General features: G+C 69.7%; 117 protein-coding genes (2 of these 117 cut by a window edge). 66 read left to right on the top strand and 51 right to left on the bottom strand.

The window, feature by feature from the left end:
- The 5 genes from ABSL23_RS07485 to ABSL23_RS07505 all read left to right on the top strand — a co-directional run.
- Positions 1–245, top strand: the 3' portion of a protein-coding gene (locus ABSL23_RS07485) for a helix-turn-helix domain-containing protein (RefSeq protein ID WP_353635234.1). 100 nt of this gene lie to the left of the window's left edge; the window shows 245 of its 345 coding nt (coding positions 101–345); the start codon falls outside the window, past its left edge; its stop codon occupies positions 243–245.
- A 54-nt stretch (positions 246–299) separates the two neighbouring features.
- Complete coding sequence (locus ABSL23_RS07490) at positions 300–1,034, top strand: AzlC family ABC transporter permease (protein WP_353635235.1); 735 nt, start codon at positions 300–302, stop codon at positions 1,032–1,034.
- Entirely contained in the window at positions 1,027–1,332 is a 306-nt protein-coding gene (locus ABSL23_RS07495) for an AzlD domain-containing protein (protein ID WP_353635236.1), read from the top strand. The genes ABSL23_RS07490 and ABSL23_RS07495 overlap by 8 nt, the downstream gene beginning before the upstream one ends.
- A gap of 109 nt (positions 1,333–1,441) precedes the next feature.
- On the top strand, positions 1,442–2,665 hold the full coding sequence (locus tag ABSL23_RS07500) for a DUF418 domain-containing protein (RefSeq protein WP_353635237.1): 1,224 nt from the start codon (positions 1,442–1,444) through the stop codon (positions 2,663–2,665).
- A gap of 82 nt (positions 2,666–2,747) precedes the next feature.
- Positions 2,748–3,272 carry a hypothetical protein gene (locus ABSL23_RS07505; protein WP_353635238.1) on the top strand — a complete coding sequence of 175 codons (525 nt, stop codon included), beginning with the start codon at positions 2,748–2,750 and terminating at the stop codon, positions 3,270–3,272.
- A 39-nt stretch (positions 3,273–3,311) separates the two neighbouring features.
- Here the strand turns inward: ABSL23_RS07505 and ABSL23_RS07510 are convergent, their stop codons facing one another.
- A complete protein-coding gene (locus ABSL23_RS07510) occupies positions 3,312–4,454 on the bottom strand; it encodes an acyl-CoA dehydrogenase (RefSeq protein ID WP_353635239.1) in 1,143 nt (380 codons plus the stop codon).
- A gap of 298 nt (positions 4,455–4,752) precedes the next feature.
- Here ABSL23_RS07510 and ABSL23_RS07515 point away from each other — a divergent pair, with 298 nt between their 5' ends.
- Genes ABSL23_RS07515 through ABSL23_RS07540 form a run of 6 tightly spaced genes read left to right on the top strand, consistent with a single transcriptional unit; the run spans position 4,753 to position 8,308 of the window.
- Positions 4,753–5,799: a phytoene/squalene synthase family protein gene (locus ABSL23_RS07515; protein WP_059055895.1), complete on the top strand. Its 1,047-nt coding sequence runs from the start codon at positions 4,753–4,755 to the stop codon at positions 5,797–5,799.
- Positions 5,800–5,839: 40 nt separating this feature from the next.
- Positions 5,840–6,535: a hypothetical protein gene (locus ABSL23_RS07520; RefSeq protein WP_353635240.1), complete on the top strand. Its 696-nt coding sequence runs from the start codon at positions 5,840–5,842 to the stop codon at positions 6,533–6,535.
- A 53-nt stretch (positions 6,536–6,588) separates the two neighbouring features.
- Complete coding sequence (locus tag ABSL23_RS07525) at positions 6,589–6,762, top strand: hypothetical protein (protein WP_157533975.1); 174 nt, start codon at positions 6,589–6,591, stop codon at positions 6,760–6,762.
- Entirely contained in the window at positions 6,759–7,328 is a 570-nt protein-coding gene (locus ABSL23_RS07530; RefSeq protein WP_353635241.1) for a GNAT family protein, read from the top strand. The genes ABSL23_RS07525 and ABSL23_RS07530 overlap by 4 nt, the downstream gene beginning before the upstream one ends.
- Positions 7,325–7,894 carry a GNAT family protein gene (locus tag ABSL23_RS07535; protein ID WP_353635242.1) on the top strand — a complete coding sequence of 190 codons (570 nt, stop codon included), beginning with the start codon at positions 7,325–7,327 and terminating at the stop codon, positions 7,892–7,894. Before ABSL23_RS07530 ends, ABSL23_RS07535 begins: the two co-directional genes overlap by 4 nt.
- Positions 7,895–7,927: 33 nt before the next feature.
- Complete coding sequence (locus tag ABSL23_RS07540; protein WP_353635243.1) at positions 7,928–8,308, top strand: hypothetical protein; 381 nt, start codon at positions 7,928–7,930, stop codon at positions 8,306–8,308.
- Here the strand turns inward: ABSL23_RS07540 and ABSL23_RS07545 are convergent, their stop codons facing one another.
- Entirely contained in the window at positions 8,309–10,321 is a 2,013-nt protein-coding gene (locus ABSL23_RS07545; RefSeq protein WP_353635244.1) for an AMP-binding protein, read from the bottom strand.
- 128 nt (positions 10,322–10,449) lie between these two features.
- Between ABSL23_RS07545 and ABSL23_RS07550 the strand changes: the two genes are divergently transcribed.
- Genes ABSL23_RS07550 through mce form a run of 7 tightly spaced genes read left to right on the top strand, consistent with a single transcriptional unit; the run spans position 10,450 to position 16,373 of the window.
- Positions 10,450–11,643, top strand: coding sequence for an outer membrane lipoprotein carrier protein LolA (locus ABSL23_RS07550; RefSeq protein ID WP_353635245.1), 1,194 nt, complete (start codon positions 10,450–10,452; stop codon positions 11,641–11,643).
- A gap of 32 nt (positions 11,644–11,675) precedes the next feature.
- Positions 11,676–12,326: a hypothetical protein gene (locus ABSL23_RS07555; RefSeq protein WP_353635246.1), complete on the top strand. Its 651-nt coding sequence runs from the start codon at positions 11,676–11,678 to the stop codon at positions 12,324–12,326.
- 48 nt (positions 12,327–12,374) lie between these two features.
- A complete protein-coding gene (locus ABSL23_RS07560; RefSeq protein WP_353635247.1) occupies positions 12,375–12,959 on the top strand; it encodes a GNAT family N-acetyltransferase in 585 nt (194 codons plus the stop codon).
- A 45-nt stretch (positions 12,960–13,004) separates the two neighbouring features.
- On the top strand, positions 13,005–13,190 hold the full coding sequence (locus tag ABSL23_RS07565; RefSeq protein WP_353635248.1) for a hypothetical protein: 186 nt from the start codon (positions 13,005–13,007) through the stop codon (positions 13,188–13,190).
- 37 nt (positions 13,191–13,227) lie between these two features.
- A complete protein-coding gene (locus ABSL23_RS07570) occupies positions 13,228–14,913 on the top strand; it encodes a methylmalonyl-CoA mutase family protein (RefSeq protein WP_353635249.1) in 1,686 nt (561 codons plus the stop codon).
- A 59-nt stretch (positions 14,914–14,972) separates the two neighbouring features.
- Positions 14,973–15,929 (top strand): oxidoreductase, encoded by a 957-nt coding sequence (locus tag ABSL23_RS07575; protein WP_353635250.1) that lies wholly within the window; start codon positions 14,973–14,975, stop codon positions 15,927–15,929.
- 54 nt (positions 15,930–15,983) lie between these two features.
- Entirely contained in the window at positions 15,984–16,373 is a 390-nt protein-coding gene (mce, locus tag ABSL23_RS07580; protein ID WP_353635251.1) for a methylmalonyl-CoA epimerase, read from the top strand.
- On the opposite strand, the gene ABSL23_RS07585 is transcribed toward mce, so the two are convergent.
- Positions 16,370–16,888 carry an NUDIX hydrolase gene (locus ABSL23_RS07585; RefSeq protein ID WP_059055919.1) on the bottom strand — a complete coding sequence of 173 codons (519 nt, stop codon included), beginning with the start codon at positions 16,886–16,888 and terminating at the stop codon, positions 16,370–16,372. The genes mce and ABSL23_RS07585 overlap by 4 nt on opposite strands.
- A gap of 85 nt (positions 16,889–16,973) precedes the next feature.
- Positions 16,974–17,615: an FAD-binding oxidoreductase gene (locus tag ABSL23_RS07590; protein ID WP_059055921.1), complete on the bottom strand. Its 642-nt coding sequence runs from the start codon at positions 17,613–17,615 to the stop codon at positions 16,974–16,976.
- Positions 17,616–17,889: 274 nt separating this feature from the next.
- Between ABSL23_RS07590 and ABSL23_RS07595 the strand changes: the two genes are divergently transcribed.
- The 5 genes from ABSL23_RS07595 to ABSL23_RS07615 all read left to right on the top strand — a co-directional run bounded on the left by ABSL23_RS07595 (position 17,890) and on the right by ABSL23_RS07615 (position 24,129).
- Positions 17,890–19,632 carry a 2-oxoacid:acceptor oxidoreductase subunit alpha gene (locus ABSL23_RS07595; RefSeq protein WP_353635252.1) on the top strand — a complete coding sequence of 581 codons (1,743 nt, stop codon included), beginning with the start codon at positions 17,890–17,892 and terminating at the stop codon, positions 19,630–19,632.
- A 4-nt stretch (positions 19,633–19,636) separates the two neighbouring features.
- Entirely contained in the window at positions 19,637–20,506 is an 870-nt protein-coding gene (locus tag ABSL23_RS07600) for a 2-oxoacid:ferredoxin oxidoreductase subunit beta (protein WP_059055925.1), read from the top strand.
- Between the two features lie 222 nt (positions 20,507–20,728).
- Positions 20,729–21,802, top strand: a complete 1,074-nt coding sequence (locus ABSL23_RS07605) for a succinylglutamate desuccinylase/aspartoacylase family protein (protein ID WP_353635253.1) — start codon at positions 20,729–20,731, stop codon at positions 21,800–21,802.
- 203 nt (positions 21,803–22,005) lie between these two features.
- Positions 22,006–23,244, top strand: coding sequence for a digeranylgeranylglycerophospholipid reductase (locus tag ABSL23_RS07610; protein WP_353635254.1), 1,239 nt, complete (start codon positions 22,006–22,008; stop codon positions 23,242–23,244).
- Between the two features lie 57 nt (positions 23,245–23,301).
- On the top strand, positions 23,302–24,129 hold the full coding sequence (locus ABSL23_RS07615; RefSeq protein ID WP_353635255.1) for an aldo/keto reductase: 828 nt from the start codon (positions 23,302–23,304) through the stop codon (positions 24,127–24,129).
- Positions 24,130–24,334: 205 nt separating this feature from the next.
- Here the strand turns inward: ABSL23_RS07615 and ABSL23_RS07620 are convergent, their stop codons facing one another.
- Both ABSL23_RS07620 and ABSL23_RS07625 read right to left on the bottom strand, forming a co-directional pair.
- The gene (locus ABSL23_RS07620; RefSeq protein WP_353635256.1) at positions 24,335–25,306 is read right to left on the bottom strand and encodes a phosphoadenosine phosphosulfate reductase family protein; all 972 of its coding nucleotides are present in this window, start codon (positions 25,304–25,306) and stop codon (positions 24,335–24,337) included.
- Between the two features lie 79 nt (positions 25,307–25,385).
- The gene (locus tag ABSL23_RS07625) at positions 25,386–26,390 is read right to left on the bottom strand and encodes a phosphate uptake regulator PhoU (RefSeq protein WP_353635257.1); all 1,005 of its coding nucleotides are present in this window, start codon (positions 26,388–26,390) and stop codon (positions 25,386–25,388) included.
- A gap of 226 nt (positions 26,391–26,616) precedes the next feature.
- Between ABSL23_RS07625 and ABSL23_RS07630 the strand changes: the two genes are divergently transcribed.
- The 6 genes from ABSL23_RS07630 to ABSL23_RS07655 are packed head-to-tail and all read left to right on the top strand — an operon-like array spanning position 26,617 to position 32,589.
- The gene (locus tag ABSL23_RS07630; protein WP_353635258.1) at positions 26,617–27,627 is read left to right on the top strand and encodes a phosphate ABC transporter substrate-binding protein PstS family protein; all 1,011 of its coding nucleotides are present in this window, start codon (positions 26,617–26,619) and stop codon (positions 27,625–27,627) included.
- A 55-nt stretch (positions 27,628–27,682) separates the two neighbouring features.
- Complete coding sequence (gene pstC, locus ABSL23_RS07635) at positions 27,683–28,642, top strand: phosphate ABC transporter permease subunit PstC (protein WP_059055939.1); 960 nt, start codon at positions 27,683–27,685, stop codon at positions 28,640–28,642.
- 1 nt (position 28,643) lies between these two features.
- Positions 28,644–30,290, top strand: coding sequence for a phosphate ABC transporter permease PstA (gene pstA / locus ABSL23_RS07640; RefSeq protein WP_353635259.1), 1,647 nt, complete (start codon positions 28,644–28,646; stop codon positions 30,288–30,290).
- A 2-nt stretch (positions 30,291–30,292) separates the two neighbouring features.
- Positions 30,293–31,171: a phosphate ABC transporter ATP-binding protein PstB gene (gene pstB / locus ABSL23_RS07645; RefSeq protein ID WP_353635260.1), complete on the top strand. Its 879-nt coding sequence runs from the start codon at positions 30,293–30,295 to the stop codon at positions 31,169–31,171.
- A gap of 5 nt (positions 31,172–31,176) precedes the next feature.
- Positions 31,177–31,857 carry a phosphate signaling complex protein PhoU gene (phoU, locus tag ABSL23_RS07650; RefSeq protein ID WP_353635261.1) on the top strand — a complete coding sequence of 227 codons (681 nt, stop codon included), beginning with the start codon at positions 31,177–31,179 and terminating at the stop codon, positions 31,855–31,857.
- A gap of 42 nt (positions 31,858–31,899) precedes the next feature.
- Positions 31,900–32,589: a TOBE domain-containing protein gene (locus ABSL23_RS07655; RefSeq protein WP_353635262.1), complete on the top strand. Its 690-nt coding sequence runs from the start codon at positions 31,900–31,902 to the stop codon at positions 32,587–32,589.
- A 50-nt stretch (positions 32,590–32,639) separates the two neighbouring features.
- Here ABSL23_RS07655 and ABSL23_RS07660 read toward each other — a convergent pair whose 3' ends face one another.
- From ABSL23_RS07660 to ABSL23_RS07670, 3 genes are all read right to left on the bottom strand, one after another.
- On the bottom strand, positions 32,640–33,050 hold the full coding sequence (locus ABSL23_RS07660) for a glutaredoxin domain-containing protein (RefSeq protein WP_059055949.1): 411 nt from the start codon (positions 33,048–33,050) through the stop codon (positions 32,640–32,642).
- Between the two features lie 186 nt (positions 33,051–33,236).
- Positions 33,237–33,872, bottom strand: coding sequence for a transcriptional regulator GfcR (gfcR, locus tag ABSL23_RS07665; protein WP_059055952.1), 636 nt, complete (start codon positions 33,870–33,872; stop codon positions 33,237–33,239).
- Positions 33,869–34,936, bottom strand: coding sequence for a glucose 1-dehydrogenase (locus tag ABSL23_RS07670; protein WP_353635263.1), 1,068 nt, complete (start codon positions 34,934–34,936; stop codon positions 33,869–33,871). Before ABSL23_RS07670 ends, gfcR begins: the two co-directional genes overlap by 4 nt.
- 107 nt (positions 34,937–35,043) lie before the next feature.
- On the opposite strand from ABSL23_RS07670, the gene ABSL23_RS07675 reads away from it, so the two are divergent.
- Positions 35,044–36,258: an HAD hydrolase family protein gene (locus ABSL23_RS07675; RefSeq protein ID WP_353635264.1), complete on the top strand. Its 1,215-nt coding sequence runs from the start codon at positions 35,044–35,046 to the stop codon at positions 36,256–36,258.
- On the opposite strand, the gene ABSL23_RS07680 is transcribed toward ABSL23_RS07675, so the two are convergent.
- Entirely contained in the window at positions 36,259–36,528 is a 270-nt protein-coding gene (locus tag ABSL23_RS07680) for a MoaD/ThiS family protein (RefSeq protein WP_059055957.1), read from the bottom strand. It lies immediately after the preceding gene.
- Positions 36,529–36,629: 101 nt separating this feature from the next.
- Here ABSL23_RS07680 and ABSL23_RS07685 point away from each other — a divergent pair, with 101 nt between their 5' ends.
- Both ABSL23_RS07685 and ABSL23_RS07690 read left to right on the top strand, forming a co-directional pair.
- A complete protein-coding gene (locus tag ABSL23_RS07685) occupies positions 36,630–37,571 on the top strand; it encodes a dihydrodipicolinate synthase family protein (RefSeq protein ID WP_353635265.1) in 942 nt (313 codons plus the stop codon).
- A 10-nt stretch (positions 37,572–37,581) separates the two neighbouring features.
- The gene (locus tag ABSL23_RS07690) at positions 37,582–38,820 is read left to right on the top strand and encodes a mandelate racemase/muconate lactonizing enzyme family protein (RefSeq protein ID WP_059055959.1); all 1,239 of its coding nucleotides are present in this window, start codon (positions 37,582–37,584) and stop codon (positions 38,818–38,820) included.
- 71 nt (positions 38,821–38,891) lie between these two features.
- On the opposite strand, the gene ABSL23_RS07695 is transcribed toward ABSL23_RS07690, so the two are convergent.
- The 7 genes from ABSL23_RS07695 to ABSL23_RS07725 all read right to left on the bottom strand — a co-directional run bounded on the left by ABSL23_RS07695 (position 38,892) and on the right by ABSL23_RS07725 (position 45,981).
- A complete protein-coding gene (locus ABSL23_RS07695) occupies positions 38,892–39,662 on the bottom strand; it encodes a PHP domain-containing protein (protein WP_353635266.1) in 771 nt (256 codons plus the stop codon).
- A gap of 92 nt (positions 39,663–39,754) precedes the next feature.
- Complete coding sequence (locus tag ABSL23_RS07700; RefSeq protein WP_353635267.1) at positions 39,755–40,522, bottom strand: universal stress protein; 768 nt, start codon at positions 40,520–40,522, stop codon at positions 39,755–39,757.
- The gene (locus ABSL23_RS07705; RefSeq protein WP_353635364.1) at positions 40,522–41,916 is read right to left on the bottom strand and encodes an amino acid permease; all 1,395 of its coding nucleotides are present in this window, start codon (positions 41,914–41,916) and stop codon (positions 40,522–40,524) included. The genes ABSL23_RS07700 and ABSL23_RS07705 overlap by 1 nt, the downstream gene beginning before the upstream one ends.
- Before the next feature lie 88 nt (positions 41,917–42,004).
- Entirely contained in the window at positions 42,005–42,727 is a 723-nt protein-coding gene (locus tag ABSL23_RS07710; protein ID WP_353635268.1) for a diphthine--ammonia ligase, read from the bottom strand.
- 36 nt (positions 42,728–42,763) lie between these two features.
- Positions 42,764–43,918 (bottom strand): DUF373 family protein, encoded by a 1,155-nt coding sequence (locus tag ABSL23_RS07715; RefSeq protein WP_353635269.1) that lies wholly within the window; start codon positions 43,916–43,918, stop codon positions 42,764–42,766.
- 48 nt (positions 43,919–43,966) lie between these two features.
- A complete protein-coding gene (gene sppA, locus ABSL23_RS07720) occupies positions 43,967–44,965 on the bottom strand; it encodes a signal peptide peptidase SppA (protein WP_353635270.1) in 999 nt (332 codons plus the stop codon).
- A 113-nt stretch (positions 44,966–45,078) separates the two neighbouring features.
- Positions 45,079–45,981 carry a coiled-coil protein gene (locus tag ABSL23_RS07725; protein WP_059055972.1) on the bottom strand — a complete coding sequence of 301 codons (903 nt, stop codon included), beginning with the start codon at positions 45,979–45,981 and terminating at the stop codon, positions 45,079–45,081.
- A gap of 302 nt (positions 45,982–46,283) precedes the next feature.
- Here ABSL23_RS07725 and ABSL23_RS07730 point away from each other — a divergent pair, with 302 nt between their 5' ends.
- Together ABSL23_RS07730 and ABSL23_RS07735 are read left to right on the top strand one after the other, a co-directional pair.
- A complete protein-coding gene (locus tag ABSL23_RS07730) occupies positions 46,284–46,697 on the top strand; it encodes a DUF371 domain-containing protein (RefSeq protein WP_353635271.1) in 414 nt (137 codons plus the stop codon).
- A gap of 74 nt (positions 46,698–46,771) precedes the next feature.
- Positions 46,772–47,101 carry a hypothetical protein gene (locus ABSL23_RS07735; RefSeq protein ID WP_059055975.1) on the top strand — a complete coding sequence of 110 codons (330 nt, stop codon included), beginning with the start codon at positions 46,772–46,774 and terminating at the stop codon, positions 47,099–47,101.
- Here the strand turns inward: ABSL23_RS07735 and ABSL23_RS07740 are convergent, their stop codons facing one another.
- The gene (locus ABSL23_RS07740; RefSeq protein WP_353635272.1) at positions 47,102–48,316 is read right to left on the bottom strand and encodes an inorganic phosphate transporter; all 1,215 of its coding nucleotides are present in this window, start codon (positions 48,314–48,316) and stop codon (positions 47,102–47,104) included. It abuts the gene before it with no gap.
- 107 nt (positions 48,317–48,423) lie between these two features.
- Here ABSL23_RS07740 and nth point away from each other — a divergent pair, with 107 nt between their 5' ends.
- On the top strand, positions 48,424–49,287 hold the full coding sequence (gene nth, locus ABSL23_RS07745) for an endonuclease III (protein ID WP_353635273.1): 864 nt from the start codon (positions 48,424–48,426) through the stop codon (positions 49,285–49,287).
- Here the strand turns inward: nth and ABSL23_RS07750 are convergent.
- The 3 genes from ABSL23_RS07750 to ABSL23_RS07760 form a co-directional block, all read right to left on the bottom strand.
- Entirely contained in the window at positions 49,284–49,643 is a 360-nt protein-coding gene (locus tag ABSL23_RS07750) for a hypothetical protein (RefSeq protein ID WP_353635274.1), read from the bottom strand. The genes nth and ABSL23_RS07750 overlap by 4 nt on opposite strands.
- Before the next feature lie 44 nt (positions 49,644–49,687).
- Complete coding sequence (locus ABSL23_RS07755; protein ID WP_082687152.1) at positions 49,688–50,137, bottom strand: hypothetical protein; 450 nt, start codon at positions 50,135–50,137, stop codon at positions 49,688–49,690.
- Positions 50,138–50,220: 83 nt separating this feature from the next.
- Entirely contained in the window at positions 50,221–52,146 is a 1,926-nt protein-coding gene (locus ABSL23_RS07760; protein WP_059055983.1) for a beta-CASP ribonuclease aCPSF1, read from the bottom strand.
- A 257-nt stretch (positions 52,147–52,403) separates the two neighbouring features.
- Here ABSL23_RS07760 and ABSL23_RS07765 point away from each other — a divergent pair, with 257 nt between their 5' ends.
- Positions 52,404–52,892: a hypothetical protein gene (locus ABSL23_RS07765; protein ID WP_353635275.1), complete on the top strand. Its 489-nt coding sequence runs from the start codon at positions 52,404–52,406 to the stop codon at positions 52,890–52,892.
- A gap of 50 nt (positions 52,893–52,942) precedes the next feature.
- Here ABSL23_RS07765 and ABSL23_RS07770 read toward each other — a convergent pair whose 3' ends face one another.
- Positions 52,943–53,083: a hypothetical protein gene (locus tag ABSL23_RS07770; RefSeq protein WP_169793384.1), complete on the bottom strand. Its 141-nt coding sequence runs from the start codon at positions 53,081–53,083 to the stop codon at positions 52,943–52,945.
- Between the two features lie 56 nt (positions 53,084–53,139).
- Positions 53,140–53,862 carry a helix-turn-helix domain-containing protein gene (locus ABSL23_RS07775; protein WP_059055987.1) on the bottom strand — a complete coding sequence of 241 codons (723 nt, stop codon included), beginning with the start codon at positions 53,860–53,862 and terminating at the stop codon, positions 53,140–53,142.
- A 206-nt stretch (positions 53,863–54,068) separates the two neighbouring features.
- Here ABSL23_RS07775 and proS point away from each other — a divergent pair, with 206 nt between their 5' ends.
- The 5 genes from proS (at position 54,069) to ABSL23_RS07800 (ending at position 63,034) form a co-directional block, all read left to right on the top strand.
- Positions 54,069–55,571: a proline--tRNA ligase gene (gene proS / locus ABSL23_RS07780; protein ID WP_353635276.1), complete on the top strand. Its 1,503-nt coding sequence runs from the start codon at positions 54,069–54,071 to the stop codon at positions 55,569–55,571.
- 228 nt (positions 55,572–55,799) lie between these two features.
- Positions 55,800–60,251: a glutamate synthase large subunit gene (gene gltB / locus ABSL23_RS07785; protein ID WP_353635277.1), complete on the top strand. Its 4,452-nt coding sequence runs from the start codon at positions 55,800–55,802 to the stop codon at positions 60,249–60,251.
- 76 nt (positions 60,252–60,327) lie between these two features.
- The gene (locus tag ABSL23_RS07790; RefSeq protein WP_353635278.1) at positions 60,328–61,317 is read left to right on the top strand and encodes an SDR family oxidoreductase; all 990 of its coding nucleotides are present in this window, start codon (positions 60,328–60,330) and stop codon (positions 61,315–61,317) included.
- Positions 61,318–61,473: 156 nt separating this feature from the next.
- Complete coding sequence (locus tag ABSL23_RS07795; RefSeq protein ID WP_059055994.1) at positions 61,474–61,944, top strand: GNAT family N-acetyltransferase; 471 nt, start codon at positions 61,474–61,476, stop codon at positions 61,942–61,944.
- Between the two features lie 31 nt (positions 61,945–61,975).
- The gene (locus tag ABSL23_RS07800) at positions 61,976–63,034 is read left to right on the top strand and encodes an NAD(P)-dependent glycerol-1-phosphate dehydrogenase (RefSeq protein ID WP_353635279.1); all 1,059 of its coding nucleotides are present in this window, start codon (positions 61,976–61,978) and stop codon (positions 63,032–63,034) included.
- On the opposite strand, the gene ABSL23_RS07805 is transcribed toward ABSL23_RS07800, so the two are convergent.
- From ABSL23_RS07805 to ABSL23_RS07820, 4 genes are read right to left on the bottom strand one after another with little or no spacing between them, the layout of a single operon-like run.
- A complete protein-coding gene (locus ABSL23_RS07805) occupies positions 63,031–64,065 on the bottom strand; it encodes a lysylphosphatidylglycerol synthase domain-containing protein (RefSeq protein WP_353635280.1) in 1,035 nt (344 codons plus the stop codon). The genes ABSL23_RS07800 and ABSL23_RS07805 overlap by 4 nt on opposite strands.
- A 37-nt stretch (positions 64,066–64,102) precedes the next feature.
- Positions 64,103–65,155: a M48 family metalloprotease gene (locus tag ABSL23_RS07810; RefSeq protein WP_353635281.1), complete on the bottom strand. Its 1,053-nt coding sequence runs from the start codon at positions 65,153–65,155 to the stop codon at positions 64,103–64,105.
- A gap of 42 nt (positions 65,156–65,197) precedes the next feature.
- On the bottom strand, positions 65,198–65,383 hold the full coding sequence (locus ABSL23_RS07815; RefSeq protein WP_353635282.1) for a hypothetical protein: 186 nt from the start codon (positions 65,381–65,383) through the stop codon (positions 65,198–65,200).
- A gap of 30 nt (positions 65,384–65,413) precedes the next feature.
- Positions 65,414–67,207 (bottom strand): S9 family peptidase, encoded by a 1,794-nt coding sequence (locus tag ABSL23_RS07820; protein WP_353635283.1) that lies wholly within the window; start codon positions 67,205–67,207, stop codon positions 65,414–65,416.
- A 109-nt stretch (positions 67,208–67,316) separates the two neighbouring features.
- On the opposite strand from ABSL23_RS07820, the gene ABSL23_RS07825 reads away from it, so the two are divergent.
- The 4 genes from ABSL23_RS07825 to ABSL23_RS07840 all read left to right on the top strand — a co-directional run bounded on the left by ABSL23_RS07825 (position 67,317) and on the right by ABSL23_RS07840 (position 69,960).
- Positions 67,317–68,159 carry a hypothetical protein gene (locus tag ABSL23_RS07825; protein ID WP_353635284.1) on the top strand — a complete coding sequence of 281 codons (843 nt, stop codon included), beginning with the start codon at positions 67,317–67,319 and terminating at the stop codon, positions 68,157–68,159.
- 42 nt (positions 68,160–68,201) lie between these two features.
- Complete coding sequence (locus tag ABSL23_RS07830; RefSeq protein WP_353635285.1) at positions 68,202–69,269, top strand: glycosyltransferase; 1,068 nt, start codon at positions 68,202–68,204, stop codon at positions 69,267–69,269.
- Between the two features lie 89 nt (positions 69,270–69,358).
- On the top strand, positions 69,359–69,571 hold the full coding sequence (locus ABSL23_RS07835) for an antitoxin VapB family protein (RefSeq protein WP_353635286.1): 213 nt from the start codon (positions 69,359–69,361) through the stop codon (positions 69,569–69,571).
- Entirely contained in the window at positions 69,568–69,960 is a 393-nt protein-coding gene (locus tag ABSL23_RS07840; RefSeq protein ID WP_059056011.1) for a PIN domain-containing protein, read from the top strand. The genes ABSL23_RS07835 and ABSL23_RS07840 overlap by 4 nt, the downstream gene beginning before the upstream one ends.
- A 3-nt stretch (positions 69,961–69,963) precedes the next feature.
- On the opposite strand, the gene folP is transcribed toward ABSL23_RS07840, so the two are convergent.
- Positions 69,964–72,393: a dihydropteroate synthase gene (gene folP, locus ABSL23_RS07845; protein ID WP_353635287.1), complete on the bottom strand. Its 2,430-nt coding sequence runs from the start codon at positions 72,391–72,393 to the stop codon at positions 69,964–69,966.
- Between the two features lie 161 nt (positions 72,394–72,554).
- Here folP and ABSL23_RS07850 point away from each other — a divergent pair, with 161 nt between their 5' ends.
- Together ABSL23_RS07850 and ABSL23_RS07855 are read left to right on the top strand one after the other, a co-directional pair.
- Positions 72,555–73,352, top strand: a complete 798-nt coding sequence (locus ABSL23_RS07850; RefSeq protein ID WP_353635288.1) for a hypothetical protein — start codon at positions 72,555–72,557, stop codon at positions 73,350–73,352.
- A gap of 210 nt (positions 73,353–73,562) precedes the next feature.
- A complete protein-coding gene (locus ABSL23_RS07855; RefSeq protein WP_353635289.1) occupies positions 73,563–73,802 on the top strand; it encodes an amphi-Trp domain-containing protein in 240 nt (79 codons plus the stop codon).
- A 24-nt stretch (positions 73,803–73,826) separates the two neighbouring features.
- Here the strand turns inward: ABSL23_RS07855 and purH are convergent, their stop codons facing one another.
- Positions 73,827–75,437 (bottom strand): bifunctional phosphoribosylaminoimidazolecarboxamide formyltransferase/IMP cyclohydrolase, encoded by a 1,611-nt coding sequence (gene purH, locus ABSL23_RS07860; RefSeq protein ID WP_353635290.1) that lies wholly within the window; start codon positions 75,435–75,437, stop codon positions 73,827–73,829.
- A gap of 168 nt (positions 75,438–75,605) precedes the next feature.
- On the opposite strand from purH, the gene purB reads away from it, so the two are divergent.
- Positions 75,606–76,982: an adenylosuccinate lyase gene (gene purB / locus ABSL23_RS07865; protein WP_353635291.1), complete on the top strand. Its 1,377-nt coding sequence runs from the start codon at positions 75,606–75,608 to the stop codon at positions 76,980–76,982.
- A 51-nt stretch (positions 76,983–77,033) separates the two neighbouring features.
- Complete coding sequence (locus ABSL23_RS07870; protein WP_059056022.1) at positions 77,034–77,252, top strand: zinc ribbon domain-containing protein; 219 nt, start codon at positions 77,034–77,036, stop codon at positions 77,250–77,252.
- On the opposite strand, the gene ABSL23_RS07875 is transcribed toward ABSL23_RS07870, so the two are convergent.
- From ABSL23_RS07875 to dapA, 6 genes are read right to left on the bottom strand one after another with little or no spacing between them, the layout of a single operon-like run.
- Complete coding sequence (locus tag ABSL23_RS07875) at positions 77,249–78,319, bottom strand: M20/M25/M40 family metallo-hydrolase (RefSeq protein ID WP_353635292.1); 1,071 nt, start codon at positions 78,317–78,319, stop codon at positions 77,249–77,251. The two genes, ABSL23_RS07870 and ABSL23_RS07875, sit on opposite strands and share 4 nt — an antisense overlap.
- Positions 78,312–79,130: a diaminopimelate epimerase gene (dapF, locus tag ABSL23_RS07880; protein WP_353635293.1), complete on the bottom strand. Its 819-nt coding sequence runs from the start codon at positions 79,128–79,130 to the stop codon at positions 78,312–78,314. The genes ABSL23_RS07875 and dapF overlap by 8 nt, the downstream gene beginning before the upstream one ends.
- A 19-nt stretch (positions 79,131–79,149) precedes the next feature.
- Positions 79,150–80,382 (bottom strand): diaminopimelate decarboxylase, encoded by a 1,233-nt coding sequence (gene lysA, locus ABSL23_RS07885; protein WP_353635294.1) that lies wholly within the window; start codon positions 80,380–80,382, stop codon positions 79,150–79,152.
- Positions 80,379–81,212, bottom strand: a complete 834-nt coding sequence (locus tag ABSL23_RS07890) for a 2,3,4,5-tetrahydropyridine-2,6-dicarboxylate N-succinyltransferase (RefSeq protein ID WP_353635295.1) — start codon at positions 81,210–81,212, stop codon at positions 80,379–80,381. The genes lysA and ABSL23_RS07890 overlap by 4 nt, the downstream gene beginning before the upstream one ends.
- Positions 81,209–81,997 (bottom strand): 4-hydroxy-tetrahydrodipicolinate reductase, encoded by a 789-nt coding sequence (gene dapB / locus ABSL23_RS07895; RefSeq protein ID WP_353635296.1) that lies wholly within the window; start codon positions 81,995–81,997, stop codon positions 81,209–81,211. Before dapB ends, ABSL23_RS07890 begins: the two co-directional genes overlap by 4 nt.
- Entirely contained in the window at positions 81,994–82,899 is a 906-nt protein-coding gene (dapA, locus tag ABSL23_RS07900; protein ID WP_353635297.1) for a 4-hydroxy-tetrahydrodipicolinate synthase, read from the bottom strand. The genes dapB and dapA overlap by 4 nt, the downstream gene beginning before the upstream one ends.
- A gap of 283 nt (positions 82,900–83,182) precedes the next feature.
- Between dapA and ABSL23_RS07905 the strand changes: the two genes are divergently transcribed.
- Complete coding sequence (locus ABSL23_RS07905) at positions 83,183–83,824, top strand: metallophosphoesterase (protein ID WP_353635298.1); 642 nt, start codon at positions 83,183–83,185, stop codon at positions 83,822–83,824.
- A 47-nt stretch (positions 83,825–83,871) separates the two neighbouring features.
- Positions 83,872–84,369 carry an NYN domain-containing protein gene (locus tag ABSL23_RS07910; protein ID WP_059056037.1) on the top strand — a complete coding sequence of 166 codons (498 nt, stop codon included), beginning with the start codon at positions 83,872–83,874 and terminating at the stop codon, positions 84,367–84,369.
- Here ABSL23_RS07910 and ABSL23_RS07915 read toward each other — a convergent pair.
- Positions 84,366–84,554: a hypothetical protein gene (locus ABSL23_RS07915; RefSeq protein ID WP_353635299.1), complete on the bottom strand. Its 189-nt coding sequence runs from the start codon at positions 84,552–84,554 to the stop codon at positions 84,366–84,368. The genes ABSL23_RS07910 and ABSL23_RS07915 overlap by 4 nt on opposite strands.
- A gap of 90 nt (positions 84,555–84,644) precedes the next feature.
- Here ABSL23_RS07915 and ABSL23_RS07920 point away from each other — a divergent pair, with 90 nt between their 5' ends.
- From ABSL23_RS07920 to ABSL23_RS07930, 3 genes are all read left to right on the top strand, one after another.
- Positions 84,645–85,115: a PUA domain-containing protein gene (locus ABSL23_RS07920; protein ID WP_059056041.1), complete on the top strand. Its 471-nt coding sequence runs from the start codon at positions 84,645–84,647 to the stop codon at positions 85,113–85,115.
- A 79-nt stretch (positions 85,116–85,194) separates the two neighbouring features.
- The gene (locus tag ABSL23_RS07925; protein ID WP_353635300.1) at positions 85,195–85,593 is read left to right on the top strand and encodes a nascent polypeptide-associated complex protein; all 399 of its coding nucleotides are present in this window, start codon (positions 85,195–85,197) and stop codon (positions 85,591–85,593) included.
- Complete coding sequence (locus tag ABSL23_RS07930; protein WP_353635301.1) at positions 85,590–86,309, top strand: tRNA (adenine-N1)-methyltransferase; 720 nt, start codon at positions 85,590–85,592, stop codon at positions 86,307–86,309. The genes ABSL23_RS07925 and ABSL23_RS07930 overlap by 4 nt, the downstream gene beginning before the upstream one ends.
- A gap of 334 nt (positions 86,310–86,643) precedes the next feature.
- Here ABSL23_RS07930 and ABSL23_RS07935 read toward each other — a convergent pair whose 3' ends face one another.
- Genes ABSL23_RS07935 through ABSL23_RS07945 form a run of 3 tightly spaced genes read right to left on the bottom strand, consistent with a single transcriptional unit; the run spans position 86,644 to position 88,073 of the window.
- The gene (locus ABSL23_RS07935) at positions 86,644–86,958 is read right to left on the bottom strand and encodes a transcription factor S (protein ID WP_059056047.1); all 315 of its coding nucleotides are present in this window, start codon (positions 86,956–86,958) and stop codon (positions 86,644–86,646) included.
- A 38-nt stretch (positions 86,959–86,996) separates the two neighbouring features.
- Positions 86,997–87,254 carry a hypothetical protein gene (locus ABSL23_RS07940; RefSeq protein ID WP_059056049.1) on the bottom strand — a complete coding sequence of 86 codons (258 nt, stop codon included), beginning with the start codon at positions 87,252–87,254 and terminating at the stop codon, positions 86,997–86,999.
- A 48-nt stretch (positions 87,255–87,302) separates the two neighbouring features.
- Complete coding sequence (locus ABSL23_RS07945; protein WP_353635302.1) at positions 87,303–88,073, bottom strand: enoyl-CoA hydratase-related protein; 771 nt, start codon at positions 88,071–88,073, stop codon at positions 87,303–87,305.
- A 79-nt stretch (positions 88,074–88,152) separates the two neighbouring features.
- Between ABSL23_RS07945 and ABSL23_RS07950 the strand changes: the two genes are divergently transcribed.
- A complete protein-coding gene (locus tag ABSL23_RS07950) occupies positions 88,153–88,662 on the top strand; it encodes a DUF5797 family protein (RefSeq protein WP_059056053.1) in 510 nt (169 codons plus the stop codon).
- Here ABSL23_RS07950 and ABSL23_RS07955 read toward each other — a convergent pair whose 3' ends face one another.
- Complete coding sequence (locus tag ABSL23_RS07955; RefSeq protein WP_353635303.1) at positions 88,663–89,682, bottom strand: DUF5787 family protein; 1,020 nt, start codon at positions 89,680–89,682, stop codon at positions 88,663–88,665.
- 110 nt (positions 89,683–89,792) lie between these two features.
- On the opposite strand from ABSL23_RS07955, the gene ABSL23_RS07960 reads away from it, so the two are divergent.
- Positions 89,793–90,809: an NAD(P)-dependent alcohol dehydrogenase gene (locus tag ABSL23_RS07960; RefSeq protein ID WP_353635304.1), complete on the top strand. Its 1,017-nt coding sequence runs from the start codon at positions 89,793–89,795 to the stop codon at positions 90,807–90,809.
- A gap of 44 nt (positions 90,810–90,853) precedes the next feature.
- Here ABSL23_RS07960 and ABSL23_RS07965 read toward each other — a convergent pair whose 3' ends face one another.
- The gene (locus ABSL23_RS07965) at positions 90,854–91,285 is read right to left on the bottom strand and encodes a bis(5'-nucleosyl)-tetraphosphatase (protein WP_059056059.1); all 432 of its coding nucleotides are present in this window, start codon (positions 91,283–91,285) and stop codon (positions 90,854–90,856) included.
- Between the two features lie 124 nt (positions 91,286–91,409).
- Here ABSL23_RS07965 and ABSL23_RS07970 point away from each other — a divergent pair, with 124 nt between their 5' ends.
- Positions 91,410–91,742 carry an uS10/mL48 family ribosomal protein gene (locus tag ABSL23_RS07970; RefSeq protein ID WP_059056062.1) on the top strand — a complete coding sequence of 111 codons (333 nt, stop codon included), beginning with the start codon at positions 91,410–91,412 and terminating at the stop codon, positions 91,740–91,742.
- Positions 91,743–91,806: 64 nt separating this feature from the next.
- Here ABSL23_RS07970 and ABSL23_RS07975 read toward each other — a convergent pair whose 3' ends face one another.
- Together ABSL23_RS07975 and ABSL23_RS07980 are read right to left on the bottom strand one after the other, a co-directional pair.
- Positions 91,807–92,070: a hypothetical protein gene (locus ABSL23_RS07975; protein ID WP_353635305.1), complete on the bottom strand. Its 264-nt coding sequence runs from the start codon at positions 92,068–92,070 to the stop codon at positions 91,807–91,809.
- Positions 92,067–93,623, bottom strand: coding sequence for a Na+/H+ antiporter NhaC family protein (locus tag ABSL23_RS07980; RefSeq protein ID WP_059056066.1), 1,557 nt, complete (start codon positions 93,621–93,623; stop codon positions 92,067–92,069). The genes ABSL23_RS07975 and ABSL23_RS07980 overlap by 4 nt, the downstream gene beginning before the upstream one ends.
- A 96-nt stretch (positions 93,624–93,719) precedes the next feature.
- On the opposite strand from ABSL23_RS07980, the gene ABSL23_RS07985 reads away from it, so the two are divergent.
- Entirely contained in the window at positions 93,720–95,000 is a 1,281-nt protein-coding gene (locus tag ABSL23_RS07985; protein WP_353635306.1) for an amidohydrolase, read from the top strand.
- On the opposite strand, the gene ABSL23_RS07990 is transcribed toward ABSL23_RS07985, so the two are convergent.
- Positions 95,001–96,371, bottom strand: coding sequence for a geranylgeranyl reductase family protein (locus tag ABSL23_RS07990; RefSeq protein ID WP_353635307.1), 1,371 nt, complete (start codon positions 96,369–96,371; stop codon positions 95,001–95,003).
- 108 nt (positions 96,372–96,479) lie between these two features.
- Between ABSL23_RS07990 and ABSL23_RS07995 the strand changes: the two genes are divergently transcribed.
- On the top strand, positions 96,480–96,806 hold the full coding sequence (locus tag ABSL23_RS07995; protein WP_059056073.1) for a 2Fe-2S iron-sulfur cluster binding domain-containing protein: 327 nt from the start codon (positions 96,480–96,482) through the stop codon (positions 96,804–96,806).
- Position 96,807: 1 nt separating this feature from the next.
- Here ABSL23_RS07995 and ABSL23_RS08000 read toward each other — a convergent pair whose 3' ends face one another.
- Complete coding sequence (locus ABSL23_RS08000) at positions 96,808–97,926, bottom strand: MBL fold metallo-hydrolase (protein WP_353635308.1); 1,119 nt, start codon at positions 97,924–97,926, stop codon at positions 96,808–96,810.
- A gap of 60 nt (positions 97,927–97,986) precedes the next feature.
- Between ABSL23_RS08000 and ABSL23_RS08005 the strand changes: the two genes are divergently transcribed.
- Entirely contained in the window at positions 97,987–98,607 is a 621-nt protein-coding gene (locus ABSL23_RS08005) for a rubrerythrin family protein (protein ID WP_353635309.1), read from the top strand.
- A gap of 70 nt (positions 98,608–98,677) precedes the next feature.
- On the opposite strand, the gene ABSL23_RS08010 is transcribed toward ABSL23_RS08005, so the two are convergent.
- Positions 98,678–99,646: an NDP-sugar synthase gene (locus ABSL23_RS08010; protein ID WP_353635310.1), complete on the bottom strand. Its 969-nt coding sequence runs from the start codon at positions 99,644–99,646 to the stop codon at positions 98,678–98,680.
- A 59-nt stretch (positions 99,647–99,705) separates the two neighbouring features.
- Here ABSL23_RS08010 and ABSL23_RS08015 point away from each other — a divergent pair, with 59 nt between their 5' ends.
- Positions 99,706–99,996, top strand: coding sequence for a helix-turn-helix domain-containing protein (locus ABSL23_RS08015; RefSeq protein ID WP_353635311.1), 291 nt, complete (start codon positions 99,706–99,708; stop codon positions 99,994–99,996).
- Here ABSL23_RS08015 and ABSL23_RS08020 read toward each other — a convergent pair.
- The 4 genes from ABSL23_RS08020 to ABSL23_RS08035 all read right to left on the bottom strand — a co-directional run bounded on the left by ABSL23_RS08020 (position 99,993) and on the right by ABSL23_RS08035 (position 102,944).
- Positions 99,993–100,412 (bottom strand): Rieske 2Fe-2S domain-containing protein, encoded by a 420-nt coding sequence (locus ABSL23_RS08020; protein WP_353635312.1) that lies wholly within the window; start codon positions 100,410–100,412, stop codon positions 99,993–99,995. The two genes, ABSL23_RS08015 and ABSL23_RS08020, sit on opposite strands and share 4 nt — an antisense overlap.
- Positions 100,413–100,699: 287 nt before the next feature.
- Complete coding sequence (locus tag ABSL23_RS08025; protein WP_353635313.1) at positions 100,700–101,554, bottom strand: aminodeoxychorismate lyase; 855 nt, start codon at positions 101,552–101,554, stop codon at positions 100,700–100,702.
- A gap of 31 nt (positions 101,555–101,585) precedes the next feature.
- The gene (locus tag ABSL23_RS08030) at positions 101,586–102,095 is read right to left on the bottom strand and encodes a DUF4332 domain-containing protein (RefSeq protein WP_353635314.1); all 510 of its coding nucleotides are present in this window, start codon (positions 102,093–102,095) and stop codon (positions 101,586–101,588) included.
- Positions 102,096–102,140: 45 nt separating this feature from the next.
- Complete coding sequence (locus ABSL23_RS08035; protein ID WP_353635315.1) at positions 102,141–102,944, bottom strand: shikimate dehydrogenase; 804 nt, start codon at positions 102,942–102,944, stop codon at positions 102,141–102,143.
- Between the two features lie 78 nt (positions 102,945–103,022).
- Between ABSL23_RS08035 and ABSL23_RS08040 the strand changes: the two genes are divergently transcribed.
- The 4 genes from ABSL23_RS08040 (at position 103,023) to ftsZ (ending at position 107,946) form a co-directional block, all read left to right on the top strand.
- Positions 103,023–103,979, top strand: a complete 957-nt coding sequence (locus ABSL23_RS08040) for a calcium/sodium antiporter (protein WP_353635316.1) — start codon at positions 103,023–103,025, stop codon at positions 103,977–103,979.
- Between the two features lie 43 nt (positions 103,980–104,022).
- Positions 104,023–105,342 carry a sodium:calcium antiporter gene (locus ABSL23_RS08045; RefSeq protein WP_059056094.1) on the top strand — a complete coding sequence of 440 codons (1,320 nt, stop codon included), beginning with the start codon at positions 104,023–104,025 and terminating at the stop codon, positions 105,340–105,342.
- 63 nt (positions 105,343–105,405) lie between these two features.
- Positions 105,406–106,761 carry a D-aminoacyl-tRNA deacylase gene (locus ABSL23_RS08050; RefSeq protein WP_353635317.1) on the top strand — a complete coding sequence of 452 codons (1,356 nt, stop codon included), beginning with the start codon at positions 105,406–105,408 and terminating at the stop codon, positions 106,759–106,761.
- A 27-nt stretch (positions 106,762–106,788) separates the two neighbouring features.
- Positions 106,789–107,946: a cell division protein FtsZ gene (gene ftsZ / locus ABSL23_RS08055; RefSeq protein WP_059056098.1), complete on the top strand. Its 1,158-nt coding sequence runs from the start codon at positions 106,789–106,791 to the stop codon at positions 107,944–107,946.
- Between the two features lie 164 nt (positions 107,947–108,110).
- Here ftsZ and ABSL23_RS08060 read toward each other — a convergent pair whose 3' ends face one another.
- A complete protein-coding gene (locus ABSL23_RS08060) occupies positions 108,111–108,395 on the bottom strand; it encodes an amphi-Trp domain-containing protein (RefSeq protein ID WP_353635318.1) in 285 nt (94 codons plus the stop codon).
- A gap of 98 nt (positions 108,396–108,493) precedes the next feature.
- Between ABSL23_RS08060 and ABSL23_RS08065 the strand changes: the two genes are divergently transcribed.
- Positions 108,494–108,496, top strand: partial view of a protein translocase SEC61 complex subunit gamma gene (locus ABSL23_RS08065; RefSeq protein WP_059056101.1) — the 5' portion only. It continues 171 nt past the right edge of the window; only the first 3 of its 174 coding nucleotides appear in the window; its start codon is at positions 108,494–108,496; its stop codon lies off the right edge, out of view.

Consider the following 108,496-nt stretch of genomic DNA (forward strand, 5'->3'; position numbering starts at 1 on the left):
GCGCGGCGATTCTCGGCGCGCTGTTCGACGCGAGCGGTCCGCTGTCGTACTCCGCGCTCGCGTCCGCCGCGGACGTCCCGGACAACGGACGACTGAACTACCACCTCCGGCGCCTCGACGACCTCGTCGACCACTCGTCGGCTGGCTACTCGCTGTCGGCGCGCGGTCGTGCGCTCGTCGCGGGCGCGCTCGACGCGACGGAGGGAACGCGCGGTCGGGAGAACATTCGTTCTCCAAATCGTTAACGGCGCGGCGGTCGTGGCTCGAACTGATGGGAGTCGCTACGCGGAGGGATAGCGGTGGCTGAAGCCGAACCGACGACCGAGCAGGCCGACGAGGACGGCGTGCAGTCCGTGGAGTTCAGCGTCGCGGGCGTCCGCGAGGGGTTCGTCGCCGGCTTCCCGGTGGCGGTCGGCGTCGCGGGCTACGGCGTCGTCTTCGGCGTGGTGGCGCGCCGCGCGGGGCTGAGCGTCGCGGAGGCCGCGGTGATGAGCGCGACCGTGGTCGCGGGCGCCGCGCAGCTGGTCGCCGTGGAACTGTGGGCGGACCCGATTCCGGTTGTCGCGGTCGTCTCCACGACGCTGCTCGTGAACCTCCGGTACGTGCTGATGGGCGCGGCGCTGCGGCCGTGGCTCCAGCAACTCACCGCGCCGCAGGCGTACACGAGCGTGTTCTTCTTCGCGGACGAGAACTGGGCGCAGTCCATCGGCGTCCTGCGCTCGGGCAGCCACAACGGCGCGTTCCTGCTCGGGAGCGGCCTCGTGCTGTGGCTGCTGTGGATAGCCTCCACTGTCGTCGGCGCGACCGTCGGCGACCTCGTCGGCGACCCCGCGACGTACGGGCTGGACTTCGTCGCAACCGCGCTGTTCCTCACGCTCGCCGCCGGCTTCTGGGAGGGCAAAGAGTCGCTGCGGCCGTGGGTCGTCGCGGCGGCCGCCGCGCTCGCCGTCCACGCCGTCGTCCCCGGCGAGTGGTACATCCTCGCGGGCGCGCTCGCCGGCGCCGCGACCGAGGTGGTGACCTACGATGGTTGACCTCGACCCGACCGTCGTCGCCGTGATTCTCGCGATGGCGGTCGTGACGTACGCGACGAAGGCGGGCGGCTTCTGGCTGCTCGGGCGCGTGGACCTCTCCGAGCGCGCGGAAGCCGGCATCGACGTGCTCCCGGGCGCGGTCGTCGTCGCGTTCGTCGCGCCCGCGCTCGCTGACGGCGGGGTCCCCGAGTGGATCGCCGCGGCCGCGACCGTCGCCGTCGCGCGCAAGACCGGGAACCTGCTCGTGTCGCTGGCGGTCGGCGTCGCCGTCGTGCTCGCGGTCCGGAACGCGCTGTAGCGCGGGCCGTCCTGCGCCACACCTTTTGTGTCGGCTCACTAACGAACGCGGGAGTGACTGACATCGACGCGACGACCGGAACCGCGGCCCGAGAGTCGGAGCGCGACCGATGAGCGGCGCGGGCGGGCCGACGCCGCCGTCCAAGCGCGTGGTCGGCCTCGACGCACTCCGCGGGTTCGCGCTGCTTGGGATTCTGGTCGTCAACGTCCGGCTGTTCTCGATGCCCGAGGTCGTACTGTTGAATCCGACGGCGTACGGCGACTTCGCGGGCGCGAACTACTGGGCGTGGTTCGCGGGCCACGTGCTCGTCGAGCAGAAGTTCATCACACTGTTCACGCTGCTGTTCGGCGGCGGCATCGCGCTGTTCGTCCGCAACCGCGAGCGCCGCGGCGAGCCCGCGCTCGCCCTCCACCTCCGGCGGTCCGGCTTGCTCGTCGCGTTCGGCCTGCTGCACGCCTACCTGCTGTGGTACGGCGACGTGCTCGTCGCGTACGGCGTCACCGCGCTCTGGGTCGTCGGCGCGCGCCACGAGCCCGCGCGGCGGCAGGCGGTACTCGGGCTCGGCCTGCTCCTCGTGCCGTCCGCGACGGAAGTCGCGTCCGCGCTGTTCGCGGACCTCTCGGCGTTCGCGCAGACGTGGCGGCCGGCCGAGGCGGCGCTCCGCGCCGAAATCGAGACGTACCACAGCGGCTGGCTCGCGCAGCTGGCCCACCGCGTGCCGACCGCGTTCGAGCGACAGACCAGCGGCTACCTCGCGTCGACTGGCTGGCGCGTGAGCGGGTCGATGCTGCTCGGGATGGCGCTGTTCGAGTGGGGCGTCCTGACGAACGACCGCTCGGAGCGGTTCTACCGGCGGCTCGCGGCCGTCGGCGGCACCACCGGGCTCGCAGTCGCGCTCGCCGGCGTCTGGTACGTCGAAGCGAGCGGCTGGACGCCGGCCGCTGGCTTGCTCTGGCGGCAGTTCAACTACTGGGGGAGCCTCCCGCTCGCCGGCGCGTACGTCGCGGTCGTCATGCTGTACGCGCGACGGCGGCCCGACGGCGTGCTGACGCGGACGCTGGCCGGCGTCGGCCGCACCGCGTTCAGCAACTACCTCCTCCAGAGCGTGCTCGCCACGGCCGTCTTCTACGGGCACGGCCTCGGGCTGTTCGGGCGCGTGACGCGGTTCGAGGCGCTGGGCGTCGTCGTCGCCATCTGGGCCTTCCAAGTGGCGCTGACCGTGCTGTGGCTGCGGCGCTATCGCTACGGGCCGATGGAGTGGCTCTGGCGCACGCTCACGTACGGCGAGCGCCAGCCGCTCAGCGCCGGGCGCGAGGACGACCGCTCGGCGTAGTGCGCGTCGCCCCTCCGCGCCGCGAACCACCGGCGTAGTTTCATCCAGAATACACATTTGGGTGGCGGTGCAACGGCCGTCTATGCAGTCCCCGGACCTGCAGACCCTCCAGACCGCGTATCGTCGGTACGGCCCCGGAACGGACCGCGACGACCTCGCCGCGGGCTACGCGGCGGCGACCGGCGCCGTCCTCGTGGCGGCGCTGTACGCCGCGTCCGTCTGGGCAATCGACGCCGAGGTCGTCGACCTCGGCTGGACGCCGTACTTCGCGACAATCGAGTACAACTGGGCCGTCTACGCCGCGACGACCGGGTTGCTGTTCGCCGTGCCAGCGGCGTTCCTCGTCGGCGTCGCCGGGTGGCGAATCGCCCCGGCCCGGAGCGCGTTCCGCGGGGCGGTCGTGGGCGCGGTCGGCGCCGTGGCGGCGTACCTCGTGGCGTTCGTCCCGCTCGCGGCGGGCGCCGTCGCGGCCGGCGGGGTCGCGAACCCGTTCGAACTGGCGGCGGTCGCCGTCGCTGCCGCGCTCGTGCTCACGTGGTGGCTCGCGGTTCCCGTCGGCGGGCTCGTGGGCGTCGTGTACGCCGCTCGCCGCCCGAAAGCGGCGTAGAATCACGCTCGTTCTCTCCGTGACGCGACGACCGACGGCTTACTTCAGGAGCCGCTGGGCAATCGTGTTCCGGAGCACTTCGCTGGTGCCCTCGTAGATTTCGTTGAGCTTCGCGTCCCGGTAGTAGCGCTCGACGGCGAAGTCCTTCGTGTAGCCGTAGCCGCCGTGAATCTGGATGCCCTCGTTGGTGACCTCCCGGCTGATTTCCGAGGCGTAGAGCTTCGCCTGCGCGGCGTCCTTGATGAAGTCCTCGCCGCGCATCTTCTTGTCCGCGGCGCGGTGCATCAGCAGTTTCGCGGACTGAATCTTCGTGTCCATGTCCGCGAGCTTGTGCTGGATGGCCTGGAAGTCGCTGATGGGCTGGTCGAACTGCTCGCGGGCCTGCGCGTAGTCGAGGCTGTCGTCGAGTGCGGCGCGCGCCAGCCCGATGGAGCGCGCGGCGATGGTGATGCGGCCGCCGTTCAGCGTCTCCAGGGCCTGCCGGAAGCCGTCGCCCTCCTCGCCGACCAGCCGGTCGGCGGGCACGCGCAGGTCGTCGAAGCGCAGTTCCGCGGTCGGACAGCCCTTGTCGCCGAGCTTGTCCTCGGTGCCCTCGACGTAGAAGCCGTCGTCCTCCTCGGGGCGCACGACGAACGACGAGATGCCCTCGTGGCCGGCGTCCGGGTCGGTCTTCGCGAACAGCGTCACCGTGTCCGCGACGCTCCCGTTCGAAATCCAGAGCTTCTCGCCGTTGATGACGTACTCGTCGCCGTCCCGCTCGGCGGTGGTCTCCATCGCGGGGACGTCCGAGCCCGCGCCCGCCTCCGAGAGCGCGAACGCGCCGACGTCGTCGCCGCGGTTCATCGCCGCGAGGTACTCCTGCTTCTGGTCCTCGTCGCCGTACTGGTAGAGGACGTTCCCCGCGAGGCTCGTGTGCGCCGCGACGACCGTGCCGAGGCCGCCGCTCCCGCGCGCGATTTCTTCGAGGGCGAGCGCGTACGAGTGGTAGTCCAGGCCCGCGCCGTCGTACTCCTCGGGGAACGGCATCCCCATCAGGCCGAGCTCGCTCATCTGGTCGACGAGGTCCTGCGGGAACTCGTCGTCGTGGTCGATGTCCTCCGCCCGGGGAATCACTTCCTCGTCGACGAAGTCCGAGACCATCTCCTTGATTTGGCGCTGCTCGTCGCTGAGGCTGAAGTCCATACGCGAAACTTGCCGGGTCGTTCCTTTAGCTTTCTCATAAGCGTGGCCGACCACAGGGAGGCCACGTTACGGCGAGCGGGGAGCGCAGCGACCCGCGAGCGGCGTGGCCGAGCGCGGCGAGGCCGCGTTTCCGCGAACGCGGAGCGAAGCGATGCGTGAGCGTCGTGTTCGACCGGAGCGAACCGTGGTCTCCTGTGCGGCGAGCGCCGAGAGTCGCGAGCAGCGCGGGGGACGTGTCGGTTCGTCGGGCTGACCCCCGTCCCTTTTTGCGCGTGGTCCCCGTAACGGGGGTATAGCGATGGTCGGAGGCCAACAGTCCCCACAGCCCGCGGCCGACGAGCGCGCGTGGTGCCACGACGCCGTGCAGGACGTCTCCCGCACGTTCGCGTTGACTATCGACGCGCTCGAAGAGCCGATGGCGACCCGCATCTGCGTCGGCTACCTGCTGTGCCGGGTTGCCGACACCGTCGAGGACGCCACGTCGATACCGCCCGCCGAGCAGGCCGAACTCCTGCGGACGTACGACAGCGTGCTCGACCCCGCCGACGAGACCGGGGTCGCGGCGTTCCGCGAGGACGTGGAGCCGCACCTGCCGGCCGAACTGGACGCCGACTGGACGGTCGTCGCGGAGGCGCCCCGCGTCCTGCGGGCGTTCGAGAGCCTCGACGCGGACGCGCAGGCCGCGATTCGGCCGACCGTCCGCGAGATGACGACGGGGATGGCGTCGTTCGTGGAGCGGTACGCCGACGACGGCGGCCTCCGCATCCAGTCCGTCGAGGAGCTAGAGGAGTACTGCTGGTACGTGGCCGGGACCGTGGGGGAGCTCGTCACGGAGCTGCTGGCGGCGGACGCCGCCCGCGAGGACGCGGCGACGATGCGCGAGCACGCGCGGTCGTTCGCCCTCCTCCTGCAGCTCGTGAACGTCGCGAAGGACGTCCGGCCGGACTACCACGAGGAGAACAACGTCTACCTGCCGGCGTCGTGGCTGGACGAGGCGGGCGTCGAGCCCGAGGCGGTTGCGGACCCGTCGAACGCGGCCGGCGTGGGCAACGTCGTCGAGCGCGTCGTCGACCGCGCTCGGGGGTACGCCGACGGCGCGCAGCGGTGGCTGGAGGCGATGCCGACGACCAGCGGGAACACGCTGGCGGCGTGGACGGTGCCGTACCTGCTGGCGGTCGGGACGATGCGCGAGCTCCGGGACCGACCCGGTGACGTCGTCGAGGACGGCGACGTGAAGGTCTCGCGGGCGGAAGTCCACGCGGTGCTGGCGCGGGTCACGGGCGACTTCGACCGCGCGGCGCTGGATCGCCTGCGCGAGCGCATCGCCACCCAGTCGCTGGCCTGAACCCGGAACGCGTTAGTCGCTGCCGCCGCCACCACTTCTTATGGAGACTGTCGCCGACGTCGTCGCGAGTCTCGACGACCCGGACCAGCCGGTCGTGCGCGCCGACCGCGTCCACGACGCCCGCGAGTTCCGGTCGCAGACGTACAAGACCGGGAACGCGCTCCGCCACTGCGGCGTCCGCGAGGAAGCCGGCGTCGCGATTCTGGACGTGCCCGCGCCCGAGGCGCTCCAGACGTTCCTCGGGTCGGCGCTGCTGGGCGCGACCGTGGCGTTCGGCCCCGACCGCGTGGTCGAGGCGCGCGTGCTCGCGGGGCCGACCGTGGAACTCGGCGAGTACGACCTGCCGCCGGGCGGCCAGCGCGTCGGCTGGGGGGAGCCGCCCGCGGACCCGTCGTGGACGTACTTCGAGCGCGATGTCTGGAGCGAGAACCCGACGTTCCCGGAGCCGTCGGTCACGGCGGAGACCGAGTTGCTCGCCGGCGTCACGCACGGCGCGGCCGTCGAGGCGGCCCGGCGCGTCGCCGAGGAGTACGACGCCGAGGACCGCGTCGCGGTGCGCGCGCCGCTCGCGGAGCGCGGGACGGTCGTCGCCGGCGTGCTCGCGCCGCTGCTCGCGGGCGCGTCGATAGTGCTGCCGCCCGCCGGCGGCGCGGGGACGGTCGCGGTCGCGACGGATGACGCGCCCGAGGACCGCGTGGTCGCGCCCGCCGACGCCGCGCCGTCGCCCGACGTGTGAGTGGGTACCACTCTCGCGGAACCGCTATTATCCGGGGGTGAAATGGGGGAGACGTGCCAGACGCAGTCATCTACTGGGGCGGCCGAGCCTCCACGGGCGCGGCCGAGTCGGAGCGCGCCGACGGCGCCCCCGAGGGCGACGAGCGCGACGGCGACACCCGACGCGACACACATCGAATCGCGGCAGCGAGCGGCAGCGAATCGAGCGGCGACGCGGTGAGCGAGTGATTCCCGGGCCGATACTCGAAGTCGGCGACGACCTCGTGTTGCGGACCGTCGAACGGGAGGACGCGGCGTTCCTCCAGCGGCTGTTCACGGACCTGTACGCGCGCCTCGGCGTCCACGCCGGCGGCCACAAGAGCGAGGCCGAGGTCGAGGAGTTCGTCGAGGAGGAGGTCGAGGACGACGACAACGCCGCCTACCTCGCGTGCGTGGACGGCGAGGACGCGCCCTACGACCACCCGGACGACGACGAGACGACACCCGTGGCGTTCGTGTTCGCGAGTCACGTCGACCGCGACCGCCCGGGGCTCGTGCTGTGGGTGCCCGAGGAACACCGCGGCGAGGGCTACGGCGCCGCCGCAATCGACCTCGCGCTGAAGGGGCTGTTCCGCACGTACGACGCCCACACGGTCGGCGCGGAAGTGCTGGAAGGCGACGACTACACCCGCGAGGCGTTCGAGACGGTCGGCTTCACCGACGAGGGCCGCGGCCGCGAGGTGTGGTTCGCGGAGGGCGCGTACCAGGACGCCGTCGAGTACGGCTTGCTCCGCGAGGAGTGGGAGGGTCGATGATGCCGGGGCCGGTCGTCACCGAGGGCGAGCGCGTCACGTTCCGCACCGTCGAGCGCGACGACGCGGCGTTCCTCCAGCGCTCCTGCACCGACCCCCGCATCCGGTACTCGCTGGGGTCGATTCACCACCGCTCGCGCGCCCAGCAGGAGGAAGGCATCGAGAACTGGATAGAGAGCGAGGGCACCGCGACGTTCGTCGCGTGCGACGACGCCGCGGACGCGCCCCGCGGCCACCCCGACGACGACGAGACGACGCCCATCGGGAGCTTCAACGCGCGCCACGTGGACGGCGACCGCGTGTGGCTGTCCTACTGGCTGCTCCCCGAGTACCACGGCGAGGGGTACGGCCGCGACATGGCCGAGACGGGCATCGACTACGTCTTCGAGAACTACGACGTCCACGGCATCACCGCGGGCGCCTACGAGTTCAACGACGCCTCCCGCGGGCTGCTGGAGGCGATGGGGTTCACGCAGGTCGCGCGCCGCCGCGAGTCCCGGTACATCGACGGCGACTACTACGACGAGGTGCGCTACGACCTGCTGCGCCGCGAGTGGGCCGAACAGTAACCCTTTTTTGCGCGTGCTCGGTCGGTGTGGGCCGTGACCGCGACGACCGCGCGCTGCCTGATTCGCGACCTCGACGAGCTGCTCGTCGAGGAGGTCGCCGACCCCGACGAGGGCCGCGTCTACCGGCCGCTCGGCCGCGACGTCCGCGCGGACGAGTCCCCGGAGGAGGCCGTCCGCGAGGCGTTCCGCGAGACGCTCGGCGTGGACCTCTCGTGGGTGACTGTACTCGGTGACTACGACGGCGTGCGCGTCTTCGAGGCGAGCGTCGACGACAGCTGGCTGTACGACGAGACCGGCGTCACCGTCTACGACCCCGACACGGAGGAGACGACGCGGCTGGCGTGGCTCCACGTCGAGGACTTCGAGAAGTACGGCGAAGTGCTGCGCCCCGAGGGCCTGCTCGACGACCTCTGACTACCGCGCGTTCTCGATGGCCTCGACGGCGTCGGGGTTCTCGATGCTGGAGAGGTCGCCGACGTCCTCGCCGGTGTACGCGCCCTCGATGGCGCGGCGGATGATCTTCCCAGACTGGGTCTTCGGGAACTCCTCGACGAACAGCACCTCGCGGGGGCGGAACGGCTTCCCGAGTTCGGCGCCGACCTGCTCGCGGAGGGCCGCACGGAGGTCGTCCCTCGCCTCGACGCCGTCTTCGAGAATGACGTACGCGACGACGGCCTCCCCGGTGGTGTCGTCGGGGACGCCGACCGCGGCGGCCTGATTGACGGCGTCGTGGTCGATGAGCGCGCCCTCCACCTCGGCGGGGCCGACCTTCCGGCCGGCGACGTTGATGGCGTCGTCCGCGCGCCCGTGCAGGAACCAGAAGCCGTCCTCGTCGACCTGCGCCCAGTCGCCGTGGTTCCAGACGTCCTCGAAGCGCGACCAGTACTCCTCCAGATAACGCTGGTCGCCGCTCCAGAGGCTCTTGGTCATCGCGGGGTTCGAGGAGCGCGCGACGAGGTAGCCGCGCTCGTGGGCGTCCCTGATGGAGTTGCCGTCCTCGTCCACCACGTCGATGTCCATGCCGAGGCCGGGACCGCCGAGCGTGCAGGGCTTCAGCGACTGGATCGGCATCGGCATCAGGAAGCAGCCGAACACCTCGGTGCCGCCGGAGATGTTGATGATGGGCGTGTCCCCGCCGCCGACCTTCTCGTAGAACCACGCCCAGCTCTCGGGGTCCCACGGCTCGCCCGTCGAACCCAGCAGGCGCAGGCTGGAGAGGTCGTGGCCCTCCAGCCACTCGTCCCCATATTTCCGGAGCGCGCGAATCGCGGTCGGCGAGATGCCTAACTGGGTGACGCCGTGGCGGTCTATCAGCTCCCAGAAGCGGTCGGGCTCGGGGTGGTCGGGCGCGCCCTCGTACATCACGATGGTGCCGCCGAACGCGTGGTTGCCGACGAGCGTCCACGGCCCCATCATCCAGCCGATGTCCGAGACCCAGAAGAAGCGGTCCCCCGGTTTCTGGTCGAACCCGAAGTGAATCTCCTTCGCCGGCTGGACGAGCGTGCCGGCGTGCGTGTGGACGATGCCCTTCGGCTTCCCCGTCGTCCCCGACGAGTACAGCAGCATGCAGGGGTCGCTGGCGTCCATCGAGCGCGTCTCGAAGTCGTCGTCCTGCGTCTCGACGGCTTCGTCCCACCACTCGTCGCGGCTCTCGTCCCACGGGATGTCTGCGCCTAATCGGTCGTAGACGATGGTGTGCTCGACGTGGCCTGCCTGCTCGATTGCCTCGTCGGCGGTCTGCTTGAGCGTAATCGGGTCGCCGCGGCGGTAGAAGCCGTCCCCGGTGAACAGCACCGAGCACTCCGCGTCTTCGATGCGCGTGGCGGTGGCGTCAACGCCGAACCCGGAGAAGATGGGGACGGCGATGGCGCCGACCTTGAAGACGCCGTAGAGGATGCTCTGCACCTCGGGGACCATCGGCATATAGAGGCCGACCGTGTCGCCCTCGCCGACGCCGCGCTCGACGAGCGCGTTCGCGACCTGATTCGCCTGCCGGTGGAGGTCGTGGTAGGTCTGCTGGCGGACCTCGCCGTCCTCGCCCTCCCAGATGCAGGCGACGTGGTTGCGCGTGCCCGAGTCCACGCGGGCGTGGCGGTCCACGGTGTTGTGCGCGACGTTGAGCTTCGCGCCCGGATACCACTCCGTGAACTGCGGCCCCTCGCGGCTCGCGGCTGCGCCGCTCGCTCCTTCCGGGGCGCGTCGCGCCCCGCTCTCGTCTCGCACTTCGTCGAACTCCTCGTAGAACTCCAGCCCGAGATAGCCAGGGAGTTCGCCCCAGAACCAGTCGAGGTCGGAGGTGGTTCGGTCGACGAGCTCGTCGTAGTCCGCGATGTCGTACGCCTGCATGAACTGCCAGACGTTCGTGGACTCGACGAACTCCTCGGCGGGTCGGTGGACGATTTCGTCCACTTCGTCGAGGGTGTCCATGTGTGGCAACTCTTGCCTTCCCGTGAAAGGTGTTTCGCAGCTTCCGGGGCTGACGCCGGGAACGCGACCTGTGGCCACGTACGCATCACAAACGTTATTAAAATATCCACCGTTCGTTCGGCTAATAAATGAGCGCTGACGGCCGCACGACCGACCGCGGGAGCGTCGCCACGATAGTGGTAGTTGCGTCCGTCGCGGCCGTCGTCGTCGCCGGCGCGCTGTGGCTGGTCGCCGCCCCGGAAGCCGCCAGCCAGCCAGTCGGCGCGGACGCCAGCGAGCAGTACGCCAGCATCGACGGCGTCACCGCCACGGAGACGACGGTCGTCGAGCGCGGGAACCGGACGAGCCGGACCGTCGCCGAGGTGGCGTTCCGGCCCGGGACCGACGAGCGCCGCAGAACGGTCGTCGACGGCAGCGAGCGCTACGAGGTGACGGTGTCGAACGGCTCCGTGCTGTGGCTGTACGACGACGCCGGCGACCGCGCGAAGCGCGTGCCGCTCTCCGAGATGTCCGAGGACGGCGTCGGACGGGGCGACCGCATCGAGGGGCTGTTCGCCGCGCTGAACGTCACGCAGCGCTCGGCGTCGGCGAGCGCGTCGGCGTCCGGGGTCGCGCCGCTGCCCGTCGTCCCGAGCGCCGCGAGCGGGCCGAACGCGTCCGCGGACGCGGCGCTCGGCGTCGAGTACGACGGCACGACGAGCGTCGGCGACCGCACGGCGTACGTCCTCCGGCTCGCGCCGCAGTCCGACGCCGCCGCCTACGAGCAGACGCTGCTGGTGGACACCCAGCGTTTCTTCGTGCTCGAACAGCACACCGAGTGGGTAGACGACGGGACGCGCGTCGCCGTGCGCACGACGTACACGAACGTCACCTTCGACCCCGGCCTCGGCGAGGACGCGTTCACGTTCGACCCGCCTGCGGACGCGACCGTCGAGCGCGTGGACACCCCGGAGACGACGACCTACCAGAGCGCGGCGGCGCTCCGCGACGCGACGAACGTCTCCGTGCCGTCGCCCGACGTCCCGGCGTCGTTCCGGCCGACGTACGCCTCCGAGACGACCGGCGAGGTCCACGGCGTCGGCCTCCGGTACGTCAACGAGACGTCCCGCATCACGGTCGCGAAGTACAACCGAACGTTCCCCGTGGACGGCCACCGCACGGTCGAAGTCGGGGACCGTGAGGCCGCGGTGACGTACGGCCCGACGGCGTCGGTGTCGTGGAACTGCGGCGAGTACCGGTACACGGTGCGCGGACAGGGGGTTCCCGCGTCGGTGCTCGTGGAGGTCGCGCGCTCGGTCGGCTGCGACGCGTCGGCGGCGTGATATTTTAGTCCCGGGGCTGCGAACGGCCGCGCGTGACCCGAGCCCTCCTCACAGCCCTGTTGGTCGCCAGTATCGTCGCCGCCGGTGGTGGTGCGGCCGCCGCGCCCGACGCCAGCGTGGTCGCGCGCTACCCCGCGGAGAACGGGTCGATGACCGAGACGCCGGTCGTGACTGCCGACGACGTCGCCACCGCAGAACAGACGCGGACCGCGAACGGCGGCGTGGGCGTCGCCGTCACGCTCACCGACGGGGGCGCGCAGTCGTTCACCGAAACCCTCGTCGACGCCGGGTTCACGTCCGAGAACGGGACCGGGAACTGTCCCGCCGACGGCGCCGAGCGCAACGACGAGGGCTACTGCCTGCTCACCGTCGTCGACGGCGACGTCGTCTACGCGGCGGGACTAGCGCCGACGCTGGCGGAGAACGTCGAGCGCGGCGGGTTCGCCGACGACCCGCGGCTGTTGCTCACCACCGCTACGGAGTCGAACGCCACCCGGCTGGCGCGAGCGTTCGGCGCGTCGCCCGAGAACGCGACCACGGCGCGCACGCAGACGGCGACCGACGACTCGACGGCGACGAGCGCGACCACGACGAACACGACGGAGACCAACAGCCCCGGGTTCGGTGTCGGGGCGGCGGTGGTCGCGGTCGCGGTCGCCGCCGGCGCGCTGTTCCGCCGGTGACCGGCGGCCCCGCAAACGCTTTTCCGGGGGGCGTCCGAGGGTAGGAGTATGTACGCCCGCGACGCGAAGAAACACGAGGAGGTGTGGCTGCTCGACCGCCTCGACGAGTTCGGGTTCGAGGACCCGGCGTTCCGCTCGCGGGACTACGTGCTCGCTATCGACGGGGAGACCAACGAGCGCGCCGGGTTCGCGCGGCTTCGCGTCCACACGACCGACGACGGGTCGGTCTGCGAGTTCACGAACATCGGCGTCCGCGAGGAGTGGCGCGGCCGCGGCGTCGGCGCGAACCTCCTCGAACACCTCGTGGAGGACGCCAGCGACCAGGGCTTCGAGGCGGCGTACGCGCTCACCGACGAGCCGGCGTACCTCGCGCAGTTCGGGTTCGAGCGCGTGCCCGCCGAGGACCTCCCGGAGCCGCTCCCGGACCGCCTCGACGCCACCCGCGAGTACCAGCCCGACGCGGTGCCGGTGCGGCTGGCGTTCGCGGACTTCGAGATTCCCCAGCGGCTCCGCGAGCGGTTCGCCGAGCGCGAGGCGGATAGCGACGACGAGACCGAGCCGCCGGAGTCCGCCGAGGACTTCGGCATCGACCCGGACTCGGCGACGTACAAGTACGACACCGGCGGAACGTAACAACACACCGACAGTTACTTCTCCGGCGGCCGCGACCCGACGGTCATGAGCGAGTCCTCCGCGCTCGACGGCGTGCGAACCGCGCTGTCCGGCATCGCCTTCGCCCTGCTCGGTCTCCAAGTGACCCTCGTCGGCCTCTTCGACGGCGGGAGCTTCCTCGTGGTCGTCACCGGGCTGGCGCTGTCGCTGGGCGGCGCGCTCCGAACGACGGGGGCGGCCGGTCCCCGATAACGCACGAACTAAGGCGCCGTCCGCCGTCGCTCCAATCATGTTCGACGACGAGGACCTCGCGGAGATTCGCGACTCCCGCGAGGAGTGGGAGGCGGAGTCGCTGTCTCCCACGCTCGACCGGTTCGGAGAGCGCAAAGACGAGTTCCGCACGGACACCGGCGGGCAGTCCGTCGACGCCCTCTACACCCCGAAGGACGTCGCGGACCTCGACTACGAAGAAGACCTCGGGTTCCCGGGCGAAGACCCGTACACGCGGGGCGTCTACCCGACGATGTACCGGGGGCGGCTGTGGACGATGCGCCAGTACGCCGGCTTCGGCACGCCCGAGGAGACCAACGAGCGCTTCCACTACCTCATCGACGAGGGCCAGACCGGCCTCTCGATGGCGTTCGACCTCCCGACGCAGATGGGCTACGACTCCGACGCCACGATGGCCCAGGGTGAGGTCGGGAAGTCCGGGGTCGCCATCGACACGCTCCGGGACTTCGAGAAGGTCTTCGACGGCATCCCGCTGGACGAGGTGTCCACGTCGATGACCATCAACGCGCCCGCCAGCGTCCTGCTGGCGATGTACATCGCGGTCGGCGACCAGCAGGGCGTCGACCGCGAGGAGCTTCGAGGGACCATCCAGAACGACATCCTCAAGGAGTACATCGCGCGCAACACCTACATCTTCCCGCCGGAGCCGTCGATGCGCATCATCACGGACATCTTCGAGTTCTGCGCCGAGGAGACCCCGAAGTTCAACACAATCTCCATCTCGGGCTACCACATCCGGGAGGCGGGCGCGACCGCCGCCCAGGAAATCGCGTTCACGCTCGGGGACGGCATCGAGTACGTGGAGACCGCGCTCGACGCCGGCCTCGACGTGGACGAGTTCGCGCCCCAGCTCTCGTTCTTCTTCAACGCCCACAACAACATCTTCGAGGAGGTGGCGAAGTTCCGCGCCGCCCGCCGGATGTGGGCGAAGATTATGGAGGAGCGCTTCGACGCGCAGAACCCCAAGAGCAAGCAGCTGAAGTTCCACACGCAGACCGCGGGCTCGACGCTGACCGCCCAGCAGATCGACAACAACATCGTGCGCGTCGGCTACCAGGCGCTCGCCGCGGTGCTCGGCGGCACGCAGAGCCTCCACACGAACGGGAAGGACGAGGCGCTGTCGATTCCGACCGAGGAGTCCGTGCGGACTGCGCTCCGGACTCAGCAGATTCTCGCCCACGAGTCCGGCGCCGCGGACACCATCGACCCGCTGGCGGGGAGCTACTACGTCGAGAACCTCACCGACGAGGTGGAGGCAGAGGCCCGCGAGATTCTCGACGACGTGGAGTCCCGCGGCGGGATGCGGCAGGCCGTCGAGGACCAGTGGGTGCAACGGCAGATTCAGGACGTGGCGTTCGAGCGCCAGCAGGAAATCGAGGAGGGAGAGCGCGTCATCGTCGGCGTCAACGAGTTCGAGGTCGAGGACGACGAGCCCGAGGTGGACATCGAGGAGGTCACCGAGGAGGACGAGCGCCGGAAAGTCGAGCAGGTCGAGTCCGTGAAAGCCGAGCGCGACGAGGAAGCCGTCGAGGCCGCGCTCGCGGCCCTGAAGGACGCCGCCGAGGGCGACGAGAACGTGATGCCGTACATCGTGGACGCGGTGAAGGCGTACGCCAGCGTCGGCGAAATCTGTAACGCGCTCCGGGACGTGTTCGGCGAGCACCAGCCCGGCGCCGCGCTGTAGACCCGGCCGGCGTCGCCGCGACACCCCGTATTATGTGGCTCGCGCGCGGGATTGAATACATGTTCAACGACAGCGGCTGGACCGCCGACGACCTGCCCGACGAGTCCGGGCGCACCGTCGTCGTCACGGGCGCGAACAGCGGCATCGGCTACGAGGCGACGAAGGCGTTCGCGGCGCGCGGCGCGCACGTCGTCATGGCGTGCCGGAGCGTCGAGCGCGGCGAGGACGCCAAGCGGGAAATCGAGGCCGAGTACCCGGGCGCGTCGCTGACCGTCCGCGAACTCGACCTCGCGGACCTCGACTCCGTGGCGGCGTTCGCCGACTGGTACGAGACGGAGTACGACTCGCTGAACGTGCTCGCGAACAACGCCGGCGTGATGGCGATTCCGCGCTCGGAGACCGCCGACGGCTTCGAGACGCAGTTCGGCGTCAACCACCTCGGGCACTTCGCGCTCACCGGCCGCCTCCTCGACGTCCTGCGGCGGACCAGCGGCGAGACGCGCGTCGTCACGCAGTCCAGCATGGCCCACGAGAACGGCGACATCGACTTCGAGGACCTCCAGCACGAGCAGGCGTACGACAAGTGGGAGGCCTACGGCCAGTCGAAGCTCGCGAACCTCCTGTTCGCGTACGAACTCGACCGCCGGCTGCGCGCCGCGAACGCCAGCGTCACCAGCGTCGCCTGCCACCCCGGGTTCGCCGCGACGAACCTCCAGCTTCGCGGCCCCGAGGCCGAGGGGTCGCGGCTGCGCCTGCTCGCGATGAAGGCCGCCAACGCCGTGCTCGCGCAGAGCGCCGAAGCCGGCGCGTGGCCGCTGCTGTACGCCGCAGCCCACTCGTCTATCGACGGCGGCGAGTACGTCGGTCCCGGCGGCCTGCTGAACGCGCGCGGCCACCCCGAGGAACAGCAGTCCAACGAGCGCTCCCGCGACGAGGCGACCGCGCGCCGCCTCTGGTCGGTCTCCGAGGATCTCACCAGCGTCTCCTTCGACCTGCCCGCACCGGCCGACGACTGACGCGACCGGGCGCGCGTCGGAGCCTTGATTGTCCGCGGCCGGCCACGTTCCCGCATGCACGTCGATCACATCGGCGTCGTCACCGACGACGCGGACGCCCTCGCGGAACTGTACGGGACGCTGTTCGACGCGCCCGCCGTCCACGAAGAACTGCTGGACGGCCTCCGGGTCGTCTTCCTCGAACTCGGCGAGAACAGCTACTTCGAGCTACTCGAACCGGTCGAAGCCGACACCGACGTCGGCGCGTACCTCGACCGCGAGGGGGCGGGCATCCACCACGTCGCGCTCGCGACCGAGGACATCGAAGCCGCGCTCGCGACGGCCCGCGAGGCGGGCGTCGCTCTCATCGACGAACAGCCACGGGAAGGCGCGTGGGGACACGAAATCGCGTTCCTCCACCCGCGGGACACGGGCGGCGCGCTCGTGGAGTTCGTCCAGCACTAGCCGTCGAGAATCGCGGCGACGTGCGGGCCGACGGCGTCCGGCGGGTCCGCGGCGTCGAACCACCGCGCTTCCAGAATCTCCTCGGACAGCGCGAGGTCGCGCTCGGCGGTCTCGCCCTCGAAGAACACCCACAGGCCGGTGACGCCGTCGCCGTCCTCCACGAGCGCGAACGACTGCTCGATGACGCGCGCGACGCCGGTCAGCGAACACGTCGCGCCGACGTCGTCGTGCACGCGGAACTTCGCCGTGTCCTCGTGGGACTCGCCGCGCTCGGTCGAGCCGCCCGGGAAGTCCCACGCATCGGGGTGGTCGCCGTAGCGCACGAGCAACACCTCGTCGTCGTGGCGGAGGACGACGCGCGCGCCACCCAGCGACCCCGCTTCGGCGGCCTGCAGGCAGTCGGTGTAGACGGCGCGCGGCACGACCGTCTCCTCCTCGACGACGTCGAACGCCCCGTAGTCTCGTTCGAGGCCGGCGAGCCGTCGACGAACCCGGTTCCAGCCGCTAGACGACACGGGAGCACCAAAGGAATCCTCCGGTTTAGTTCGTTCGGCTCCGAGAGACGCTTACGATTCCGTCTGCGGGCGATTACTCGTCGGGCTACGGCGCCGGCCCGAAGCTCTCGACTTTCGCGGCGTCGGTGTCGAAGCCGGCGGCGTCGAGCGCGTCCACCGCGGCCTCGCAGAACCCCGCGAACCCGTAGACGAACGGCACGGCGTCCGCGGGCCCGGTCAGCGACTTGACCGCGGCGTCGACGCCGTCCGCGACGAAGACGACGCGCGCCCCGGCGTTCGCGAGCGCCGCGAGCCGGTCCTCGTGGACGGGTTCGTCGTCCTGATAGACGACGGTGACGTCGGCGCCGTCCGCGAGCGCGCGCTCGCCCACCGCGACCGCCGGCCCGACGCCGGGGCCGCCCGCGAGCACGACGACGCTGTCCTCGCCCTCGTAGTAGTCGTCGCCGAACGGCCCGGAGACGACGACCTCGTCGCCGGGGTCGCGCGAGGCCAGCCACGGGCCCAGCGTCCCCTCGGGGTCGACTTCGACCGTGATCTCGAAGGTCTCCTCGACGTCCGGCGAGGAGAGCGTGTAGAAGCGCCCCTCGCGCTCGCCCTCGAACTCGCCGAACACCTGTACGAACTGGCCGGGTTCGGCCGCGAACCCGTCGGGACTCTCGAACACCACGGCGACGGTGTGCGCGCCCGCGTCGCGGACCGCCCGAACCGAAACTGCTGTCTCGTCCATGCGCCGAGTTCGCGCCGACGACCCAAATGGATTCGCTTCCCGGCCGACCGACCCCGCGTGCGCCCCCGTCGTGACAGAACGACAACCCGAGAATCGGAAGTTCCCGGTAGACACGCGGGCGTAACGCGCGCGTGCAGCGGCCGTCCATCACGGCCCCCGAATCTATCATGGACGAATGACCAATTATATCGCTCTCTCGCCGAGAATCGGCTGTTTCGGAGGGTCGTACGGCTTCAGAAGCCTTTTTGCAGGGGGCACGGCTACCCCCACTCACATGCACGACGACCTGAACTGGGCCATCGGCGGCGAAGCCGGCGATGGAATCGCGTCCACCGGGAAAATTTTCGCGCAGGCGCTGTCCCGCGCGGGTCGCCACGTCTTCACCTCGAAGGACTTCGCGTCCCGAATCCGCGGCGGCTACACCGCGTACAAGGTTCGCACGTCCGTCGACGAGGTGCAGAGCGTCGTCGACCGACTCGACGTCCTCATCGCGCTCACCGAGCGCACCGTCGACGAGAACCTCGACGAACTCCACGACGACTCCGTCATCATCTTCGACGGCGACCGCACGGAGTTCTCGGACTTCGAAGCCCCCGACGACACGGTCGGCCTCGACGTCCCCCTGAAGTCGCTGGCCGAGGACGCCGGCGGCGCCATCATGCGCAACATCGTCGCGCTGGGCGCTGTCTGCGCGGTCACCGACTTCCCCATCGAGAACCTCGACGAGTCCCTGGAGAAGCGCTTCGGGAACAAGGGCGAGAGCATCGTCGAGAACAACAAGGAGGCCGCCCGGCTCGGCCACGAGTACGTCAACGAGGAGTACGCCGACGTCCAGGCCACCTACGAGCTTGAGACCACGGACAACGACTACGTCCTGCTGAACGGCGACGAAGCCATCGGCATGGGCGCCATCGCCGCCGGCTGCCGGTTCTACGCCGGCTACCCCATCACGCCCGCGACGGACGTCATGGAGTACCTCACCGGCCGCATCGACCAGTTCGGCGGCCACGTCGTCCAGGCCGAAGACGAGCTCTCGGCCATCAACATGGCGCTGGGCGCCGCCCGCGCCGGCGCTCGCGCGATGACCGCGACCTCCGGCCCCGGCATCGACCTGATGGCGGAGACGTTCGGCCTCGTCGCCACCAGCGAGACCCCACTGGTCATCGCGAACGTCATGCGCTCGGGCCCGTCCACGGGGATGCCCACGAAGCAGGAGCAGGGCGACCTCAACATGATGCTGTACGGCGGCCACGGCGAGATTCCGCGGTTCGTCCTCGCGCCCACGTCGGTCGCGGAGTGCTTCCACAAGACCGTCGAGGCGTTCAACCTCGCCGAGAAGTACCAGCTGCCCGTCTACCTCACCGCCGACCTCTCGATGGCGGTCACCGAGCGCACCTACGAGCCCGACGAGTTCGACATGGACGAGGTCGAAATCGACCGCGGGAAGCTCGTCGACGAGGACGAGATTTCGGCGTGGCAGAACGAGAAAGACCAGTTCAAGCCCCACGCCGTCACCGCCGACGGCATCAGCCCGCGCGCGGTCCCCGGGACCGAGGGCGGCGTCCACATGTCCACCGGCCTCGAACACGACGAACTCGGGCGCCGGACCGAGGACACCGAGGTGCGCGTCGAACAGGTCGACAAGCGCAACCAGAAAGTCGAGACCGCCGAGGAACGCGAGGACTTCGACTACCGCGAGTTCGGCGACAGCGACGCCGACAGCCTCGTCATCTCGTGGGGCTCCAACGAGGGCACCATCGTCGAAGCGCTCGACTACCTCGACGACCTCGACGTGCGCGTGCTCTCCGTGCCGTACATCTTCCCGCGACCCGACCTCACCGACGACGTGCAGGCCGCCGACGACGTGGTCGTCGTCGAGGCCAACGCCACCGGCCAGTTCGCGGACGTCGTCGAACACGACACCCTCGAACGCGTCGACCGCATCAACAAGTACGACGGCGTCGACTTCAAGGCGGACGAACTCGCCGACGAAATCAAGCAGACACTGGAGGCCTAACCCAATGAGCTCAGAGAACGTCCGATTCACCGACTTCAAGTCCGACAAACAGCCGACGTGGTGTCCGGGATGCGGCGACTTCGGCACCATGAACGGCATGATGAAAGCGCTTGCGGAGACCGGCAACAGCCCCGACGACACCTTCGTCGTCGCCGGCATCGGCTGCTCCGGCAAAATCGGGACGTACATGCGCTCGTACGCGCTCCACGGCGTCCACGGGCGCGCGCTCCCGGTCGGCACCGGCGCGAAGCTCGCCAACCCCGACCTCGAAGTGATGGTCGCGGGCGGCGACGGCGACGGCTACTCCATCGGCGTCGGCCACTTCATCCACGCCGTCCGCCGGAACGTCGACATCACGTACGTCGTCATGGACAACCGCATCTACGGCCTCACCAAGGGGCAGGCCTCCCCGACCAGCCGGCCGGACTTCGAGACCTCCACCACGCCGGAGGGCTCCAAGCAGCAGCCGGTCAACCCGCTCGCGCTCGCGATGTCCGCCGGCGGCTCGTTCATCGCCCAGAGCTTCTCCTCTGACGCGATGCGCCACACGGAAATCGTCAAGGAAGCCATCGAACACGACGGGTTCAGCCTCGTCAACACGTTCAGCCCGTGTGTCACGTTCAACGACGTCGACACCTACGACTACTTCCGCGACAGCCTCGTTGACCTCTCCGAGGAAGACGACTACGACCGCCACGACTACGACCAGGCCAAGGACGCCATCCTCGACGCCGACAAGGAGTACATGGGCGTCCTCTATCAGGACGAGAACTCCACGCCGTACCACGAAGCCCACGGCGTCACCGAGAACATGGCCGAGATTCCCGACGGCGCCCCCGACGGCGCCACCGACCTCGTTCGGGAGTTCTACTAACGCACTTTTTGCGCTGCGGGCCGCCGGAGGCGGCCCTCGGCAAAAACTTGCGGAAAAAGCGCCGTCGGACCCCGCTCCGGGGGTCCTCGGCGCCCGCGCTCGCTGCTCACGGCTCGCGCGGTGAACGGCGCGCTACGCGCGCCGATGCTTCTCTCTCCCGCTCTGTCGGCTCCTGTACAGCACCGCCGCCGTGTTTATCGTTGCCGGCTACGTGAAGCGAGTATGACAGACAGCGAGCCGGAGTCGTTCCGGTACGAGGGCGAGGTGCCACCCGGGGAGAAGCGCCACGTGCGCTACGAAATCGGGGAGACGTACCTCGGCGACCCCGTGGAGATGCCGGTGACGATACTCAACGGCGAGGCCGGCGGACCGACCGTGGGGCTGGTCGCTGGCATCCACGGGGACGAACTGAACGGCGTGAAAGTGCTCCAGGAGGTCGCCGCCGAGTACGGCCCCAGCGACCTCCACGGAACGCTGGTCTGCCTGCACGTCGTCAACGTCCCGGGGTACCTCGCCCAGCAGCGCGACATCCCCATCTACGACCAGGACCTCAATCGCTCGTTTCCCGGGCGGGAGCGCGCGAACACCGCCGAGCGGATGGCCCACGAGGTCTACCGGCGGTTCGTCAGTCAGTGCGACCTCGTCGTGGACTTCCACACCTCGACGCGGAACCGGACGACGATGTACCACGTGCGGGCTGACACCTCGAATCCGGACGTCGAGCGCCTCGCGGCGGCGTTCGGCGCGAACGTGATTCTCGCGGGCGCGGGCGACGACGGGTCGCTTCGTGGGACCGCTACTCGGGACGGAATCCCCACCATCACCGTGGAGATGGGGAAGGCTCACCGCTTCCAGCGCCCGCTCGTCGAGAAGGCGCTGGAAGGCGTGGAGAGCGTGCTCGCGGCGTACGACGCGCTCCCGGACGGCGAGGTCGCACAGCCGCGGTGGCAGGAGGTGCTCGGCGGCAACCAGGAGAAGCGGTGGCTTCGAGCCGATACGGGCGGCCTCGTGCAGATGGAATGGGGGCCGACGCCGCTGGTCCACGAGGGCGAGACCATCTGCACCATCAGCGACCACTTCAGCACCGAGGAGCACGTCGTCGAGGCGCCGTTCACGGGAATTCTCGTCGGGATACTGGAGAACCCCGTGGCGGCGCCCGGCCACCCGCTCTGTCACCTCGCGCGCATCGACGCCGACACGCACGCCGAAATCGAGCGCGAAATCGAGACCGGGGAGTTCGACGGCTACCGGCTGCTCGGCCTGCGGTGGATGGGCGACGGCGAGGAAGCCGAGTGACCCCAATTCCGCCCTCTCGCGGGCGTCAGGAACGTTCCCGCGTGTTTTTTACCTGCGACGCGACTTACGTCGAGTAACAGTGACCGCGGACGCCGACGCAGCTCCCTGCGGAGACGGGCGCCAGTTCGAGCACCGACGCCCCGCGCGCGTCCGCGAAACCACGGCGGCCGGACGGCCGCACCCACACACCGACCCTCTACGCCATGTCTGAGCACTACGACGTCGTCGTCGCCGGCGCCGGCCCGGCAGGAGCACAGTGCGCACGAGACCTCGCCCAGCGGAACTACGACGTCCTCGTCCTCGAAGCCGAACCCGAGGACGGGTTCCCGCGCCAGTCGAACAAGTCCACCGCGGGCACGTTCGCGTCGATGACCGGCGCGTTCGGGATTCCCGACGACGTCGTGATGCAGTACACCGATGAGGTCGTCCTCGAATCCCCGAACGAGCACTTCGTGCAGACCCAACCCGGCGCCGTTCTGGAGTTCGCGGAGTTCAAGCAGTGGCTCGTCGCGGAGGGCCGCGAGCACGGGGCCAAGTACCGCTTCGACGCGCGCGTGAACAACCCCATCATGGAGGACGGCGACATCGTCGGCGTGCAGTACGACGGCGACGAGGAAGTGTACGCGGACATCGTCGTGGACGCGACGGGGCCGGCGGCGCCGCTCGCGAAGAAGCTCGGCGTCTGCGACCTCCAGCGCCAACACCAGGCGGTCGGCATCGAGTGGGAGATGGAGGGTGTCGACGTCGATCACCCGGACTTCGCGGACCTCTCGAACGCGATGATGCTGCGCCTCGACCACGACGTCGTCCCCGGCGGCTACTCGTGGATCTTCCACACGGGCGAGGACACGGCGAAGGTCGGGCTCTGCTACATCCAGCACGAGCGCTACCAGCAGTACGGCGACACGTCGCGGAGCATCGACGAACACCTCGAAGCGTGGCTTGACGAGGACCCGCGCTTCGAGAACGCCGAACGCATCGCTGACAAGCAACAGCACCGCGGCTCCGCGCACATCCAGATGCCCGACAGCTTCAGCACGGACAACTTCATGGCCATCGGCGACACCGTCCCCACCATCGACCCGCTGTGGGGGGAGGGCATCCACAAGGGAATGGAGTCTGCGCGCGCCGCCGCCATCACCGCGGACCGCTGCCTGATGGGGACGGAGACTGACACGTCCGCCGACGCGATGTCGATTTACGACGACCTCTGGAAGAGCCGGGTCGCCCCCGACATGCGCCGCCGGCTCGCGATGACCCAGCTCCTCTATCTCGCGCCGAACGACCGCTACGACCGCCTCATGGACGACCTCAACGCGATGGACGTGGAGACGCTCAGCGAGGCCAACGAGGGCGGACTGCGCGGGATCTCGAAGCTCGTTCACTTCGACGACCTCCCGCTGCTCGCGCGGTTCGCGAAGCAGCGCCTCGCGGAACGATAGCCCGCGGGCGCCGCCGCCTCCCCAAGCACTAACCCCGCGGCGGCCCTGCATTCGGACATGTCTCAGAACGAGCAGCGACGCGCACCGCTGGCGAACGAGATGCCGATGCTCGGGCTCGGCACGTGGCAGAACGACGACCCCGAGCAGTGCGTCGAGAGCGTCCGCACCGCGCTCGAAGCGGGCTACCGCCACATCGACACCGCGCAGGCGTACGGCAACGAGGAGGCCGTCGGTCGCGGCATCGCCGAGGCCGACGTCGACCGCGAGGACGTCTTCCTCGCGACGAAGGTGTGGATCGAGAACCTCGCGCACGACGACGTGATTTCGACGACCGAGGAGAGCCTGGAGAAGCTCGGCGTGGACGCCGTGGACCTCCTGTACGTCCACTGGCCGGCCGGCGAGTACGACGCCGAGGAGACGCTGTCGGCGCTCCAGCAGCTCAAAGACGACGGCCTCACCGACCGCATCGGCGTGAGCAACTTCGAGCCGCGGCACCTCGACGAGGCCCGCGACATCCTCGGCGAGGACCCGTTCGCGAACCAGGTCGAACTCCACCCCCTGCTCCCCCAGGAGGAGCTCCGGGAGTACGCCGAGGGTCGGGACCTCGAACTCGTCGCGTACTCGCCGCTCGCGCGCGGCGAGGTCTTCGACCAGCCCGAGATTCAGGCCGTCGCCGACAAGCACGGCGTCAGCGAGGCGCAGGTCAGCCTCGCGTGGGTTCGCGAGAAGGGCGTCACCGCCATCCCGAAGGCCACCAGCGAGGCCCACATCGCGGACAACTTCGAGAGCCTCGACGTCGACCTTGACGACGAAGACGTCGAGAAAATCGACGGCATCGACGCCCGCGAGCGCGAAGTCGACCCCGGCTTCGCCCCGTGGAACTGACGACGTAGCCGCTCCGCTATCGGATTCTTCTTTCGCCGATACCGCGAGAAGTCGTAGCAGCGAGCATCGGCGAGCGGAGCGAGCCGTGAGCAGCGAGCGCGGGCGCCGAGGACCCCCGGAGCGGGGTCCGACGGCGCTTTTTAGCGTAGCTTTTTGCCAGCGAGCGAGGGCGCGTCAGCGCCCGAGCGAGCGCAGCAAAAAGGTACTACATGTACCCGAGGTCGCGGAGGCGCTCCATGAGGTCTTCTTTGTCCTGGGCGCGGCCGGCGCGCTCGGTCGTGTTCGCCAAGTCCTGGAGCCACGCGGGCTCCTCGGAGGCCTTGTCCGTGGAGATTTCGCTGCCGAGCGAGCGGAAGCCCTTGAAGTACTTGGGGGAGACGGGGATGTCCTCGTGGGTGAGGCCGTTGGGGAGGTCGTCGTAGTCCTGGGGGACGTAGCCGTCGTCGGGGAACTCCTTGACGGTTTCGGGGACGACGTAGAACCAGAAGGCGTCCCAGACGGCGGCCTCGTCGAACTGGAGAATCGGCTGGATGCGGTCGTGGGGCGGGTAGACGTCGGGGTCGTGGCGGGGGCTGAAGAACGTCTCGTCGGCGCGGGCTTCCTGCTCGTCCCAGCGAATGCCGCTAAGAATGCCGTCGACGTCGTGTTCTTCGAGGGCGTTGTTGAGCGCGACGGTCTTCAGGAGGTGGTTGCCGACGTAGGTGTCCAGCAGGAACGGGAAGGTGTCCTCCTCGTACTCGAGGAGGTCGCGGACGTGGTGCTGGTTCTGTTCGTTGAGGGCGTCGATGGGGATGTCGTCGCCGGGGTCGAGGCCGTTTTCGTCGACGTAGTCGCCGACGTCCTCGTTGCGGGCGTAGATGACGTCGAGGTCCCACTCCTCGGCCCATGTATCGACGAAGTCGTGGAGTTCGTCGAAGTGCTGGAAGTGGTCGATGAAGATGGTTGGCGGCACCTCAAGGTCAAATCGGTCAGCGACCTCCTTGACGAAGTAGAGGGTGAGCGTGGAGTCCTTGCCGCCGGTCCACATGATGGCGGGGTTCTCGTACGCTTCGAGGCCCTCGCGGGTGACTTCGATGGCCTTCTCGATTTTGTCTTCGAGCGTCGGGTAGTCCTCGGGGGACTCGCCTTCGCCGTCGGTGTAGTCGACGTCGAGGTAGTCGGGGAATTCCTCGCTCATACGCTCGGAATCGACGTTGTAACGTATATGCTTGTGGTTCCCGATTGGCGGTGTCAGTGCTCGTGAACCGCGGCAGAACTTACGGACCGGGCGTGGGCGCGGACTTCTGGAGCGCGGTCTCGGCGATGTTGCCGCCGTAGTCGGCGCTCCGCGACAGGGAGTCGACGACGAGGCCGAGGTGCTGAGCGTGCTGGGGGTCGAGGTCGTGGAGGAGGTCGTCGATGGCGCGCGTGTGCTCGTCGATGCCGCGGACGTCCGCGCGTGCCTCGTTGGCGAGCCGGGTCGCTTCCTCCGGGTCGTCGGTAAACAGTGCCTCCATCGCGGTGCCGACGATGTCGGTGGCGTCGGCTTCGAGGTCGCCGAGCGCGTCCGCGACTTCCCCGGGGACGTCGTCGTCGAGGTCGCGGGTGACGTTGGCGATTTTCGCGGCGTGGTCGGCGACGCGTTCGAGCTGGCGGGCGCTGGAGTGGTAGTCGAAGGCGGTCTCGCGGCCGAGCCCGATCTCCTGGGCGACCTTCGGGGAGCGCAGCGCGCCGCGGAAGATGCGGGAGACGACGTACCAGAGGCGGTCGACGTCGTCGTCGCGCTCGATGACGTCGGTGGCGATGTCGAGGTCGCGGTCGCCGAGCGCGTCGACGGCGTCGCCGAGCATCGACGTGGAGATGAGGTGCATCCGACGGACGGCGTTGTGAATAGAGAGTTCCGAGGAGTCTAGCAGGTCCTGAATGACGACGCGGTTGCCGGTCTCTTCGAGTACTTCGAGGCCGACCAGTCCCTGCGTGGCGTTGCGGATGACGCGGCGCTGGTCGGCGGTGATGCGGTCGGCTTCCAGCGCGAGCACGTCGAAGCCGCTGACGTACATCGTCATCACCGCGCGCATGAGTTCGTCGCCCTCCATCCCGGAGATGTCAAGCGTCCCCTCCTCGGTCTCCGTGGGGGAGACCGGCGTCAACAAAAGCGACCCGCTGTCGGGGTGGAAGCCGACTTCGTCGCCGGCCTCGACGTCGTGGTCTCGCGCCCAGTCTTTCGGAATCGAGACGGTGAACGTCGATCCGCCCGTGACTTGGACCTTCCTGCGTTCCATACTTCGCGGTTGAGAGTGTACCAATATAAATTCTTCCACCCATATATATTTCTTATACCGTGTCGTGAGGCGTCCGGAAGTGCCGATATAGCGACGTATACTCGCTTCCTACCCAGTATTCGGTCTCGAATGACCACCGCGAAGTACCCGTGGCAACGTCTACATAGGTATATCTATATAGATAACATAGTAGGGTATTTATCTACTTCTCCCTCACCATCAGTTGATGGCTCACAATGAGTCGGCTGTTCGTACGCGTCGTCAATTCCTGACCGGTGTCGGTGTCGTCGGAGCCGCAGCCCTCGCCGGCTGTCAGAGCACCGGCGACGGCGGTTCCGGCGACGGGCTCTCGGGCTCTATCGACATCGCGGGGAGTTCGACGGTCTTCCCGCTCGCGACGACGATGTCCGAGGCGTTCCGCGGCGACGACTTCGGCGAACCCCACTCCAACGTCGACTTCAACATGCAGTCGACGGGCTCCGGCGGCGGGTTCGCGAACCACTTCTGTCCGGGCAGCACGGACTTCAACAACGCCTCCCGGCCCATCCGGGAGCAGGAACGCCAGCAGTGCGCCGACAACGACGTCGAACCCGTCGAGCTGACCGTCGCGACGGACGCGCTCACCGTCATCATCAACAACGACCTCGACATCGACAGCATCACCGTCGAGGAGCTGGCGACCATCTGGTCCGCCGACGAGCAGCCCGAACTGTGGAGCGACGTCAACTCCGACTGGCCCGACGAACCCCTCGAACTGTACGGCCCGTCGGACGCTTCGGGCACCTACGACTACTTCATCGAGTCCGTCCTCCACAGCGGCGACGAGGAACGTAGCCACCGCCAGGACTACTCGGGCACCGAGCAGGACCGCACCATCATTCAGGGCGTCGAGGGCTCCCAGTACGCGATGGGCTACATGGGGTACGCGTACTACTCCACGAACAAGGACCGCGTGAAGGCGCTCGCTATCGACGACGGCGACGGCGAACCCGTCGAACCGAGCCTCGAAACCGCGCGCACCGGCGAGTACCAGCCGCTGTCGCGGCCGCTGTTCACGTACCCCGCGAAGTCCTCGCTGGCCGAGGAGCACGTCGCGGAGTTCGCGCGCTTCTGGCTGGAGAACTCCACCAGCGAGCAGCTCGTCGCCGAGGAGGTCGGCTACGTCCCGCTCGACGAGGAGACCCAGCAGGAACAGCTCGACGTCCTCGAGACCGCAATCGAGGAAGCGCAGAGTTAACCGCCCACACGGCCGAACAAAGAGCTTATAGGTTCACGATGACCGGAACAAATTAATGAGCGGCGACAGCCTGGCGGACGACCTCACTCGTCGGACCCAGAACGCGCCACCGGAGTTACTCTCGCGGACGTTCTTCTTCGTGTGTGCCGCGCTCTCGATAGCCACGACCATCGGCCTCATCGTCCTGTTGACGACGGAGGCCGCGAAGTTCTTCACGTTCTCCGCGCCGCTGGTCGGCGTGGAGGGCGAGACCGCGACTGTCGTCGAGTTCCTCACTGGCACAGAGTGGCAACCGACCAGCGGACAGTTCGGCGTGCTCGCGCTCGTGACGGCGACGCTGATGGTGATGATCGGCTCCTCGCTCATCGCGTTGCCGCTGGGCGTCGGCACCGCCATCTACCTCAGCGAGTACGCCACCCCGCGCGTGCGTTCGATACTCAAGCCCGGACTGGAGATTCTCGCGGGCATCCCGACGGTCGTCTACGGCTTCTTCGCCATCATCTACATCACGCCGATGCTCCAGCCGTTCGTCCCCGGGCTCGGGACGTTCAACATGCTGTCGGCGTGCATCGTCGTCGGCATCATGATCATCCCGATGGTCGCGTCCATCAGCGAGGACGCGATGTCCGCCGTCCCCGAGGAGCTGCGACAGGCCGGCTACGGGATGGGCGCGACGAAGTTCGAGGTCTCGACGGGCATCGTCGTGCCGTCGGCGCTGTCGGGCATCTTCTCGTCGTTCATCCTCGCGCTCTCGCGGGCCATCGGCGAGACGATGGCGGTCACCATCGCGGCCGGTTCGACCGCGCAGTTCCTCAACCCCCTGAACCCCGCCACGTACACCGAGCGCGCGCTCCCGATGACCGCCGCGATGATCAAGCTCATCGGGGGCGACGTCACGGGCGGCGGCATCGCGTACCGGAGCGTGTTCGCCATCGGCATCACCCTGTTCGTCATCACGCTCGCCATGAACGTCATCAGCGACTACGTCGCACAGCGCTACCGGGAGGAGTACTGAGATGGCCACGAACAACGAACTCGAGGGGTTCGGGCGCGTCAGCCGGACGGCGGGCACGCTGTTCCGCTACCTGCTGTTGGCGGCGACGCTGTTCGGCCTCGTCTTCGTCACGATACTGCTGGTGTACGTCGCCAACGACGCCATCCAGCCGCTGACCGCCGACCCCGGCTGGCACCTGACGTTCCTCCTCACGCTCGTGTTACCGACGCTGGCGGCCGGCGCGTACGCCTACCGGCGCGGCGTCGAAGCGCTGCGCACGGGCGTGTTCACCATCGGCTTCGTCGTCGTCGCGCTGATGTTCAGCGGCGGCGCGGCGATGATATTCGTGGACATCGTCGAGCCGTTGACGTGGCTGGCGTTCCTGCTCGCGCTGGCGGTCCCGACCGCGGTCACGATGGCGGTCGTCAGCTACGACCACCGCATCTCGTTCGTCGCGCAGTTCGTCGTCACGGTCGCCGCGTTCTACCTCTCGCTGTTCGGCGTGCCCGGCCCGCTGGGCTCGCTGGCGGGCGCCTCGACGGTCGTGCCGGGCCTGTTCGGGTTCGTCTCGGGGCTGCCGTTCGCACCGGCGCCGTGGCTGATGATGGCCGTGACGCTCGGCCCGCCCGTCGCGTACGTCGGGAGCCGGTACGTCGCCGCCGACCGCGACCGACGCGCGCACGTGCTGGTCGGTGCGGCCGTATTCGCGGTCGTGCTCGCCGGCGGCGCGCTCGCGCCGTTCCTCGGCGTCGACCCCGTTCCGGGCGTCGTCGTCGCGGCGGTCGGCCTCGTGCCGCCGCTGGTCTACGCGGTCGGCACCGCCGCGAACCGCCCCACCGAACGCGTCGGCCTGCTCGTCCCTTCGACCGTCGTGGTCGGCTCGCTCGTCGGCGCCGCGGCCGCCGACGCCGCCGGGTTCGCCGGCCCGCAGTCGTGGGTCGACTGGGCGTTCCTCACGGGCGCGCACAGCAGCACCGCCGCGGACGCCGGCTTCTACCCCGCCATCGGGGGGTCGATTCTGCTAATGCTGACCGTCGCCGTGCTCGCGTTCCCCGTCGGCATCGGCGCCGCCGTCTACCTCGAAGAGTACGCGCCGGACAACCGGTTCACGCGCGTCATCGACGTGAACATCTCGAACCTCGCGGGCGTCCCGTCGGTCGTCTACGGCCTGCTCGGGCTCGGGCTGTTCGTCACGTACCTGAACCAGCCCCCGGGCACGGTGCTGCTCGGCGGCGCGACCCTCGGCCTGCTCATCCTCCCCATCGTCATCATCTCCGCGCGGGAGGCCATCCGCGCGGTGCCCGAGGAGACCCGGGCGGCGTCGTACGGGATGGGCGCGACGAAGTGGCAGACCGTCAAGAACGTCGTGCTGCCGCGGTCGTTCTCCGGCATCCTCACCGGGACGATTCTCGCGCTCGGCCGCGCCATCGGCGAGACCGCGCCGCTCATCATGATCGGCGCGCCGAACGTCAAGTACTCGCTGCCCGCCGGGCTCTCGGAGGCCGCCAGCGCGATGCCGCTGCAGGTGTACGCGTGGTCGAGCCTCTACGCCGGCGACGACTTCTACCAGAAGGCGGTCCCGGCTGGCGTCGTGGTGCTCGTCGCCATCCTGCTGGCGATGAACTCCATCGCCATCGTCCTGCGGAACAAGTACCAGTCCACGGAGTAACCATGAGTGACAACACACCACAGACCGACGAATCGGCCCGCGGGGAGACCGCCGACCCGACGAACGACGACATGCTCGTGGAGACGAACGTCGCGAGCGCGACGTCCGACTCGACGGCGGGCGCGACCCCCGACCCCATCATCCGCTCGCGGGACCTCGACGTCTTCTACGGCGAGGAACAGGCGCTGGACAGCATCGACATCGACATCCCGGAGAACCGCGTCACCGCCATCATCGGGCCGTCGGGCTGCGGGAAGTCGACGTTCCTGCGCTGCATCAACCGGATGAACGACCGCATCGACGTCTGCCGCGTGGACGGCGACCTCACGCTGCGCGGGAAGAACGTCTACGACCCCGACGTGGACCCGGTGGCGCTCCGGCGGAAGGTCGGGATGGTGTTCCAGGAGCCCAACCCGTTCCCGAAGAGCATCTACGACAACGTCGCCTACGGCCTCGAAATCCAGGACGTCGAGGGCGACTACGACGAGATCGTCGAGCAGTCGCTGAAGCGAGCGGCGCTGTGGGACGAGGTCAGCCACCAGCTCGACAGCTCCGGGCTCGCGCTCTCGGGCGGCCAGCAACAGCGGCTCTGCATCGCGCGCGCCATCGCGCCCGACCCCGAGGTCCTGCTGATGGACGAGCCGGCGTCGGCGCTGGACCCGGTCGCGACCAGCCAGGTCGAGGACTTAATCGAGGAGCTCGCCGAAGACTACACGGTCGTCATCGTCACGCACAACATGCAGCAGGCCGCCCGCATCTCGGACAAGACGGCGGTGTTCCTCACGGGTGGGGAGCTCGTCGAGTTCGGTGACACCGACCAAATCTTCGAGAACCCCGAGCACAAGCGGGTCGAAGATTACATTACGGGCAAGTTCGGGTAACAACCATGCCACGCGAGAGCTACCAAGAGAAACTGGACGCGCTCCGCAACGACGTCCTCTACATGAGCGAAGTGGTCGTCGACCGCCTGCGGCTGGCGCTGGAAGCGATGGAGCAGAAAGACGAGGAGACCGCCTGGGAGGTCATCGAGGGCGACGACGAGGTCAACGAGCTCTACCTCGACCTCGAGGAGGAGTGCATCGACCTGCTCGCGCTCCAGCAGCCCGTCGCCGGCGACCTCCGGCTCATCGCGTCGTCGTTCAAGATCACGACCGACCTCGAACGCGTCGGCGACCTCGCGACGAACCTCGCGGAGTACACCCTCGACGCCGACCGCGACATGTTCCCCGAGGTCGACATCCAGGCCATCGGCGCCACCACCATCGAGATGGTCGAGGACGCGATGGACGCGTACGCCGAGGCGGACGTCGAGGCCTGCTACGACATCGCCGAGCGCGACGACGACCTCGACGAGCGCTGCCGGCAGGCCTCCGAGACGGTGATGCGGGACCTCATCGAGACCGAAATCGACACCGAGTCCAGCGAGTCGGACGTCGAAGCGCTGATGAACGACGTCTCGCGGATGCTGCTGACGGTGCGGGACCTGGAGCGCGTCGGCGACCATGCGGTCAACGTCGCCGCGCGCACCGTCTACATGGTCGAGAAGGACGACGAGCTCATCTACTGACGCGACCCAATCCTTTTGCGCGTGCTCGGGCTACAGCGGCGCATGGACGCCCGCCCCGAGTTCGACGCGTACGTCGGCAGCGACGGGGTGACCCTCGACACGCGGGACGTCGCGCTGCTGCGCGCCATCGACGACGAGGGCTCGCTGAGCAGCGCCGCCGAGTCGCTGGGGCGCTCGTACGCGCACGCCCAGCGCCGCGTCGTCGAACTCGAAGACGCGTTCGGCTCGCTGGTGGAGCGCCAGCGCGGCGGCACCGACGGCGGCGGCAGCGAACTCACGGAGGCCGCCACCGAACTGCTCGCGACGTTCGAGCGCGTGCAGACGAGCTTCGAGGGCGTCACGGAGGTCGCGGAGACCGTGCTCTCGGGGACGGTCGTCGAGCGCGACGGCGAACTCGCGACCGTCGAGACGGACGCGGGGCGCGTGCGCGCGCTCGTCCCGGAGGGCGACGGCGACGTCTCCCTCACGCTGCGCGCGGACGCCGTTACCCTCACCGACCCCGCGGACGCGCCGACGCCCGAGCACACGAGCGCGCGGAACCGCTTCTCCGGGGCCGTCACGAGCGTCGAGACCGGGGAGCGCGTCGCGCGCGTCGCCGTTGACGTCGGCGCGGACGACCCGGTACTCGCGCTCGTCACCGAGGACAGCCGCCAGCGGCTCGCCCTCGAACCGGGTCGCGACGTCGTCGTCTCCTTCAAGGCCACCGCGACCCGCGGCGTCCCCATCGAGTGACGGAGCCGCCGCTGCGCGGCGAGCGTCGAAGAAAACTGCCTAGGTGCGGCTCAGAACGGGGATTCGACGCCGTCGTCGGGGCTCGTCGCCGCGGCGTCCTCCTCCACGTCGGCCTCGTCGGCGTTCAGTTCGTCCGCGAGCTCGCCGCGCTCCTCGAGTTCGGCGAGAATGTCGCTGCCGCCCACGAACTCCCCGTCCACGAACGTCTGCGGGATAGTCTCCCAGCCGCTGCGCTCTTCGAGCGCGACGCGGAACTCGTCGAGGCTCTGGAGCGCGTCCACCGTGTGCACGTCCGGTCGGTACTGCGAAATCAGGTTGATTGCGCGCTTCGAGAACCCGCACTGGGGCATCCGCGCGTCCCCCTTCATGAACAGCACCACGTCGTTGTTCTCGATTGCCTCGGCGACGATTTCGTCGACCGCCTCCTGCTCCATCGCGGAGTCCATCGGGTCGAAAGCCATACTCGTCTTACGGCGAGGACAGAGAAAGGCCTTGGGACGCGTGGCGCGCCGCCGGCGCGCCACGAAACGAGCGAACGCGGAGCGCAGCGATGCGTGAGCAGCGTGCTCGACCGAACGGGAGAGCACGTTAGAGCGAGCGGCGACCAGCGGGAGCCGCGAGCCGCGTCACCGAATGGAACGAGCGAGTCAGTCGTCGTTGCCGACGCGGATGACTTGGAACAGGGATTCGAGGGGGACGTCGCCGACGTCGGCGATGCCCTGTTTGTCCACGAGGACGCCGCAGGCGACGGGGGTGCCGTCGGCTTCGCGGATGGCGTCGACGGTCTCGGAGATGGTGGTGCCGGAGGTGATGGTGTCGTCGACGACGAAGCACTCGCGGTCCTCGACGCTGGCGAAGTTCCGGCTGAAGCTCCCGCCGAGGTTCTCGATGTCGCCTTCCTCCCACTGGTGTTTGCGCGGCGTGTACGTCGCGAGGTCGGTCTTCAGTTCGTTGGAGACGGCGGTCGCCAGCGGCACGCCGGCCTTCTCAACGCCGACGATGAGGTCGACGTCGTGGCTGTGCTCACGGAGCGCGTCCGCCAGCGCCACGCCGATGGCGTTGAGGCGCGCGCCGGCTTCGCCGATGTTGCTCCAGTCCACGTGGACGTCCTGGGGGCCGCCGGAGGGCTCGTCCTCGACGGGGGCGGCGGTGCCGCCCGCGCGCTCGACCAGCCAGCTCGCGGTCTCCCGGGAGACGTTCAGTTCGTCAGCGATTTCGCCGCGCGACAGCCCGCGGGCCGCCAGCTCCGAGGCGCTGTCGATGAGGTCGTCGACGTTCTTCATCTACTGTCGAATTGAACCGCCGTCTTGATGGTCGTTTCGTCGTCGACGAATGCTCGCTCGAACTCGTCGAGGCCGTAGACGCCGGTGACGAGGTCGTCGAACAGCCACTCCGGGAGCGACCGGAGGGTGTCGACGGCGTCCTCGAAGTGCTGGACGCCGGAGTTGACGCTCCCGACCAGCGCCTTGTTGTGGAGGACGAACTCGCGGTGGAGGCGGCCGCCGCCGACCTCGAAGTCCCAGTCCTCGGGGACGCCGAGGAGCGCGCCGACGCCGTTGGGCGCCAGCGCGTCGATGGTCTCGAAGGCGTGTTTCGGGTAGCCCGTGGCCTCGTAGACGAAGTCCATCGGCTCGTGTGCGGCGGGGACGTCGGGCACGGGCGTCTCCCGGGAGTCGACGTACGTCGCGCCGAGGTCCTCGATGAGGTCGATGGTGGGGTCGGGGCGGTCGCGGCGGCCCAGACAGTACGTGCGCTCGAAGCGGTCGTCGGCCTCCAGCATCGCGAGCGTGAGCAGGCCCAGCGAGCCGTTCCCGAGGACGAGCGCGCTCTCGGGCCGCCAGTCGAACGCCGACCGCGAGGCGAACGCGTGTTCGAAGCCCTTCTCGGAGATGCTGACGGGTTCGACGAGGAACCCACGCTCGGCGAGGTCCGCGGGAATCTCCACGAGGAACTCCGCGGGGCTGGTGAAGTACTCGGCCATGAAGCCGTGGGCGCCCTCGATGCCGCGCTCGTGGTACTTGCCGCCGGGCGCCATGTCGGGTTCGCCGCGCTCGAAGAACTCGTTGCCGCCGTTCGGCCGGCGGCGGACCGTCGGCACGACGACGTCGCCGGCGTCGAGGTCGGTGCCGTTGGGGTCTTCGACGACGCCGACGGCCTCGTGGCCGAGCACGAGGTGGTCGTCGCCGTCGGGGAAGCCGCCGTGGCCGCCCGCGATGACTTCGTGGTCGGTGCCGTCGACGCCGACGCGGAGCGTGCGCACGAGCGCCTCGCCCGGTTCGGGCTCGGGCCGCGGCAGGTCGACGACGCGCGGCGTCGGGTCGTCGCGGGTGACGGCGATTGCGTCCATGCACACCGCTCACACCCACACCGACTAAATATTTATTATACACTGAGTAAGTCGTGGGGTTCTCGACTCCCACCCACAGCTAAAGTGGTGCCGTCCCTCGACCCGGTATGGAACGGTACGACCGACTGTACGCACTCTACGACGAGTTCGACGCGGAGACGCTGCGCGCGTACCAGGACCTCGTGGACCTGTTCCCGCCCGTGGACTCCCGGGTCGCGCTGGAGTACTGGGAGTCCGCCAGCGACGAGCTCGCCGCGCGCAAGGACGAGGTGCGCGCGGCCTTCGAGGACGGCGACACGTACGCTGACCTCGTGGCGCGCGCGTCCCGCGAGCAGGCGTTCGCGGCGCTGGACCTCCACGCGAAGTACGACCGCGGCGTCAACGTGCTCGTCCTCGACGTCGACGAGACGCTGCGCTCGGCGGGCCACACGGACAACGAGATTCCCCGCGAGACCCTGCACCTCCTGACGGAGTTCCACGAGGCCGGCGTCCCCATCGTCATCTGTACGGGACAGACTTTAGAGAACGTCAAGGGGTTCCTGATTCAGGGACTCGGCAACGAACTCGTCCACTCGGGGAACGTCTCCATCGTCTACGAGGCCGGGACGGGCGTGTTCACGCCCGGGCACGGCCCCGACACGAAGCAACTGCTCTACGAGGGGCTGGACGAGGACGTGCGGACGGTGTTCGACGACGTGCGCGCTCGCGTGCTGTCGGAGGCTCCGGAGGGCATCCGGCAGGGCTGTCACCTCCAGGGCAACGAGTTCAACGTGACGCTGAAGCCGAACTTCGAGACGGGCAGCGAGCGCGCCCGCGGCCTCATCGACGACGCGCTCCGGTACGAACTCGAACTGCTGGCGGACTGCGTGGCGGACGCGACCGCCGACCACGTGCGCGCGTTCTACGCCGAGCAGGACCCCGAAATCGCGGACGTGCTCGCCGACGCCGGCCAGCGACCCGACGACGTCACCGTCCCCGAGGACGTGCGCGCGGTGCTGGAGCGCATCGACGTGGCGTACTACGAGGCCGACGCCGCCGAAATCGCGTCCCGCGAGCTGAACAAGGTCGTGGGCGTGCAGGGCGCCTTCGACGTGCTCGGCGTCGACGACCCGTTCGCGCTCGTGATGGGCGACTCCAAGAGCGACCTGCGCGTGATGGAGTGGGTCGCCGAGGAGGACGCCGGCATCGCGGCGGCGCCCGACCACGCCTCCAAGCGCGTCCTGGAGCACGTCTGGGAGACCGACGACCTCGTCTTCGACGAGGGCGCCGCCGACGAGGTCCTCAGAACCGCGTGGGCGCTGAATCGGCTGGCAGAACAGTAGCTAGTTGGCGAGCGTGAAGCGGACGGTGTCGCCCTCACGGAGGCGACTGCCGGCGGTGAGCGGCTCGCCGTCGGCGGAGTCCCGGACGACGACCGTGTCGGTGCGGAGTCGCGACCCTTCGAGGACGCCCGCGCGGACCTGCGGCCCGAGTTCGTCCGCGAGCGCGTCCACCACGTCAGCGACGGTGGCGTCGCGGGCGACGCCGACGCGCGCGCTGTGGGTGCCCGTGCGAGCGGCGAGCGTGCCGGTGAGCTTCACCTCGACGTCCATGCTAACGGGTACCGACCCCGCCGGCAAAAAGTTTACTCACCTGTGGAAAAGTCGTCGCGCGAACCGCGTCGCTTATGCTGGCGGCGGGCGACCCGCCGCACGTGCCAGACCACGCACCAGTCCCCGGCGCGGACGACCCCCTCGACCTCCACGGGGTCGTGCCGCCGACGGTGACAGCGTTCCACGACGACGAGACGGTCGACTTCGAGCGCACCGCCGAGCACGCCCGGTTCGTCGTCGACCGCGGCGTCGACGGCGTCTTCCCGCTCGGGACGAACGGCGAGTTCCCCCTGCTGACCGGCGGCGAGCGACAGCGCGTCGTCGAAGCCGTCGTCGACGAGGTCGGCGGCGACGTCCCGGTCATCGCCGGCGTCGGCGCGCCCAGCACCAGACAGACCGTCGCCCACGCCGAACACGCCGAGGAGGCGGGCGTGGACGGCGTCGTCGTCGTCACGCCGTACTACTACCCGCTCGACGACGAGGCCACCGTCGCGCACTACGAGCGCGTCTGCGCGGCCGTCGACGTCCCGGTGTACGTCTACCACATCCCCTCGAAGACCGGGAACTCCCTCTCGCTGGACGTGCTGGAGGACCTCTCGGCCATCGACAACCTCGCGGGCATCAAGGACTCCTCGAAGGACGTGCCGTGGCTCGGGCAGGCCATCGACGCCCACCCCGAGCTGACGTTCCTCGCGGGGTCGGACTCCCTGCTCGTGCCCGGCCTCGACTTGGGCTGCACGGGGATGGTGTCGGCGGTCGCGAACGCGTTCCCGGAGCTCGTCGTGGACCTCTACGAGGCCTACGACGAGGGTGACGTCGAGCACGCGCGCAACCTCCAGAGCACCGTCTACGACGTTCGCACGGCGCTCAAGCAGGGGCCGTACATGGCCGGCGTGAAGACCGCGCTCCAGCTTCGGGGGTTCGACGCCGGCCCGCTGCGCTCGCCGCTGCGCACGATGGACGACGACCAGCGCGAGGCCCTCGAAGCCCGGCTGGAGGAACTCGGGCTCCTCGAAACCATAGATTTACACCGAAACGAGTGAACGTTCACCCATGGGAATAGATTACAGCGACCTCCACGACCCGAACGCGGAGTACACGATGCGCGAGCTCTCCGCGGAGACGATGGGCGCCGACCGCGAGCGGCCCGCGCCCCGAGACCTCGAAATCACGGACGTCCAGACGACGATGGTCGACGGGAACTTCCCGTGGACGCTCGTCCGCGTCTACACGGACGCGGGCGTCGTCGGCACCGGCGAAGCCTACTGGGGCGCCGGCGTCCCCGAGCTCATCGAGCGGATGAAGCCGTTCGTCATCGGCGAGAACCCGCTGGACATCGACCGGCTCTTCGAGCACCTCGTCCAGAAGATGAGCGGCGAGGGCTCCGTCGAGGGCGTCACCGTCACCGCGATTTCGGGCATCGAAATCGCGCTCCACGACCTCGCCGGGAAAGTGCTCGACGTCCCCGCCTACCAGCTGCTCGGCGGGAAGTACCGCGACGACGTGCGCGTCTACTGTGACTGCCACACCGAGGCCGAGGCCGACCCCGAGGCGTGCGCCGACGAGGCCGAGCGCGTCGTCGAGGAACTGGGCTACGACGCCCTGAAGTTCGACCTCGACGTCCCCTCCGGCCACGAGAAGGACCGCGCGAACCGCCACCTCCGCCCGGGCGAGATTCGCCACAAGGCCGAAATCGTCGAGCGGGTCACCGAGCGCGTGAAAGACCGCGCGGACGTCGCCTTCGACTGCCACTGGACGTTCTCCGGCGGTTCCGCAAAGCGCCTCGCCAGCGAACTCGAAGAGTACGACGTCTGGTGGCTCGAAGACCCCGTGCCTCCGGAGAACCTCGAAGTCCAGGAGGAGGTCACGAAGTCCACGACGACGCCCATCGCGGTCGGCGAGAACCGCTACCGCGTCACCGAGGAACGCCGCCTCATCGAGAATCAGGCCGTGGACATCGTCGCGCCCGACCTCCCGAAGGTCGGCGGGATGCGCGAGACCCAGAAGATTGCGGACGTCGCGAACCAGTACTACGTCCCGGTCGCGATGCACAACGTCTCCTCCCCCGTCGCGACGATGGCGAGCGCGCACGTCGGCGCCGCCATCCCGAACAGCCTCGCCGTCGAGTACCACTCCTACGAACTCGACTGGTGGAGCGACCTCGTCGAGGAGGACGTCATCGAGGACGGCTCCATCACCGTCCCCGAGAAGCCCGGCCTCGGCCTCACCCTCGACATGGACGCCGTCGAGGAGCACATGGTCGACGGCGAGACGCTGTTCGACGAAGCGTAGCGTCGTCGAGCACGCCGAGCTTTGCTCGGCGGCGTTCGAACCCGCGTACCGCCGGCTCTCGTTCTATCGCGTCACTCCGAAATCGTCACCGGTTCGAGACCGCGTTCGGCCAGCTCCGCTTCGATGCCGTCGATTCGCGGAGCGATTGCGTCGGGGTCGTGGCTGTCGGTGCCGACGGTGACCTCGACGCCGCGGTCGGCGAGCGTGTCGAGGAACGCGGGCGCGGGATGGAACTCGCCGTAGTCTCCGAGCAGGCGGCCGGCGTTGATTTCGGGGACGGTGCGCGAGCCCGCGAACGCGTCGGCGACGCGCTCGTAGTGGTCGTCGGTGGCGAGCCCGCGGAGGTGGCGGTTGCGCTCGACGAGGTCGGGGTGGGCGGCGATTTCGAACAGCTCGGCGTCGGCGAGCGCGACGAGCTTCTCGAAGTAGCGGTCGACCAGCTCGCGGCGGGTCGCCGCCGAGAGGTCGGCGAAGTGCGACTCGAAGTGGACGTTCACGCCGTCGAGGTCGTGGACGCTCCCGACGGCGTAGTCGAAGTCGGCGTCGTCGAGGAACGCCGCGACCTCGGCCTCGTGGTCGGGGTGGTAGTCCATCTCGACGGCGTCGAACACCTCCACGGCCGCGTCCTCGCGGGCGTCGGCGATGGCTTCGCGGCGGCGCTCGTACGTGATGTCGAGGTTGAACCCGAGCGCGCGGCGGTGGCGGCGGGCGTCGTCTGCGGGGAAGACGTTGCAGTGGTCCGCGATGCCGACGCCGTCCAGACCGGCGGCTTCGGCGGCGTCTATCATCCGTCGGAGGAAGTCCCCGTCCGAGTAGTTCGAGTGGACGTGGTAGTCGTACACACCTCTCGTTGTGTCCGCGCGTGACACGTAAGTTGCGGACGCGTGCGACTACTCCACAGGGTTCGGTCGTCCCGGCGAGTCCCGCCTCGTAGTCACTCCTCGACGGTTCGGTCGCGCACGACGAGCACGGGCGCGACCGCGCCCTCCGCGACGCGCTCGGTCTCGTCGCCGAACAGCGCCGCGAACAGCGACTCGCCGCCCGCGCCCATGACGATGACGTCGAACTCGCCGGAGCGCTCGACGATGCTGCGGATGGGGTACTCCGAGGCGGTGACTTCGGTGGTCACCTGGTCGGCGGGGAGCCCGCGGTCGGCGAGCGTCTCCCGGACGTACGCGACGGCCTCGTCGGCGTCGAAGTCGCCGCTCGGCTCCGCGATGCCCCAGAGCGTGACGGTGCCTTCGGTGCCGACGAGCAGGGTGGCGACGAGGTCCGCGAGCCGGTCGGCGTCGACGGTGCCCCGAATCGGGACGACGACGTCGTGGATCTCGCCGACGGGGTTCGGGAGGAGGACGGCGGTCGCGCCGACGTCTTCGGCGACGCGCTCGACGGTCTGGTCGCGGTCGTGCGTGAACGCGACCCGGGTCTGGACGTCGCGGCCAGCGGCGCGGAACGTCTCCGCGAGGTCCTCGACGGCCTCCTGCGCGCGGTCCTCGAACTGCATGCTCGCCTGCTCGGTCGGCGTCTGCTCGGGGAGGACGTGATAGCCCAGCACGACGACGTTCGCGGGCGCGAGGAACGCCGCCAGCGACTCCGAGATGGACTCGCCCTCAAGCACTTCCACGGGCACGAGCACGCGCGGCGGCTCGCGGACGTGCAGCGATTCGTCGTCGGTCGTGAGCGTGGGTTCGTCGTCCGTCATCAGAGGACCCCCTTGAGTCGCACGTCGCTGGCGTAGTACTTGTACCACCCGGCGGCCGCGGCCATGATGGCGAGCCCGATTACCTGGGAGGCGCGCTGCATGAACCCGATGAGGCCGAAGCTCGCGACCGCGCCGACGCCCGCGACCAGCCAGTAGGCGGGCACGCGGAAGTCCGGATCGTACCACTCGGGTTCGTCCCGCCGCATCGAAATCAGCGCGACGCACATCAGCCCGTACATCACGAGGTGGAGGAACGACGCCACCTCCGCGAGTACCTCGACCTCGCCGAGCGCCACGAGCACAAGCACGGGGCCGCCGGCCATCGCGAGCGCGACGTGCGGCGTCCCGTACTTGAGGTTGAGACGGCTCGCGTACTGCGGGACGAGCGCGTCCTTGCTGATTGCGAACACCGCCCGCGAGGTGGAGAGAATCGACGCGTTCGCGCTGGAGACCGTCGCCAGGAGGCCGGCGACGAGGATGGCGAGCGCGCCCGCGTCGCCGAAGTACGCCCGCGCGACCTCGACGATGGCGGTCTCGCCGAACCGCGACAGCGGCCCGCTACCGAACGCGCTCGTCGCCACGAAAATCGTCGAGACGTAGAGGACGCCGACGATGACCACGGAGCCGACCATCGCCAGCGGGAGGTTCCGGCCGGGGTTCTTGATGTCGCCGGCGACGGTCGCGACCTGCGCGAACCCCAGGTAGGAGGTGAACACGAGCGCCGCGGTCGTGAACATCGGCATCGGGCCGAACGGCATGAACGTCTCGGGCGTGCTCGCGGTCCCGAACACGCCGAGGGCGTCGAGGCCGCCGTACCCGAGGAAGAGCACGAGAATCGTCAACAGCAGGCCGACGACGTAGTTCTGGAGCTTCGCGGCGTTCTCCGTCCCGAAGAGGTTCAGCGCCGTGAGCGCCACGCCGAACACCAGCGCCAGCGGCACGACCACGGGGATGTTCCCGACGGGGACGCCGGCCTCCAGCAGCAGCGCGGCGGCGTAGTTCCCGAAGCCGACGAGGTAGAACGCGGTCGCGAACACCAGCCCGAGCCAGATGCTGATGCCGACGACCGCGCCGGGGAGCGCGCCCAGCGCCCGCGAGATGAAGTAGTAGCCGCCGCCGGATTTCGGCATCGCGGTCGCCAGCTCGGAGGCCGGCAGCGCGACGAGCAACGCGATGACCGCGCCGATGGCGAACGACCCCGCGGCCGCGGGGCCGGCGTTGCCCGCGGCCAGCCCCGGGAACACGAAGATGCCCGCGCCGATCATCGTCCCGACGCCGATGGCGACGCCGCCCTTCAGGCCGATGGAGCGCTCCAGTTCCGTGCCCTCCTCGGTGACGGTCGTCTCGCCGTCCGCCGCGGTCGGCGGCGCCACCGCCTCCGGCGTCTCGCCCATCGCGTTCGTCCCGCTCTCGTCGGCCGTTCCCATACCGGATTCCCGACACGAACCCGGAATAAGCTATCGGCCACTCCCGTGGTTCTCGTTAGTCGCCGAGACTCGCCGACGTAATTTCGAGGTGCCCGCGGTCGCCGTTCCAGACGGTGTCGTACTCCAACTCGATTGGACGGGACATGTGCGGGCCGTCGGTGACGAACGTCTCGAACTCCCCGCCCTCGCCGAGCACGTGGACGCCGTACTCCTCGTTGAGGGCTTCGAGTTCGTCCAGCGCCTCGCGGTCGAGCGTGCGGCCGAGCCACGACTCGTCGAGGCCGTACGCCGCCACTTGGACGATGGTGATTTCGAAGCCGGCGGCGAGCATTTCGTCGGCGAGGTCGCGGGGGTCCCGTTGCCACAGCGGCGCGAACACCTCGCAGCCGAGCCGCTCGGCCATCGCCTCGATGCGGGAGGTCTGGTACTCGCTCTCGACGGCGCCCGCGGTGACGCCCGCGAGCCCGCCGTCGAGGTCGTCCGCGATGTCGGCGAGCGCGGCCTCCAGCGGTTCGAGTTCGGTGTCGCCCTGCTCGCCGGACTCGCTCGCGGCCGCCGCCTCGAAGTCCGCCGGCTCGATGTCCACGAGCGGGACGCCGATGCTCTCGGCGGCGAGGCTCGCGAGGCGGGTCGCGGGCACGTGGTACATGTACGAGTCGCCCTCGGGGTGGACGGTGACGAGCCGCGCGACGTCCAGGCCCTCTTCGAGCGCGCGGTAGAGCGCCCACGAGGAGTCCTTGCCGCCGGAGAACAGGCTCACCCACTGGCCGTCAGTCATACGCGTGCTTGCACCGCGGCGTTGAAATACTCCACTCTACGGCTCGACCGGCTCCTCGCCGTCCTCGACGTCGACCTCGACGCCGCTCAACCGCGTCGCCACGCGGAGGCCGACGACGCTGACGAGCACGCCCGCGACCACGAATGCCGCGAGGCGCTCCTCCGGCGAGAGCACGAACCCCTCGATGGCGACGGCGCCGAACTCCGTCGCCGGCACGACGACGGAGTCGAGTTCGCCCGCCAGCTCCATGAAGTACGCCGAGAACCCGCGGACGACGAGCCCGACCGCGAGCACGCCGAACGGGAGGTTGAGGAACGACGTGCGGACCTCCTCGCGCCGGATGAACTCGTCGAACAGCCGGCCGGCGCTGGCCGCCAGCCCGCCAAGCGTTATCCACGGCACGCTGTAGTAGGTGAACGCCATCGCGGTCAACAACAGCGGCGTCTCCGAGGGGAGGTCCGAGACGCCGAGCGCGCCCGCGAACACGCCGACGAGCGCGAGTCCGCCCGCGACGACGTACGTGACGATGGAGACGCGGCCGGAGTACAGCGCGTCCCGCGCCTGCGCGGGGACCTCCGCGAGGTAGTTCTCGATGCTCAGTCCCTTGTAGAGGACGAACAGGCCGATGACGGCGGTGATGGCCGCGACCGCGACCGCGAGGCTGCCCGTCACCATCAACAGCGCCGGGAACACCAGCAGGACGATGCCCAGCGGCACCAGCACGGTCTGTCGGAGCTCCTCGTCGGCGAGGAACTGCTTGAGGAGGTAGTACGTGGACTCGAGGTCGCGGGCCTGCCGGACGACCACGCGGTCGACGGCGTCCACCTGGAGGCGGCTCTCCACGATGGGGACGACGCGCTCGTCCTCGGCGCTGTCGATGACGACGACCGCCGAGTCCGGCTCGTAGCGCTCGATGAGGTCGTCCAGCTGCTCGGCGACCGAGCGGTCCGCGGAGACGCCGTCGCCGCTCCCGGAGACGGCGGCGACGACCGCGTCGTCCTCGCCGTCGCGGAGGTCGCGGGTGACCCGCAGCGCCTCTAGCAGGGTGTTCACCGCGGAGTCCTCGGGGTCGGCGATGCCCATCTCCACGACCAGCGACTGCACGGCCTCCCAGCCGGCGACCGGCGTCTGCAGCCCGGTCTGTCGGGGGATGTCCCCGGTCCGGTCCACGCAGACGACCAGCGTGCGCATCTGTCGTCCACAGCGTCACGCTGCCGTGATAAAAACCCCGCGCTCGGGTCACCGGAGTTCGACGTTCGTCCCGTCGCCGTCGCCGACTGCGTCGGCCAGCCCCGCGCCGAGCGCGTACGCCGCGCCGACGGCCGTCCGCCGCATCCGCACGAACATCCCGCGCGGCGGCTCGAACTCCCGGACCGCGACCTCGTGGCCGAGTTCGGCTTCGAGGTAGGCTTCGGCGGCGTCCCGCGTCCCGAGGTCGTCCACGAGGTCGCGCTCGTGGGCGTCCCGGCCGACGTAGACGCGGGCTTCCGTGTCCCGAATCTGCTCGCGGGAGAGGTCCCGCCCCTCGGCGACGCGCTCGACGAACGACTCGTAGAAGTCGTCGACGAGCCCCTGGAGGTAGCGGCGGTCGTCCTCGCGAATCTCCCGCAGGGGGTTGCCGGCGTCCTTGTACTCGCCGGCGACGAAGCGCTCGTAGTCGACGCCGAGGTCGTCCGCGAGCGCCGAGGCGTTCAGCGTCGACCCGCGCACGCCGATGCTGCCGACGAGGCTGTTCTCGCGGGCGACCACGTGGTCGCAGGCGCTGGCGATCCAGTAGCCGCCGCTCGCGCAGACGTCGGTGACGTACGCGACCGTCGGCCCGTCGAACTCCCGGACCGCGCGCCGGATGTCGTCGCTGGGCACGACCTCGCCGCCGGGCGTGTTCAGGCAAACGGCGAGCGCCTCCGTGTTGCTGTCCTCGTCCGCGCGCTCGATTTGCTCGACCACGGCGTCCGCGGGGACCTGTCGCGGGTCGGTCGGCAGCGACTCGCCGCCGTCCCGGGCTATCGGCCCCTCGACGCTGACTTCGGCGGTGTCGTACGCGCCGAACGCGGCTCCGGCGGCGTTGCCCGACAGCCGGAGGGACACCGCGCCGGTCAGGAGCGTCAACAGCACGCCGAGAATCGTGGGGCCGCCGGCCGGCACCCGCACGAACAACACCCAGCCGACGACGACGCCGACGACCACGCCGAGCGCCAGCACGGTCAGCCGGCCGACTCGCTTGGGGAGCGTGTCCATGGCTACGGTGTCGGCGGCCGGCCCCGTAATTCACGCGGCCGATTCGGCTTCGACTCCCGGGAGAGTGCCGCGGCTACGCGCCGGAAAATACGGAGAAATCAGCAGTAGACGGCTTAGAGGTGGCCGGACTTCTGGAGCTTGCGGAGGTCCTCGGTGTCGAGGGTCTCGCCCTCCTTGAACCGCTCGTAGATTTCCTCGGCTTCCTCGCGCGCTTCGGCCTGCTCGGCGGCGCGCTCGTCCTCGCGCTCCTCCTCTTCCTGCTTGTCCAGCTCGCGGAGGCGCTTCTGGACCTGCACGAAGGCTTCGTGGTGGGCGTCGGCGGCTTCCTGCGCTTCCACGAACTTCTCGTGCATCTCGTCGGCCTCGTCGCGGATGTCGTCGGCCTCGCGGTAGGCCTCGATCATCTCGTTGTGGTGCTCCTGAGCCTTGTCCGCGAGCTCCGTCACCTTCTCGTGGTGCTCGGAGGCTTCCGCGCGGACTTCCTCGGCCTCGTCGACGAGCTCTTCGAGGTCACCGGACGCGTCGAGTTTCTCCTTTCGGTCCTGGTACTCCTCGCGCTTCTGCTCGATTTTCTCGATGAGCTCGCGCTCGTCCTCGGTGGAGAGGACCTCGGTCTGCTGCTTGAACTCGAGCTGCTCGATTTCCTCCTTGAGCTCCTCGAGGTCCTTGCCCTCGTCGAGTTCGAGGTCCTGCTTGCGCTGCTCGACCTCGTCGAAGAGCTCGTTCGCCTCGGCGTTGAGCTCGTTGCGGACTTCCTTGTGTTCCTGGACGCGCTCGTTGAGCTCGTCGCGCTTCTCGCGGTGTTCCTGGGCCTCGTCGACCTTCTCGCGGGTCTTCGCGTTGAGTTCGTCGCGGTCGGAGGCGCGGGAACTGGCGAGCTGGTTCAGCTCGTTCCGGCGGTCGCGGAACTGGCCGGCGTTCTTGATGAGCTGACCCTTGGACTTCTCCTGAAGTTCCTCGTCAGTAATGAGTTCGTCTGCGCTCGATACTTCGATAGTTTGTTCTTCCTCAGCCATTGTTCAAACCTCGATGCCATACCCGCTGGGCGTTCGCGACAGCCGTCGCTCGGAGCGTGTTACTTCCCGGTCGGAAGGAGAACGTCCTGTCATTCTCTCGGGCTGTGCACGAACGCACGCAGCGTTCTGGTAACAGGTACTACTCCGCCACGCCACTTAAAATTTCCGACGGCGCGTCGCGTGCAAGCAGTTGTCAGACCCCGTTCATCGGGTGATAACGGCTCACACGACGCCCGGGGGAATCACTTAAACTCCGGGCGCAGAACGCCGCACACAAGTGCGGCTACCGGCAACCCCGGCGCATGGAAGAAGTCGTGCGGGCGACCGGCCACGAGCACGTCGCGGCCGAACACGCGTCCACGCTGGAACTGACGACCGACGACTACCTCACGCCCGCGGGCGACTGCATCGTCGGCATCGAGGCCGACAAGGCCGCCGCGGACTTCGACCGCGAGTTCGTCGCCGCCTGCCGGGACGCGGACGCCACGATCACGCTCGTCCTCGAAGCCGACGGCCACCGCGCGGAAGTCACCGGGTCCGGCCACCCCGACCTCGAATACACCAACGACCGCAGCATGGTCGGCCGCACGAGCACGTACGTGGATGACCGCACCATCTTCGTGGACGCCGACAAGGCCGCCGCCGACCTCGACCGCGACCTCGTCGCCGCGCTCGCGGACGGCGCCGACCTCACCGCGACGCTGCGCGTCGAGTAGCCCGCCACCCGTCCTGGGGTTTGTGTTGCTCGCGCCTGCACCGGATTTATGTGACTCCGACAGCGAGCCCCGATATGGTGCTTGGCCTCGCGGTCAAGACGCACGAACCAGTCGGTGCTCGCCTTCGTACGGCGTTCGAGCGCGCCACCGAACCGGAGACGCGTACCCCCGGCGATGTTGACGCGTTCTTCTCGCAACAGTTCGTCCGAGACCACACGGAGTTCCACTCTCTTGACGAGTTCTGTCGCGCGTGTCCGTGCAAGCGAGACTCGATTGGGGGCGTCAAGCGGCTCTCCCCCGACGAGCGCGACGACTTCGTCGCTGCCACGACGGAGTTCGAGTCGTGGGCGGCCATGAAAACGAGTGCGGCGACCACTGACCTCGTCACGCTCACGCAAGCGTAACTATCCCGCCCCGAGAACGGCAGCGAGTACGTTGTACAGCGCGTAACTAATCGCCGCGCCGCCGACCATCGACAGCACCCACGCGACTACCGTGTAGCCGGTCTTCCTCGCCGAGATGCCGCCCGAACGCGACGACCTGCCGACCAGCCCGCTGCCGACGATGCTGGATATCATCACTTTGTTGAACGAGATGGGGAACCCGAGGACGATTGCCGTCTGCGCGACGAGAAACGCCGGGATGAACGCGGCAATCGAACGCTTCGGGCCCAACGAAGCGTACTCGCGGGCGACTGCCTGAATCAACCGCGGCGACCGAACCCAACCGCCGAGCAAGATACCGAAACCGCCGAACGCCAGCAAGACGGCGCCGGGCAGCCCGAGCGCGGACGAGAACACCGGTTCCAACGGCCCGGTGGCGAGTCCGACCTGTGTCCCGCCGCTCGTGAACACGACGACGAGCGCGAGCGCGACGAGAATGCGATTGATGCCCGTGGTCACGTTCTCGACGAGTTGCCAGTACGTCACCGCGAGCACGGCGAGCGCGACGGCGAGGCTGACCACGACGAGGCCGAACTCGTCCGCACCGAGGAAGCCAGCGACGCCCCCGAGATGGTGCGAAACGTAGCCCGCGACCGACCCCTGCTCGCCGCGTGGCGTCGGGACGAACGAGAGTTGCACGTTCGCCAGCGCGTAGCCGACGCCCGCGACGAGTAGCGGGATGACGACCGTGTCTGGAGCACGATCCCCGAGCAGGACGCGAGCGAGCGCGTACGCGAGCACCCCTTCGACGAACGGAATTGCGAACCAGAACCCGAGAATCTGCGCGTACGTTCCGACTGCGAGCCCGCCCCCGAGCGCGAGCCCTGCGCCTACGGCCGCCCCGCTAACGGTGAACGCGGACGGAATCGGATACCCGTAGGAGTTGCCGATGGTGATGAGCGTCGCGGCCGTCAATAGCGTCGCAGCGGCGGCTAACGGCGTGATTGTGACGCCAGTGACGAGACCGTGACCGATTGTCTCGGAGATGCTGCCGCCCTGCGCGACGGCACCAGCAGCGGCGACGATGCCGACGAGGAACGCGCCCTTGAGCGTAGACAGGGCGTTGGCCCCAACCGCGGGGGCGATTGGCGCGGAGTTACTGTTCGCGCCGACCGTGAAAGCCATGAACAGCGACGTGACGAGCGCAACCGCTACGATTCCGACAGCCGAGGGCATACTGGAGGAGAACCCTTGGGCTGCGGTTGACCAGCCACTGGTTAGTGCCTGTCGTTCTCCGCCGGGTCGCCGCGGTCCTTTTTGCGCTCGCCGACACACCTCCGCGTATGGACGACGAACCCGCGGAGAACATCTCCGGCGGCGACGCCGCCGCCGGCCGGTTCACGGAGTTCGAGCCCGGCGACGGCACGAGCCGCGCGGAAGCCGTCGTCGACCGCCTCGGCGACATGTACTGGCAGAAGGCCTACGGCGGACGGGACGCCTTCGAGTGCCTCGTCCGCACGATTCTCAGTCAGAACACCAGCGACAAGGCCAGCCAGCCGGCGCACGACGCGCTGATGGACAGGTACGACCCCGGCGACCCCGCCGACCGCCCCGCCTCCGACGACGACCGGGACGGCGCGGGCTCCCGGGGTGACGGCGACCTCGCGGCAGCGCTCGCGGCCGCCCACCAGGACGAACTCGCAGAGACCATCTCGTCGGCGGGCCTCTACAACCAGAAGTCCGAGACGATAATCCGCATCGCGGGCCGCGTCTGCGAGGAGTACGGCGGTGAGGACGAGTTCGACGCGTTCGTACGCACCGGCGACCCCGACGAGGTGCGGGCGGCGCTGCTGGACATGAAGGGAGTCGGCCCGAAGACCGCCGACTGCGTGCTGCTGTTCGCGGGCGGCCGCAACGGCGTCTTCCCCGTGGACACGCACGTCCACCGCATCGCGCGGCGGCTCGGACTCGCGGCCCCGGACGCCGACCACGAGGGCGTCCGCGAAGCTCTCGAAGCCGACGTTCCGGGCGAGAAGTGCGGCTTCGGGCACACGGCGATGATTCAGTTCGGCCGCGAGTACTGCTCAGCGCGCGAGCCCGCGTGTCTCGACGGCCCGGAGGCGTGCCCGCTGTACGACCTCTGCGACAGGGTCGGCGTGGACGAACTCGCGGAGGAAGTCGTCGACCCCGCCGAGGCCGCCGACTAGAGGCTCTGCCAGCAGGTGTCGGTGAACGACGCCAGCGGGATGTCCACGTCGGAGTCGACGCTGACGAACAGTCCTTCGTACTCCCGCTCGGCGAAGTGGAACGCGGTCACCTCGTCGAAGCGGTGCATCGAGCAGTGCAGCTCGCCCGCGTCGAAGAGGTCTTCGAGGTGCTCGCGGCTGATGCCTTCGAGCACGAGGTTCCGGTGGATGGCCTCGGCGCGGTCGTCCAGCCGGGCGCCCACGCTCTCGCGGACGTAACGTATCTCGTAGCCCTCGCGGTCGTACTCGGCGACGACCCGCAGTGCGTCTCCGGCCTGCTGCTGGAGCTCCGCGACGAGCTCGTCGCCCCCTGTCATACGTTGACGTAACGACCGCGCGGGTTTGAAAGTTCGGCCCGCTGCTACGCGTTGCTCCCGTTTATCGTCTCGTTGCCCTCGTAGCTGAAGTCGTCGCCCGCCGACGGCCCCGCCGAGAGGAACGGGAGGTTCAGCTCCCACTCCCCGACGACGGAGAACCGCGAGAACGGGTTCGACAGGAAATTGCTGACGTCGCCGACGCCGTCGAAGCGCAACTGCACGTCCACCGCGACGACTCGCGTGTCCATCGCGTGCCCGACAGCGCTGAACCCGAAGTCCCCGGCCGCGCCGAGGTTCGTGAACAGGTCGAGGTGGAGCCAGAACGTGATGTTGGTCTCACTGCCGCCGACGTCGAACCGGTGGCCGCCGTCGCCCTCGACCGGCTGTTCGGCCTGCGTGGCCGCGACGGCCTGCGCGGCGACGGCGGGGCCGACGAACGCCGCCGACACCACCAGCGCCGCGACGAGTGCGCTCACCGCTCGTGTGTGCCTCACACGCAACAGTATCCGAACGCGGAGTATAGTGCTGTCGGCTTCCGTAACGATGCGGCGAAAAATCCAGAGTCGGCCGGAGGCGCCTAGACGAAGCGGAACGTCTCGAGGTTCTTCGGCGCGAACGTCCGCATGTTGTAGTCGTGGTAGAGCGCGCTGGAGAGGTCCTGCGTGGAGGACTCGTCGCCGTGCACGCACAGTACCTTCTCCGGGCGCGGGTTCATCGTGCGCACGAAGTCCTCGAGGCCCTGCCGGTCGGCGTGGCCGGAGAAGCCATCGACGGTTTCGGTGTCCATCTCGAGCTGGAGGCGCTCCGTGCGGCCGCTGCCGCGGGAGTCGGGCATCGGAATCTCGTCCCAGCCGGACTGGATGCGGCGGCCCAGCGTCCCCTGCGCCTGGTAGCCGACGAACGTCATCGTGGAGTCCGGGTCCGGGCCGATGTGCTGAATCCAGGACATGATGGGGCCGCCGGTGACCATCCCGGAGGTGGAGAGGATGATACACTGGTCGCCGTCGGCGACCTCCTGGCGCTCCTCCTCGCCGCCGTCGATGTGGTTGAACTGCGGCGCGAGGAACGGGTTCTCGTCCTCGTGGAAGATGCGGTCCCGGAGGTCGTCCCGGAGGTACTCGGGGTAGGTGGTGTGGATGGCGGTCGCCTCCCAGATCATGCCGTCGAGGTGGATGGGCATCTCGGGGATGTCGCCCTCCCGCATCGCCTCCTCGAGGACGAGCATCATCTCCTGGGAGCGGCCGACCGCGAACGCCGGAATCAGGACCTTCCCGCCGCGGTCGTACGTCTCGTTGATGACGCGCTTGAGCTTCTCCTCGGAGTCCTCCTGGTCGGTCTGGTAGTCGTTGCGGCCGCCGTACGTGGACTCGAGGACGAGCGTCTCCACGCGCGGGAAGTCGTTGACCGCGCCGTTGAACAGCCGCGTGTCCTCGTAGTGGATGTCGCCGGAGAACGCGACGTTGTAGAGGCCGTCGCCGATGTGGAAGTGCGAAACCGCGCTCCCGAGGATGTGGCCGGCGTTGTGGAACGTGAGCTTCACGTCCGGCGCGATGTCCGTGACGTCGCCGTACTCCAGCGGGATGGTGTGCTTGATGGCTTCGCGCACCATCTCGGAGTCGTAGGGAGGCGTGCGGCCCTCCTTGGCGGCGACGTCGAGGTAGTCCAGCGTCAGCAGGCCCATCAGGTCGCGGGTCGGCTCGGTCGTGTAGATGGGGCCGTCGTAGCCGTACTTGAACAGGAGCGGGATGAACGCGGAGTGGTCGAGGTGGGCGTGCGTGAGCACGACCGCGTCGATGGAGTTCGCGCCCGCGCCCAGCGCCTCCTGGACCTGGAGGTAGGGGACTTCGTCCTCGCTGCCGGGCTTGTCGCCGCAGTCGATGAGGATGCGCGTCTCGGGCGTCGAGAGGATGAAGCTCGCGCGGCCGACCTCGCGACAGCAGCCCAGGGTGGTGATGCGGACGTACTCGTCGTCGCTCATCTCCTCGCGGTGAATCTGACGGCCGACCTTCTCGAGGATGTCGCGGCGCTCGTCGCGCTCGGACTTCAGGAAGTTCCGGACGTTCGAGACGGTGGAGGACTCGATTGGCGGCGTGCGAACGACCTCGGGCGTCCAGCCGGCGGCTTCCGTGATTTCGCGGAGCGTGGAGCCGTGGCGGCCGATGACCATCCCGGGCTTCTCGGCCTCGATGACGACCTCGCCGGTGTCCTCGTGGAAGTCGAGGTCGGTGACGCCGGCGTCGTCGGGGATGACGTTCAGAATCTTCTCGCGGGCGGTCTCCGGCCGGGAGAGCACCGCGGGGTCGGGGCGGACCGTGATGCGCTTGCGGAGCTTGCTCGCGAGCTGCCGAACGAGGTCGCCGTCCTGGGCGAACTGCTTGGGGTCTCGGGTGTAGACGACGAGCTCGGGGCCCTCGTACTTCACGTCCGTCACCGAGATGTCCGGCGGAATCTCGTTCGTAATCTGGTCCTGTAACTCCTCGAGTTGCTGGTCTACAGTGCTCATAGTCAGTGAATGAGGCCTCCTGCGTCCGCGTCTCCGTCACGACCACTCACAGTCCGCCGTAGGCGGGGCGAGGAGTGGGCCGTAGAACGTGGTGAGTAGACACACGCTGTCGTCATTCCAGTATGGAGACCGGTGTTCCGGCCGAAGGCGGCCGGGCCGCGGGGATTGCTACAGGAGAACCCGCTTACTCGGCAATATGCAGTTCCGGTTATAAAAGCCTTCGCAAACTTGGTAGCCCTTGACGCACGACTGTGGGCATGGAACTGACAGCAGCGGCGGTCGCGCGGGAACGCGAGTGGGTGCTCGAACGGGCCGACGTCGTCGTCCCGCTGATAAACGGCGTCCGGGACGCGCTCGGCGACGCCTTCGACACCGAGGTCGCTCCCGTCAGCGACGCACAGTACCGCGGCGCCGTCGAGGACGTGTTCGCGGACGGCGACCGCGCGGTGAACGTCGCGGCGCTCGTGGCGCTGCTGCGCGACCTCGACGTGACCGACGACTACCCGGGGTTCGTCGTGGACGAGCTGCTCGGCCGCGAACTCGCCGCGATGCTCGCGGGCGAACAGCCGCTCCGGCTGCTCGCGGAGTCGACGTTCCACTACGCGGACGTCCACGCGAGCGGCGACGCCGACAGCGCCGCCGGGCTGGACGACTTGGACGCGGCGCTGGCGGCGGGCGTCCAGACGCGGCTCCCGGGGTGGGAGTGGACGGACGCCGAGAGCCCGTTCGACCCCGCGCGGCGATAGCCGCGGCTACGCAGTTCGGTCGCCAAAGAAGGTTCGACGGCCGCTCGCGGCTACTCCCCGAACTCGATCTCGTCTTCCTGCGGGTCCGGCGGGTCGTCGGAGGCTGTCAGCGTGCGCTCGACTTCCTGCTCGCGGAGCTGTTCGCGCTTCTTCTGACCCTGCCGTTCGCGGCCGCGTTTCGTATCGCCCATACCGTGGGGGACGTTCTCATACCACTTAGTTCTCTCGGCGAGCGCGACTCCGCCAGTCACGACAGCGCGTCGTCGACGAACTGGGAGACGACGAGGTCCTCGGCGCTGCGCAGCCGGTACTGGACCGTCGACCGCGGGATGCCGAGGTCGTCGCTGAGGTCGCTGACCGTCACCTCCCGGGGCCGCGAGTAGTAGCCGGCCTCGACGGCTGCTTCGAGGACCGCGCGCTGCTCGGGGGTCAGCTCGGCAGCGACCCGCGACTCCGCGTTCCAGTTCCCGGCGCTGGAGAGCCGGGACAGCGACAGTGAGAGCCCGTCTCGTAGTTGGGCCTCGATGGCGTCGTAGAGCTCGCCGACCGGCTGCTCCTCGGGGTGGAGCACGCGCCACCGGTACTCGTCGCCGCTGCGGCGCGCCTCGAAGACGACGCCGTCGCCGACGTGCTCGTGGACGTAGTGGGGGACCGAGTGGCAGCCGTGGACCTCCTCGCGGAAGGTGTAGACGGTCCGGGAGTTCGCGGACTCGTCGAGGACGTGGTACTCGCGGTAGGTGTCGCAGTCCGGGAGGTCCAGGCACTCGTTGCACCGCGACTCGTCGAGGAAGACGTCGTCGAAGGCGGCCAGCGCTTCCTCCGTGCCGGTGGCGTGGTCGATGCGCCACATCCGCTCGCGGGTCGTGAAACAGACCGAGGTCCACGCCGTGAGACTGTCGTGCTCGATGAAGCAGTCCATGAGGGCGTCGCTGCCCGGTTCGTACGTCACGGTGAACTCGAACTCGCGCACGCACACCGGTACGGCCCCGTGGCTATTAGTTACTGCTAAACGCGTCCGGTGCGCGAACTACCCTTCTCTCGGCGCCTCCGCTCGTCCCGAGGCCAGTCACCTCGAACGCGACTACCGGATTAGCTATGGGCAACCGCGCTCTGCGCTCGTCGGTCGGTCGCACACCTTCACGGGTTTTAAGAGCGAGTCAGGCCACAGTTGGGGTAATGAGCGACGAACAGGAGCTCGGCATCACCGAGTCCAAAGAGCACAGTCCCGGCGACTGGTACGCGGAAGTCGTCCAGAAGGCGGAGCTGGCCGACTACGCGCCGATGGGCGGGTTCATCGTCACCCGACCCCGGGGGTACGCCCTCTGGGAGGCGATTCAGGACAACCTCGACTCGTGGTTCAAGCAGACGGGCGTGGACAACGCCTACTTCCCGATGTTCATCCCCGAGTCGTACCTCGAACGCGAGAAGGACATCGTTGAGGGGTTCGACCCCGAGGTCGCGTGGGTCACGCAGGGCGGCCACGAGGAACTCGAAGAGCGCCTCGCCGTGCGCCCGACCTCCGAGTCCATCGTCGCGCCGTACATGGCCCAGTGGGTGCGCTCGCACCGCGACCTCCCGCTGCGCCTGAACCAGTGGAACTCCGTCGTGCGCTGGGAGGCCACGGAGACGAAGCCGTTCTTCCGCACGAAGGAGTTCCTCTGGCAGGAGGGCCACACGGCCCACGAGAGCGACGAGGAGGCGTGGGCGGAGACGACGCTCCGGCTGGACCAGTACCAGCGGCTCTACGAGGACGTCCTCGGGATGCCCGTGCTGCGCGGCCGGAAGCCCGACCACGACAAGTTCCCGGGCGCGGACACCACGACGACGGTGGAGGCGCTGATGCCCGACGGGAAGTCCGTGCAGGGCGGCACCAGCCACCACCTCGGGCAGTCGTTCGCTGAGGCGTTCGACATCACGTTCAGCGACGAGAACGAGGACGAGCGCACCGCGTACACGACGTCGTGGGGGCTGTCGTGGCGCGCCATCGGCGCGCTCGTGATGAGCCACAGCGACGACCAGGGGCTCGTGCTCCCGCCGACGGTGGCGCCCAAGCAGGTCGTCATCGTGCCCATCTGGCAGGAGGACACCAAGGAGGACGTGCTCCAGTATTCCTCGGAGATCGCCGCGGAGCTGGAGGCGCAGGGCGTGCGCGTCCACCTCGACGACCGCGACGAGCGCAACCCCGGCTTCAAGTTCAACGAGTGGGAGCTGAAGGGCGTCCCCGTGCGCTTCGAGATCGGGCCGAACGAGGTCGAGGACGAGGAGGTCACGGTCGTCCACCGGCCCGACGGCGAGGACACAGTCGAGGACCGCGCGGACGTCACCTCCGCCGTCTTCGAGCACTTCGACGAGGTCTACGAGAAGCTCTACGACGCTGCGGCCGAGCGCTTAGACGAGAACGTGCGGGAGGCCGAGAGCCGCGAGGAGATTCTGGGCACCATCGGCCAGCACGGCGGCTACGTGAAGGCGCCGTGGTGCGGCGACGAGGCCTGCGAGGACGAGATCAAAGACCAGATTCACGCCGAAATCGTGCTGGTGCCGCTGGCGGAGGACAGCGCGGCGCGCGCCGCCTCGGAGTTCGACGACGAGCACCTCCCGACGCCCGACCACGAGGGCGAGGACTGCGCGGTCTGCGGTGAGCCCGCCGAGGAGACGGCGTTCTTCGCGAAGTCGTACTGAGCCGGCGACTATTTGTCACGGTCGATTATTTAATGGGGGATGCGGTCGAAGGCAGTGACAACCACAGCCACTGGAACGACCCCCAGACGGCGCCGACGGGCGCCGACGACACGGCTCGCGGCCGGCTCGGGCGACGCGCTCGAACACCTAAATTTACCTTATACGCATCTATATTACCCTTAGTCATTCAGGAGTAGGGTTTTACTCGGTCGTGCCAGTGGGTGTCACATGCACCAGTCCGACAGTGCGAACAACCTCCTCGCAGACCCGACCGACGAGCGGTCGAACTGCGGGGTCGGGGTCGTCGTGGACCTCGACGGTGGCCAGTCCCATCGCGTTCTCTCTGACGCGCTCGACGTACTGGAGAACCTCCAGCACCGCGGCACCACCGGTGCCGAGGAGAACACCGGCGACGGCGCCGGCGCGCTCATCCAGACGCCCGACGAGTTCTTCGCCGACGTCTTCGGCGGCGTCCCCGACACCTACGCGGTCGGCTCGTTCTTTCTGCCGCAGGACGCCGACGAACGCGCCGACGTGGTCGAAACCATCGAAGCCGCGCTCGCCGACCACGGCCTCGCCGTGGACGCGTGGCGCGACGTCCCCACGGACAACAGCGACCTCGGGCAGACCGCCCTCGACTCCGAGCCCCACGTCGCGCAGGCAGTAGTACGTCCGGAGGACGCAGATAACTTCGAGAAGGCGCTGTACGTCGGCCGACAGGCCGTCGAAGCCGCCGTCGACCACGAGCGCTTCTACGTCTGCTCGCTCGACGCGGACACCGTCGTCTACAAGGGCCTCCTGAAGGGCGACCAAGTAGCGGACTACTACCCCGACCTCACCGACGAGCGCGTCGAGACCGGGTTCGCGCTCGTCCACGCCCGCTTCTCCACGAACACGCTGGGCGCGTGGCACCTCGCGCACCCCTACCGGAACATCATCCACAACGGCGAGTTCAACACCATCCGCGGGAACGTCAACTGGATGCGCGCCCGCGAGGCCGACCTCGAAGCTGAGGGGTTCACCGACGACGAACTCGAGGAAGTCCTCCCGGTTATCGACGACCCCGAGCAGTCCGACACCGCCAGCGTGGACAACGCCCTCGAACTGCTGATGCAGACGGGGCGCTCGTTGCCGCACGCGCTCCGGATGCTCGTCCCCGAGGCGTGGCAGGGCGACGACGAGATGAGCGACGCGCGCCGCGAGTTCTACGACTACCACGCCAGCCTCGTGGAGCCGTGGGACGGCCCCGCGCTGGTCATCGGCACCGACGGCGACCGCATCGGCGGCGTCCTCGACCGGAACGGCCTGCGCCCGTGCCGCTACGAGAAGCGCTCGGACGGCACGCTCGTGATGGCGTCCGAGCAGGGCGCGCTGGAGGGCGACGTCAGCGAGGTCGAGGAGCGCGGCCGCCTCCGGCCCGGCCAGCTGTTCCTCGCGGAGCCCGGCGAGGGCATCGTCGACGACGAGGACGTCTTCGCGGACCTCACCGACGACCGGTACGGCGAGTGGGTCGAAGGGAACCAGCTCCGCCCAGAGACCGGCGAGGACGTGCTGCCCAGCGACCCGACCGAGGACCTGCGCTCCGAGCAGGCGATGTTCGGGTACACGCGCGACGAACTCGACGAACTGGTCGCGCCGATGGTCCAGGACGGCAAAGACCCGGTCGGCTCGATGGGCGACGACGCGCCGCTGCCGGGCATCTCGGAGTTCAACCACCCGCTGGCGTCGTACTTCCGCCAGCTGTTCGCGCAGGTCACGAACCCGCCGATCGACTACATCCGCGAGGACCTCGTGACGAGCATGGAGACGCGGCTCGGCCGTCAGAACAACCTCCTCGGGGAGTCACCCGAGCACGCCGAGCAGGTCGTCCTCGACAGCCCCGTGCTCGCCGATAGCGACCTCGACACGGTCGTGAACGCGGGCCTGCCGACGGCGACGCTTGACCTCTCGTTCGGCTTCGAGGAGTCGCTGGCGGACGCCGTCGAGCGCCTCCAGCGCGAGGCCGCCGAGGCCGTCGAGGACGGCGTCGAACTGCTCGTGCTCTCCCAGCGCGAGGCCGGCGAGGACGCGGTGCCGGTGCCGAGCCTGCTGGCGACCGGCGCGGTCCACCACCACCTCACCCGCGAGGGACTGCGGGCGCGGACCGGCCTCGTCGTCGAAGCCGGCGACGTGCGCACCGTCCACCAGCTCGCGGCGACCGTCGGCTACGGCGCGGGCGCGGTCAACCCCTACCTCGCCATCGAGTCCGCCCGCGACATCGTCGCCGGGCCGGACGGCCCCGAGCCCGAGGAAGCGGTGTCGTCGTACCTGCAGGCGCTCGAAGACGGCCTGCTGAAGGTGATGGCGAAGATGGGCATCTCGACGGTGGAGTCCTACCAGGGCGCCCAAATCTTCGAGGTCGTCGGCCTCGACTCGTCGGTCGTCGACCGGTTCTTCGCCGGGACGCCGAACCGCACCGAGGGCGTCGGCCTCGACGAGCTCGAAGCCGACGTCCGCGCGCGCCACGCCGCGGGCTTCGACGACGAGCCCGACGTCGAGCGCGTCGGCGAGTTCGAGAACCGCACGTCCGGGCGGTTCCACCAGTGGAACCCCCAGACGGTCCACAGCCTCCAGGAGGGCGTGGACAACGGCGACTACGAGGCGTTCGAGGACTACGCCGAGCAGGTCAACGACCAGGCCGAGCAGCTCCAGACGCTGCGCGGCCTCCTGAACGTCGACACGGAGGACCGCGAGAGCGTCCCCGTCGAGGACGTGGAGCCGGCGTCGGACATCGTCGAGCGGTTCTCGACTGCGGCGATGAGCCTCGGGAGCCTCAGCCCCGAGGCCCACGAGACGAACGCGGAGGCCGCCAACGCAATCGGCGCGAAGGCCAACACCGGCGAGGGCGGGGAGCCGCCCGAGCGCTTCGACACCGAGAAGGAGTGCGCCATCAAGCAGGTGGCGTCGGGCCGCTTCGGCGTGACGAGCACGTACCTCTCGGCGGCCGACGACCTCCAGATCAAGATGGCGCAGGGCTCGAAGCCCGGCGAGGGCGGCCACCTCCCGGGGAAGAAGGTCAACGAGATGATCGCGGACGTGCGGTGTTCGACGCCGGGCGTCGGCCTCATCAGCCCGCCGCCCCAGCACGACATCTACAGCATCGAGGACCTCAAGCAGCTCATCCACGACCTGCGCGCTGGCAACCCGGACGCCCGCGTCCACGTGAAGCTCGTCTCCGAGGCGGGCATCGGCACGGTCGCGGCGGGCTGCGCGAAGGCGGGCGCGGACTGCATCCACATCTCCGGCCACGACGGCGGGACGGGCGCGTCCCCGAAGACGAGCATCAAGCACGCGGGCCTCCCGTGGGAGCTCGGGCTCGCGGAGGCGAACCAGATGCTCGTGGAGACGGGCCTGCGCTCGCGGGTGACGCTGCGCGTGGACGGCGGCCTGAAGACCGGCCGCGACGTCGCGGTCGGCGCGCTGCTGGGCGCCGAGGAGTTCGCGTTCGGCACCGCGTCGCTGGTGTCGGCGGGCTGCGTGATGGCCCGCATCTGCCACACGAACAACTGCCCGACCGGCGTCGCGACGCAGGACCCCGAACTGCGGGACCGCTTCCGCGGCACCCCGGAGAAGGTCGCGAACTACCTCACGTTCGTCGCGCGCGAACTCCGCGAGCTGCTCGCGGAACTGGGCTACACGAGCGTCGAGGACGCCGTGGGTCGCGTCGAACACCTCTCCCAGCCGGAGAGCGACCACCCGAAGGGCAAGCACATCGACCTCTCGCGCGTGCTCGCCGAGCCCGACGGCGACGGCCGCACGCACACCGTCGAGCAGGACCAGCCCGACATGGCACTCGACGAGGGCATCATCGCGGACGCGCAGGCGGCCATCGCGGGCGAGGAGTCCGTCTCGCTGACCCGCGAGATTACGACCCGCGACCGCACCGTCGGCGCGCGCGTCTCCCACGCCGTCAGCAGCGAGCACGGCGTCGAGGGGCTGGCCGACGACACGCTCGACGTAACCCTCGAAGGGAACGCCGGCCAGTCGTTCGGCGCGTTCCTCGCCTCGGGCGTCACGATGTCGCTGACCGGCGCCGCCAACGACTACGTCGGGAAGGGGCTCTCGGGCGGCACGCTCGCCGTCGAGACGCCGCCGGAAGCGGGCTTCGAGCCCGCACAGAACACGCTCGTCGGGAACGTCGCGCTGTACGGCGCGACCGACGGCGAGTGCTACGTCAACGGCGTCGCCGGGGAGCGCTTCGCGGTGCGGAACTCCGGCGCGCACGCCGTCGTGGAGGGCGTCGGCGACCACGGCTGCGAGTACATGACCGGCGGCATCGTCGTCGTGCTCGGGGACGTCGGCCGGAACTTCGCCGCGGGGATGTCCGGCGGCGTCGCGTACGTCCACGACCCCGAGGGCGACTTCGAACAGCGCTGCAACACCGGGATGGTCGCGGTCTCCCGCGACCTCTCGGAGCGCGACGAGTCCGCGATTCGCCGGCTCGTGGAGAACCACGCCGCGCGCACCGACAGCGACCGCGCGGCCGAACTGCTCGGCAACTGGGAGGAGGCCGTCTCGGAGTTCGCGGTCGTGATGCCGGACGCCTACCAGGAGGCCATCGACGAGCGGCCGGAGGCGGACGCGCGCCGCTCGCTCCCCGCCAGCGCGAGCGACGGCTCGGTCGCCGGTAGCGCCGACTGAGCGCCTCGTTCGGTTCTTCTCTCGGTTCGACTTCCGGATAGCCACCGCTTTTGTCGCGGCCACCCAATCCCCGCGTATGGATTCCGCGCTCGTGGTCGGCGGCACGCGGTTCATCGGCCGCCACCTCGTGGAGGAACTGCTCGCCCACGACTACCGCGTCACGACGTTCAACCGCGGGAAACACGACGACCCCTTCGAGGGTGACGACCGCGTCCACCACGTGCAGGGCGACCGCACCGACCGGAAGGCCCTGCTGACGGCGAAGCGGGAGGTCGAGCCCGACGTCGTCTTCGACTGCGTGGCGTACGAGCCCCGCGAAGTCGAGCACGCCATCGACATCTTCGGCGGCGTGGACGCCTACGTCTACGTCTCCAGCGGTGCCGCGTACGCCGACGAGGACGTCCCGAAGCGCGAGGACGAGACGACGCTGGAGAGCTGTACGGCCGAGCAGGCGACCGACGACTCGCCGGAGACCTACGGCCCGCGGAAGGCCGCCGGCGACCGCATCGTCTTCGAGGCCGCCGAGCGCGGCGTGAACGCGATGAGCGTGCGACCCCCCGTGGTCTACGGCCCCCACGACTACACCGAGCGGCTGGCGTACTGGGTCCACCGCGTCGCGGAGTACGACGAGGTCGTCGTCCCCGGGGACGGCACGAACCTCTGGCAGCGCGTCTACGTCGAGGACGTCGCGCGCGGGATGCGCCTCGTCGCGGAGGAGGGTGAACCGGGTGAGGCGTACAACGTCGGCGACCGGAACGCGGTCACGCTCGACCGGATGCTCGACCTGATTGCGGACGCGCTCGGGACGGACGTCGAGCGCGCGTACACGAGCCCGCGGGAACTCGAAGTCGCCGGTCTCGACCCCGAGGACTTCCCGCTGTACCGCGACTACCCCCACCTGCTGGACACGTCGAAGGTCGAAGCACTCGGCTACGAGTCCACGCCCGTGGCGGAGGCGATGGAGCGAACCGTCGAGGCCCACCGCGAGAACGGGCGCACCGGCGAGGAGGAAGGGCCGGACCGCGAGGACGAGCAGCGCCTCCTCGACGTGCTGGACACGCTGTAGCGCGCCACTCACACCCACACCCACCGAGCACTTATTTCGCGGCGCGGCGAACGACGGCGTAGAGCGATGACCCGGCTTCTCGTCACGTGACGGCTCCCCGTTTGTGGGGGTTGTCGCAGCTCGGACCGCGTTCTGACCGCCGCCACGGACACACCTATGCGAATACGAGAAGCCACAGCCGACGACGCACAGACCGTCAAAGACGAACTGCTCGTGCCGGGATTCCGCGAGACGGCCGCGGTCGCGCCCGAGTACAGCGAACTCGACGAGGAGGGGGTCGCCGACGCCGGCATCGACCGCTGGCTCGGCGACGACGACCGCGTGCTGTTTGTCGCCGAAGCCGACGACAGTCTCGCGGGCTACGTCTCCGGCGGCCGCCACGACAGCCCGACCATCTACGCTCGCGGGCCGTACGCGAACGTCGACGGCCTCTACGTGAAGCCCGCGCTCCGCCGCGACGGGCTCGCCGACCGCCTGCTCGACCGCTTCGAGGCGTGGGCGGCCGAGTGGGGCTGCGAGCACGTCGGCGTCTCCGCGCACGTCGAAAACGGCGCCGCGCTCGCGCTGTACGACGACCGCTACGAGCGGACGTACGTGAGCTATCGCGGCCGGCTCGGCGACGAGTAGACTTTTACTCGTCCCCGGGCGAGACTTGGACATGTTCGAGAAGTCGAAGTGGATACGCCTCCCGCGCAGCGTCGTGCTCGGCCACGACGTCCTCGAGCGGACGCGGGAGGTCGTCGTCGAGACCCACTTGACCGGGCGGCCGCTGGTCGTCACCAGCGAGACGCCCCGCGAGGTGGCCGCCGACCGCATCGTCGCGCAGTTCGAGGCCGCGGGCGACGACCCCGAACTCGTCGTCGTGGAGGAGGCGACGTTCGACGCGGTCGAGGACGTGCTGGAGGTTGCCCGCGGGATGGAGGTCGGCTACCTCGTCGGCGTCGGCGGCGGCAAACCCATCGACATCGCGAAGATGGCCAGCGACCACCTCAACGTCGGGTTCGTGAGCGTGCCGACGGCGGCGAGCCACGACGGCATCGTCTCCGGGCGCGGGTCGGTGCCGGAGGGCGACACCCGCCACTCGGTCGCGGCGGCGCCGCCGGTCGCGGTGGTCGCGGACACGGGCGTCATCGCGGACGCGCCGTGGGAGCTGACGACCGCGGGCTGCGCGGACATCATCTCCAACTACACCGCAGTGAAGGACTGGCGGCTCGCGAACCGCCTCCAGAACGTCCCGTACAGCGAGTACGCGGGCGCGCTCAGTCAGATGACCGCGGAGATGCTCGTGGACAGCGCCGACTCCATCAAGCCCGAGCTGGAGGAGTCCGCGTGGATGGTGATGAAGGCGCTGGTCTCCTCGGGGGTCGCGATGTCCATCGCCGGCTCGTCGCGGCCGGCGTCGGGGAGCGAGCACCTGTTCAGCCACCAACTGGACCGCATCGCGCCCGGGAAGGCGCTGCACGGCCACCAGGTCGGCGTCGGCTCGATTCTCGCGGAGTACCTCCACTCCGGCGAGCAGGGCGAGTGGCGGTCGGTGCGGGACGCGCTGGCGTCTCTGGACGCGCCGACGACCGCGGACGGCCTCGGCGTCACCGACGAGGAAGTGCTGGAGGCGCTCACGTCCGCCCACGAGATTCGGGACCGCTACACGATTCTGGGCTCCGGCATCAGCGAGGACGCCGCCGTCGAGGCCGCGACGAAGACCGGCGTCATCTAGTCGGCGAACCCGCCGGTCGCCGCGACGTCCAGCGTCCACAGGGAGAGCCCGCCCGCCATCACCTGCACGAGCAGCATGCTCGACCGGTAGAGCACGAGCGCGGACGCCAGTTCGCCCAGCGAGTGCGGCGTGAACGCGACGAGCACGCCGCCGAGCGCGACGTCCACGGGGCCGACGCCGGCGGGCAGGGGGACGGCGCGCGCGAACCCGGAGACGGTCACGGCGACCATCACGACCGCCGGCGACACCACCACGCCGACCGCTAGCAGGCTGACGAACAGCGGCACCATCCAGCACAGCCACGCCGCGTGGGCGGCCGCGACCATCGTCGCGAACCGCGAGCGGTCGGCGGCGAGCCGGCGCAGCGTCGCGAAGAACTCGTCGAGGCCGCGGCGCACGCGCTCGGCGTCGAGGAGCGCGTCGTAGCCGGGGACCACCCGCTCTAGCACCGGCTCTAGCGCGCCGGCGATTCGAGTGAGGGCGGCGGCGACGCCCGCCCGGTAGGCGTCGAGGAGGACGCCCGCGGCGGCGATGGCCGCCAGCACCGCGGCGAACGCCACGAACAGCCCGACCGTCCCCGACGGGTCTTGGCCGACGGCGGCGACCGCGAGCACGCCGACGCCGCCGACGACCGCGGACGCGACCATCATCACGAACTCCCAGCCGGTGACGCCCGCGATGGCCTCGCTGACGGTGACGTCGCCGTGGCGGCTCACCGTGTACGCGACGAACCCGCCGCCGCCGACGTTGCCGGCGGGGAGGAAGTTCCGGACGATGGCGGCGCCGTAGAACGCCCGCCGTGCGAGCGCGCCGCGGACGCTCCACACCGGGAAGCCGAGCGCGACCCGCGTCCCCTCGCCGCCGGCGAGCAGCGCGAGCGCGGCGCCTATCGGCGCGAACGCGTAGACGGCGAGGTTGGCGTCTCGGAGGTTGCGGAGGACGCGGTCCCAGCCGACGCCGGTGACCAGCAGGGCGGCGATGGCGACGGCGACGACGACCCGGAACGCGACGCGGCGGCGGTCGAAGTCCACGGTGGCACCTCGCAGCGAGTCAGGAAAAACGGTTGGGTCACCGGAGCCGGCCGCGGCGCCGGCCGACCGCGGGGTGGAACGAGAACAGGCGGGCGAGCCGCGAGCGCTCCGTGGGGACGAGGCCGCGGTCGGCGAGCGTGGCGAGCGCGCGCTCCATCGCGGCGTCCCCGACGCGGGCGGCGGCGTAGGCGTCCGCGTCGAACTCCGTCCACCGCACGAGCGGGCCGACCGCCAGCAGCAACGCGGCCGAGAGCGCGATTGCGGGGACGAACGCCTCGACGACGCCGTTCGCGGCGAGGAAGATCGGCGCGAGCGCGACCCCGGTCGCGAGGAAGCGCGCGAGGACGTGACCGCGGCGGTGGTGGGCGACCTCGTGGGCGAGGACGGCGGTGGTGGCGTCGGCGTCGAGCGTGCGGAACAGCGCGTCCGTCACGAACACGTACCGGGCGCCGGGCAGCACGCCCGCGGCGACGGCGTTCGCGACCGGATGGTTGCCGGTCTCGACGACGCGCACGCGCAGGCCGTCGGCGCACGCGGGCACGACGGCGGCTTCGGCGGCGGTCGGCTCCCTGACGGGACCGAAGCGCGCGGCCAGCGACGGAAGCGCGACGGCGACGACCGCGGCGGCGCCGACGACGGCGAGGAGGCTCGCGGTCCCGCTGGGGGCGGCCAGCCACGCGCCGACGACGAACAGCGCGGGCGCGACGAGGACCGCGGCGAACGCGAGGAACCGCCGGACGGTCGCGGCGTAGTCGGTCGCGTTGCCGGTGACGGCCGCCCACGCGGGCCGCGTGCCGAGGTGGACCGCGAGCGCGGGCAGAACGCCGCCGACCAGCACGGTCGCGGCGAGCACGCCGAACGCGCTGGCGGCGTCGGGCGCGGGCAGCGCGGCGGCGAGCGCGTCCGCGAACTCGGAGTCGGTGAACACGAACAGGCCGACGAGCGCGGCGGCGGCCTGCAGGAGGCGGTTCGCGCGCCGCAGTCGCGACGCCGCGGTCACGCGGTCGGCCGCGCGGACGGCGGCGGCGCCGGCCAGTCGGCTCGCCGCGTACGCGAGGACGGGGAGGGCGAGGACCACGGCAGCGTGCATCACGTGGCGGTAGCTCGGGCTCCTACTAACAGTTGTCGCGGGTCACGCCCGCTGGCGCTGCACGTACGCGTACACGACGGCGAACGCGAGGCCGCCGGCGAGCCCGCGGACGGCCGCGCCGGCGACGTCGCCGTCGAGGACGAGCAGTTCGGCCGCCACGAACACCGCGACCCACAGCGCGACGACGAGCGCGCCGAACAGCCACGGGTTCGTCAGGTCGACTTCCATGGCGGACGGTAGCGCCCGCGCCGTAAGTAGTTAGACGTGTTCGTCGAGGAAGTCCACGACCGCGCGGTACGCGGTGAGCTTGTTCTCCAGTTTCGTGAAGCCGTGGCCCTCGTCCTCGAAGACGAGTTTCTCGGTGGGGACGTGTTCGCCGGCCTGCTCGACGATTTGCTCGGCTTCTTCGACGGGGACGCGGGGGTCGTTGGCGCCGTGCAGCACCATCAGGGGCGCGCGGATGCGGTCGGCGTTGTTCACGGGGCTGATGGCTTCGAGGAACTCGCGGTCCTCGGCCAGCGACCCGTACTCGGCCTCGCGGTGCTCGCGGCGCCAGTCGCCCGTGTTTTCGAGGAACGTCACGAAGTTCGCGATGCCGACGACGTCCACGCCGGCCGCCCACAGGTCGGGGTACTCGGTGAGCGACGCCAGCACCATAAAGCCGCCGTAGGAGCCGCCGTACGCGACCACGCGGTCCTCGTCGACGTCGTCGCGGGCGGCCAGCCACTCGACGCCCGCCTTCCCGTCCTTCACGGAGTCCATCCGGTTGCGGACGTTGTCGAGGTTCATGTACTCGGTGCCGTACCCGGAGGAGCCGCGGACGTTCGGCTCGAAGACGGCGTAGCCGTTGTCCGCGAAGTACTGGCGCAGGGCCATGAACCACGGGCGGCGCTGGGCCTCGGGGCCGCCGTGGAAGTCCACGACGACGGGGTGGGGGCCGTCGCCGTCGGGGAGCGTGAGGAACGCCGGAATTTCGAGCCCGTCGAAGCTCTCGTAGTGGATTAGCTCGGGCTCGCGGAACGTCTCCTTCGGGATGCCCGCGGTCGCGGCGTCGGTCCAGCGCCGGCTGTCGCCGGTTTCGACGTCCACGACGTAGACGTTCCCGTTCTCTGTCGGCGAGGACGCCGACACCGCGACGCGCTCGCCGTCGCTGTCGAAGCTCAGCCCGAACACCACGCCGTCGATGAGATCGGGCTCGGGGTGTTCGTCGAGGGTCGCGCCGTCGCTGTCTGCGAGCGTGAGTTCGCTGTAGCCGTCCACGTTCCGCACGTACGCGAGCCGCCCGGAGTCGTGGTGGACCATGACGGACTCAAGCGGCCAGTCGCCGCCGCGCTCGACTTCCTCGATGTCGCCGGTCTCGGGGTCGAGCAGGCCGAGGTAGTGGGTGTCCGCACCGCGGTTCGTGCAGACGTAGACGCCGTCGCCGTCCGCCGTCCACGCCACCGAGGAGAACTGCACGTCCTCCTCGAACGGCGTCGCGTGCGTGACCTCGCCGGAAGCGACGTCGACGACGTGGAGGTCGGCGTCGAAGTTCGAGTGGCTCTCGTGGAGCAACAGCCGGTCGTCGCTGGGGCTCCAGCCCGCCACTGCGAGCATGTCGTAGTCGTTACCCTCCACGAGCAACTCGGCGTCCGCGCCGGTCTCCTCGCGGCCCTGCACGTAGACGTCGAAGACCCCCTGCTCGCGGCGGTTCGCGGCGTACGCGACGCGGTCGCCGTCGTGGCTCCAGCCGCCGAAGTGGTGTTTCGCGTCCGGGTCGTCGGTGAGCGCGACGTCCTCGCTGCCGTCCGCGGCGAGCCGGTGGAGCTGCCAGAACTCGTCGCCGCCCGCGTCTTTCGCGTAGACGAGCTCGTCCCGTGTCGGCGAGAACGACGCGTGCGCCACGCGCTCGTCGTGGAACGTCAACTGGTCGGGCCACGCCTCCGGCGCGTCCACGCGCCACACCTGATTCGACCCCGTGACGTCCAGCGTGAACGCCAACTCCCCGGCCGGCCCGAACGTCGGGCCGCCCGCGCTCCGCACGTTGAGGTAGCGCTCGATGTCGTAGGCCATGCCACGAACTCCGCTCGGGCCGGCGATAGCGCTTCTGGTCGCGGAACCGGGACGCAGCGCGGGCGAACCCGCCGCCCGTTTTATGCTCATCGACGCTACACGTCCGCCCGTGACCGAACCGACCGGTGAGTCCGAACACCCTGACACGACGTACGCGCTCGTCGTCGGCCTCTACGCCGGCGTGGTCGGCGGACCGGCCGCCGTGCTCGCGGTCTCTCCGTGGCTGCGGGGCGCCGGCGCGCTCTACGTCGCGCTGCTCGTCGCCGTGACGGGGCTCGCGACCGCGGTCGGCTGGGCGGCCGCTCGGGCGCCCGGGCTCGGCGTCCGCCTCGGCGGCCGGACGGCGGTCTGGTTGTTCGCCATCGCGCCGTTCGCGTGGGCCGCGGGCGTCGCGGGCGCGGCGGCAGTCGGCGTCGAAGTGCCGTCCGTCGCGGTGGTGTTCGCGATGCTCGCGACGGCCGGCGGCGGCCTGCTCGGATTTGCGGTCGTCGCGATGAGCCACACCCGGTACGCGGACTGGACCACTCGGGACGCCGTCGAACTCGCGGCGTGGGAGGCGCGCTGGCCGAAGCGGTGGCGGCAGGCCGCGATTGCGGTCGTCCTCGTCTCCTTCGTCGCCGGCGCGGGCGGCGTCGGCGCGGAAGCCCTGTTCGGCGTCGCGGACGCCGGCACCGCCTACCTCCTCGCGCTGTTCGCCGTGCCGCTGGCCTCCCTGACGACCGCGCCGCGGACGCTCCGCGCGACCGACGCCGGCCTCGTCGTCGAACGCCCACACCAGCGGCGGTTCCGACCGTGGTCGGCGTTCTCGGGGTACGACGCGACCGCCGACGCGCTCGTCCTGCGGTCGGCGGCGTGGTGGCGCGTCGACGTCCGCTGCGACCGCGGGGACGTCGGCGACGTCGAAGCGGCGACGGCCGCCCTCGACGACGCGCTCGGGAGCGCGCGCCAGTAGGGAACAGAACCGTTTTTACCGGCGTACCGCGTCCCGGCGAGTATGCGCGTGGCGTTCGTCTCGGAGACGACCGCCCACCACGTCGATGCGGACGACGTCGACCGCCTGCGCCTGCTCGCGGACCTGCTCGCGGCGCGCGGCCACGACGTCCACGTCTGCTGTGCGCAGTGGTGGGAGGGACACCCGGACACGTTCGAGCACGAGGACCTGACGTACCACGCCGTCACTGCCGAGCGCGGCCGGCGCTGGTTCTCGCCGAAGGCGGCCGCCACCCTCCGCGACCTCGACCCGGACGTCGTCCACGCCACGAGTCGGACGCCCGGCCACGTCTACGGCGCGCGCTGGGGCGCGCTGCTGGCGGGCGCGCCGCTACTCGTGGACTGGTACGACCCACACGACGCCACCGACGGCCTGCGCGGCCGCGCGTACCGCTACGCCGCGCGGAAACCGAGCACGGTCGTCACGCCGTCCCGGACCGTGAAGACGAGCGCCCGCGAGTGCGGCGCGAGCGGCGACGACGTCGAAGTCGTCCCGACCGGCATCGACATGCACGGGATTCGGAGCGTCGAGCCCGCCGACGCCGGCGACATCGTGTTCAGCCGCCGCCTCGACGAGGACGCCAACCTCGAATCTCTCTTCCTGGCGCTGGCGGAGTTCCGCGAGTACGGCTGGAACTGCACCGTCGTCGGGGACGGCCCGGCTTGCGCGGGCTACGAGCGGCAGGCGCGGGACCTCCGCATCGACGACCGCGTGGAGTTCGTCGGCGAGAAGAGCGTCGAGGAGCGCGTGCGGCTGTTCAAGGACGCCCACGTCTACGTCCACACGGCCGAACGCACCTCCTTCGGCCTCGATTTGCTTCGCGCGCTCGCCTGCGGCTGCGTCGGCATCGTCGAGTACCACGCCGAGTCCAGCGCCCACGAGCTCGTAGAGACCTACGACCGGGGGTTCCGCGCGACCAACGACGAGGAGATTACGGAGTGTCTGGTGCGCGCTGGCGACCTCGAACGCAAGGACGTCGACGAGACGTTCGCGAAGTACGACCACGACCACTTCCTCGACGCGTACCTCGACGCCTACCGGCGAGCGCAGGAACAGGCGGGCTTGCTCTGAGCGGCGAACCGGTCGGGCCGTCGATTCTACGCCTTCGAGCGCCGAAGCTCGGGAAACGACTATGTATACGGCGACGTATACGGTGGCGTATGAGCAAGAGCATCCGCGTCGACGAGGAGACGCACGCGGCGCTCGCGGCACTGAAGGGCGACGACGAGTCCTTCGACGACCTCCTCTCGCGGCTGCTCCGCGAGCGCCGAGAGACCATCGACGCCGGCGCTGGCCTGTGGTCGGGCACAGACGCCGCCGATAGCGCGCGTGCGGCACGTGAGGAGATGAAAGAGGACGTCGGCACGCGATGACGCTGTACGACAGCAGCGTTCTCATCGACTACCTCGACGGACGGAAGGACGCCGTCGAGTACGTCCGCGACCACCACGGCGACCGCGCGCTCGCGCCGCCGCTCGTACTCTACGAGGTCTACCAGGGCGAGGTGTTCAAAACCGGGCCGACGGACTTCGACGCCGTCGACGCCGCACTCGAATGGCTGGTCGTCGTCGACGAGACGCGCGAGTTCGCCCGTGCTGCCGCGGAACTACAGGACGCCGTCGCAGCCGACGGGTCGCCGCTCGCTGCCAGAGACGCGTTCGTCGCCGGCGCCGCGCGTGCGCTCGACGAGCGACTCGCCGTCGCCGACCGGGACTTCGACGTCGACGGCATCCGAGACGAACTCGACGTCGACTTCCTCTGAGCGCTACTCGTCGTCCGTGCCGCGGCGCGTCCGTTCGGCGACCTTCACGGCGGCGACGTTCTCCTCGACGTCGTGGACGCGCACGATGTCCGCGCCGCGTTCGGCCGCCAGCGCCGTGCCCGCGACCGTCGCGTAACCGCCCTCGTCGGGGTACGAGTCGGCGGCGCCGAACATCGACTTGTGGCTGTGCCCGATGAGCACGGGGCAGCCGAGCGCGTGGAACTCGTCGGTGCGGTCCAGCACTTCGAAGCTCTCCGCGGCGGACTTCCCGAAGCCCAGCCCCGGGTCGACGACGATTTTCTCCCGCGGGAGGCCGGCCTTCTCCGCGAGCAGTACGCGCTCGGTGAGCTCGTCGATGACGTCGTCCACGACGTCGTCGTAGTGGACGTCCTCGCCGGGTTCGACGGGCGCGTTGATGGAGTGCATCACCACGAGCGGCGCGCCGTACTCGGCGGCGACGAATCGCATCTCGGGATCCTCCAAGCCGGTCACGTCGTTGAGGACGTCCGCGCCCGCTTCGAGGGCCTGCCGGCCGACCTCGGCCTTGCGCGTGTCCACGGAAATCATGGCGTCGAGGTCGCTGATGCGCTCGACGACGGGGACGACGCGGTCCAGTTCCTCTTCGAGCGGGACGGCCTCGGCTCCGGGTCGCGTGGACTCGCCGCCCACGTCGATGATGTCCGCGCCCGCTTCGACCATCTCCTCGGCGCGCGCGACGGCGGCCGCCACGGTGTCGTACTCGCCGCCGTCGTGGAAGCTGTCCGGCGTGACGTTCAGGATGCCCATGACGGCGGTGCCGTCCTCCCACGGGTAGCCGTGCTCGACGGGCTCGGTCTGGATGCCCAGCGTCTCCCGGAGTTCGTCGGCGTACACGGAGAGCCCGTAGGGCTGGCCATCGAGCTTCTCGGCGAGGCGCTTGAACTGCGCGAGCGTCCCCATCAGCACGGCGTCAAGGTACCCCCGCGGCTGGGCGTTCAATCCGGACAGAGAGCACTCGCCGCCGAGGCTCAACATTTCCTCTTTGAGGTACTGGGCCTGCCGCTTCTGGACGCGCGTTCGGACGACGCGGTGGACGCCCTTCGCGCGCATCCGCCAGACGCCCGGCGGCGTGACGTGCGCGCCCTCCAGCGCGTCCCGGGAGTCGTCCAGACTGTCCACGTCCGTCTGGACGTTCGTGCGCGTCCAGCGCTTGCGCGCTTCCGCGACGGCGAACAGCGACCCCGTGACGAGCACGAGGTCGTCCTCGCCGGCGGCGTCGAGCGCGTCGTCGAGCGCGGCTTCGACCGAGCGCGTGACCGTCGCATCGGCGCCAGCCTCGTCGAAGACGGTCGCGAGCACGTCCGCGTCCTCGGCGCGCTCGGAGTCCGGTTCGCACGCCCACACGCGGTCGGGCGTCGGGAGCGCGGCGGCCATCCCGCGGTGGTCCTTGTCGTGCATCGCGCCGAACACGCAGTGGAGGTTCTCGTAGTCGAACTCCGCCAGCGTCCCCGCCAGCGCCTCGCAGGCCGCCGGATTGTGCGCGCCGTCCAGCACCGTCACCGGGTCCGCGCTCATCACCTCGAAGCGCCCCGGCCAGTACGCCTTCCGCAGGCCGCGTTCGAGCGTGGCCTCGTCCACGTCCACCACCTGTCGTGCGAGCGTCGCCGCGACGCCCGCGTTCTCCGCCTGGAACGACCCGAGCAACGGAATCTGGGCGTCCACGGCCCAGTCCGAGCCGGCCAGCGAGACGGCGCTCTCGGTGTGGTTCGTGCGCCCCTCGTAGGTCGCGCGCACGTCTCCGTTGTCGCCGACGGTCACCACGTCGCCCGCGTGGTCCCGCACCGCTTCGAGCGCGTCGCCCGCGGTCGCCGTCACCAGTGGGTTCGATTCGGGCGCGACGTGGGCCTTGTCGCGAGCGATTTCCTCGACGGTGTCCCCGAGGACGCTCGTGTGTTCGAGGCTCACCGAGGTCACCGCGCTCGCGGCCGGGTCCACGACGCTCGTGGCGTCGTAGCGCCCGCCGATGCCGACTTCCAGCACCGCGACGTCGACGTCCTCGCGGCCGAACTGCCACAGCGCCATCGCCGTCACCACCTCGAAGAACGTCGGCGCGTCCCCGTCGGCGGCGCGCTCGTTGACGTGCGGCCGAACCGCCTCGACGAACTCCGCCAGCGCCGCCTCCGACAGCCGGCGGCCGTCCACGGTGACGCGCTCGCGCACGTCGTCGAGGTGCGGGGACGTGTACAGGCCGACGGTGAGTCCGGCCTCCCGGAGCACGGATTCGAGCAGGCGCGCGGTCGAACCCTTCCCGTTCGACCCCGCGACCTGCACGTACCGCGGGCCCTCGTGGGGGTCGCCGAGCGCGGCCAGCAGGTCCGCCGTCGAGTCCGTCCCGGGCTTGGGCCGGTAGCGGCGGAGGTCCAGCAGGAAGTTCGCCGCCTCGTCGTATCGCATACCAGTTCCGAGCGCTGCGCCCCGCTTTAGGCTGTCGGACGCGCACGCGCGCCGCCGCGACCCCTGTCAGTCGCACAGAATTTGGGGGACGGCACCGGGTTTCGTGAAACGCGGCTTTGTCCTAACGCAACCCACTTTCCCGTGCGGGGGAAAACGCGGACATGCAGCGACGACAGTTCATCGCAGGTATCGCGGCCGGCGCCCCGCTGGGACTCGCCGGCTGTCTCGGCGCGCCCAGTACGAGCGACGACGCCGCGGCGACAGACACGACGACCGACGCGGGCACGCTTTCGGTCGGCGACGCCGCCGACCTCGCGGACGGCGGGTCGCTGTCGGTCGCCGACGTCGGCGCGGCCGCGTTCGTCGCGACGCGCGGCGAGGGCGACGACCAGGTCCACTCGGAGGCCGACGGCCGCTACGTCACCGTGAAGTTCGCGCCCGACGGCATCGACGACTACCGCTCGTTCGTCTCGGAGCACGTCACGCTCACGCTCAACGGCGACCACGAGTTCGGCGACCCGCTGTTCCCCATCGGCGGCGGCCCCTCGCGGTTCGACGCGGCGTTCGCCGTCCCGTCGGACGTCACGCCGTACGGCGCGACCGTCGAACTCGACGCGGAGGAGACGACGGCGACGTGGGAGCTGGACGCCCGCGACATCGAGGCCATCACGCAGAGCGTCGACTACGAGGTGACGGGGCTGACCGCGCCCGACTCGGTCGCGCCGGGCGCGAGCTTCACGGCCGAACTCGAAGTCGTCAACGACGGCGACGCGGTGACGTTCCGCGGCGTCGTCGAGGGCACCGCCGGCGCGCCCTCTCGGTTCGCCCGCGACGTCGCCGCCGGCGCGACCGAGACGCTGACCTTCGACGTCACCGCGCCCCCCGCCGACGGCGAGACGTTCGACGTGGCAATCGACTACGGCCACGCCGACGCCGCCGCGACCGTCGCCTACGAGTAGGGCGGTAACTCAAACGGCAGTTTGTGTTTCCCCAATCGACTTGATACGTCCCGCCGTCACGTCCTCGTGGAGCGCCACCGGTCCCCGACCCCACACCCCATCACTGCCCCCTCACCTGTGTCAGCCCGCTGGCGCTCCACTGCCCCTTCTCCCCCTCCGGCGAGCGCGTAAGACGCGCATAACGAAGCGCGGCGGGAGCGACGCGTCGGTATGGTTCAGCGAACCACGAGCGCCGAGACGCTCGACAGAGACGCCGTAGCCGCTCGGCTCGAAGGCATCGCGGCGTCGCTGCGCTCCGAGGACGAGTTCACCGTCCGCGTCGAGAACAAGGACATCACGCTCCGGCCCACGGACAGTATCACGTTCGAGGTGGACGTCGTCGAGAAGCAGGCGGTGTTCCGCGGCGACCGCGAGACCATCAAACTCGAACTCGACTGGCGGCCCGAGTAACCCGGTCGCCGACCGCGAGCCGGGTCAGTCGTGGCGGAACGTGCGGTGGCCGGTGAACACCATCGCCATCCCGTGCTCGTCGGCTTTCTCGACGACGTCGTCGTCGTTCACCGAGCCGCCGGGCTGGATGACGGCTTCGACGCCCGCCTCCGCGGCGGCCTCGACGCCGTCCGGGAACGGGAAGAACGCGTCCGACGCCATCACGGCGCCGTCGGCGCTCTTGCCGTCGGCGTCGCGCTCGGCCTTCTTCGCCGCGAGTTCGACGGCGTCCACGCGGGAGACCTGTCCGACGCCGAGGCCGACGGTCTCCGTGCCGTCCGCGAACAGGATGCCGTTGGACTTGACGTGCTTGAGGACGCGCCACGCGAACAGCATCGTCTCGATTTCCTCGTCGGTGGGCTCGCGCTCCGTGACGACTTCGAGGTCCTCGCGCTCGGGCGCCCAGAGGTCCCGCTCCTGCACGAGGCGGCCGCCGACCAGCGGCTTCTCGGTGAGCGTCTCCGAGATTTCGCCGAGCGGGCCCGTTTCGAGCACGCGGAGGTTGTCCTTCGCGGTGAGTACGTCGAGGGCGTCGTCCGTGTAGCCGGGCGCGACGACGACCTCCTTGAACGAGTCCGCGACGAGTTCGGCGGTCTCGGCGTCGCACTCGCGGTTGAGCGCGACGATGCCGCCGAACGCGCTCTTGGCGTCGGTGGCGAGCGCGTCTGCGTAGGCGTCGGCGAGCGTGTCAGCGACCGCGGCGCCCGCGGGGTTGGTGTGCTTGATGACGGCGGCGGCGGGCTCGTCGAACTCCTTGATGAGGTTGAGCGCGGCGTCGGCGTCGTTGTAGTTGTTGTACGAGAGCGCCTTCGCGCCCTCGTTGAGCTGGTCCGCGTGGACGACGCTGGCCTCCTCGCAGGTGTCGTCGCGGTAGAGCGCGGCGTCCTGGTGAGGGTTCTCGCCGTACCGCAGGTCGCTGTCGCGGTCGTTGCTCACGAACCGCCGCACCGGGAAGTCGCCGCCCGCGTCCGCTTCGACGGTGACGCCATCCTCGGAAACGTCGAGGTCGCCGTTCGCCGCCCAGCGGACGGCGCGCGGGTACGCTTCGAACTCCGCGTCGTAGAGCACGCGCTCCTTGAGGTCGCTCTCGTCGTCGCCCTCGTAGACGGGCACCGGCTCCTGCGTGACGACGGGGCCGGCGTCCACGTCCTCGGTGCGGACGCTGCCGTCGTCGGCGACGGCGTTCGTGACGACGTGGACCGTACAGCCCGTCACGGAGACGTCCGCGTCGAGGACTTGCTCGTGGGCGTCAGCGCCGGGGAACGACGGCAGGAGGCTCGGGTGGACGTTCAGCGTGAGCGGCGTCGCGTCGAGGAACACCTCCGAGAGCACGCGCATGTAGCCGTCGAGGCAGACGAGGTCCACGTCGTAGTCGGCGAGCGCGTCCACGACGCGCTGTTCGTGGTCGCGCCGGGACTCGTCATCGCGGTGCTCGACGACCTCTGTGGGGATGTCCCGGGCGTCGGCCGCGTCGAGGACGGGCGCGTCCGGGTCGTCCGCGAGCACGACGGCGAGGTCGGCGCCGCCGGGCCGCAGGTCGTCGATGTGCAGGAGGTTTCGGCCGCGGTTGCTGGCCAGACCGGCTACGTTCGTCATGTCCCATCGACCGGCGCCCGCGGGCAAAGTGGTTGCGGTTCGCGCCCGGAAAGTATGCACGAACTGGCATAGAAATGTGCGACTACTGCCGGTATTGCCGCGAGTGTATGCACGCTCGTGGTTCGCTCGACCGGCAGGCTTTTGCCGCGAGCGCGGCCACTCCGAGGCATGACCGACACCCACGCCCTCCACGCCGTGACGCCGCTGGACGGCCGGTACGCGGGCCGCACCGAACCGCTCCGCGAGTACGCCAGCGAGGCGGCGCTAATGGGCGCTCGCGTCCGCGTCGAAGTCGAGTACCTGCTCGCGCTCGCGGACCTCGACGTAGTGGACCTCGATTTCACCGACGAGGAGCGCGAAACCCTGCGCGCGGCCTACGAGGAGTTCGGCGACGAGGACGCGGCGCTCGTGAAGGCAATCGAGACGGAGGGCGCGCGGGGCTACGACGCCACCAACCACGACGTGAAGGCCGTCGAGTACTTCGTCCGCGAGCACGCCCCGGAGCGCGCGCACCCCTGGATTCACTTCGCGCTCACCAGCGAGGACGTCAACAACCTCGCGCACCGCCTGCTCGTCAAGCCCGCCGTCGAGGACGTACTCGTGCCGGAACTCCGCGCGGTCCGGGACGCGCTCGTGGAGTTCGCCCACGACTACGCCGACCTCCCGATGCTCGCGCGCACCCACGGCCAGCCCGCGACGCCGACGACGTTCGGCAAGGAGATGGCCGTCTACGCCGCCCGCCTCGGCCGCGAAATCGCGCGCGTCGAGGACGCCAGCGACGACCTCGCGGGGAAGCTCGCGGGCGCGTCCGGCACGTGGGCCGCCCACCACGCCGCGTTCCCCGAGGTCGACTGGCGCGCGTTCTCCCGGGAGTTCGTGGAGGGACTGGGACTGGCGTACGTCGAACCCACCACGCAGGTGAACCCGAGCGACGACCTCGGCGCGCTATTCGACGCGCTCACGGGTGTGAACGGCGTCTTGCTGGATCTCTCGCGTGACGTCTGGCTGTACGTCTCCCAGCGCTACCTTGGCCAGCAAGCAGCGAAGTCCGAGACCGGCTCCTCGACGATGCCGCACAAGGTCAACCCCATCGACTTCGAGAACGCCGAGGGCAACCTCTCGAAGGCAAACAGCGACCTCGACTTCCTCTCGGAGTACCTCGCGACCAGCCGCCTCCAGCGCGACCTCTCCGATTCGACCGTGAAGCGCAACGTCGGCGCGTCGCTGGCGTACTGCCTGCTCGCGTACTCGAAGCTCCAGAACGGCCTCGACAAGGTCGCGCCCAACGAGACGGTGATGCGCGAGGACCTCGAAGCCAACCCCGAGGTCATCGGGGAGGCCGTCCAGACGATTCTCCGCCGCGAGGGCCACGGCGACGCCTACGAGCGCGTGAAGGACCTCACGCGCGGCGAGCGCGTCACCATCGAGGACTTCCACGACCTGTTCGCGGAGCTGGACGTCGAGGAGTCGGTCCGCGAGGAACTGCTCGCGCTCACCCCCGCGTCGTACACCGGCGTCGCCGGCGACGTCGCACGAGACGCCTGAGCCGTTCCGGATTCCTGAAAGCTTATGCCGCGGCGCTCCCCAGCGCCACGCATGTCCCCGACTCCAGACGACCACGACGGCTGCCCGAAGTGCGGACACGACGAAGTCGACGTCGGCTCCATCTCGGCGACCGGCTCCGGGCTCTCCAAGCTGTTCGACATCCAGACGAACAACTTCCAGACGGTGACCTGCACGTCCTGCGGGTACACCGAACTGTACGCGGACGTCGCCTCCCGCGGCACCGACCTCGCGGACGTCTTCTTCGGTTAGACCAGCGCGTCCAGCGCGCCCGTGACGATTTCGGCGGCGCGCTCGACGTCCGAGCGCCGCACGTACTCGCGCTGGGCGTGCGCGACCGGTCCGTCGTCGTCGGCGAGCACGCCCGGCCCGAAGACGACTGTCGGCGCGTCGGCCGCGAAGTAAGAGGCTTCCGTAGCGGCGCCGAACGGCCGCGGACTGCCGGCGCCCGCATCGACGAGCGCTTCGACGACGGCGCTGTCGTCGGGCGTGTCGAACGCTTCGAGGAACGGCGTCTCCCGCTCGGCCGGTTCGACCGCGACGCCGACGTGCTCGGGGACCGCGTCCCGGACGTGCGCCGCGAAGCCGTCGAAGAAGTCGGTCTGCGTCTCCGGCGGCACCGTCCGGCGGTCGAACGTGATTGCGCACTCGTCGGGCACGCGGTTCGCGGCGTCTCCGCCTGCGATGCGCGTGGGCGTGAGCGTCGGCGGCCCGAGTTCCGGGTGCTCGGCGGCGCCCCGGGACGCGTCGTACGTCCGGACTGCTTCGAGCGCGTGCTCGGCCGCGGCGACCGCGTTCGCGCCCGTCTCGGGTTCGGCGGCGTGCGCGCCCTCGCCCGCGAGTTCGACCGTTCCCTGAAACCGACCGCGGGCGCTCGTACACGCGTCGAGGTCCGTCGGCTCGCCGACGATGAAGCCGTCCACGTCGAGGTCGAGGGCGGCCGCGCCCGTCGAGTTCGTCTCCTCGTCGGGCGTCACCGCCAGCGTCACCGTCCCGTGGTCGGCGTCCACCGCGAAGAACGCCGCAAGCAGCGCGGCCAGCGGCCCCTTCGCGTCGCAGGCGCCCCGGCCCTCCACCGTGTCGCCGTCTCGCGCGAACTCGACGTGCGGCGGCACGGTGTCGATGTGCGTGTTCAGGACGTAGTGGGGTCGTCCAGTCCCCTTCGAGGCGAGGACGTTCCCGGCGTCGTCCACGTCGGGCTCGTAGCCGTGCTCGCGCAGCGTCTCGGCGAGCAGTTCGCGCATCTCCGTGACGTCCTCGTGGGAGGGCGTGCGGACGGCGCGCTCGTGGAACTCCAGAACGGAGAACGAGTCAGGCATCGAGCTGGCGCGCGGAGACGACCTCGGCTTCCCCGTCGAGTTCGTGCTCGGTCGGGCCGCGCAGCGTCGCGGTGGTGCCCGAGAGGTCGACGCGGAGTTCGCCGCCCGGCGGCCGCACCGCGACTCGGTCCCCGCAGCGACCCTCGCGGCGCGCGACGGCGGCGACCGCGACTGCGCCCGTCCCGCAGGAGTCGGTCTCGCCCTCGACGCCGCGCTCGAACGTGCGCTGGCGGAACGCGTCCTCGCCGTCCGGGGACGCGAACGTGACGTTCGCGCCCTCGGGGAACGCCTCGTGGTGGCGAATCTCGGGCGCGTCCGCCTCGATGTCCACGTCGTCGACGTCGTCCACGAACGCGACCGCGTGGGGGACGCCCGTGTTCACGGCGGTGACCTCGTAGCCCGCCAGTTCCTCGCGCTCCATCGGCTCGTCGCGGAACGCCGGCACGTCGCGGGGCGCGAACGACGGCTCGCCCATCTCCACGGTCACTTCGGCGCCGTCGAGGTCCGCGCGCCGCGTCCCCGCCTGCGTGTCCAGCATCACGGCGTCCGCGCCGGTCTGCTCGGCGACCCAGCGGGCCGCACAGCGCGCGCCGTTCCCGCACATGTCGGCGGTGGAGCCGTCGGGCTGGCGCAGCGTCATCACCGCGCGCGGCGGCGTGTAGCGGTCCTCCAGCGCGAGGAAGAGGACGCCGTCGATGCCGAGGTCGGAGCAGAGCCGCTCGGCGAACGCCCCGCGGTCGGGGACGTAGTTCGACGCGTCGACGATTGCGAAGTCGTTGCCGGTGCCGTGGTATCGTTCGTAGGGAATCATCGGTGTAGAGGTACGGGAATCATCGTTCTGGGGTGGTGAGGTCGGCCAGCGAGTCGCGTTCGCGGGCGAGCCGGTGGTCGCCGCCCTCGACGGCGGCGACGGCGGGCCGCGGCCGGGAGTTGTACTGGGACGCCATCTCGACGCCGTAGGCGCCCGCGTTCCCGACCGCGAGCAGGTCGCCGCGCTCCGGTCGCGGGAGCTGTCGGCGCTCCGCGAGTACGTCTGTGCTCTCACAGATGGGCCCGACCACCGTAACTGTACGGTCCGGGCGGTCGTGGCCGTCGCGGGTGAGCGCGCGCACCTCGTGGTGGGCGTCGTAGAGCGCGGGCCGCAGTAGGGTCGTCATACCGGCGTCGACGCCGGCGAGCGTCGGGCCGTCGGTGCGCTTGACGGTGTTCACTTCGGTGAGGAGGACACCGGCGTCCGCGACGAGGAAGCGCCCGGGTTCGACGACGAGGGCGGCGTCCACGTCCGCGAGCGCGTCCCGGGTCGCGTCCGCGACTGCGTCGAGGTTCAGCGGCTCCTCCTCGGGGCGGTACGGGACGCCGAAGCCGCCGCCGACGTCCACGAACTCCAAATCGACGGGCGCCTCACGGGCGACCGCGGCGAGCCGTTCGACGACCTCGCGGTGGGCGTCCACGTCCGAGTCGGAGAGCATCCCGCTGCCGACGTGGGCGTGAATCCCGACCACGTCGAAGCCGCGGGCGTCAGCCTTCCGGAGCGCGTCCGCCGCGCGGTCGTGGGGTATGCCGAACTTGGCGTCGGCGCCGGTCGCCACCTCGTCGCTGTGGCCGGCGCCGACGCCGGGGTGGACGCGGACCGCGAGCCGGCCGTCGAAGCCGCGCTCGTCGAGGCGGTCGATGGTGTCGCGGGCGCCCACGACGAACGTCGCGTCGGGCGCCTCGTCGAGCACGTAGTCGAGGTCGCGGGCGGGCGGATTGACGGCCGTGTAGTGAATCTCGGCGGGCTCGTAGCCGGCGTCGAGCGCGCGGTACACCTCGCCGGCGGACGCGCACTCCGCGCCCGCACCGGCCTCGCGGAGCGCTTCGAGGACCGCGCGGCCGGCGTTGGCCTTCACGGCGTAGTGGATATCGGCGTCCGGGAACGCGGCCGCGAGTTGGTCGTAGTTCTCGCGCACGCGGTCGAGGTCCTGCACGTACAGCGGCGTCCCGTACTCGGCGGCGAGGCCGCGGAGGTCGCTCGCCGACCAGTCCGCGAGCCGCCGCACGGCGGGGGCCTCGACGCGCGTCACGACCGCAGAACCTCCTCGCGCTGGGTGGCGTCGAGCGTCTCCGCTTCGAGGTCCATCGCGACCACCGCGGGCTTGAACGCGCCGCCGTCGAAGAGGTCGTGGTCGCCGACGCTGGACTCCACGTAGCGCGTGAACGCGCGGCGCTCGGGCGGCAGCTCGCCGTACAGAATCTCCTCCTCGACGAGGTCGTAGACGGGGATGCGCGGCGTCAGCAGCGTGTTCTCGCCGACCACGGAGTCCTCCCCGACGACGAACCCGGAGGTGACTCGGCAGCCCGCGCCCAGCGAGACGCCGTCCTCGACGACGACGGGCGCGCTCTCGACGGGTTCGAGCACGCCGCCAATCAGGGTGTTCGCACCGAGCTTCACGTCCTCGCCGATTTGCGCGCAGGAGCCGACGGTGTCACAGGAGTCCACGAGCGTGCCGTCGCCGACGTGCGCGCCGATGTTCACGAACGCCGGGGACATCACGATGCAGTCCGAGCCGAGGTGCGCGCCGCGCCGGAGCACGGTGCCGTCGGGCGTGTTCCGCGTGCCGCGGTCGTAGAGGTCGTCGGTGTCGCGCAGCGGGAGCACGTCGTGGTAGGTGACGTCGCCGTACTCGCGGGGCTCGGTCTCGCGGAGCGCGAAGTTCAGGAGGACGCCGCGCTTGACCCACTCGACGGCCTCCCACTCGCCGCCGGACTTCTCGGCGGCGCGCACGTCCCCGGCTTCCAGCGCGTCGAGGAACGCTTCGAGCGTGTCCGCGTCGTCCGCGCTCGCGGTTTCGGCCGTCAGGTCGCCGTCTTCGTGTCGGTGCCACAGGTCTCGTACGTCAGATTCCAGACTCATAGTTCGGAAGCAACCTCCTCGAATCGGTAGAAGTCCGCGGGCTGGTCGGCGAGCCACGCGGCGGCGTCGAGCGCGCCCGCCGCGAACACCGACCGGTCGCCCGCGCGGTGGGTCAACTCCAGCACTTCGCCGTTCCCGGCGAGCAGCGCCTCGTGCTCGCCGGTGACGTCGCCGGCGCGGCGCGCGTGCACGCCGATTTCGCCCTCTTCGCGGGGCTGGTCGCCCACGCGGCCGTGGACGCGCTTGCCCGTACTGCTCGCGGCTTCGCCGCTCGCTCGTTCCGCGGCCTCACTGCGCTCGGCCGCGCGCTCAATCCGGTCCAGCAGGACGTTCGCCGTGCCGCTGGGCGCGTCGCGCTTCCCGTTGTGATGGGTTTCGGTGACCTCAACGTCGTACTCGGGGAGCGACCCGACTGCCTGCTCGACCACGGCCAAGAGGGCCTGGATGCCCCGCGAGAAGTTCGCGCCGAGCAGGACGGGCGCGTCGCTGCCCGCGTCCCGGAGCACGTCCAGTTGGTCGTCGTCGAAGCCCGTAGTGCCGACGACGATGGGGACGCCGGCGGCCGCGCAGGCGGTCACGTACTCCACGCTCGCCTCCGGCACGGTAAAGTCCACGACCGCGTCAGGATTCTCGGCCTCGACGAGCGACGCGAACTCGCTGGCCGGGTCGAGGTCGCTGCCGGGGTCGCGGGTCGTCGCGAACGCCACCTCGACGCCGCGCTCGGCGGCCTCCTCGCGGACCTCGCGGCCCATCCGCCCGGTCGCGCCGGTGACCCCGATTCTCATGCGGACACCTCCTGCTCGTCGAGCGCGTCCAGCGCCTCACGGAGCCGCTCGCGCGTCTCCTCGGTGGCGTCGGTCAGCGGCGAGCGGTAGTTCGCGGGACCGTGGCCCAGAATCTCCTGGGCGGCCTTCACGGGAATCGGGTTCGTCTCCGCGAACAGCGCGCGGTTCAGCGGCTCCAGCTCCTGGTGGCGCCGGCGCGCGGTCTCGTAGTCGCCGTCGCGGGCCGACCAGACGAGGTCGCTGACGCGCTCGGGCTCGACGTTCGCGGTGACGCTGATGGTCCCGGTGCCGCCCACGGAGAGCACGGGCAGCGTCAGGCCGTCGTCGCCGGAGAGCACGCCGAAGTCCTCCCCGCGGGTGCGCTCGACGACCTCGCTGACCCGCGAGAGGTCGCCGCTGGCGGCCTTGTAGCCGACGACGTTCTCGTGGCTCGCCAGCGCCTCAGCGGTCTCCACCGCGATGTTGCGGCCGGTGCGTGAGGGTACGTTGTAGATGATTTGGGGGGCGTCCACGCGGTCCGCTATCTCCCGGTAGTGGGCTTCCATGCCCTCGGGCTCGGGCTTGTTGTAGTACGGCGAAATCAACAGGAGGGCATCGGCGCCCGCGTCCACGGAGCGCTGGGAGAGCCCCAGCGCCTCGTGCGTGGAGTTCGAGCCCGCGCCCGCGATAATCGGCACCTCGTCGCCGGCCTCGGCGACGACTGCCTCCACGACCTCGACGTGCTCGTCGTGGGTGAGCGTCGCGCTCTCGCCGGTCGAACCCACGGGCACGAGGCCGTCGACGCCGCGGTCGACGAGCCGTCGCGCGTGTGCTCGCAGTCGGTCGAAGTCGATGCTGCCGTCGGCCGTGAACGGCGTCGTCATCGCCGGGAAGACGCCGTTCACGAATGTTGTGTGGTCCATCTGGGTGGGGGTGTTGCGTCGGAGTCGGTGTGCGGGCCGTGCGTCCGTCGGCGGCCCGGCACGGGAGTGCTACGCCCGCAGCGAGCCGTGCGTGTCGGCTGTGCTGCGTTTGCGTTTACCCGAGAAGGAGCCGGCACTCTCGTCGGCGTCGAACCGCGTCCCGAGAGCGCCACTCATACGCACAAGTGTGGGTATCGGGGAACAAAGAGTTGTCGCCGCACGCAAGGACTGCCGAGCGACGCATCGAGAGCTTTTTGCCGCGTCTGACCGCAGGTCCGTGTAGATGCTAGTCCTCGGGGACGCACACGCGAGCACGCCCGACCGGCGGCAGTCGCTGTTCGCCGCGTACCGCGCGGCCGACGCCGATGTCGCGCTCCAGGCCGGGGACATCATGTACTACGACCTCCCGATTCCCACCTACTTCATCGGCGGCAACAACGAGGACTTCGACGTCGTCGAGGCGCTGCGTCACGGCCGCATCGAGAGCGACGACGTCTCGAACGCCTACCTCCTCCACAGCACCGCCGAGACCGTCGCCGGCCTGCGCGTCGCCGGCCTCTCCGGGAACTACGCGCCCACGCAGTTCGAGAAGTCCCGCGAGCAGCTCTACGACGACCGCCGCCGCCACTTCGTCCGCGAGGACGTCGAACGGGCCAAGCGGCTCGACGACGTGGACGTCTTCCTCGCCCACGAAGCCCCCCACGGCCTCCCGGTCACCGAGGACTACGAGGTCGGCTGCGAGCACATCGACGATATCCTCGACGCGCTCGAACCGGAGCTCTGTCTGGTCGGCCACCACCACGAGCACGCCGAGAGCGAGTTCGGCCCGACGCGCGTGGTCTCGCTCGCCCCCGCGTGGGAGTCGTACTACGAACTGGACCCCGACTCGCTGTCGCTGACGCGCCACGACACGCCGCCCGCCTGACCGGCCGGTCGCGTACCTTCTTTACGGCGGCGGCGCGTACGGCGCGTATGGCTCCAATCCAACCGGGGCAGCGGGTCGCCGTGCTGGCCGACTCGCAGAACCTCTATCACTCCGCGCAGAGCGTCTACTCTCGGAACATCGACTACTCCTCGCTCCTCGAGAAGGCCGTGCAGGGACGGGAACTCACGCGCGCCATCGCGTACGTCATCCGCGCGCAGGCCGAAGACGAGGACAGCTTCTTCGACGCGCTCCGGGACATCGGCTTCGAGACGAAGATCAAGGACATCAAGACGTTCGGCGACGGCTCCAAGAAGGCCGACTGGGACGTCGGCATGAGCCTCGACGCGGTGACGCTCGCCGACCACGTCGACACCGTCGTGCTCTGCACTGGCGACGGCGACTTCTCGCGGCTCTGCAACCACCTCCGCCACGAGGGCGTGCGCGTGGAAGTGATGGCCTTCGGGGAGTCCACGGCCGAGGAACTCATCGAGGTCGCGGACGCGTTCGTCGACCTCAGCGAGCGAGAAGAGACGTTCCTACTCTAGACCATCCGGCCGTCGGTGCCGGTCGAACCCATCAGCAGCGACCCGGCCGCCAGCAGCGTCGTCGCGACGCCCGCCACGGCGAGCAGCGTCGTCGTCCCCGAGGGGTCGAGGCTCGCCCACACCAACATCGCGGTACCGACAGTGAGCAGCACCGCCGCAATCCCGATTTTCGCGGTCGTGTTCATGGCTCCGGGTTGCGTCCCACACCACATAAACGCATCCACTTCGCGGACGCGAACGAAGTGGCTTTACGCCCGCCAGCCGACCGTCGAGGCATGCAGGACGCGGACGTGCACTCGCTGCGGACCGTCGCCGACTACCAGTTCGGAGCCGGCGCGGGCGCGGCGCTGTTCCCGCCGGAGGAACGCTTCGAGGTGCAGCGCTCGACCACCGGCCGCCCCCAGCAGGTCGCCCGCGACGACGGCGCCCGGCTCGTCTCCGTCGGGATGGACGGCCGCTTCACGCTCGGCGCAGCCGGCGGCCGCCGGCTCGTCGATAACCTCGCACATCCCGCGGCCCGAGTGGTCGTCGGCGACGACAGCGAGCCGTTCGTCCGCGACGGGAAGAACGTCTTCGCGAAGTTCGTCCAGACCGTCGACCCGGACGTCCGCGCCGACGACGAAGTCGCGGTCGTCCACGAGCGCGGCGACCTGCTGGCGGTCGGCCGCGCGGAACTGGACGCCGGCTCGATGCTCGACTTCGACACCGGGATGGCAGTGATGGTGCGGGATAGCGTCCAGAAGTAGTCACCGAGCGAGCGAAGCGACCGAGTGCCACAAGGGGTCGTTCGTCACCCTTTTCACGCCGCGACGCGACGCTTCGGGCATGTTTGGCGGAGGCGGCATGAACCCCCAGAAGATGCAGCAGATGATGAAACAGATGGGCATCGACGTCGACGAGATCGATGCCACCGAGGTCGTCATCAAGCAGGCCGACGGCGACCAGCTCGTCTTCGACGACCCGGACGTCACGAAGATGGACGCCCGCGGCCAGGAGACCTACCAGATTATCGGCGAGCCCGAGACCGTCGAGAGCGCCGGCGAAATCGAGGCCGAGGCGGAGTCCGCGGAGTCCGCGGAGTCCGCGGAGTCCGACGAGGCGGGCATCCCGCAGGACGACGTCGAGCTGGTCGTCCAGCGCACCGGCGCCACCGAGGCCGACGCGCGAGCGGCGCTGGAGGCGACCGACGGCGACCTCGCCGCGGCCATCTCCCGGCTGGAGTGATTCTGCTCGTTCGGGAGGACCGGGAGTTCCTCGCCGCGCCCGGCGACGAAGTCCACACCGACCTCGGCGTCATCGACGTCCCGGAGAGCGTCGAAGCCGGCGATACGGTGGAGACGCACCTCGGCGAGCCGTTCACGGTCCGGGAGCTTCGCGGTCCGGACCTGTTCAACCACCTCGACCGGACGGGCGCGCCGATGATGCCCAAGGACATCGGGCTGGTCGTCGGCCACACGGGGGCGTCGCGGGGCGACCGCGTGCTCGACGCCGGCACCGGGACCGGCGTACTCGCCGCCTACCTCGGCCGACTGGGCGCGGACGTCGTGACCTACGAGCGCGACTCCGAGTTCGCGGAGGTCGCCCGCGAGAACATGGAACTCGCGGAAGTCGCGGACGCGGTGGACGTTCGCACGGGCGACGTGACCGACCACCTCGACGACCTCGCGGAGTTCGACCTGCTGACGCTGGACACGGAGAACGCGCCGGTGGTCGTCGAGCGCGCGGACGACCTGCTGGTCTCGGGCGGCTACGCCGCCGTCTACTCGCCGTTCGTGGAGGACGCCCGCGAGGTCAACCTCGCCGCGGAGGACGCGGGCCTGGCGAACGTGGAGACTGTCGAGACGATTCAGCGGGAGATGGACCTCGACGAGCGCGGCTCGCGGCCGTCGACGGCGGGCGTCGGCCACACCGGCTACCTGACGTTCGCGCGGAACCCGTAGCTGTCCGGCGGCTCGGTTTCGGGGACGGCTCGCCGCCTCGCCGCATCCACCGTCCCGCACTCGATTACTGCATAGCCGGGGCTGGTCGCGTTCTCGTATTTGAATGTCCGTCCGCGTAGCGGCCGGTCAGGTGATGGCGTCCCCAAGCATCCGCGAGCGAAGCGAGCGGTTCACTGCGCGAACGAGCGTCGCGAGTGAGCGCAGGGAGTTTTTAGCGTAGCTTTTTGCGAGCCGAGCGGGACCGGAGGTCCCGCTGGCCGTGCGAACGGCGCAAAGCGCCGTGAGCAGACGGGGGTGCGCCTACGGCGCACCCCCCGCAGTAAGAAGGTCCGTTCTAGTTGTCGTCTTCGCGCCAGCGGTGTTCGCACTCCGTGCAGATGAAGAAACGCGTCTCGGATTCGTCGGCGGACCGGATCTGTTGCATGTACCAGTGGGCTCGGTCGTTCTCGCAGTTCGGGCAGACGACTTCCGTCGTCGGCAGCCCGCGGTCTTGGGCGTCGCTGACGTCGACGATTTCGGTCTCCTCCTGCCCTTCGGTGACGACGAACGAGGCGTCGGGGTCTTTCGGCTGTTTGTTCCCGCAGCTACCGCAGACCCAGAGGTCGTCCTCCGCTTTCATCATCGAGCCGCACTCGTCGCAGAACTCCATACCACGTGAACGCCGTCCTGTAAGTTAAGCCCCCTGTTTCAGCCGTCGCCCTCCGACTGGCCGGGCTCGCCGACGGCCTCGGTGGGGAGGTTGTTGTAGATGGCCGCTTCGAGGTCGTCGGGGTCGACGAACACGTCCTCGGTGACGCGCCCGACGACGTCCCGCAGCGACTCCTCGCCGTCGGCGTACCGGAGGACGACCTCGTCGTACTCCGCGAGGACGTCCTCGCGGGTGGCGGGGTAGGTGAGCGAGTCGAGTTCCGCGTGGAGTTCGTTGAGTTTGACTTCTCGTCCCATGATGTGTGCTACCAGGCCTACGGTCCTAACTGTTACCCTCGGAGCGGCCTACTCGAAGTCGGGCTCGCGGTCTTCGAGGAACGCCTGCATTCCCTCGCGCTGGTCGTGGCTCCCGAACAGGCTCGCCCACGTCCGGCGCTCGTACTCCAGTCCGGCGTCGAGCGGCGTCTCGTGGCTCTGATTGATGGCGTCCTTGGCGGCGCCGAGCGCGGTCTGTGACTTGCTCGCGAGGTCGGCGGCGAGGTCGGCGACGTGGTCGTCGAGTTCGTCGTGCGCGACGACCTCGCCGACGAGGCCCTCCTCGTAGGCGTCGGTGGCGTCGAGGCGGTCGCCGAAGTAAATCAGGCGGCGCGCGGTCTCGTCGCCCACCAGTTGGGGGAGCCGCTGGGTCGCTCCCCACCCCGGGACGATGCCGAGGTCGATTTCGGTCTGCCCCATCACGGCGGTCTCGCTGGCGACGCGGAGGTCGCAGGCCAGTGCCAGCTCCATCCCGCCGCCGAACGCGTAGCCGTTGATGGCCGCGATGACGGGCGCGGGGAACGACTCGATTGCGTCCGCGAGGTCGTGGCCGAGTTCGGCGTACTCGTGGGCCTCTTGGGTGGCCATCTCCGCCATGTGGGAGATGTCCGCGCCCGCGACGAACGCGTCGTCGCCGGCGCCCGTGAGCACGAGCACGCGGGCGCCCCGCCGTTCGGCCTCGTCGACGGCGTCGTGGAGCGCGTGCAGCGTCTCGACGTTGAGCGCGTTCAGGCTCTCGGGGCGGTCGACGGTGACGGTCACGACGCCGTCGTCGAACTCGGAGCGGACTGTGTCTGCCATGTGCGCGTGGACGTGGACGGCGCAAATAATGCCCGGGGTCTTCGCAAGCCCGAAATACCGGCGCTGAGTACCGACTGGCATGACCCTCTCCGAGGAGGACCGCGAGCGGCTGGCGGACATCGTGGAACTCCAGCCGACGAAAAACGGCGTGCTCCAGGACCGCTGGGACATGGAAAGCGGCAGCGACGTCCACCAGTACCTCGAGTCGGAGCTGCGGGACTACTACTACCGCGACGAGAACAGCCTGATTCGCGCCACCGCGGAGGCGGCCGAACTCGTCGGGGAGGCGCCCGAGAGCGGCGAGGCGCCCGCCGTCCACATGTCCGAGAACGAGCGCCGCGTGTTCGCGGTCATCGCCGGCCCGGACGAGCGCGCCGAGAGCGTCGTCTCGGTGCTGCACGCGGTCCGCGACGAGTTCGACGTCCCCGACCTCGAATCCGCGGACGTCCGGCGCGCGCTCCAGACGCTCAAGCGCAAGGGCATCGTCACCGTCGAACACCGCACGGTCCCGACGTACAAGCTCGCGGTCGCACGCGAGGACGTGAACGTCGCGGAGCGCGACGGCGAGCAGTCCGCCTCGGAAGCGTAGCTATTCTCGCTGGCGCCGCCGGCGGTCGTCCATGACGCGCCGAATCGCCGCGCCCGGCCCGCCCTCGATTGGCCACTCGCCCTGCCGCCACGTCGGCGGCTCGGGCTCGTAGTCGGGACACGACCCCGAGCACTCCGCGGCCGTCTGCTCGCGGCCCTTCGCCGCGCAGTACGGCACGTAGCCGTGTTCGCCGCGCTGGACCGCGAAGTGCCGGCAGTCCGGCCGCATCGTGTCCAGATACGACCGCCAGCCGCGCTCGTACGCGCGCTCGGCGATTTCGAGGCGCTTCTGTGCCTTCCAGTCGGCGTCGACGTACTCGAAGCTCGCGGGTGAGTTGTCGAACTCGCTGTCCGACGGCCGCTCGGTGATTCTGGTGCCGACGGACGCGGGGGCCAGCGACCGCGGGTGCCACGCCACGGACGCCTCGCCGTCCGCGAACGTGAGGACGCCGGCTTCGACGGGCATCTCCGCGAACAGCGCGCGCTCGGCGCCGCGCTCGTCGCTGGACTCGGTCGCCAGCCACACCTCGTCGGCGAGCCCGAGCGCGACGTCCCGCTGGAGTTGGTCGGCGAGCGCGTCCGCCGCCGACGCGTCGAGGTCCGGCTTGTTCTCGATGGCGACGATTCGCTGGACCCAGTCGGGGTACGGCCACTTCCGCTTGAGCTCTATCTTGTTCCCGTTCCGCCGCGTCTCCACGACGCCGCGGTCGGCGGCCTCGTGAATTGCCTCGCGAACGTAGCGCCACGGGTAGCCCGGGTGCGGGAGCGCGTCGCGGTAGAACGCCCAGTCTTCGGGCGCGTTCCGGACGACGTGCAGGAGGTCCGAGTTCAGCCGCTCGGGGCCGAAGTTCGCGCGCGCTTCGAGCGCTTCGGGATCCACTTCCACGACGACGGTGTCCCAGCGCCGCCGCTTCGTGCCCAGTTGGCGCGCGACGATGCAGGGGCGCTCGCCGTCGGGGTGCCAGTGTCGCTCCGCCCACGCGCAGACGCGCAGTTCGAACGCGAACTCGGAGTCGGCCACGCCGAACGTGGGGCCGGCGACCCACCTACGTCTTTCGCTGGCGCTCCGGAGAACCGGCGGAACCCGCGACGAGCAGCGCTCGGAAGTACCACACGAGAGTACGGGCTAGTATGCGAGCTTACGAAGTCCAGGAGGGAGACCCGAACTACGAGGGCGTCGTGGAAGTCGAGCGCGAGCGCCCCGAACCCGCCGCCGACGAGGCGCTCGTCCGCGTGCGGGCGGCGTCGCTGAACTACCGCGACCTCGCCATCGCGAACAGCGAACTGACCTACCCCGGCGCGAGCCTGCCCGTGGTGCCGCTGTCGGACGGCGCTGGCGACGTGGTCGCGGTCGGCGAGGACGTCGAGCGGCTCTCGGAGGGCGACCGCGTGGCGACGCCGTTCGCGCCCGACTGGGTGGACGGCCCCGTCGAACCCGAGAAGGTCCAGCGCACCACCGGCGGCAACGTGGACGGCGCGCTCGCCGAGTACGCCACGTTCCCCGCGGACAGCCTCCCCGTCCTCCCCGACTACCTCTCCTACGAGCAGGGCGCGGCGCTGTCCTGCGCGGGCCTGACGGCGTGGCGCGAACTCGTCGAGAACGGCGACCTCGCCGCCGACGAGACGGTGCTGGCGCTCGGCACGGGCGGCGTCTCCACGTTCGCGACGCAGTTCGCGTCCGCCCGCGGCGCGGACGTCGTCGTCACTTCCTCCAGCGACGAGAAGCTCGACCGCGCCCGCGAACTCGGCGCGGACGTCACCATCAACTACGAGGAGACCCCCGAGTGGGGCGAAGTGGTCGCCGAGCAGACCGGCGGCGTCGAGCACGTCATCGAGGTCGGCGGCGCGGGCACGCTCGAACAGTCGCTTGAGGCCGCTGGCTTCGGCGGGCACGTCCACGTCATCGGCGTGCTCGCCGACCAGGAGGCGGTCGTTCACCCCGGCCCGATTCTCGGGAAGGCGCTGCGCGTCGAGGGGTCGATGGGCGTCGGCAGCCGCGCGATGTTCGACCGGATGCTCGCCGCGATGGCCGGCGACGAACTCCAGCCCGAAATCGACCGCGTGTTCGACTTCGACGAGGTACGGGAGGCCTACCGCTACGTCGAAGCCGGCGACCATCAGGGGAAGGTCGTCGTCTCCCTAGAGTAACGGCGTCGCTACACGGCGTAAAATAGCGACCGGTGGGAGGCCGGTCAGGCTTCTTCGAGCTGCTCGTCGATGAACTCGTGGGCGTCCCGGAGGATGTCCCGCGGGCCGTCCTGCGTGATCGTGTTGATGGCCTGCTCGTAGTCGCGCCACTGCAGGTCCGAGTGCTCGTTCGACAGTTCGGCGCTGGCCTCGAAGGACTTCGCGACGAACAGGTGGACCGTCTTGTGGATGCGAGTGCCGTTCGCTTCGAACACGTAGTCGTAGTCGTCTCGGAAGCCGTCCAAGAGCCGGAAGTCCTCGATGCCGGCTTCCTCCTGTACCTCTCTGATAGCCGTCTGCTGGAGCTCTTCGTCCCCCTCCACGCCGCCCTTCGGGAACTCCCAGTCCCCGGGCCGGCTCTTCAGGAGGAGGTATTCGCGCCGGTCCCGCGTGTCGCGGAACAAGATGGCTCCGGCGCTGGTCGCTTCGACCGTCATTAACACGGAGTAGTAGGCGACCAGTTAAGAGAATGTCGGAGTGGGTGGGTACCTGACACGCCCAGCCGCCCAAGCACACGCTTTTTCACGGTGGAGCGCGTGGATTCGCACAGCACCCCCAGCCATGACCTTCGTCACGAAACTCTCTCTGAAGAGCGGCGACCGAGCCGCCCTCGACGGCGTCGTCTCCGACATCAAGACGACGTGCCGCCGGAAGGGCGCGGAAATGAAAGGCCCCCACTCCGATACGCCCGCCGAGCAGTCCGTCCCGCTGTACGACTCGCTGAACGGCCGCGACGACGGCAAACAGGGCGTGTGGACGTACACGGTCTACCGCCGCCGCATCGAACTGTACGGCCACGACGACCTCGCCCGCGACATCATGGAGCGGGACTTCCCGGACAGCGTCCACGTCGAAGCCGAACTGGAGCAAGTGAAGCCGCTGGGCTCCTCGTAGCTGGGATTCTCTCTCTGCGACTCTCCTGACACCCACTCGAAAAGCGACAGCGCCGCCGCCGAGCTTAGAACGAGCTCTCGCCGACGGTTTCGAGGTACTCCGCCTGCCCGACGTGGGTGTCGTCGTTGAACCCCTCGACGCGCAGCCGGACGAGCGTGTCGACGGCGTCGTCGGGCGCGTTCGAGATGCGGAGCTTCGAGTCGCCGATGCGCGCGACGGCCGACCCGTCCTCGACGCCGGTGACGAACGCCGTAAGCTCCGCGCCGGCCTCGAAGCTCGGCGTGTTCGTGCGGAAGCCGACGCCCGCGAGGAACGAGCCGAGCGTCATGCGCGACTCACCTCCTCGGACTCGCGGTCGCTAACGTACTCCAGCCCGTACCCCGTGACGGCGGCCGCCAGGAAGACGAAGAACAGCAGCCAGCCGTGGAAGACGAACGGCCAGACGTCGATGGGGTTGACGACGGGGATGGTGTCGCCGAGCGAGCGCATCGCCCCGTAGCCGGCGAGCACGCCGCCGCCCCACGGGAAGATGTAGCCGAGCGCGCTGGTGTTGGCGTCGAGGATGTTCGCGCGCCGGTAGCCGTTGATGTTGAACCGCTCGCCGATGCGCGCGATGTACGGCGCGATGGCGATTTCGGCGGCGGTGTTGATGGTGATCATGGAGTTGACGAACGCGGTGCCGAGCACCATCGTGGTCTCGGCGCGGCGGACGTTCGTCGCGACGCGGTTCAGCAGGAACGACTGAATCGCCTCGAAGCCGCCGCCCTGAATCATGATGCGGGCGCCGGCGACGATGAGCAGCGTGAGCACGATGAGCGGGAAGAACCCGGACGCGCCGCTGTAGAGGCTGCCCGTGACGCCGGTGCCGTCCTCGACGACGAGGACGAACGGCAGCCACTCCAGCGACTGTGCCAGCCCGGAGCTGGCGGGCGCGCGGAACAGCAGCGCGGGCGCGCTCTGGAGCCCGCTCTCGATGACGCCCCGCGACGCGAGGACCGTCGAGCCGACGTTGAACACGAGCGCGAGGATGATGCCCCACGAAATCGCTTCGACGATGTGGCGGCCCGCGACCGCGAGGCCGATGACCAGTAGCATCGAGAGCACGTGGACGAGCCCGAGCGGCTGGCCGTCGAGAGAGGCGCTGGCGGTCGCGGCGACGTCCGACCCGGGCATCATCTGACCGGCGACGACGTAGCCGGCGAACGCCAGCACCGCGGCGAGGATGGCGTACTTGAACCGGGACGCGACGACGCCGCCGATGTCGGCGTCCTGGGTGACCGCGGAGACGATGGTGGTGTCGCTGACGGGCGCGAGGTTGTCCCCGAAGACGGCCCCGGAGAGGATGGCGCCGAACAGCAACACGGGGTTGGCGCCGAGCAGCACGCCCGCGGGGTAGAACAGAGAGGTGAACGCGATGGCCCCGCCGTAGCCGGTGCCGATACCGGTGGTGAACAGCGCGGCCAGCAGGAACGTGACCGCGGGGAACAGCGGGCCGGAGACGCTCGCCACGTCGGCGGCCCAGACGAGCCCCTGCACGAACCCCCCGTCCTGGAGCAGTTGCGCGAACATCCCCGCCCACAGCCACGCGACGATGGCGGTGGCGGCGACGCGCTGTGTCATTCCCTCGAAGATGGTGTTGGCGTACGTCGCCCACGACCCCTTCGTGAAGAACATGCCCACGACGAGCGCCGCGAGCATGCCGATGACCAGTCCAGTCGTGTCACTGACTTGCAGGACGCCGCTCTGGAAGATGGCCCACACGACGAAGAGCGCGAGCGGTATCGCGCTCGCGATGCGGCCACCGTAGAACTCGATGTCGTGGCCGCCGCCCTCGCCGGGCTCGTGTAGTTCGTCCGCCGCTTCGCTGTCGTCGGTTGCCATACGTGTTTCCCTCACTTCGCCGCACGTATTAAAAACCTACACCGTGAGCCCGCCGATACGTGACGGTTTATGTGACGGCCGCGCCTCCCCCGAGACATGAGCGCTGACGCGACCGAGCGGCTGGTGGCGCTGCGACGCGACCTCCACCGCCACCCGGAGCCGGCGTGGTGTGAGTTCTACACGACCGCGCGCATCGTCGAGGAGTGCCGCCGAATCGGGGTAGATGAACTCCACGTCGGCCCCGACGCAATCGACCCGGACGCGCGGATGGCGGTGCCCGACGGGGACGAGCTCGCGGAGTGGTTCGAGCGAGCGCGCGAGGACGGCGCCGACCCCGACATCCTCGAACAGCTGGAGGGCGGGCACACGGGCGCGGTTGCCGTCCTCGAACGCGGCGAAGGGCCGACCGTCGCGCTACGCGTGGACATCGACGCGCTCCGCATCACCGAGTCCGAGGACGGCGACCACCACCCCGCCGGCGAGGGGTTCCGCTCCGAGCACGAGGGGCAGATGCACGCCTGCGGCCACGACGGCCACGCCGCCATCGGCGTCGGCGTCCTCGAAGCAGTCGCGAACAGCGACTTCGCGGGGACGTTCAAGGTCGTCTTCCAGCCCGCCGAGGAGCGCGTCGGCGGCGGGAAAGCACTCGCGGAGAGCGGCCACCTCGACGACGTGGACTACCTCTACGCGGTCCACCTCGGCCTCGACCACCCTACTGGGGAGGTGGTCGCGGGCATCGACGGATTCCTCGCGGTGAGCCACCTGCTCGCGGAGTTCGAGGGCGAGCCCGCGCACGCCGGCGCCCACCCCGAGCAGGGCCGCAACGCCGTGCAAGCGATGGCCACCGCCATCCAGAACCTCTACGCGATTCCGCGCCACGACGGCGGCGCCACCCGAGTGAACGCCGGGCGCGCGGGCGGCGGCACCGCGACGAACATCATCCCCGAGGACGCGTTCGTCGAGGGCGAGGTTCGCGGCGAGACCACCGAACTGATGCGGTACATGAAGGAGAAAGCCGACCGCGTGCTGCGCTCGGCCGCGGAGATGCACGACTGCGAGGTCGAACTCTCCACGGAGGGCGAAGCCCCCAGCGCCGAAAGCGACGACGAACTCCGGGAGGTATTCAGCGCGGAAGCCGCCGACGTCGCGGGCGTGGAGACCGTCACCGAGCGCGACGACCTCGGCGGCAGCGAGGACGCCACGTTCCTCATGAACCGCGTGCAAGAACAGGGCGGGCTGGCGTGTTACGTCTGCGTCGGAACCGACCACCCCGGCGGCCACCACACGTCCACGTTCGACGTGGACGAACGTTCGATTGGCATCGGCGTCGAGGGCCTCACGAACGCGATTCTGCGGGTCGGCGAAGAACAGCCGTAGTCAGTACTTCGGCTCGGCGCCGGTGACTTCGTAGACGTCGTCCATGATGTCGTCCCGCCGAGCCTGCCAGTCGGCGAGCGCGTCCGGGCTGGAGGGGTAGTCCTCGTAGTGCTCCAGGAGGCGGTCGGCCTGCTGTTTGGTCTTGTAGAACTCCCAGATGTTCGACCAGTAGCCGAACGACTTCAGCGCGGTGACGACCTTCAGCCGGAGGCTGAACTCCGTGCTGCCGCCGTACAGCGCTTCCGCGAGCTTCTCGCCGGGCAGCGACGCGAGCAGTCCCATCAGGTCGTCGACGTCCACCGCCGTCGAGAGGATGTTGTAGACGTCGAGGGCGGCGTAGCGCGCGCCGTAGTGGTCCATCACGCGCTCGTTGTACGACCACAGCATCTCCTCGGAGACGTCGCCGGCTTCGATGGCGTCGATGGCGGCCTCGGCGGCGTACTTGCCGGCGTACGCCGCGCCAGCGATGCCGCCGCCCGTGGTCGGGTTGACGTGCGCGGCGGCGTCGCCGACCGCCATGTAGCCGGGCGCGGTCGCGGAGTCGTAGGGCCGCCGCGTCGGCAGCGCCGCGCCGAGCTTGTCCTCGACCTCGCCGCCCTCGAACTCCTCGCGCTGGCGGAGGTCCCGCTTGAGGTCGTCGACCAGCTCCATCGGCTCCTCGGTCATCTGGAAGCCCAGCCCCGCGTTGATTTCGGTGCTCGTCCGCGGGAAGTACCAGAGGTAGCCGGCGGCGCGCTCGGTGGGCTTGAACACGAGCGCGTCGTCCCACTCGACCTCCTCGGGCACCTCGATGATTTCGCGGTACGCCGAGCAGAACTGCGAGTACGAGACGTTCGTGTCGAAGGTCGCGTTCGAGAAGTCCGTCTTGTCCTGCAGGATGGAGAGCGCGCCCGCCGCGTCGATGACGACGTCCGCGTCGAACTCGTGGCTGGTGCCCTTCCGCGTGCCCTTCACGCCGGTGACAGTGCCGTCGTCGTCTTGCAGCACGTCCTGGACGACGACGTCGTAGTAGAAGTCCGCGCCCGCGTCCTCGGTCGCCGCGATGATCTGCCGGCCGTACTCCCAGCGGTCGATGACCGCCAGCTCGCCGGGGACGGGGATTTCGAGGACCGTGTCCTCCTGGGGAATCTCGAAGCGGCCGTGGTCGACGCCCGTGTTCGTGAACGCCGGCTCCAGTCGCTCCTTCGGGATGGCCTCGGGGAACGCGTCCGCGCCCTTCAGGGCGTCGCCGCAGGCGATGTGTCCGGCTTCCTCCTCGGACTTTCGCTCGACGACGGCGACGTCGTAGCCGGCGTTGGCGACGGTCGCGGCCGTGTAACAGCCCGCGGTGCCGGCGCCGACGACGGCGACGTCGTACTCGTGGGTGGTCATACTGTTCGGATTCGCGCCCGCGAGGAAAACTCTTTACGTACAATCTGTTCTCGCCGCGCGGACACGGACGAATAAAGAGTTTTACCCGCTCTCGTGGTAGCGCCAGCCATGACCGAGTACACCGTCGAGTTCGTCGGGACCGGCGAGGAGATTCAGGTCTCCGACAAGGAGACGATTCTGTCGGCGTGCCTCGAGGAAGGCATCGCCCAGGAGTACTCCTGCCGCGTCGGGATGTGTCTGGCCTGCTCCGCGAAAATCGAGGCCGGCGACGTCACCCAGCCCGCCGCCCGCGGGCTCACCGAGGAGGAAGCCGAGAACTACGCGCTGACGTGCATGGCGCGCCCGCAGTCCGACCTCAAGCTCGACCGCGGGAAGTACCCGCCGAGCATCGAAGACGACGCCGCGGCGGCGGCTCCCGCGGCCGACGACGACTGACTCACGTCGAGGACACCGCGCAGTTGTTCGGCCCGCGCTCCAGTTCTAGCGTCCCCTCGTCTATCTCCCGCCGTCCGAGGTTCGTCGCGACGATTGCCTCGTAGTTCGCCGGCCGCGGCGGCAGGTCCGTCGTGAGCGCGTCCACGAACGCCTCGCGCGACAGGTCCGCGACGGCGAGCGACTCCCGAACCGCGCCGAGGTCGCGAGCGAACCCGTCGTCCGCGAGCGGCGTCGTCGCCTCGACGTGCCCGGGAAGCACGTGCGTGTCCTCCGGATACGCGAAAATCAGGTCGTGGAGCGTGTCGTACTGCCGGCCCGCGAGTTCGCGGGCGCGGTCGGCGTCTTCGAGGTCCGGGCGGCCCACGCCGTCGAGGAACAGGCAGTCGGCGGTGAGCACCGCGTCGCCCCACTCGAAGACGACGAGTTCGGTGGTGTGGCCGGGCGCGTGCCGCGCCACGAGGTCACGCCCCCCAATCGAGAGCGCGTCGCCGTCCGCGAGCAGGGTCGCGTCGTAGTCGAGGCCGCGCTCGGTCGCGCCCGCCGGCAGCACGGGCTCGGCGTCCGTCTCCGCGGCGAGCGCACGGACGCCGGAGAAGTGGTCGGCGTGGACGTGCGTGTCCACGGCCCAGCGGAGGTTGAGACCGCGGTCGGCGGCGTCTTCGGCGTACCGCTCGCTCGCGGCCGCCAGCGGGTCCACGACCGCCGCCTCGTCGCCGTCCGCGAGCAGGTAGGAGAGACAGCCCGACGACGGGCGCTCGTACTGGACGACGCCGCCGAGGTCGTGCGCGACCACGAGGTCGCCCCACGCGTCCATCCCGCCGGCGAGGTTCACGGCGTCCACGCCCGCCTCGCGGAGCATCGCCGCGACCTCGTCGCTGGCCTCGCCGACCCCGCAGACGGCGACGATGGGTTCGTCCAGTTCGTCGGGGACGAGGGCGGCGGGGTCGCCGGAGACCTGCGCGGAGACGAACTGCATGTAGGGGACGTGAGCGGCGGTCACACCCGGCCCGTCGACGTGCCACGCGTCGAACTCGTCGCGGTTGCGGACGTCCAGCACGGAGACGTCCCCGCTCCGGATGCGGTCGTAGAGGTCGCGCGGCGTGATGGCTGGCGAAGTCACGAGCGGACGTACGCCCTCGCGTGCCAAAAGCTCACGTGGACGGCGCGCGAACTCGGAGGCATGACCGACGACTTCCGCGACGACGTCGCGGCCGCGGCGGAGACGGAACTGGACCGCCTCGGCTCCTCGAAGCGCCTCGTCGCGCTCACGGACGCGACCCTCGACGACGAGACGGTGTTGCGCGCGGCCGCCGCTAGCGAGGCCGCCGCGGCCGACGTGTTCGCCGAGTGGGCGGCGGACGCGACCGGCTCCGCCGCCGAGACGTTCGCCGCGTTCGCGGAGCGCGAGCGCGACCACTACGAGCGCGTCGCCGCGGAACTCGGCGACGACGTGGCTGCCGAATCCGGCGACGTCCACGACTACCTCTGCGACCTCGACGACACCGTCGAGCGTGCGGGCGGCGTCGTCGGCCGCGGCCTCGTCGCGGAGCGCACGCTCGCGCAGTTCGTGAGTTACTTCGTGAACAGCGCCGACGAGGCGCGCGCGGACCTGTTTCGGGAGCTGCGTGCCGACACCGACGCGGACACCGAGACTGCAATCTCCCTGCTCGCGGACGCAGCAGCGGACGAATCGGACGTCGAGCGCGCGCGAACCGCCGCTATCGAGGTCGTGAACGTCGCCTACGAGGAGTACGTCGAGGCGCTGGAATCGATGGGTGTGAACGCCAAGTCCGTCTGCTAACAAAAGACCCGTCTCCGTGGGGCTCCGCCCCACTCCGACGGTGAATCGTTGGTGGGAACCGCACGGCGACTCACTCGCCGTTCGAAATCGTGGTGTGCGCGCCGATGAGCGCGCCCGCGAAGTCGATGTCTTCGAGGTGGGTCTGCTCGTCGATGATGGAGTCGCGGACGTCGCAGTCGTGCAGGGTCGCGTCCGGGAAGATGACGGAGTTGTCCACGCTGGAGTTGCGGAGTTCGGCGTCGCCCATCACGTGGACGTTCTCGCCGATGGTGGTGTTCTCGACGACGGCGTCGTCGCTGACGAGGTTCTCGCCGTCGAGCTTCCAGCGCACGGCGTCCAGATACGACTCCGGCGTGCCGATGTCGAACCACGCGCCCTCGAAGGTGAACGCGTGGACGGACTGGCGGGCCTGCAGCCACTGGAGGAACCAGCCGGGCTCGTCGGGGTTCTCGCCCTCGTCGAGGTACCGGTCGAGGTCGGGCAGTGTCTCCCGCGGGAACGCGTAGCACGCGATGGAGACGAGCGTGCTCTTGGGGTGTTCGGGCTTCTCCTGGAAGTCCACGACTTCGTCGCCGTCGAGGTCCACGAGCCCGTAGGACTTCGCTCGTTCGAGGCTGCCGACGTCGTAGGCGGCCAGCGCGGGCGTCGCCTTCGCCTCGAAGAAGTCAACGAACTCGGCGATGTCGAAGCTGATGAGGTTATCCCCGGCGACCACCACGAGGTCGTCGTCGACGTTCTCGCGGTCGACCAGCTGGGCGAGCGCGCCGACGACGCCGAACTTCTCGTCCTCCTCGGAGGTGTCTTCGACGGTCAGCGTCGGCTTCTCGAAGTCGCTGTCGGCGAGGTACTCGCGGAAGTCCTCCGCGAAGCGCTCGTTCGTGGAGACGAACACCTCCTCGATGCGGTCGTCGGCTTCGAGGTCGGCGAAGATTTCGTCGATGACTGTCGAGTCCCCGACGGGGAGGAACATCTTCGGTCGGTGTTTCGTGATGGGCCACAACCGGGTCGCGTACCCGCCGGCGAGGACGACGGCTTTCATACCCCGACGGTGCCGTGCGTCCGATAAGTCCTTTTTCATCCAGGTGTCCACTTGCGGGCATGGACGACCAGACCACCCGCGAACGCATCCTCGACACGCTCCGCGAGCGCCCCGACACGCCCAGCGCCCTCGCAGAGGAGTTCGGCGTCTCCCGCGGCACGGTGCTGACGCACGTCCGCCACCTCTCGAAGTCCCTAGAGGGGACCGACGAGGAACTGCTCGTGAAGCCCCCGGAGTGCCGCGAGTGCGGGTTCGACGGCTTCGACGACCCCGTGAACGTGCCGTCGCGGTGCCCCGAGTGCAAACACGAGAACGTCGAGGAGCCCGCGTTCGTCGTCGAGGCCGTCTAGAAGCCGAGGCGCGCGCCGGGGTCCGTCGAGAGGTCCGCGGGGTCGCCGTCGTCGACGCCCGTCCGCACGAACTCGTAGTCGTCGTCCGCGAGGTAGACGTCGCCGTCACGGGTCTCGACCGAGACGGGGTCCAGTTGCGCGCCCTCGCAGGGACCGTGCGTGCAGACCCCCGAGTCCTTCTCGAAGGTCGCGGCGTGCTTCCGGCAGACCACGTCGCCGTTCCGCACGGGCGCGCCGTCGCCCGTGTCGAGTTTCACGTCCGTCCAGTGCATGCAGTAGTTCAGGAACGACGTGACCGAGCCGTCCGAGACCTTCAACAGGATGGCCTCGCGCTCGTCGCCGCCGTCGGCGACCGTGTACAGTAGCGTCCCGTCGGCCGGCACCTCCTCGACCGCGGCGATTCGCTCGTCTCCCATTGGCCCCGGCTATCGGTTCGGCGGCTTTGAGCGTACCGGAATCTGCGGCTGTTCACTCACGAGCATCCGCGAGCGCCATACGGCGCTCGCGGTTCACCGAGCGCGAACGACGCGAGGCGCGAAGCGCCTCGGAACGTGCGAGCAGCGAGCGAAGCGAGCCGTGAGCAGTGAGCGCTCGGGCGCGAGGACTGAGGGGAGTGAGCGTAGCGAACGAACCGAAGGAGGAGTGCTTTTAGTGCAGGTTTTGCCGAGGGCGCGCGGAGCGCGCCCGCAGCGCAAAAAGTGCGTTAGTAGTGCCGCGCTTCGACTTCTTCGGCGAGCGCGCGAGCGAGGCGCGCGCCGACCTTGCACGTGGTGTAGGTGGTGTCGTCGTAGGCGGCGACGGGTCGGACCTCCCACGTGGTGTTCGTGAGGAACACCTCGTCGGCGCTCCGCAGGTCTCGGGGCCGGTAGTGGCCTTCCTCCACCGGGACGCCGAGGTCGTCGGCGAGTTCGAGGACCGCCCAGCGCGTGATGCCGGGGTTGACCGGGAGGTCGAGGCTGGGCGTGTGGAGGGTGCCGTCGTCGACGAAGAAGACGTTGCTCGCGGCGCCGCCGGTGACGCGGCCGTCGGCGTCGAGGAGGACGGCTTCGTCGGCGTCGCCGGCGTCGATGCGCGCGAGAATCCCGTTGAGGTAGTTGTGGGTCTTCGCGACCGAGGGGAGCGCGTCGTCGGCGACGCGCTCGACGGCGGCGGTCGCGGCGGTCGCGGGCTCGCTCCAGACGCGTTCGCCGTCCACGCCGCCCCGCGGCAGGGGGTCGGTGACGACGACGACCGTCGGGTCCGCGTCGCCGTCGGGCGTCAACGACCCGGAGTGGGTGCCGCGGGAGACAGTGAGGCGGACGCGCGCGTCCGTGAGGTCGTTGGCGGCGAGCGTGGCGTGGACGCGGCCGCGGAGGTCGCGCTCGGAGAGCCCGTGGTCGATGCCGAGCGCGTCGCAGGTCGCCTGCAGGCGCTTGGCGTGGGCGGCCCACGCGAACACCTGGCCGCCGTACGCGCGCAGCGTCTCGACAGCGGCGTCGCCGTACTGGAACCCGCGGTCGCGGACGCTCACGGTGGCGTCCTCGGCAGCCACGAGCTCGCCGTCTACGTGCGAGTACACGTGTCGGCGCCGGCCGGGGCGGCTGCGGCCATCAGTCGTGGTCCTGGGCGGCGTCCACCCAGCGGCCGACGCGCTTCGCGGAGAGGTCCACGCGCTCGGCGAGGTCCTCCGGGTCGGCCGCCGCGAGGTCCGCGACGGTCTCGATGCCCGCGTCTTCGAGGCGGTCGGCGTACGCCGGGCCGATGCCCTTCAGGACGGTGACCGGCTCGCCCTCGACCGTCTCGGGCGCTTCCTCGTCGCCCGCGCTGGCGGCTTCCGCGGGTTCGGCGGCCCGCGTCGGGTCGTCGGTGTGTTCCTCGTCCACCAGCGACTCTGTGGAGGCGGCGGCGTCCGTCTCCGTCGCGACCGGCTCGTCGACGCCGTCCGCGTCGGCCTCGGGTTCGGCCTCAGTGTCGGTTTCGCGTACTGCGTCGGATTCCTTGACCGCCCGCTCGGACTCCGCCTCCGGCTCGTGTTCGACGGTGACGTCGACGCCGCTCCCGGCGGAGCGGCTCTCCTCCTCCATCCCGAGCAGCGATTTGAGTGTCGAGAGCAGTCCCATTGGCTGGCTATATCCCCCGACTGCACTTAAAGCCGTGCCCGTCAGTCAGAGTTGCGCGCGCAGTGCGTCGTTCATCGCGGCTATCGGCGCGTCTCGACCCGTCCACAGTTCGAACGCCGCGACGCCCTGGAAGAGGAGCATCCACGCGCCGTCTATCGTGGTCGCTCCCGCGGCGTCGGCGTCCCGGAGCAGCCGCGTCTCCAGCGGCGCGTACACCGCGTCCAGCACTGCGAGGTCGGCGTGGAGCGCGTCCGCCGGAACGGGCGACTCGTCCTCCTCCATCCCGACGCTCGTCGCGTTCACGAGTACGTCGGCGTCCGCGAGCAGTTTGGGGAGCGCGTCGAGACCGTGCGCTGACGCGGCCGCCCCGACGTCCTCGGCCAGCAGTTCCGCCGTCTCGACGGTTCGGTTGGCGATGCTGACGGAGGCTCCCGCGTCGGCGAGCGCGAACGCCGCCGCGCGGCCCGCGCCGCCCGCACCCACGACGACCGCGTCGCGGCCGTCCAGTTCGACGCCGTGGTGGGCGAACGAGCGGCGCACGCCCTCCGCGTCCGTGTTGTGGCCGGTGACTGTGTCCCCGGAGAAGTCGATGGTGTTGACCGCGCCGATGCGGGCCGCGAGGTCGTCCGGCTCAACGGCGTCGAGGACTGCCTGCTTGAACGGGATGGTGACGTTCAGGCCAGCGACGCCGAGCGCGTCCGCGCCCTCGACGGCGGCCGCGATGTCCTCGCGCGCCGGCTCGAAGGTGACGTACCGGGCGTCGATGCCGAGTTCGTCGTAGGCGGCCTCGTGCATCGGCGGCGACAGCGAGTGCTCGACCGGATTCCCGACGAGTCCGAATACTTGCACGCCTCCACGCACTCACGCGTCGTTTATAACTGATGCTCACTCCGAACCGTTTTTGCCCGCGAGCCAGTTTCCCGGCGTATGGCCGGCACACTCCTCGTCGACGGCGCGATACTGCTCGTCGGCATCCTGCTGCTCTACGTCGGCGCCGAGTTCCTCGTCGCCGCGGCGTCCGCGCTCGCGCTCTCCCACGGCGTGAAGGCGGCGACGGTGGGCGTCACCATCGTCGCGTTCGCCACCACGGCGCCCGAGCTGTTCGTCTCCGCGACGGGCGCGCTGACCGCCTCCGACAGCATCGCGCTCGGCAACATCGTCGGGTCGAACATCGCCAACATCGGCCTCGTCCTCGGCGCGTCCGCGCTCGTCCGCCCGATGGAAGTCGACGACAAGACGCTCTACCAGCACGGCCCGTTCATGTTCACGGCCGCCGTCGCGCTCGTCGTCCTCGGGCTCGACGGCAGCATCGCCGCGTTCGACGGCGTCGTCCTCCTCGCGCTGCTGGCCGGCTTCACCGGCTACCTCTACTACAAGTCCCAGCAGGCAGAGGACGTCGCGCTCCCGGAGGAGGTCGAGATGGACGAGGAGACCACGACCGCGGGCGTCCGCGAGTACGTCACGCTCGCCGGCGCCATCGTCCTGCTGCTGGCCGGCTCCCGCGCGCTCATCGTCGGCGGCAAGGGCGTCCTCGAGGCGTGGGGCTTCGGCGACCTCTTCATCGGCCTCACCATCATCGCGTTCGGCACCTCCGTCCCCGAGCTGGCGACGTCGCTCGTGAGCGCGATTCGCGGAGAATCCGGGTTCTCCATCGGGAACGTCGTCGGGTCGAACATCTACAACGTGCTCGCGGTCATCGGCGTCGTCGCCGTCCTCGTCCCCATCACGGTGTCCGGGTCCACCATCGGCTACGAGTTCCCCGTGATGTTGGCGTTCACCGTCGTCGCGCTCGCCGTCATGGCGTTCGGCGACCGCATCACGCGCGTCGAGGGCGCGGGCCTGCTGGCCGGCTACGTCGGCTTCGTCTACTTCCTGCTGCCGTAGCCCAACCACAAGCGTTAGGGAGCGCTTCGCGGACAGTACTGGTATGCTACGAGAGCGCCTGCAACACCCACTGACCGCGCTGGCGCTCGCGACGCTGCTGACCGCGCCGTGGGTCGGCGTCTTCCTCACCGGCGGCCCCGACGCGTACGGGTTCGGCGAACCGACGACCGTCGCGGTCAGCGGTGTCGCCGTCCTCGGGGCGGCGTTCCTGTTGGCGTGGGGCGCCGAGACCGCCGAGAAGGACGTCCCGCCCGCGTTCGCCATCGCGGTGCTGGCGGTGCTGGCGGTCGCCCCCGAGTACGCCGTCGACGCGCTGTACGCGTGGACCGCCGGCGCGAACGCCGGGACCGCGCGCGGCATCGAAGCCGCGAACCTCGCGGTCGCGAACATGACCGGCGCGAACCGCATCCTCATCGGGCTCGGGTGGTCGGGCGTCGCGCTGTTCACCGTCTACAAGGCCCGCTCCTCGAAGGACGCCGCGGTCGAGCAGCGCGGCGGCCTCCGCAGCGTCGTCAACCTCGACCCCGCCATCGCAACCGAAATCACGTTCCTGCTCGCCGCGACCGCCTACGCCTTCCTCGTGCCGCTCCGCGGCGGCATCGACATCGTGGACACGGTCGTGCTCGTGGGCCTGTTCGCGACGTACATCGCCATCATCATCCGCGGCGACGTCTCCCACGACACCGAACACGTCGGCGTCCCCGCGTACCTCCAGCAGTTCCGGCGGCCCGCCCGCGTCGCCACCGTCCTCGCGCTGTTCGCGTTCTCCGGCGCGGTCATCTACACCGCCGTCCACCCGTTCGCGCACGGCCTCGAAGTGCTCGGGGAGAACGCCGGCATCCCGCCGTTCTTCATGATTCAGTGGGTCGCGCCGCTGGCCTCCGAGGCGCCCGAGCTCATCGTCGTCGTCTACCTCGTGAACAAGGCGCGCTCGACGGCCGGGTTCAACGCGCTCATCTCCTCGAAGCTCAACCAGTGGACGCTGCTCATCGGGACGCTCGCGGTCGTCTACAGCATCGCGTACGGCGGCGTCGCCACGCTCCCCTTCGACGAGAAGCAGGCCGCCGAAATCTGGATTACCGCCGCCCAGAGCCTCTTCGCCATCGCCATCCTCGCGAACCTCAACATCGCCGTCTGGGAGGGCGTCACGCTGCTGGTGTTGTTCCTCACGCAGGTGTTCGTGGAGTTCGGCATCATCCGGCTGGTCGCCGAGCCCCGGGCGACCGAGCTCAGCATCCTCGTCCTCTACGCGTACACCGCCGTCTACCTCGCGCTCGCCGCCGTCCTGCTCGTGAAGCGCCGCGAGTCCGTCGCGCGGCTCCTGCGGGTCACCGCGGACGGCGCTCGCTCGGCGTTCTCGTAGCGGCCGCCGGCCAGTTCCTCGGGGAACGGCAGTCGTTTTACGGGCCGCCTCCTACGGCGTGCCGTGATTGGAATCGTCGTGAGCCGGGCCGACAGCGCGTCCGAACACATCGGCGAGCAGCTGCTGGAGGCCGGCGACTTCGAGCAGACCGGCGCGGGCGTCTACCGCGCGGACGGCTTCGAACTGCGGGAGTTCGACGACCTCCACATCGACCTCGACGACCCGGCGACGGCGTTCGACGACCCCGACTACGTGGTGGTCGTCTCGCGACACGCCGGCGACACCGGCGCGCTGCTGACCGCCCACCACACCGGGAACTTCGGCGACGCGGAGTACGGCGGCGAGGACCGCGCGCTCGCGGCCGCCTGCCCGAACGCCCACCGCGAGGTCGTGGACGCGCTCCGCGAGCACGCGCCGGACGGCTACGAGGTCGGGATGGAGTGCACGCACCACGGTCCCACCGAGACCAGCGTGCCGTCGATGTTCGTGGAGCTCGGCAGCGACGAGTCGCAGTGGGACGACCCCGAGGGCGCGAGAGCAGTCGCGGAAGCCGTCCTCGACCTCCGCGGCGTCGACGCGCGCTCCGAGCGCGCGCTCGTCGCGTTCGGCGGCGGCCACTACGCGCCCCGCCCCACGCGCATCGTCAGGGAGACCGACTGGGGCGTCGGCCACGTCGCCGCCGACTGGTGTCTCGACGACCTCGGCGACCCCGAGGCCCACCGCGACGTCGTCGAGCGAATGTTCGAGGCGAGCGGCGCTGAGCACGCCGTCGTGGACGGCGACAAGCCCGGCGTCGAGCGCGTCGTCTCGGAACTGGGGTACCGCGTCGTCAGCGAGACGTGGGTCCGCGAGACCGACGGGGTTCCCCTCGACCTCGTGGACAGCGTCGAAGAACGCGTTGGCACGGTCGACGACGGCCTTCGGTTCGGCGAGCCAGCGACGGGCTACGAGGGCGGCTACGCGGTCGTGGACCTGCCCGCCGACCTGCTCGACGCCGTCCACGCGACCGACCCCGAGGCGGCCGTCGGCGCGGCCGCCGAGACCGCGCTCGCCTACGCCACCGACGAGAACGGCAACCGGCTCGCCGGCCCCGCCGCGTTCGCGGACGACGACGCCTACGACGCGTTCCTCGCTCGGGTCGCAGACATTCTGGAGCGCGACTACGACGTGACCCGCGAGGACGCCACGCTGACCGCGACGCGGGAGGCGTTCGACCCCGCCGCCGCCAGCGAACTCGGCGTTCCCGAAGGTCCGAAGTTCGGGAAGCTCGCGGGAGGTGAACCGGTGGACATCGACGGCGCGGAAATCCGGCCGGCCGACGTCACCCGCACCGAGACCACCACCGTTTCGGTCGGCTTCCGCGAGCGGACGCGTGAGCGCGTGCGACGCCCGTCCGACGCCGAGGGGAAAGGTAATTAAGCCTCACACGCTACCCGTTACGCAACAATGGACTCGATTGTGCAGGACGCCATCGACGAAGCCGAGGAGGACTCGGCTTCGGAGGGCGGCGGTACCCCAGCCGAGGGCGCGTCCGCCAGCGTTCCAACCGGGGAGATGACCGACGACGAACTCGAGGACGTCCTCCAGGAACTCCAGACGAGCATCACCGTCGTGGGCTGTGGCGGCGCCGGCTCGAACACCATCGACCGCATGTTCGAGGAGGGCATCCACGGCGCGTCGCTGGTCGCCGCGAACACCGACGTCCAGCACCTCGTCGAAATCGAAGCCGACACCAAAATTCTCATGGGCCAGCAGAAGACCCAGGGCCGGGGCGCCGGCTCGCTCCCGCAGGTCGGCGAGGAAGCGGCGCTCGAATCCCAGGACGAGATTCGGGACTCCATCGAGGGCTCTGACATGGTGTTCGTCACCGCCGGCCTCGGCGGCGGCACCGGCACCGGATCCGCGCCCGTCGTCGCGAAGGCCGCCCGCGAAGCCGGCGCGCTCACCATCGCCATCGTCACCACGCCGTTCACCGCCGAAGGCGAAGTCCGGCGCACGAACGCCGAAGCCGGCCTCGAACGACTCCGCGACGTCGCCGACACCGTCATCGTCGTCCCCAACGACCGCCTCCTCGACTCGGTCGGCAAGCTCCCCGTCCGCGAGGCGTTCAAGGTCTCGGACGAAGTCCTCATGCGCTCCGTGAAGGGCATCACGGAACTCATCACCAAGCCCGGCCTCGTCAACCTCGACTTCGCCGACGTTCGGACTGTCATGGAGAAGGGCGGCGTCGCCATGATCGGCCTCGGCGAAGCCGACTCCGACGCCAAGGCCGCCGACTCCGTCAAGTCCGCGCTGCGCTCCCCGCTGCTCGACGTCGACATCTCCTCCGCGAACTCCGCGCTCGTCAACGTGACCGGCGGCCCCGACATGAGCATCGAGGAGGCCGAGGGCGTCGTCGAACAGCTCTACGACCGCATCGACCCCGACGCCCGCATCATCTGGGGGACCAGCGTCGACGAGGACATCGAAGGCGAGATGCGCACCATGGTCGTCGTCACCGGTGTCGACTCCCCGCAGATTTACGGCCGCAACGACGCCCCCGAACCCGAACCGGAGCCGGACGGCGGCGACAGCGAAATCGACGACATCGACTACGTCGAATAGTACCTTTTTCCGCCTCGGGTGTCCTCGCTCCCGCTGGTCGCTGCGGGCACCACTTGGCGCAAAAAGCTACGCTAAAAAGACCCGCCGTCGCGGGGCTCCGCCCCGCTCCGGCGGTGAACAGCGCGCTACGCGCGCTGATGCCGACGTCCTGCCGCGACTGCTCTCTACTCGATTTCGAGTTCGCCGCTCTCGCTGGCTGCGTCGCCGTCCTCGGGCCACTCGAGTTCGAACTCGACGCTCAGTTCCTTCGGGCCGTCGGTCGCCCCCTCGCGTTCGGCTTTGACCTCGAACGTCGGGCGGCTCGGCGGGTCGAGCGTGACCTCGTCGCCGCCCGCTTTCAGCGTGATTCCCTTGCCGGATTCGAGGTTGTCGGCGATAGTGCGGAGGTAGGTGGCGATTTCCTCGCGGCTGCGGTCACTCTCGGACTCGAACAGGACTTCTTCGGGCATACGAGCCGACAGTACGCCGGCCGAACGGATAAACGAGCGGGCCGCCGGCCTCGCTCGGCATCAATAGATAAAAGAGCGCTCGCCGACTCAACACGTGTATG

The organism is Halobacterium sp. NMX12-1 (assembly GCF_040435975.1).
GTDB classification, from domain to species: Archaea; Halobacteriota; Halobacteria; order Halobacteriales; family Halobacteriaceae; genus Halobacterium; species Halobacterium hubeiense.

Coding starts and splice junctions, on each gene's coding strand:
- ABSL23_RS07495 (WP_353635236.1), top strand. CDS start 1,027: ATGGTTGACCTCGACCCGACCGTCGTCGCCGTGATTCTCGCGATGGCG.
- ABSL23_RS07500 (WP_353635237.1), top strand. CDS start 1,442: ATGAGCGGCGCGGGCGGGCCGACGCCGCCGTCCAAGCGCGTGGTCGGC.
- ABSL23_RS07505 (WP_353635238.1), top strand. CDS start 2,748: ATGCAGTCCCCGGACCTGCAGACCCTCCAGACCGCGTATCGTCGGTAC.
- ABSL23_RS07510 (WP_353635239.1), bottom strand. CDS start 4,454: ATGGACTTCAGCCTCAGCGACGAGCAGCGCCAAATCAAGGAGATGGTC.
- ABSL23_RS07515 (WP_059055895.1), top strand. CDS start 4,753: ATGGTCGGAGGCCAACAGTCCCCACAGCCCGCGGCCGACGAGCGCGCG.
- ABSL23_RS07520 (WP_353635240.1), top strand. CDS start 5,840: ATGGAGACTGTCGCCGACGTCGTCGCGAGTCTCGACGACCCGGACCAG.
- ABSL23_RS07535 (WP_353635242.1), top strand. CDS start 7,325: ATGATGCCGGGGCCGGTCGTCACCGAGGGCGAGCGCGTCACGTTCCGC.
- ABSL23_RS07545 (WP_353635244.1), bottom strand. CDS start 10,321: ATGGACACCCTCGACGAAGTGGACGAAATCGTCCACCGACCCGCCGAG.
- ABSL23_RS07550 (WP_353635245.1), top strand. CDS start 10,450: ATGAGCGCTGACGGCCGCACGACCGACCGCGGGAGCGTCGCCACGATA.
- ABSL23_RS07560 (WP_353635247.1), top strand. CDS start 12,375: ATGTACGCCCGCGACGCGAAGAAACACGAGGAGGTGTGGCTGCTCGAC.
- ABSL23_RS07565 (WP_353635248.1), top strand. CDS start 13,005: ATGAGCGAGTCCTCCGCGCTCGACGGCGTGCGAACCGCGCTGTCCGGC.
- ABSL23_RS07570 (WP_353635249.1), top strand. CDS start 13,228: ATGTTCGACGACGAGGACCTCGCGGAGATTCGCGACTCCCGCGAGGAG.
- ABSL23_RS07575 (WP_353635250.1), top strand. CDS start 14,973: ATGTTCAACGACAGCGGCTGGACCGCCGACGACCTGCCCGACGAGTCC.
- mce (WP_353635251.1), top strand. CDS start 15,984: ATGCACGTCGATCACATCGGCGTCGTCACCGACGACGCGGACGCCCTC.
- ABSL23_RS07590 (WP_059055921.1), bottom strand. CDS start 17,615: ATGGACGAGACAGCAGTTTCGGTTCGGGCGGTCCGCGACGCGGGCGCG.
- ABSL23_RS07595 (WP_353635252.1), top strand. CDS start 17,890: ATGCACGACGACCTGAACTGGGCCATCGGCGGCGAAGCCGGCGATGGA.
- ABSL23_RS07600 (WP_059055925.1), top strand. CDS start 19,637: ATGAGCTCAGAGAACGTCCGATTCACCGACTTCAAGTCCGACAAACAG.
- ABSL23_RS07605 (WP_353635253.1), top strand. CDS start 20,729: ATGACAGACAGCGAGCCGGAGTCGTTCCGGTACGAGGGCGAGGTGCCA.
- ABSL23_RS07610 (WP_353635254.1), top strand. CDS start 22,006: ATGTCTGAGCACTACGACGTCGTCGTCGCCGGCGCCGGCCCGGCAGGA.
- ABSL23_RS07615 (WP_353635255.1), top strand. CDS start 23,302: ATGTCTCAGAACGAGCAGCGACGCGCACCGCTGGCGAACGAGATGCCG.
- ABSL23_RS07620 (WP_353635256.1), bottom strand. CDS start 25,306: ATGAGCGAGGAATTCCCCGACTACCTCGACGTCGACTACACCGACGGC.
- ABSL23_RS07625 (WP_353635257.1), bottom strand. CDS start 26,390: ATGGAACGCAGGAAGGTCCAAGTCACGGGCGGATCGACGTTCACCGTC.
- ABSL23_RS07630 (WP_353635258.1), top strand. CDS start 26,617: ATGGCTCACAATGAGTCGGCTGTTCGTACGCGTCGTCAATTCCTGACC.
- pstC (WP_059055939.1), top strand. CDS start 27,683: ATGAGCGGCGACAGCCTGGCGGACGACCTCACTCGTCGGACCCAGAAC.
- pstA (WP_353635259.1), top strand. CDS start 28,644: ATGGCCACGAACAACGAACTCGAGGGGTTCGGGCGCGTCAGCCGGACG.
- pstB (WP_353635260.1), top strand. CDS start 30,293: ATGAGTGACAACACACCACAGACCGACGAATCGGCCCGCGGGGAGACC.
- phoU (WP_353635261.1), top strand. CDS start 31,177: ATGCCACGCGAGAGCTACCAAGAGAAACTGGACGCGCTCCGCAACGAC.
- ABSL23_RS07655 (WP_353635262.1), top strand. CDS start 31,900: ATGGACGCCCGCCCCGAGTTCGACGCGTACGTCGGCAGCGACGGGGTG.
- ABSL23_RS07660 (WP_059055949.1), bottom strand. CDS start 33,050: ATGGCTTTCGACCCGATGGACTCCGCGATGGAGCAGGAGGCGGTCGAC.
- gfcR (WP_059055952.1), bottom strand. CDS start 33,872: ATGAAGAACGTCGACGACCTCATCGACAGCGCCTCGGAGCTGGCGGCC.
- ABSL23_RS07670 (WP_353635263.1), bottom strand. CDS start 34,936: ATGGACGCAATCGCCGTCACCCGCGACGACCCGACGCCGCGCGTCGTC.
- ABSL23_RS07675 (WP_353635264.1), top strand. CDS start 35,044: ATGGAACGGTACGACCGACTGTACGCACTCTACGACGAGTTCGACGCG.
- ABSL23_RS07680 (WP_059055957.1), bottom strand. CDS start 36,528: ATGGACGTCGAGGTGAAGCTCACCGGCACGCTCGCCGCTCGCACGGGC.
- ABSL23_RS07690 (WP_059055959.1), top strand. CDS start 37,582: ATGGGAATAGATTACAGCGACCTCCACGACCCGAACGCGGAGTACACG.
- ABSL23_RS07700 (WP_353635267.1), bottom strand. CDS start 40,522: ATGACGGACGACGAACCCACGCTCACGACCGACGACGAATCGCTGCAC.
- ABSL23_RS07705 (WP_353635364.1), bottom strand. CDS start 41,916: ATGGGCGAGACGCCGGAGGCGGTGGCGCCGCCGACCGCGGCGGACGGC.
- ABSL23_RS07710 (WP_353635268.1), bottom strand. CDS start 42,727: ATGACTGACGGCCAGTGGGTGAGCCTGTTCTCCGGCGGCAAGGACTCC.
- ABSL23_RS07715 (WP_353635269.1), bottom strand. CDS start 43,918: ATGCGCACGCTGGTCGTCTGCGTGGACCGGACCGGGGACATCCCCCGA.
- sppA (WP_353635270.1), bottom strand. CDS start 44,965: ATGGACACGCTCCCCAAGCGAGTCGGCCGGCTGACCGTGCTGGCGCTC.
- ABSL23_RS07725 (WP_059055972.1), bottom strand. CDS start 45,981: ATGGCTGAGGAAGAACAAACTATCGAAGTATCGAGCGCAGACGAACTC.
- ABSL23_RS07730 (WP_353635271.1), top strand. CDS start 46,284: ATGGAAGAAGTCGTGCGGGCGACCGGCCACGAGCACGTCGCGGCCGAA.
- ABSL23_RS07735 (WP_059055975.1), top strand. CDS start 46,772: ATGGTGCTTGGCCTCGCGGTCAAGACGCACGAACCAGTCGGTGCTCGC.
- ABSL23_RS07740 (WP_353635272.1), bottom strand. CDS start 48,316: ATGCCCTCGGCTGTCGGAATCGTAGCGGTTGCGCTCGTCACGTCGCTG.
- nth (WP_353635273.1), top strand. CDS start 48,424: ATGGACGACGAACCCGCGGAGAACATCTCCGGCGGCGACGCCGCCGCC.
- ABSL23_RS07750 (WP_353635274.1), bottom strand. CDS start 49,643: ATGACAGGGGGCGACGAGCTCGTCGCGGAGCTCCAGCAGCAGGCCGGA.
- ABSL23_RS07760 (WP_059055983.1), bottom strand. CDS start 52,146: ATGAGCACTGTAGACCAGCAACTCGAGGAGTTACAGGACCAGATTACG.
- ABSL23_RS07765 (WP_353635275.1), top strand. CDS start 52,404: ATGGAACTGACAGCAGCGGCGGTCGCGCGGGAACGCGAGTGGGTGCTC.
- ABSL23_RS07770 (WP_169793384.1), bottom strand. CDS start 53,083: ATGGGCGATACGAAACGCGGCCGCGAACGGCAGGGTCAGAAGAAGCGC.
- proS (WP_353635276.1), top strand. CDS start 54,069: ATGAGCGACGAACAGGAGCTCGGCATCACCGAGTCCAAAGAGCACAGT.
- gltB (WP_353635277.1), top strand. CDS start 55,800: ATGCACCAGTCCGACAGTGCGAACAACCTCCTCGCAGACCCGACCGAC.
- ABSL23_RS07790 (WP_353635278.1), top strand. CDS start 60,328: ATGGATTCCGCGCTCGTGGTCGGCGGCACGCGGTTCATCGGCCGCCAC.
- ABSL23_RS07795 (WP_059055994.1), top strand. CDS start 61,474: ATGCGAATACGAGAAGCCACAGCCGACGACGCACAGACCGTCAAAGAC.
- ABSL23_RS07800 (WP_353635279.1), top strand. CDS start 61,976: ATGTTCGAGAAGTCGAAGTGGATACGCCTCCCGCGCAGCGTCGTGCTC.
- ABSL23_RS07810 (WP_353635281.1), bottom strand. CDS start 65,155: ATGCACGCTGCCGTGGTCCTCGCCCTCCCCGTCCTCGCGTACGCGGCG.
- ABSL23_RS07815 (WP_353635282.1), bottom strand. CDS start 65,383: ATGGAAGTCGACCTGACGAACCCGTGGCTGTTCGGCGCGCTCGTCGTC.
- ABSL23_RS07820 (WP_353635283.1), bottom strand. CDS start 67,207: ATGGCCTACGACATCGAGCGCTACCTCAACGTGCGGAGCGCGGGCGGC.
- ABSL23_RS07830 (WP_353635285.1), top strand. CDS start 68,202: ATGCGCGTGGCGTTCGTCTCGGAGACGACCGCCCACCACGTCGATGCG.
- ABSL23_RS07835 (WP_353635286.1), top strand. CDS start 69,359: ATGAGCAAGAGCATCCGCGTCGACGAGGAGACGCACGCGGCGCTCGCG.
- ABSL23_RS07840 (WP_059056011.1), top strand. CDS start 69,568: ATGACGCTGTACGACAGCAGCGTTCTCATCGACTACCTCGACGGACGG.
- folP (WP_353635287.1), bottom strand. CDS start 72,393: ATGCGATACGACGAGGCGGCGAACTTCCTGCTGGACCTCCGCCGCTAC.
- ABSL23_RS07850 (WP_353635288.1), top strand. CDS start 72,555: ATGCAGCGACGACAGTTCATCGCAGGTATCGCGGCCGGCGCCCCGCTG.
- ABSL23_RS07855 (WP_353635289.1), top strand. CDS start 73,563: ATGGTTCAGCGAACCACGAGCGCCGAGACGCTCGACAGAGACGCCGTA.
- purH (WP_353635290.1), bottom strand. CDS start 75,437: ATGACGAACGTAGCCGGTCTGGCCAGCAACCGCGGCCGAAACCTCCTG.
- purB (WP_353635291.1), top strand. CDS start 75,606: ATGACCGACACCCACGCCCTCCACGCCGTGACGCCGCTGGACGGCCGG.
- ABSL23_RS07870 (WP_059056022.1), top strand. CDS start 77,034: ATGTCCCCGACTCCAGACGACCACGACGGCTGCCCGAAGTGCGGACAC.
- ABSL23_RS07875 (WP_353635292.1), bottom strand. CDS start 78,319: ATGCCTGACTCGTTCTCCGTTCTGGAGTTCCACGAGCGCGCCGTCCGC.
- dapF (WP_353635293.1), bottom strand. CDS start 79,130: ATGATTCCCTACGAACGATACCACGGCACCGGCAACGACTTCGCAATC.
- ABSL23_RS07890 (WP_353635295.1), bottom strand. CDS start 81,212: ATGAGTCTGGAATCTGACGTACGAGACCTGTGGCACCGACACGAAGAC.
- dapB (WP_353635296.1), bottom strand. CDS start 81,997: ATGAGAATCGGGGTCACCGGCGCGACCGGGCGGATGGGCCGCGAGGTC.
- dapA (WP_353635297.1), bottom strand. CDS start 82,899: ATGGACCACACAACATTCGTGAACGGCGTCTTCCCGGCGATGACGACG.
- ABSL23_RS07905 (WP_353635298.1), top strand. CDS start 83,183: ATGCTAGTCCTCGGGGACGCACACGCGAGCACGCCCGACCGGCGGCAG.
- ABSL23_RS07910 (WP_059056037.1), top strand. CDS start 83,872: ATGGCTCCAATCCAACCGGGGCAGCGGGTCGCCGTGCTGGCCGACTCG.
- ABSL23_RS07915 (WP_353635299.1), bottom strand. CDS start 84,554: ATGAACACGACCGCGAAAATCGGGATTGCGGCGGTGCTGCTCACTGTC.
- ABSL23_RS07920 (WP_059056041.1), top strand. CDS start 84,645: ATGCAGGACGCGGACGTGCACTCGCTGCGGACCGTCGCCGACTACCAG.
- ABSL23_RS07925 (WP_353635300.1), top strand. CDS start 85,195: ATGTTTGGCGGAGGCGGCATGAACCCCCAGAAGATGCAGCAGATGATG.
- ABSL23_RS07935 (WP_059056047.1), bottom strand. CDS start 86,958: ATGGAGTTCTGCGACGAGTGCGGCTCGATGATGAAAGCGGAGGACGAC.
- ABSL23_RS07940 (WP_059056049.1), bottom strand. CDS start 87,254: ATGGGACGAGAAGTCAAACTCAACGAACTCCACGCGGAACTCGACTCG.
- ABSL23_RS07945 (WP_353635302.1), bottom strand. CDS start 88,073: ATGGCAGACACAGTCCGCTCCGAGTTCGACGACGGCGTCGTGACCGTC.
- ABSL23_RS07950 (WP_059056053.1), top strand. CDS start 88,153: ATGACCCTCTCCGAGGAGGACCGCGAGCGGCTGGCGGACATCGTGGAA.
- ABSL23_RS07960 (WP_353635304.1), top strand. CDS start 89,793: ATGCGAGCTTACGAAGTCCAGGAGGGAGACCCGAACTACGAGGGCGTC.
- ABSL23_RS07965 (WP_059056059.1), bottom strand. CDS start 91,285: ATGACGGTCGAAGCGACCAGCGCCGGAGCCATCTTGTTCCGCGACACG.
- ABSL23_RS07970 (WP_059056062.1), top strand. CDS start 91,410: ATGACCTTCGTCACGAAACTCTCTCTGAAGAGCGGCGACCGAGCCGCC.
- ABSL23_RS07975 (WP_353635305.1), bottom strand. CDS start 92,070: ATGACGCTCGGCTCGTTCCTCGCGGGCGTCGGCTTCCGCACGAACACG.
- ABSL23_RS07980 (WP_059056066.1), bottom strand. CDS start 93,623: ATGGCAACCGACGACAGCGAAGCGGCGGACGAACTACACGAGCCCGGC.
- ABSL23_RS07985 (WP_353635306.1), top strand. CDS start 93,720: ATGAGCGCTGACGCGACCGAGCGGCTGGTGGCGCTGCGACGCGACCTC.
- ABSL23_RS07990 (WP_353635307.1), bottom strand. CDS start 96,371: ATGACCACCCACGAGTACGACGTCGCCGTCGTCGGCGCCGGCACCGCG.
- ABSL23_RS07995 (WP_059056073.1), top strand. CDS start 96,480: ATGACCGAGTACACCGTCGAGTTCGTCGGGACCGGCGAGGAGATTCAG.
- ABSL23_RS08005 (WP_353635309.1), top strand. CDS start 97,987: ATGACCGACGACTTCCGCGACGACGTCGCGGCCGCGGCGGAGACGGAA.
- ABSL23_RS08010 (WP_353635310.1), bottom strand. CDS start 99,646: ATGAAAGCCGTCGTCCTCGCCGGCGGGTACGCGACCCGGTTGTGGCCC.
- ABSL23_RS08015 (WP_353635311.1), top strand. CDS start 99,706: ATGGACGACCAGACCACCCGCGAACGCATCCTCGACACGCTCCGCGAG.
- ABSL23_RS08020 (WP_353635312.1), bottom strand. CDS start 100,412: ATGGGAGACGAGCGAATCGCCGCGGTCGAGGAGGTGCCGGCCGACGGG.
- ABSL23_RS08030 (WP_353635314.1), bottom strand. CDS start 102,095: ATGGGACTGCTCTCGACACTCAAATCGCTGCTCGGGATGGAGGAGGAG.
- ABSL23_RS08040 (WP_353635316.1), top strand. CDS start 103,023: ATGGCCGGCACACTCCTCGTCGACGGCGCGATACTGCTCGTCGGCATC.
- ABSL23_RS08045 (WP_059056094.1), top strand. CDS start 104,023: ATGCTACGAGAGCGCCTGCAACACCCACTGACCGCGCTGGCGCTCGCG.
- ftsZ (WP_059056098.1), top strand. CDS start 106,789: ATGGACTCGATTGTGCAGGACGCCATCGACGAAGCCGAGGAGGACTCG.
- ABSL23_RS08060 (WP_353635318.1), bottom strand. CDS start 108,395: ATGCCCGAAGAAGTCCTGTTCGAGTCCGAGAGTGACCGCAGCCGCGAG.